This window comes from Thiomonas bhubaneswarensis (assembly GCF_001418255.1).
Classification (GTDB): Bacteria; Pseudomonadota; Gammaproteobacteria; order Burkholderiales; family Burkholderiaceae_C; genus Thiomonas; species Thiomonas bhubaneswarensis.
In genome coordinates this window covers 1-111,590 of the sequence record NZ_LIPV01000006.1, presented here as the reverse complement: position 1 = coordinate 111,590, position 111,590 = coordinate 1, and the positions used below count along the sequence as shown (strand labels likewise).

The following is a 111,590-nucleotide window of genomic DNA, read 5'->3' as shown; positions in this document are numbered from 1 at the left end:
CTGACCTTGGGCGCTGCGAGCTTCATCACTGGAGCGGGTGCGGATGCCGTTGTGGCAGCCGATGCGGCGTGGGGCTCGGAAGCGGTGTGGGGCGTCGAACCTGCCGGTTTGGCGGCCGAAGCGGTCGCCGCAGCCGCGCTCGGGGCCACCGCTGGTTTCGGCGTTGAAGCGGGCAGAGGACTCTTGACCGGCACGGTCACGGCCTCGGCGGCCTTGCTGGCGACGGTAGCTGCGGGGGTCGCAGGTGCTGCAGCCTGGGGCTTGGCTGCGGCGACCGTTTGCGCCTGCTGGGACAAGGCCTTGAGCTCGTCGACATTCTTTTGCAGCTGCTTGATCTTCTGTTCGTCCAGCGCGGCCTGCTTGGCGTCGGCGATCTGCTGCGCCTTGTCGGTTGTTTTCTGTCCGGCAACTTCGGCCTTGCTCAGCTTGAGCTTGCTCTCGGGTTGCGCGCCGGCCGATGCAGGCTCTTGAACCTGTGCCTGCACCTTGCCCGTGGCCTCTCGCTGCGATTGGGCGGTCTGGGGCTTGGCCTGGCCGCTCATCTCGGCCAGGCGGCGACGGTAGGCGTTGAAACTCTGGCTCTGCGCCAGAACGAAGCGACGCGCTTCGGGCTGGGCGATGCTCTGGGCCTGCTCGGCCGTGGGCATTTGCAGCACCGCGCCCGACTTCAGCAGATTGATGTTGCCATCGATGAAGGCCGATTGATTGGCCCGATAGATCGCCGTGAGCATCTGATCGAGCGAGACGGTCTGCACGCCAGAAGCGTTGGCAATCTTGCTCAGCGTGTCGCCGCGCTTGACCACATACTCACCCGAGGTCGCCGCAGGCCTGGCTTCGGGCTTCTTCGTCGCAGCCTGCGCGGGCGTCTTTTGCGACGGCGTGGGCGCGGCTTGCAAGGCGGGCGCCGTCATGGCGGGCGGGGTGGCCGCCGCCGACGGCGCAGGCATGGCCGACGCCGGGGTTGCGGTCTGGACCGGCACCTGGGCCGGGCTGGGCGCTGCCCGGAAATTGGGTGGATCGAGCAGCAGGGTGTAATCGCGGCTCAACTGGCCGTTGGCCCACTGGGCGCGAATCAGCAGGTCGAGAAAAGGCTCGTTGATCGGACTGCTGGAGGTCAGTCGCAGATAGGCGCGCCCATCGGGACTGCGCTCGAGCTTGACCTGCACGCCGGCCACTGCGGCGCTGTAGTGGAGCTTCGCGGCCTGAAAGGCATCGGGCGACGCGACGCCGACTTTCAGCGAGGACGCTTCATCCGCGCTGATCTGGGTGATGTCGATTTCCGCGCGCAGGGGTTGGCCCAAGGCCGATTGCACCTTGATCCCCCCAAGGCCGAAAGCGTAAGCCTGGCCGGCAGTGGCGCCCAAGGCGATGGCCAGGGCCAGACGTCGAGTGTTCTGTCGCAGCATGTGGGCTGCCCCCCAATTTTTGATGATGTCGGATGCGCCATTCTCCTGCGCTTGCAGAGATGAATCGCGTCAAATTTCACCATATCATCAACAAATTAGGCTGACAAGTTGAGGCGCGCAGACATGCCGTCGCAAGCCTCGTAACTGTGGCATTCCGGCGATTTCCGCGGCGCCGGAAGGCCCGGGCTCAACGACGCTCGAGCAAGATGCGCAACATGCGGCGCAGCGGCTCGGCCGCACCCCAGAGCAGTTGATCGCCCACGGTGAACGCGCCCAGATACTCCGGCCCCATGCCCATTTTGCGCAGCCGCCCCACCGGAATCTGCAGGGTGCCGGTTACGGCCACGGGGGTGAGTTGCTGCATCGTCGCCTCGCGCTCGTTCGGCACCACCCGCACCCAGGCGTTGTCGGCGGCGATCATGTCTTCGACCTCGTCGAGCGGCACGTCTTTCTTCAGCTTGAAGGTCAGCGCCTGACTGTGGCAGCGCATGGCGCCGATGCGCACGCAGAAGCCGTCCACCGGCACAGCGGGCGAGCCGAAGCCCGCGCCCTGGCCGAGAATCTTGTTGGTTTCCGCCCCGCCCTTCCACTCCTCGCGCGAGACGCCGTTGCCCAGGTCCTTGTCGATCCAGGGAATCAGGCTGCCGGCCAGCGGCACGCCGAAGTGCTGGGTCTGCGCGGCATCGAGCTCCTTTTGCGTGGTCAGCACGTCGCGGTCGATCGCCAGGATGGCGGATGCCGGATCGTCGAGCAGCGGCTTGACGGCGGCGTTGAGGGTGCCGAACTGGGTGAGCAATTCGCGCATGTGCTGAGCGCCGCCACCCGATGCGGCCTGGTAGGTCATGCTGGTCATCCACTCCACCAGGCCTGCCTTGAAGAGCGCGCCCACGCCCATGAGCATGCAGCTCACCGTGCAGTTGCCGCCGATCCAGTTGGTGCCGCCTTTGTCCAGAGCGGCGTCGATCACGGGACGGTTGACCGGATCGAGGATGATGACGCAGTCGTCGCGCATGCGCAGGGTGGAGGCGGCATCGATCCAGTGACCCTTCCAGCCGGAGGCGCGCAGCTTGTCGAAGACCGCCGTGGTGTAGTCGCCCCCCTGCGCGGTGATGATGATGTCGCAGCGGCGAAGCTGTTCCAGATCGTGCGCGTCGCGCAGCACGGTTTCGCTTTTGGCCTCAGCCGGGGCCTTGCCGCCGGCGTTGCTGGTGCTGAAAAAAACCGGCTCGATCAGGTCGAAATCGCCCTCTTCGCGCATGCGTTGCATGAGCACCGAGCCCACCATGCCGCGCCAGCCCACCAAACCCACCAAAGTCGTTGCCATCATCCGTTCCGTTGATCGTTGTCTTTTAAATATGCCTTCAGCCTAGCGCGGCCACCACCGCATCGCCCATCTGCGCCGTGCTGACCTTCTGCGTGCCGGGGGCATGGATGTCGGGCGTGCGCAAGCCCTGCGCCAGCGCCTTCTGCACGGCGGCCTCGATGCGGTCGGCCTGTTCGGGCAGGCCGAGCGAATGCCGCAACATCATGGCCGCGCTGAGAATCGTCGCTAGCGGATTGGCGATGCCCTGCCCGGCGATGTCGGGCGCGCTGCCGTGGCTGGGCTCGTACAGCCCCTGCCCTTTTTCGTTCAGAGAGGCCGAAGGCAGCATGCCGATGGAGCCGGTGAGCATCGACGCCTCGTCGCTGAGGATGTCGCCGAACATATTGCCGGTGACGATGACGTCGAATTTCTTCGGCGCCTTGACGAGCTGCATCGCGGCGTTGTCCACATACATGTGGTCGAGCTGCACATCAGGGTATTGCTGGCCCACTTCGGTGACGACGTCTTTCCAGAACTGGAAGGTCTCCAGCACATTGGCCTTGTCCACGCTGGTCAGGCGCTTGTTGCGGCCCTGCGCCGCCTTGAAGGCGACATGGGCGATGCGCTCGATCTCCGGGCGGCTGTAGCGCATGGTGTCGAAGGCCTCGGGCTGGCCGGCGAAGGCGCCGTCAGGCGCGGTGCGTCGGCCGCGGGGCTGGCCGAAGTAGATGTCGCCGGTCAGTTCGCGCACGATGAGAATGTCCAGGCCGGACACCACTTCGGGCTTCAGGCTGGAAGCATCGGCCAGTTCGGCGTAGAGGATGGCCGGGCGCAGATTGGCGAACAGCCCCAGGTTCTTGCGCAGGCCCAGAATGGCCTGCTCGGGGCGAAGGTGCCGTTCGAGCGTGTCGTACTTCCAGTCGCCCACGGCGCCGAACAGCACGGCGTCGGCCGCCTTGGCCAGGTTGAGCGTGGCCTCGGGCAGCGGGTGGCCGCTGGCGGCATAGGCCGCGCCGCCTACCGGAGCGGTTTCGAAGGTGAAGTCGAACCCGTCCTGCGCAATGCGCTGGAGCACCTTGACGGCTTCGGCAATGATTTCGGGCCCGATTCCGTCTCCGGGCAATACGGCAATGTTCATGAGCTAAGGATGAGGTTCAAAGGATGCGATTGTCGAGCCAGGGCATGCGCGCCAGACGCTCGGCTTCATAGGCGCGTATCTCCTGCGCGTGGCCGAGGGTCAGGCCGATGTCGTCGAGGCCGTTGATCAGACAATGCTTGCGGAACTCGCCGACCTCGAAGGCCAGCTCGCTGCCATCGGGCTTGACCACCACCTGCCGCGGCAGGTCGATGGTGAGCGAGTAGCCGACGAAGCCGTAAAGCTCGTCGAACAGCCGGGCCACCTGCGACTTGGGCAGAACAATAGGCAACAGGCCGTTCTTGAAGCAGTTGTTGTAGAAGATGTCGGCGTAGCTGCTGGCGATCAGGGCGCGAAAGCCGTATTGCTGCAAGGCCCAGGGCGCGTGCTCGCGGGACGAACCGCAGCCGAAGTTGTCGCGCGCAAGCAGGATGCTGGCGCCCGCGTAGCGCGGCTGGTTGAGCGCGAAGTCGGGGTTGGGCCGGCGCGTGGCCGGATCCTGCCCCGGCTCGCCGTGGTCGAGGTAGCGCCACTCGTCGAACAGATTGGGGCCAAAGCCGCTGCGGCGGATCGACTTGAGGAACTGCTTCGGGATGATGGCGTCTGTGTCGACGTTGTCGCGATCCATCGGCGCGACCAGTCCCTTGTGGACGACGAATTTTTCCATGGTGTGTTGCCGCGCAACCGCGGGGTTGTTATTTCGACTTGTCGGCCGCGTTGGTGATGGCCTGGCCGCCCGCCTTGAGGTCCTGGCCCATTCCCGCCACGGTATTGCAGGCGGTCAGGGAGAGCAGTGTGGCGGCAAGCAGAAGAAGGGACAGCAGAGGTTTCATGGTGATCTCCTGAAAAAGGGACGGGATGATTCGTCAGAGTTTGCGCACGTCGACAAAATGCCCGGCGATGGCCGCGGCCGCTGCCATGGCCGGGCTGACCAGATGGGTACGCCCGCCCGCCCCCTGCCGCCCTTCGAAGTTGCGGTTGGAGGTGGAGGCGCAGCGTTCGCCGGGCTCCAGCCGGTCGGCGTTCATCGCCAGACACATGGAGCAGCCGGGCTCGCGCCACTCAAAGCCCGCGGCCTTGAAAATCTTGTCCAGCCCCTCGGCTTCGGCCTGCGCCTTGACCAATCCTGAGCCGGGCACCACCAGCGCCTGCCGCACATTCGCCGCGATTTGTCGCCCCGCGACCACCTGGGCGGCATCGCGCAGGTCTTCGATGCGCGAATTGGTGCAGGAGCCGATGAACACCTTGTCGATGCGGATGTCGGTCACCGCCTTGTTCGGCTCCAGGCCCATGTAGGTGAGCGCACGCTCCATCGCCGAGCGTTTGTTGGCGTCTTTTTCCTTGTCGGGATCGGGCACGCGGCCGTCGATGGGCAGCACCATTTCCGGCGACGTGCCCCAGGTGACCTGCGGCACCAGTTCGCGGGCGTCGAGGGTGACCACGCGGTCGAAGGTCGCATCGGCGTCGGAGTGCAGGCCGCGCCAGTATTGCACCGCCATGTCCCAGGCCACGCCGGTGGGCGCGAAGGGGCGACCTCGCACATAGTTGATCGTGGTGTCATCCACCGCCACAAGCCCCGCACGCGCCCCGGCTTCGATGGCCATATTGCACAGGGTCATGCGGCCTTCCATGCTGAGGGCGGCGATGGTGCTGCCCGCGAACTCGATGGTGTAGCCCGTGCCGCCTGCGGTGCCGATCTTGCCGATGACGGCCAGCGCGATGTCCTTCGCGCGGCAGCCCACGGGCAGGGCACCGTCCACACGCACCAGCATGTTCTTCATCTTGGGCGCCAGCAGGGTTTGGGTGGCCAGCACATGCTCGACTTCACTGGTGCCGATGCCGAAGGCCAGCGCCCCGAAGGCGCCGTGCGTGCTGGTGTGCGAATCGCCGCAAACCACCGTCATGCCCGGCAGGGTGGCGCCCTGTTCGGGGCCGATGACATGGACGATGCCCTGGCGGCGGTCGTTCATGCGGAATTCGGTGATGCCGTTGGCGGCGCAGTTGGCGTCGAGCGTATCGACCTGCAGCTTTGATATCGGATCGGCAATGCCCTCGGCCCGGTCGGTCGTGGGCACGTTGTGATCGGCCACGGCCAGATTGGCGCTCACCCGCCAGACCTTGCGGCCCGCGAGTTGCAGACCCTCGAAGGCCTGCGGGCTGGTGACTTCGTGCACCAGATGGCGGTCGATGTAGAGCAGCGCGGTACCGTCATCCTCGGTTCGCACCACATGCTCGTCCCATAATTTGTCGTACAGCGAACGGCCCATTGATATCTCCTGCGTCTGGCGCATCGGGCGCGCAGAACTTGTCGTGAAAGGTTGATTTTAGTTGGCGCGCTTCGAGCCTGCGTGAGTCTGCATCCACGCCACAGGCAGATCGAACGACCCATCTGCCTGAATATTCATGGCGTACCGCGCCTCCTGCGGCGCCTTGGCCAGCACGTCGCGGATGGCCTGCACGCGCAGCTCCGGTGTCCGCATGCGCGCCACCCATGAGGCGAAGTCCATGGTCAGCGTCCAGACGTCGGTATCGGGCGCAGCAAACCCGGCCTGCTCCAGCAGCGCCACCCATTCCGACACACGGTAGTCGCGCACATGGGAGGCGTCGCGCAACAGTTCCACCGTCTGCAGCAGGGTGTCGCACAGGGGCGATTCGGGGGCCACGGCGTCGATGACGATCAGCGCGCCATCGGGGCGGACGACCCGGCGCATTTCGCGCAGGGCTGCGGACACGTCGGGCCAGTGGTGGGCAGAGAACCGGGTGACCACCAGATCGAATCTGGCATCGGCAAACGGCAGCTCGTCGGCCTGCCCCTGGCACGTCTGCAGACCTTGCAGGCCGCGGGCCTGAGCCTCCTGCGCCACGATGGCGAGCATGTCGGGCGACAGGTCGAGTGCGGTGACCTGCGCACCAGCCGCAGCGAGGGCGAAGCTGGCATGCCCTGCCCCGCAGCCAACATCGAGCGCACGGCAGGTGGGTGTCTTGCGCACCATCGCGCCCAAACGTTGCAGGTCCTGCCCCTGGGCATGCACTGCGCTGGTGAGGTAGGCGGCGGCGGTGGTACCGAACTGCTGGGCCGCTAAAGCGTGCTGTTTCATGGAGTGATCCGAACGGATGCTGAGACGATGGAGCGCAAGATAGCCCGGCTATTTTCCTGGTACAAGATGAATAAATATCCTGGTATAAAAACCCACCAGCCTTGAAGTCTGTCACCGTGAAACCCGCCCCGGCACCACCTTCTCCCGCCCCGTCCACCGACCCGCACGAGGGCAGGCGCCTTCTCGGCGAGTTCATCCGCCTGCATCGCAATCGTCTGTCGCCTGCCGCCGCCAGGCTGCCATCGACAGGCAGGCGACGCGCACCGGGCTTGCGGCGCGAAGAACTCGCCTCGCTTTGCGGCGTGAGCGCCACATGGATCACCTGGCTGGAGCAGGGCCGCTCCGTCGCCGCGTCGGCCAAGACGCTGGAACGACTGGCCCAGGCGCTGCAACTCAGCGCGGCCGAACGCGCCTACCTCTTCGAGCTGGCCCGGCGGCGCGACCCCAGTGAGCCCATGGCGCCTCCCAAGGCGGTCGATGTCGTGCTGCGCAGCGTGCATGCCGTGGGGCATCCCGCCTATGTGCTGAATCAGCGGTGGGACGTGGTGGCCGGCAATGCCCCCGCCGCCGATCTGTTTCTCGACTGGCAGGCCGACGGCACCGAGGCCGATTCAGCGGAGCCCCCGAATCTGTTTCGCTTTCTGTTCTTCAATCGCCAGGCCCGGGCGCTGATCGAGAACTGGCCCGTTCGGTCCAAGCGCCTGGTTGCGGAATTCCGGGCGGATTGCGGCGGTCGTCTGCACTCGCCACCCCTGCGCGCTTTGATCGACGAGATGTGCGCACGCAGCCCCGAGTTCGACGCGCTCTGGAAACTCAACGACGTGCAGGAGCGCGAAGGCGGCGAAAGAGGCTTTCTCCATCCCCGCCACGGCCGCCTGGTCTATGAGCAGCTGACGCTGCGCGCGGCGCTGCACCCGGACTACAAGCTGGTGATGCTGCTGCCGATCACGACGGCGTGATGGCCGAGACCGTCGAAAAAAGACCGCGCCGTGCGCGGTCTAGACAGATCGATGGCGGTGTCGTGATCAATCAACTCCGGTTCAGCCCCGTTCTGCGATGGGTTTGACGTCGCGGCGCACCGAGCCGGTGAAGAGCTGGCGCGGTCGGCCGATCTTGTACTCGGGGTCGGTGAGCATTTCGTTGAGCTGGGCGATCCAGCCCACGGTGCGCGCCAGCGCGAAGTTGGCGGTGAACAGCGACACCGGCACGCCGATGGCCTTCTGCACGATGCCCGAATAGAAGTCGACGTTGGGGTAGAGCTTGCGCTGGATGAAGTAGTCGTCTTCCAGGGCGATCTTTTCCAGGGTCATCGCCAGCTTGAACAGCGGGTCGTCGTGCAGGCCGAGGGCATCGAGCACTTCGTGGCAGGTTTCCCGCATGAGCTTGGCGCGGGGGTCGTAGTTCTTGTAGACGCGGTGGCCGAAGCCCATCAGCCGCACCGAGGAGTTCTTGTCCTTCACCTCGCTGATGAACTCGCCGATCTTGGCCACGCCGCCTCGGGCCTGGATGTCGTCGAGCATGTTCAGGCAGGCCTCGTTGGCGCCGCCATGCGCCGGCCCCCACAGGCAGGCCACGCCGGCGGCAATCGCCGCGAAGGGGTTGGTGCCGCTGGAGGCGCACAGCCGCACCGTGGAGGTGGAGGCGTTCTGCTCGTGGTCGGCGTGCAAGATGAAAATGCGGTCGAGCGCGCGCTCGATGACCGGGTTGGGCACATAGTCGTCGCAGGGGGTGGCCCACATCATGCGCATGAAGTTGCCCGCATAGCTCAACTCGTTGCGCGGGTACATGTAGGGCTGGCCTTCGTTGTACTTGTAGGCCATCGCCACGAGGGTGGGCATCTTGGCGATGAGGCGGATGGCCGAGATGTCGCGCTGCGCTGGATCGTTGACGTTGATGGAATCGGGGTAGAACGCCGACATCGCGCCGACCAGCCCGGTGAGCACGGCCATGGGGTGGGCATCGCGGCGGAAGCCACGCAGGAAGAACTGCATCTGCTCGTGCACCATGGTGTGCTGGGTGATGCGCTTCTTGAACGCGGCCTTCTGCTCCTGGTTGGGCAGCTCACCGTACAGAATGAGGTAGCAGGTCTCCATGTAGTCGCACTGCACCGCAATCTGCTCGATGGGGTAGCCGCGATAGAGCAGCTCGCCCTTGTCGCCGTCGATGTAGGTGATGGCCGAGCTGCACGAGGCGGTGGAAAGAAAGCCCGGGTCATAGGTGAACTTGCCCGTCTGGCCATACAGCTTGCGGATGTCGATGACGTCCGGGCCGATGCTGCCCTTGTGGATCGGCAGATCGATGCTGGGCGTGCCGTCGCTGAACGACAGGGTGGCTTTGTCAGTGGATTGGGTCATTTTCATTTCTCCGGGGACTGTGTAGTAGGGCTCCCGAAGCCGTACTCCGGGGACGGAATGACGCGAACCACGAGCGCGCCGGGCTCACAGGCGCCTCAAGGTTGCAAGCAATTCCCGCGCCTGCGGCAGATCAAGCTCCGGGGGAAGGGGATCATGGCGCATGAGCAGGTCAAAGAGCGCGTTGTCGTCCAGGGCCAGCAGGGCATTGAGCGCGCCCACCTCGGTCTTGTCGAGCGGCTTTTCGCGCTGTGCGAAGTAGCGCTGCAGGATCAGGTCGTTCTCCAGCATGCCGCGACGCGCGCGCCAGCGCAGCCGGGAGAGCTCGGCGGCGGAGGCGGCGTCGGTCGCGGGCTGCATGGCGGCATCAGACGGCGCGGCGCACCATCATCTCCTTGATCTTGCTGATCGCCATCGTCGGGTTCAGCTCTTTGGGGCAGACGTCCACGCAGTTCATGATGGTGTGGCAGCGGAACAGGCGGTAAGGGTCTTCCAGATTGTCCAGCCGCTCGCCGGTGGCTTCGTCGCGGCTGTCGGCGATGAATCGGTAGGCCTGCAACAGACCCGCAGGGCCGACAAACTTGTCGGGATTCCACCAGAAGCTCGGGCACGAGGTGGAACAGCTCGCGCACAGAATGCACTCGTACAGGCCGTTGAGCTCGTCGCGCTCGGCCGGGCTTTGCAGACGTTCCTTTTCGGGCGGCGGGGTGTTGTTGACGAGGTAAGGCTTGATCGAGTGGTATTGATTGAAGAACTGGGTCATGTCCACGATCAGGTCGCGGATCACCGGCAGGCCCGGCAAGGGTTTGAGCACCACCGGCTCCTTGAGAGTGAGCAGGTTGGTGATGCAGGCCAGGCCGTTCTTGCCGTTGATGTTCATCGCATCCGAACCGCACACCCCTTCGCGGCAGGAACGGCGGATGGAGAGCGAGTCATCGAGCTCCCACTTGATGCGCTGAATGGCGTCGAGCAGCATCTTGTCGGTGTGCTGCAGCGTCACCTCGTAGTCCTGCATGTAGGGCTTGGCGTCCTTGTCAGGGTCGTAGCGGTAAATCGAAAACTTCATCTTGCGCGTATCGCTCATGTGCGCTCCTCTTGCCCGGCAGTCGCCAGGCGCTGGGTGTTTGAAACGAGTTCAGAAAGTCCGTGCCTTGGGTTTGAACGCCTCGACGGTCAGGGGCTTGAGCTGCACCGGCTTGTAGCTCAGGCGGCTGCCATCGCGCCACCAGAGGGTGTGCTGGAGCCAGTTCTGGTCGTCGCGCTCGGTGTGGTCATTGTGATAGTGGGCGCCACGGCTTTCCTTTCGGGCTTCGGCCGACACCATGGTGGCCTTGGCGACCTCGATGAGGTTGTCGACCTCCAGCGCCTCGATGCGGGCGGTGTTGAACACCTTGGACTTGTCCTTGAGATGGATGCGATCGACCTGCCCGGCAAGATCGGCAATGGCCCGCACGCCTTCGGCCATGAGCTTGTCGGTGCGGAACACGCCGCAATGCGTCTGCATGGTCGCGCGGATGGCGTCGGCCACCACATGGCTGCCTTCCCCGCTCGTGGAAGCATCGAGCTGGGCCAGACGCGCCAGCGAGCGGTCGGCGGCGTCCTTGGGCAGGGGTTTGTGGCTGCGCTGATGGACGCCGCTGTTCACGATATGGTTACCCGCCGAGCGTCCGAACACCAGCAGGTCGAGCAGGGAGTTGGTGCCCAGGCGGTTGGCACCATGCACGCTCACGCAGGAGCACTCGCCAATGGCGTAGAGCCCGCCCACCACCGCTGCGGGGTTGTCTCCCTGCGGCATGACGACCTGGCTGTGGATGTTCGCCGGGATGCCGCCCATCTGGTAGTGAATGGTGGGCACCACGGGAATGGGCTCCTTGATCGGATCGACGTTGGCGAAGCGAATGGCGATCTCGCGGATCGACGGCAGGCGCTTCATGATGGTCTCGGCGCCCAGGTGATCGAGCTTGAGCAGGACATGGTCCTTACGTGGCCCGGCGCCTCGTCCTTCCTTGATTTCCTGATCCATCGAACGCGAGACGAAATCGCGCGGCGCCAGGTCTTTATAAGTCGGGGCATAACGCTCCATGAAGCGCTCGCCATTGGCGTTGAGCAGAATGCCGCCCTCGCCGCGCACGCCCTCGGTGATGAGCACGCCGGCACCGGCCACGCCGGTGGGGTGAAATTGCCAGAACTCCATGTCCTGCAGCGGCAGGCCTGCGCGCGCCGCCATACCCAGGCCGTCGCCGGTATTGATGAAGGCATTGGTCGATGCGGCGAAGATGCGCCCTGCCCCGCCGGTGGCCAGCACCGTGGCCTTGCCCTCGAAGATGGTCACGTCGCCCGTTTCCATTTCGAGCGCGACCACGCCGAGCACGTCGCCCTCGGCATCGCGAATCAGATCGAGCGCCATCCATTCGACGAAGAAATGGGTGCGGGCCTGCACGTTCTGTTGATAGAGGGTGTGCAGCATGGCGTGGCCGGTGCGGTCCGCCGAGGCGCAGGCGCGCTGCACCGCCTTTTCGCCGAAATTGGCGGTATGGCCGCCGAAGGGCCGCTGGTAGATGGTGCCGTCAGGGTTGCGGTCGAAGGGCATGCCGAAATGTTCGAGCTCGTACACCGCACTCTTGGCTTCGCGGCACATGAACTCGATGGCGTCCTGGTCGCCGAGATAGTCCGACCCTTTAACCGTGTCGAACATATGCCAGTACCAGTCGTCCTCGCTCATATTGCCCAGCGAGGCGGCCACCCCACCCTGCGCCGCCACGGTGTGCGAGCGCGTCGGGAACACCTTGGAGAGCACCGCCACGTCCAGCCCGGCTCGCGCCAGTTGCAGCGCGCAGCGCATACCCGAGCCACCTGCCCCGACGATCACCACATCGAATTTTCTTTTTGCGACCTGCATTTCAGGCCCTCCACAAAACTTGCAAAGCCCAGCCTGCGCAAGCCAATAGCCACACAATGGTGCCGATCTGCAGCAGCAGGCGCACGCTCACCGGTTTGACGTAATCCATCCAGATGTCGCGCATGCCCACCCAGACGTGATAGATCAGCGCCAGCACGGTCACGAAGGTCAGCAGCTTCATCCACTGCTGTGCGAACAGGCCGTGCCAGCGGGCATAGTCGAGCGGACCCGGAGCGAGGAAATAGACCAGCAGCACCAGGGTGAACACCGCGATGATCGCGGCGGTCACGCGCTGCGCCATCCAGTCGCGCAGACCGTAGTGCGCGCCGACCACCAGCCGCTTGTTGCCGATGTTGTTGGAGTTCATTTCAGTACACCCCCAGCAGCTTGAGCCCGAACAGCCCCGTCAGACCGAGCGACACCACGAAGGTGATGATGGCCAGTTGCAGCCCCTGCGCCTTGCTCACGGCATGAAACGCATCCATCCACAGGTGCCTCAGCCCGGCGACAAGGTGATGCATCAGCGCCCAGAACAGGCCGAGCAGAATGAGCTTGACGAACCAGTGCGACAGGAACTGCGCGATGGCGGCGTGGCTGTCTGCACTGCGCAGACTGTCGTCGAACGCCCAGAGCACGAGCGGCAGCGCCAGGAACATCACCGCACCGCTGACGCGGTGCAGGATGGACACGAAACCCGCCAACGGCAGGCGGTAGCCCACGATCTGGGTGATGTGGATATTGCGAAACACCGGCCGTGCCGGTGGCGAAGCAGGTTTTGTCATGACGCTGTCCTCGTTGTGAACGTCGTTCTGCCACCCCCGGGCGCTCTTGCGGCGGCGACCTCGGAAGCTGAACGATTCTTAAATCATTTTGAGTTTATTGCATTGCAGCAAAACGACACTCCGGTCGTCGCTGCGGAAATTCCTACCTGATCACAGCCCTTCCGTTCGTCGCTAATTCAACTCGTTGCGATAGTGATGATGTCGGGTGTTGTAAAGCCCGCGGCGGTACTCCGCCGGGAGTTCACCATAACTGAATGAGAGCCGCTCCACGAGCAGCAGGGCTTCGCCCTCGCGCACGCGCAGCAGCTGCGCCTCCTGGGCGTCGGCATTCACCGCGCGAAGCTTCTCCTCGGCCCGCACCATGCGGGTGGCAAATTCGGATTCGAACAGCGCGTAAAGCGGGCCGCGGTAGCTCTCGAGGCGCTCGGCCGTCAGGGCGCGGAAGGCAGGCCCGGGAAGATAGATGTCCTCGTACACCACCGGCTCGCCTGCCAGCAGCAGCAGACGGCGAATCTGCGTCACGCTCTCTCCGGTCTTGATCCCCAGCATGCGCGCCACCTCCTGCGAGGCGCGCACACGCCGACACTCCAGAAACTGCCGGTCCATGGGCTGCGGCAAGGGGCGCCCGCCCTCAGCGGTGGCATCGGGCACCAGACGCAGGAAGCGGAATTTCACCCGCTCTTCATGGTGCGTGGAGACGAAGGTGCCACGCCCCTGCCGCCGCAGCAGCAGACCCTCTGCCGCCAGCTCGTCCACCGCCTTGCGCACCGTGCCCTGGCTGACCCCGAAGCGCCGCGCCAGATCGGCTTCGCTGGGGATGAGCTCGCCGGGCTTCCAGTCGCCCTGCTGAAGACTGCGGGTGATCAGCCCCTTGATCTGCCGATACAGCGGGCTGAAGGAGGGGTTTGCGGAAGGACTCGCGGAAGGGTTGGCCGACGCATGGGCCGCGCCTGCGGCCTGCAATTCTGACGCTGTATCGGGGGATGCTCGCGTAGCCATCATGTCGTGCATTGCAGCATAGGCCACACCGCCTTGTCCAGCGTTTGATAAAAAACATCTTATATAAGATAGATGAGTGATTGACGCGAGAGAGACCCCGTCCTAAACTCTTCTCGCATATTGCGGCGCACAAAGGCCGCCGACCCCGCCGACGGCAAAGATCCTGGCCCCGGCGAGAGCGGCCCGACCGATCACCCTCCGTTCATCCTACAAGCAGCGGCGCCTCGCAAAAAGCGCATCCACCCACCGAACATCGACCCAGGAGTTTCCCCATGTCCAAAGCCCCCGTTCGCGTCACCGTCAGCGGCGCCGCAGGCCAGATCGGCTACGCGCTGCTGTTTCGCATCGCCTCCGGCCAGATGCTGGGTGCCGACCAGCCCGTGATTCTTCAACTCCTGGAAATTCCCGACGAAAAGGCGCAGAAGGCGCTCAAGGGCGTGATGATGGAGCTGGAAGACTGCGCCTTTCCGCTGCTGGCCGACATGAGCGCGCATGGCGACCCGATGACCGCCTTCAAAGACGTGGACTACGCCCTGCTGGTCGGCGCCCGCCCGCGCGGCCCGGGCATGGAGCGCCGCGACCTGCTGTCGGCCAACGCGCAGATTTTCACCGCGCAGGGCAAGGCGCTGAACGCCGTGGCCAGCCGCGCGGTCAAGACCCTGGTCGTCGGCAATCCGGCCAACACCAATGCCTATATCGCGATGAAATCGGCCCCCGATCTTCCCGCGAAAAACTTCACCGCCATGCTGCGCTTGGATCACAACCGCGCGCTGAGCCAGCTGGCCGCCAAGACCGGCAAGCCCGTGGGCGAGATCGAAAAGGTCTGCGTTTGGGGCAATCACTCCCCGACCATGTATGCCGACTATCGCTTCGCCACGGTCGGCGGCCAATCTGTCAAAGATCTCATCAACGACGACGTCTGGAACCGCGACGTATTTCTGCCCACCGTCGGCAAGCGCGGTGCGGCCATCATCGAGGCGCGCGGCCTGAGTTCCGCAGCTTCGGCAGCCAATGCCGCCATCGACCACATGCGCGATTGGGCCCTGGGCACCAACGGCCGCTGGGTCAGCATGGGCATTCCGTCCGACGGCTCTTACGGCATTCCGGCCGAGACCATGTTCGGCTTCCCGGTCACCTGTGCGGGCGGCGAATACCAGCTCGTGCGCGATCTGCCGATCGACGCCTTCTCGCAAGAGCGCATCAACAAGACCCTGGCCGAACTCGAAGAAGAGAAGGCCGGCGTCCAGCATCTGCTCTGACCGGCCATGACCCACCCGACCGCTGGCGCGCGGCTGCGCCTTGCCCTGACGCAGGAGAGCCCGCTGCAGATCGTGGGCGCGATCAACGCCAACCATGCGCTGCTGGCGCAGCGGGCGGGCTTCAGGGCCATCTACCTTTCCGGCGGCGGCGTGGCCGCTGGCTCGCTGGGCATGCCCGATCTGGGCATCAACACCCTCGATGACGTGCTCACCGACGTGCGCCGCATCACCGATGTCTGCGACCTGCCCCTGCTGGTGGACGTGGATACCGGCTTCGGCCCGAGCGCCTTCAACATCGCGCGCACGGTCAAGAGCCTGATCAAATTCGGCGCCGCGGGCCTGCACATCGAAGACCAGGTCGGCGCCAAGCGTTGCGGCCACCGCCCCGGCAAGGAAATCGTCAGCAGTGACGAAATGGTCGATCGCATCAAGGCTGCGGTCGATGCCCGCACCGACCCTGACTTCTACCTCATCGCCCGCACCGACGCCATCGCCGTCGAGGGGCTGGACGCGGCCATCGCCCGCGCCCGCGCCTGTGCTGAAGCCGGTGCCGACGCCATCTTCGCCGAGGCCGCGCTCGATCTCGACACCTACCGCCAATTCGGCGCCGCGGTGGGCGTGCCGCTGCTGGCCAACATCACCGAGTTCGGCGCCACGCCGCTGTTCACCGTGGATGAACTTCGCAGCGCAGGCGTGGCCATGGCGCTCTACCCGCTTTCAGCGTTTCGCGCCATGAACAAGGCAGCGCAGACAGTGTATGAAACCCTGCGGCGCGAGGGCACACAAAAGGCGGTGGTGCCGCTGATGCAGACCCGCGCCGAACTTTACGAGAGCATCGGCTACCACGCCTACGAACAGCGGCTGGACGCCATCTTTTCCGGCAAGAAGCCATCCTGAACCGAACGTCCTACCGAGGAGACCGACCATGAGTGATGACGCAGCGCCCGCCGGCATGACCTTCAAGCCGAAAAAATCGGTGGCCCTCTCCGGCGTCACCGCCGGCAATACGGCCCTGTGCACGGTGGGACGCACCGGCAACGACCTGCACTACCGCGGCTATGACATCCTCGACCTGGCCGAGGCCTGCGAGTTCGAGGAGGTCGCCCACCTGCTGGTCCACGGCAAGCTGCCCAACACCGCCGAGCTCGCGGCCTACAAGACCAAGCTGCGCCGCCTGCGCGGCCTGCCTGCGGCCGTCAAGACCGCGCTGGAGCAACTGCCGCCCTCGGCGCACCCGATGGACGTGCTGCGCACCGGCGTGTCCGTGCTGGGCTGCGTCATGCCCGAGAAGGACGACCACAACGTGGCCGGTGCGCGCGACATCGCCGACAAGCTCATGGCCTGCCAGGGCTCGATGCTGCTGTACTGGTGGCACTACGCCGCCAACGGGCGCCGCATCGAGGTCGAGACCGATGACGACTCCATCGGCGCTCACTTCCTGCATCTGCTGCACGGCCACAAGCCCAGCGCCTTGTGGGAGCGGGCGATGCACACCTCGCTCATCCTCTATGCCGAGCATGAGTTCAACGCCTCCACCTTCACCGCCCGCGTCATCGCTGGTACCGGCAGCGATATGTTCAGCGCCATCACCGGGGCCATCGGCGCCCTTCGCGGCCCCAAGCATGGCGGCGCCAACGAAGTGGCGCTCGATATTCAGCGGCGCTACGCCAGCCCCGACGAAGCCGAGGCCGACATCCGCTGCAGGGTTGCCAACAAGGAAGTGGTGATCGGTTTCGGCCATCCGGTCTACACCATCGCCGATCCGCGCAACAAGGTCATCAAGGAAGTCGCCCGGCGGCTGTCCGCCGATCAGAAGGACATGCGCCTGTTCGACATCGCCGAGCGGCTGGAGACGGTGATGTGGGACGTGAAAAAGATGTTCCCCAATCTCGACTGGTTCAGCGCCGTGAGCTATTCGAACATGGGCGTGCCCACCGCCATGTTCACCCCGCTGTTCGTGATTTCCCGTACCAGCGGCTGGAGCGCGCATGTGGTGGAACAGCGACAGGACAACAAGATCATTCGGCCCAGCGCGAATTACACTGGCCCGGAAAATTTGCAGTTCGTGCCGCTCTCCCAGCGTTCCTGAGCCCCGTCACGCGCAAGCCACATCATGCCCACGCGCCAGACACCTCGCTCTCGCCGGCCCGGAGCGGATTTTCCGTGTTCCGTCGTTTGTGGAGTGTCTGATATGAAGCGCAATGTCTCTCTCGGCTTGTCCGTCCTTTCCGGGCTCGTGGGCCTGTCCTGCATGTTGAGCCTTCCGGCTCATGCCCAAAGCTCTGCCGACAAGTCGCAGCAGCCCGGCTCGGCGGCATCGGCAAAAAACACTGAGCCTACCGCCGCGCCCACCGTGGTCGCCACTGCGGCCACCGCCACGCCCGCCCTGCTGAAACCGTCTGCCGCCCCTGAGGGCACCGAAAACGGCTATCCCGACGTGAATCCGGTCTTCGCGTTGAAAGAGGGGCGCATGGTGTGCGGCAATCGCCGTATCCCGATGGACGTGAAGGTCGAAGGCGCCAATGACAAAGCCGTGCTGCTGACCTGGAACAAAAAACATTACGTCCTCAAGCGCAAACCCACCTCCACCGGCGCCTACCACTTCGACGACGCCAAGGCTGGCTTCGTCCTCATTCAGATTCCGACCAAGAGCATGCTGTTCGACAAAAAGAACATGACGCGATTGGCCGACGACTGCGTTCCCATCCAATAGTCCATCCATGTCCTCAGCGATTTCCAACGTCCGCCCCGCCCCTGACCAGGTTCTGGTCGACATCGTCGACTACGTCCTCAAGACCGATATCGACAGCTCGCTGGCCTACCAAACGGCCCGCAACTGCCTGATCGACACCCTAGGGTGCGGACTGGAAGCGCTGGAGTACCCCGCCTGCACCAAGCTGCTCGGCCCCATCGTGCCGGGCACCGTGGTACCCCACGGCGCCAAGGTGCCGGGCACGCAGTTCCAGCTCGACCCGGTGCAGGCCGCGTTCAACATCGGCGCGATGATCCGCTGGCTGGACTTCAACGACACCTGGCTGGCCGCCGAATGGGGTCACCCCTCGGACAACCTGGGCGGCATCCTCGCCGTGGCCGACTGGCTCAGCCGCAACGCCGTGGCCGCGGGCAAGCCGCCACTGACCATGCGCGACGTGCTCACCGCCATGATTCAGGCGCATGAGATCCAGGGCGTGATCGCACTGGAGAACAGCTTCAACAAAGTCGGACTCGATCATGTGGTGCTGGTCAAGGTCGCCACCACGGCGGTGGTCGCGCGCATGCTGGGCCTGTCGCGCGACGAGATCATCAACGCCGTCTCGCTGGCGTGGGTGGACGGCCAGAGCCTTCGCACCTACCGTCACGCCCCCAACACGGGCAGCCGCAAGAGCTGGGCCGCCGGCGACGCCACCAGCCGCGGCGTGCGTCTGGCGCTCATCGCCAAGACCGGCGAAATGGGCTACCCCAGCGTGCTAAGCGCCAAGACCTGGGGCTTCTACGACGTGAGTTTCCGCGGTCAGCCGTTCAAGTTCCAGCGCCCCTACGGCAGCTACGTGATGGAAAACGTGCTGTTCAAGATCAGCTTCCCGGCCGAGTTCCACAGCCAGACCGCGGTGGAAGCGGCCATGACCCTGCACCAGCAACTGGGGGCGGCGGGCAAGACCGCCGAAGACATCGCCTCCATCACCATCCGCACCCATGAGGCGTGCATCCGCATCATCGACAAGAAGGGCCCGCTGAACAACCCGGCCGACCGCGACCACTGTATTCAGTACATGGTGGCGGTGCCGCTGATCTTCGGCCGCCTGACGGCCGCCGATTACGAAGATGCCGTCGCCGCCGACCCGCGCATCGACGCCCTGCGCGACAAGATCACCTGCGTCGAAGACCCGCAGTACACCCGCGATTACCACGACCCTGAAAAGCGCTCGATCGCCAACGCCCTGACCGTCACCCTGAAAGACGGTTCGGTGCTGCCCGAGGTCGCCGTGGAGTATCCCATCGGCCACAAGCGCCGCCGCGCCGACGGCATTCCGCTGCTCGAAGCCAAGTTCCGCACCAACCTGGCGCGGCGCTTTCCGGCCAAGCAACAAAAAGCCATTCTCGACGTCTCACTGGATCAGAACTTGCTTGAATCCATGCCGGTCAACGAATACGTCGATCTCTACGTCATCTGAGCCACGGAGCACACCATGCCAGCCCAAGCCGCCAGCGCCAAGCCCGCGCACGCCTTTGCCAAGACGCGCAAAACCTTCAAGACCGCCTCGGGCAAATCCGCCCAGTTCTACTCCCTGCCCCAACTCGCGAAAGAGCTGGGCACCGATCTGTCGCGCCTGCCGGTGTCCATCCGCATCGTGCTCGAGTCGGTGCTGCGCAACTGTGACGGCAAGAAGGTCACGGCTGAGCACGTCAGGCAGCTCGCCGCCTGGAAGCCCGGCGCCGCCCGCACCGAGGAGATTCCCTTCGTCGTCGCCCGCGTGGTGTTGCAAGACTTCACCGGCGTGCCCCTGCTGGCCGACCTCGCCGCCATGCGCAGCACGGCCGGGCAGATGCACAAGAATCCCAAGGCCATCGAGCCGCTGGTGCCGGTCGATCTGGTGGTCGACCATTCGGTCATGATCGACGACTACGGCAGCAAAAAATCGCTCGATCTCAACATGCAGATCGAGTTCAAGCGCAACCAGGAGCGCTACCAGTTCATGAAATGGGGCATGCAGGCCTTCGACACCTTCGGCGTCGTGCCTCCAGGCTTCGGCATCGTGCACCAGGTCAACCTCGAATACCTCGCCCGTGGCGTACACAAGACCAAGGACGGCGTGGCCTATCCCGACACCCTGGTAGGCACCGACAGCCACACCACCATGATCAATGGCATCGGCGTGGTGGCCTGGGGCGTGGGCGGCATCGAGGCGGAAGCCGCCATGCTCGGCCAGCCGGTGTACTTCCTCACCCCCGACGTCGTCGGCGTGGAGCTCAAGGGCAAGCTGCGCGGCGGCGTGACCGCCACCGACCTGGTGCTCACCATCACCGAAATGCTGCGCAAGGCCAAGGTCGTGGGCAAGTTCGTCGAGTTCTTCGGCGAAGGCACCGCCAGCCTGTCGGTCACCGACCGCGCGACCATCGGCAATATGGCGCCCGAATATGGCGCCACCATGGGCTTCTTCCCGGTGGACGACAAAACCATCGACTACTTCAAGGGCACCGGCCGCACCAAGGCCGAGATCGAGCTGTTCGAGGGTTACTTCAAAGCGCAGAAGCTGTTCGGCGTGCCCAAGGCCGGGCAGATCGACTATTCGCAAACCCTCACGCTCGATCTGGGCACCGTCGCCCCGTCGCTGGCCGGGCCGAAGCGCCCGCAAGACCGCATCGAACTCGGCAGCGTCAAGTCGCAGTTCGAATCGCTGTTTTCCAAGCCCGTCGCCGAAAACGGCTTCAACCAGCCTGCTGACCGTCTGCAAAAGACTTTCAAGACCAGCGACGGCATCGAACTGGCCGATGGCGACGTGCTGATTGCCGCCATCACCTCTTGCACCAACACCTCCAACCCCAGTGTGCTGCTGGCTGCCGGTCTTCTGGCAAAGAAAGCCGTCGAAGCCGGGCTCAAGGTGAAGAAACACATCAAGACCTCGCTGGCTCCGGGCTCGCGCGTGGTCACCGAGTACCTGGAGAAGGCCGGTCTGCTGCCCTACCTGGAGAAGCTGGGTTTCAACGTCGCCGCCTACGGCTGCACCACCTGCATCGGCAATGCCGGTCCGCTGGCGCCCGAGATCGAGAAGACCGTGGTGGACAACAATCTGGTGTGCACCGCCGTGCTGTCGGGCAACCGCAACTTCGAGGCGCGCATTCACCCGAACATCAAGGGCAACTTCCTCGCCAGCCCGCCGCTGGTCGTGGCCTGTGCCATCGCAGGCACGGTGCGCCGCGATCTGATGACCGAGCCTGTGGGCTACGGCAAGGGCGGCAAACCCGTTTATCTGGGCGACATCTGGCCCTCGGGTGAAGAAGTGGCCAAGCTGATGAAGTTTGCGATGAACCCCAAGGTGTTCAAGGAGAACTACGCGCAGGTAGCCACCCATCCGGGCAAGCTCTGGAAGAAGATCGAAGGCGTCAAGGGCCAGATTTACGACTGGCCCAAGAGCACGTACATCGCCGAGCCGCCGTTCTTCGCCGGTTTCGGCATGCAGCCGGCGGCAACCTCGCTGCATGTGCGCGGGGCGCGTGCGCTGGCGCTGTTCGGTGACTCCATCACCACCGACCACATTTCGCCCGCGGGCTCGATCAAGGACTCCTCACCCGCGGGTCAATGGCTGCAGGCCAACGGCGTGCTCAAGGCCGACTTCAACTCCTACGGTTCGCGCCGCGGCAATCATGAGGTCATGATGCGTGGCACCTTCGCCAACGTGCGCATCAAGAACCTGATGATCCCGGCTTCCGCCGACGGCTCGCGCGAGGAAGGCGGCGTCACCCTTTTCCAGCCCTCGGGCAAGAAGATGTTCATCTACGACGCGGCGATGCAATACATCGCCGACGGCACGCCCACCGTGATCTTCGCCGGTGAGGAATACGGCACCGGCTCCAGCCGCGACTGGGCGGCCAAGGGCACGCAGCTTCTGGGGGTAAAGGCCGTGGTGGCGCGCAGCTTCGAGCGCATCCACCGCTCCAACCTGGTGGGCATGGGCGTGCTGCCGCTGCAGTTCCTCGGCAACGATTCCTGGGAGTCGCTGGGCATCAAGGGCGACGAGACCTTCGCCATCGAACTGGGCGACAGCCTGCGCCCGCAACAGGACGCCATGCTCGTCATCACCCGCGCCGACGGCAGCAAGCAGGAGGTCAAACTCAAGCTGCGCATCGACACGCCGATCGAGGTCGACTATTACCAGCACGGCGGCATTCTGCCCTTCGTGCTGCGCCAACTGCTGGCGGCCTGAGTTCGCGCGGGCAGCCCTGTTCTCCGCCCGACCCGCGCAGCACGTTGACGCATGGCCGATACCGAGCCTATACCCGACGTTCTCGTGGTCGGCTCCGGTCCGGCCGGGGCCATGGTGGCGCGCGATCTGGCACGCTCGGGTGCGCGGGTGCGCATTCTGGAACAGGGTTCCGGCCCGCCGCCGGGCACGCGCTTGCTCGGATTGCTGCGCCGAAAAGAGGCCATGCACATCGCGCCCGGCGTGGTGCTGCTGCGCAGCCTGCGCGTGGGGGGCGGCTCGGTCACCTTCTACCACACGGCCGCGCGCCCGCCGCTGGCGATGTTCGCCCGGCACGGCATCGACCTCGAAGCCGCGTTGCAGCGCGTGTTGGCCGAATCTCCGCATGAGCCTTTGCGCGACGATCTGCTCGCGCCCATTCCTTCGCTGTTGATGCAGGCCGGGCGCACGCTCGGGCTGCCCTGGCAGCCGCTGCCGAAAATGATCGACCAGTCCCGCTGTGAAAGCGGACAATGTCCGCCCGAGGCGTTCTGGTCGACTCACCCGCTGTTGCAGCAGGCGGTCGCACACGGCGCCGATCTGCGCACCGGCGTGCAGGCCACCCGAGTCCTGTTCGAGCATGGGCGAGCCATCGGCGTCGAGGCGCGCGACCAGGGCTCGACCCGGGTGTTCCGCGCCGGGCGTGTGATCTTGAGCGCGGGCGGCATCGCCAGCCCGGCCATCCTGCAGCGCAGCGGGGTGGAGGCGGCGGGCCAGGGCTTTTTCTGCGACCCGCTGCGCATCGTCATGGCGCAAGCTCCCGCCGCAAGACAGACCCACGACATCTCGATGTCAGCGGGCTACTTCGACACCGAGGCCGGCTACATGCTGTCGGACATCACCATTCCGGCGAATTTTTTCCGCGCCTTCGCCTGGGCTGCGGGCCGCCCCGATCAGTTGCTCGGCTACGGCCATACCGCGATGATCATGGTGAAAATCCGTGACGACATCGAAGGCCGCATCGATGCGCACGGCCGTCCCTGGCGACGCTTCGGGCCGGGTGACAAACAGAAGATGCGCGCAGGCGTGGAACAGGCGCGCGCGGTGTTGAAAGCCGCAGGAGCGAGACGGCCTTATGTCTCGCCTTGGGTAGCAGCGCACCCGGGCGGCTCGGTGCGGCTGGGCGAACTGCTCGACGATAGTCTGTGCTGCCACAGCCCTAACCTGCATGTGTGCGACGCCTCGGTCATTCCCGAACCATGGGGGCTGCCGCCTACCCTCACCCTGCTGGCGCTGGGCAACTATCTGGCAGACCGCCTATCGCAGCACTGAAAACGCTTCGCGCCAAGCCGACTCGCCGAACCCGACCAGCAACACATCGCCCATTTCGACCACGGGGCGCTTGATGGCGCTGGGATGTTGAACCAGCACGTCCACCGCGCTGGCGGCATCGCGCACGGCAGACTGCGTGGCCGCATCGAGCTTGCGCCAGGTGGTGCCGCGCCGGTTGAGCAAGACCTCCCAGCCCGCGGCATTGGCCCAGACCCCGATCTGACGGGCATCGGGCGGGGTTTTCTTGAAATCAACGAACTCGTAACCCAAGCCCTGCTCCTGCAGCCACTGCCGCGCCCGCTTGACGGTGTCGCAGTTGGCAATGCCGTAAACCTTGAGTGCGGACGCAGTGCTCATGTTCACACCTTGTCCCGCCGGAAAATCCATTGATCTTCCTTGGAGACCTCGGGCACGAAGCGGTAGCCTTCGCTGTCGAAGGCCTTGATCTTTTCCACCGTGGAGATCCGGTGCAGGACGATGTAACGGGCCATCAGACCGCGGGCGCGCTTGGCGTAGAAGCTGACCACCTTGTAGCCCTTTTGCGGCGTGCCGTCCTGAAACACAGGCTGCACCACACGCGCCTTGAGCACACCGCGATCGACGCTGCGGAAGTATTCGTCGGAAGCCAGGTTCACCAGCACCGGCTCGCCCTTGCCCTCGGCCAGATCGGCGTTGAGGCTCTCGGCGATCTGCGAGCCCCAGTAGGCATACAGATCCTTGCCCAGGGCATTGGGCCAGGCCGTGCCCATCTCCAGGCGATAGGGCCGCATCAGATCAAGCGGGCGCAACACCCCGTAGAGGCCACTGAGGATGCGCAGGTGCTGCTGCGCCCATTGCAGATCCTTTTCGCTCAGACTTCCGGCATCGAGTCCCTCATAGACATCGCCGTTGAAGGCCAGCACGGCCTGCTTGCTGTCCTCGGGCGTGAACCGTGGCTTCCACTCGGCGAAGCGGGCGGCATTGAGCGCGGCCAGCTTGTCGGAGATGCCCATGAGCGCGCCGAGCTGCTGCGGGCTCTGCTTGCGCAGGCCCTCCACCAGCGCTGTGGCCTGCTTGACGAACTGCGGCTGGGTGGCGATGGATGTCGTCGGCGGGGTGGTGTAGTCGAGCGATTTGGCAGGGGATAAAACCATCAGCAACATAGCATCTCCGCGAGAACAGGGGTTGCCGTTCAGTGTATCGGTCGCCTGCCCGTCAGACCGTTTCCACGCTGGCAAGACGCGGCAGCGGCGTGCGGATCAAGTAGTCGAAGGCAGCGAGCGCCGCCTTGGCACCGTCACCCGCGGCGATGACGATCTGCTTGTACGGCACGGTCGTCGCATCGCCCGCGGCCATGACGCCGGGCACCGAAGTCTGCCCCTTGGCATCGACCACGATCTCGCCGAAGCGGCTCAGTTCGACCACGCCCTTGAGCCACTCGGTATTGGGCACCAGCCCGATCTGCACGAACACGCCTTCGAGCGCCAGGTGATGGCTTTCGCCGGTGGCGCGATCGGTGTAGGTCAGGCCATTCACCTTGCTGCCGTCGCCGGTGATTTCGGTGGTTTGCGCGTTCGTCAGGATGGTGACGTTGGGCAGGCTGCGCAGCCTGCTCACCAGCACGGCATCGGCGCGCAGTTCGGGGGCGAATTCCAGCAGGGTCACATGCGCGACCAGACCGGCCAGATCAATGGCGGCTTCCACACCCGAATTGCCCCCGCCGATCACGCTCACGCGCTTGCCCTTGAACAGCGGGCCGTCGCAGTGCGGGCAGTAGGCCACGCCCTTGTTGCGGTACTCGGCCTCGCCCGGCACATTCACCGTGCGCCAGCGCGCCCCCGTGGAGAGAATGACGCTGCGAGCCTGCAACCGTCCTCCATGGGCGAATTCGACGGCGATCAGGCCGCCCTCCTGCTCGGCCGGAACGAGCTTTTCGGCGCGCTGTTGATTGAGCAGATCGACGCCGTATTCCCGGACATGCGACTCCAGCGCCGCAGCAAACTTAGGGCCGTCGGTGGCGAGCACCGAGATGTAGTTCTCGATGGCCAGGGTGTCGTTGACCTGACCGCCGAAGCGCTCGGCCGCCAGACCCACGCGTATGCCCTTGCGCGCCGCATACACCGCGGCGGCGGCACCAGCAGGGCCGCCGCCGACGATGAGCACGTCGTAGGGCTCCTGAGCATTGAGCCGTGCGGCATCGCGCTCGGCAGAGCCGCTGTCGAGCCTGGCCACGATTTCTGCCACATCCATGCGGCCGCTGCCGAACAACTCGCCGTTCAGATACACCGTGGGCACGGCCATGATCTGCCGCGACTCGACTTCGTCCTGGTACAGGGCACCGTCGATGACCACTGTCTGCACCCGGGGGTTGAGCACGGCCATGAGCGACAGCGCCTGCACCACGTCGGGGCAGTTATGGCAGCTCAGCGACATGTACACCTCGAAGCGATAGTCGCTGTCGAGCTGGCGAATCGCCTCGATGGTTTCAGGCTCGACCTTGGGCGGGTGTCCGCCCGTCCACAGCAGCGCCAGCACCAGCGAGGTGAATTCATGCCCCAGCGGAATGGCGGCGAACCGCAGATGCTGCGCCGGGCCGCCGACGCGCTCCAGCGCGAACGAAGGACGCCGCGCATCGGTGCCGTCGAACCGTACCGAAATCTTGTCCGACAGGCCCGCGATCTGTTCAAGCAGAGTGCGCATCTGCGCCGCCTGCTCGCTGTCGTCGAGCGACGCCGTGACCACGAACGGCTGGTTCACGCGCTCCAAATAGGCCTTGAGTTGGGAAAGCAGAGCGTCGTCGAGCATGGCGCAATCCTCTGAGATGCGATGAGAAAAGGAAACGGACAGGCGCATTCCCGCCCGGCGATCAGCCGGGCGCGCGCCTCACTGCGCCCTTATGGTGCGAAACCGAGGGTGCGAAACCGAACTGCGGGCGAAACGATCAGATCTTGCCGACCAGATCGAGCGAAGGCTTGAGGGTGGCGTCGCCCTGCTTCCACTTCGCCGGGCAGACTTCGCCGGGGTGGGCAGCCACGTACTGCGCGGCCTGCACCTTGCGCAGCAGCTCCTTGGCGTCGCGGCCGATGCCGTTGTCGTGGATTTCGCACAGCTTGATCACGCCTTCAGGGTTGATCAGGAAGGTGCCGCGCAGCGCCAGGCCTTCCTCTTCGATCATGACATCGAAATTGCGGGTCAGGGCGCCGGTCGGGTCGCCGATCAGCGGGAACTTGACCTTCTTGATCGCTTCGGAGGTGTCGTGCCAAGCCTTGTGGGCGAAATGGGTGTCGGTGGACGCGCCATACACTTCCACCCCGAGGGATTTGAAAGTGTCGTAGTTGTCGGCCAGGTCTTCGAGCTCGGTCGGGCAGACGAAGGTGAAGTCGGCGGGGTAGAACACCAGGGCCGACCATTTGCCCTTGAGGCTGGCCTCGGTCACTTCGAAGAACTTGCCGTTCTGGAACGCGGTGGCTTTGAAAGGTTTGACTGCGGTGTTGATCAAAGACATGTGAAACTCCTTGAGGTTGCTGTTGACGGCCCATTGAGAGAGGGCGACTGAGAAGGTTTTACCTTCGTTTATGTTGCAGTGCACACTCTAGGGTTTGCCCCCACATCCGTCCAATGGACTCTTTCAATTTCGCCCATAGTCCTCCCCTATGTTGCAGAGTCAGGCCACGCGTTGCGCGATGCAACATGGCCGCTGCAACCCCTTTCTCCTGCCGCTTCGGTGTGCTGCCATGAACCCTGCAACGACCTCGATCACCTACATCGGCCTGGGCGCCATGGGAACGCCCATGCTGGGCCATCTGCTGCGACTGGGCTGCTCCGCCAGGGTCTATGCCCGCAGCGAGAGCAGCCGTGCCGCCGCTGCAGAACTCGGCGTGGAGGTGTGCGCGACGCCCGCAGAAGCGGCGCGTGACGCGGATTTCATCTTCACCAACGTCACCTCGACCGATGACGTGCGAGCCGTGCTTTGCGGCCCCGATGGCGCCATGCACGGCGCCCACCCCGGTGCGGTGTGCATCGACCACAGCACCATCGCAGCCGAGGGCGCGCGCGACATCGGGCAAACATTGCGCACGGCAGGCCTGCACTTTCTCGACGCCCCCGTCTCGGGCGGCGTGCGCGGCGCGCGCGACGCCAGCCTGAGCATTATGGTGGGCGGTGACGCCGAGACCTTCGCGCGCGCGCTGCCGTTGCTGCAAGCCCTGGGTCCGAATGTGAAACACGTCGGCCCCAGCGGCAGCGGGCAGGTGGCCAAGGCCTGCAATCAACTCATCCAGGTCGTCACCATCGAGGCCATCGCCGAAGCCCTGCTCTATGCGGCGAGGCAGGGTGTGGACACTCAGGCCGTGCTGGATGCCATCGGCACCGGCTTCGCCAGCAGCCGCATGCTCGACCTGATGGGGCCGAAGATGGCCCGGCGCGATTTCGCCGCCGGCATCGAAGCCCGCCTGCATGCCAAGGACTTCGGCCTGATCGCGGCCTCCGCCCAGGCCGCCGGCTTGCGTCTGCCCGCGCTGGAGCAGGTGCAGCGCCAGCTCGAAGTGCTGATGCAGTCAGGCTGGGGCCGCGACGACACCTCCAGCCTGCTGCGCGTGCTCGAGGAGCAGCAGGGTGAACTCAACCCTCCAGTGTGAGACCCTGCGCCTCGTCGTGCCTTGCGCTTGACTGATTGCGCTCTCCGATCAGATCCCACAGTCGGTTGTGCAGGGCAGAGCCCGGCTGCGCCAGCGCATCGAGCACCGAGAAATGATGGGCGCCGGGCACGACCAGGGTCTTGCCCGAACCCGGCCAGTGGCGATGCATCAGCCTGGCCTGGACGTGAAACGCCTCCGACTCCTCCGCGCCCACCGCCAGGGCCAGCGGTGCCGGGCCCGAAGGTGGCAGCCAGGCTGGCGACATGGCCCGCGCGCTGTGTTGCGTCAACCGCAGATCGCGCTGCAGGAAAGCCGTCTTTCGCACCGCTTCGAGGTCATAAACGCCCGACAGGGCCAATGCGCCCGCGGGAATCTGTGCAGGTAGATCATCGCCCAACCAGTCGAAGCGGCAAGTCAGCATCATGGCCGCCAGATGCGCTCCAGCCGAATGACCGGCCAGGACGATGCGCGAACGCTCCACGCCGAAGTCCTCCGCGCGACGCCACACCCAGACCAAGGCCTGCACCACGTCGCGCACGATCTCCTGCAAGGACGCCCCAGGCGCGAGCGCGTAGTTCACGACGACCACATGCACCCCGCGCGCCACGAAGGGCGGCGCCAGAAAACTGTGATCGGCCTTGTCGAGCGAACGCCACCATCCGCCGTGAATGAACACCAGACAAGGGGCCGTCCCGGTCGCCGCCGGCGCAAACCAGTCGAGGGTCTGCGTGATCGCATCGCCATACGGCAGGTCGAGAAGACAAGGCCAGTTCAGCCTCGCTTCCTGCGAATCGCGCTTCCAGCGGGCGAGATAATCGGCCCAATCGGGCACCAGCTCACGATTATTGAATTCGCGGTCGAGCACCGCAGCGTCGTAACGCATCATCCCACCCCATCGGGTCCGCCTACGGATTTGTCACCGCGCGATGGTAGGACGAGATGTCGCACCTCACCATCGAAGATACCGTTCGTTACCAGTGCGCTTGCACCACACCATTCGGCCGCATTCGCGGCGTCGGTTATGATTTCGCTTTGGGGCCGATAGCTCAGCTGGGAGAGCGCTGCGTTCGCAATGCAGAGGTCGGGAGTTCGATCCTCCTTCGGTCCACCAAACATCCAAGCCCAGGCCCTGGCCTGGGCTTTTGTTTTGTGGGTTGCTCATGCTGCGAACATGAAAGAATGGCGAGCTTTCGCCATACACCCTGGGCTCGGCCCGGGTTCGCTCTCATGCAAACCGATCAGGTCCGCATCTACCTTCTCGATCTCCAGAGCCGCATTCTCGACGCCCTACAGGCGGCGGACGGTCAGTCCTTCCGCCGCGATGCGTGGACACGTCCCGCCGACTCGCCTCTGCAGGGCGAGGGCGTCAGTAGTCTGATCGAGTTTGGCGGCCTGCTCGAACGCGGCGGCTGCAATTTTTCGCATGTGCGCGGCCCCAGGCTGCCGCCTTCGGCCACCCAGCACCGGCCCGAGCTGGCTGGGGCGCCTTTCGAGGCTCTGGGCATTTCGCTGGTGTTCCACCCGACCAACCCCTATGTGCCGACGGTGCATATGAACGTGCGCATGCTCATGGCCAACCCCGACGGACAGTCGCCGGTGGCGTGGTTCGGTGGCGGCATGGACCTCACGCCCTATTACGGCTTCGAGGAAGACGCCCGCCACTTTCACCGCACCTGCCAGACCGCGCTCGCGCCCTTTGGCGATGACCACTACCCGCGCTTCAAGGCCTGGTGCGACGAGTATTTCTTTCTCAAGCACCGCAACGAGCCGCGCGGCATTGGCGGGGTGTTTTTCGACGATTACAACGAGGGCGGATTCGAGCAGGGGTTCGCGCTGATGCGAGCCGTGGGCGACGCCTTTCTGCCCGCTTATCTGCCCATCGTGGAACGCCGCCGTGACCTGCCTTATGGCGAGCGCGAACGCGACTTCCAGGCCTACCGCCGCGGCCGTTACGTCGAGTTCAATTTGGTGTGGGATCGGGGCACCCACTTCGGCCTGCAGTCGGGCGGACGCACCGAATCCATCCTCATGTCCATGCCGCCCATCGTGAAATGGCGCTACGACTGGCACCCCGAAGCCGGGTCGCCCGAGGCGCAGCTCTACGACGTCTTTCTCAAGCCGAGGGACTGGGCGGCTGAATGAGCGATACCGCAACGACGCCCCGGCGCATCGGCTTGCTGGGCGGCAGTTTCGATCCCATCCACAACGCGCACCTGCAACTCGCCGAAAGCGCCTGCAGCGAGCTGTCTCTCGACGCGGTCTGGTTCATCCCCGCGGGGCAGCCGTGGCAGCGCGATCCGCTGGCGGCAAGTCCGCAGCAGCGCTGGGACATGGTGAACCTGGCCATCGCCGGACACCCCGGCCTGCTCGCCTGCGACATCGAGCTCAAGCGCCAGGGGCCGAGCTACACCATCGATACGGTGCGGGCGCTGCGCGCCGCGCATCCCTACACGGCGTTCACCTTCATCCTCGGTGCCGACCAGCTGCGCAACCTCCCGACCTGGAACGGCTGGGAAGACATCGTGGCGCAGGTCGATCTGGCCGCGGCGCGGCGTCCGGGCTATGCCGATGAGGCGCCGCCCGAATTGCTCCACGCCCTGGCCGCGCACGGGCACCGGCTGCACCGGCTGGCCATGCCCGAGATCGACCTTTCGGCCACCCGCATCCGCCACAGCATCGCCCAGGGCGAGTCGCTGGCCGGGCTGGCGCCGACCGCTGTGGCACACTACATTGAGCAACATCGCCTTTACACCCACGCCTAACCCACTCATCAGCATGGACATCCGCAAACTGCAACGCACCATCGTCGACGCCCTCGAAGACGTCAAGGCCCAGGACATTGAGGTGTTCAACACCGAAGAACTCACCAGCCTGTTCGACCGGGTCATCGTCGCCAGTGGTACGTCCAACCGCCAGACGCGCGCCCTGGCCAGCAGCGTGCGCGACAGCGTGAAAGCCGCTGGATTCGAGGTGCGCAACCCCGAGGGTGAGGAAACCGGCGAATGGGTGCTGGTGGACTGCGGCGCGGCCGTGGTGCACATCATGCAGCCCGCGATCCGCGCCTACTACAAGCTCGAAGAACTGTGGGGCGCCAAGCCGGTGCACCTCAAACTCGGCGGTGCCAAGCGTGTGGGCGCGAAAGTGGCCGCCAAGGGCCCGGACAGCCGCCCCGACAAACCCGACGCCGAAACCAAGGCTCCTGCGCGCAAGACGGCTGCCAGCAAGTCGGTTGCCAGCAAGGCTCCGGCGCGCAAGCGCCCAGCCGCCAAGAAGGCTGCGGCGAGCCCTGCCCCCACCCGCACCTCGCCGTATGGCGAAACCAGCGCCGAGAAAAAGCGCGTGACCCGTGTGGTCGGCACCGCAGCCGGTGCGCGTTCCGCGCCTGCGGCTCCGGCCCGCAAACGCGCACAAGCGGTGGAAGCTCCCACGGCCGCCAAGCGCCCGGCTGCGAGCAAGACGGCATCCACCCAAGTCGCCGCAGCCAAGCGGCCTGCAGCCAAGGCTCCCGCCAAACGCGCTGCGGCCAAGCGCGTTGCCGCCAAAACACGGGCCTCCTGACCGGCCCGCATGAAACTCTGGCTGCTCGCCGTGGGCCAGCGCATGCCGCGCTGGGTGGACGAGGCCTATGCCGATTACGCCAAGCGCCTCCCGCCCGAGACGCCGCTGCTGCTCAAGGAAATCCGCGCCGAGGCGCGCAGCTCCAGCATCAGCGCCGAAGCGGTGATGGAGCGCGAGGCCCAGCGCATCGAGGCGGCCGTACCCGTGGGCGCGCGCCTCGTCACCCTCGATGAGCGCGGCCAACGCCTCACCACCGAGGCGCTTGCCCAAGTCCTGCAGCAATGGCGGCAGGAGGGCCGCGATGTCGCTCTGGTGATCGGCGGGGCCGACGGGCTGGCCCCGCGCCTCAAGCAGAAGGCCGACACCTTGCTGCGGCTCTCTGATCTCACCCTGCCCCACGGCTTGGTGAGGGTGCTGCTGGCCGAGCAGCTCTACCGCGCCCACAGCCTGCTGACCGGGCATCCCTATCACCGCGCCTGAGCGCTTTTCGCCGTCCATGCCGCGGCGATAATGATGATCCCAGATTGTCCATTAGGCGGCGCTTCGCGCCTGCATGGGTGCTGGCGGTCGGCTTGGGGCATCTTTGCCCCCGCGCTTCGCCATTATCCCATGCCCTAATGAACAATCTGGGATGATTCTTCCTGCCGGACTCGTCATGCAACCCACCCCCGACTCCCTTTGGGCCGATGTGCTCGCCGTGCGCCAGCAGCAACCGCTGGTGCACAACATCACCAATTTCGTGGTGATGAACTACAACGCCAATGCGCTGCTGGCGCTGGGTGCCGCGCCGGTGATGGCGCATGCCCGCGAAGAGGTCGTCGACATGGCCGGCATCGCCCAGGCGCTGGTGCTCAACATCGGCACGCTCGAACCCCGCTGGATCGAGTCCATGCGCCTGGCGCTGCAAAAGGCGCGCGAGCGCGGCATTCCCGTGGTGCTCGACCCGGTCGGTGCCGGGGCCACGCCTTACCGCAATCAGGCCGTGGCCGAACTGCTGGAAGCGGGCAACCCCACGGTGCTGCGCGGCAATGCCTCGGAGATTCTGAGCGTGGCTGGCGTCGCGGCCGCCACCCGCGGGGTGGACAGCTCGGCAGCGTCGGACGACGCGGTGCGGGCCGCGCGCGAGCTGGCGTCCAGACTGGATGCCGTGGTCTGCGTCAGCGGCGCAACCGACCATGTGCTCGCACCCGATGGCCGACATGCACGCCTGTCCAACGGCCACGTCTGGATGACGCGCGTCACCGGCGTGGGCTGCTCGGCCAGCGCCCTGATCGGCGCTTTCAGCGCGGTGCAGCCCGATGCGTTTCACGCCACGACCGCCGCCATGGCCTATTTGGGCGTGGTCGGTGAAGTCGCCGCCGAGCAGGTCCAGGCCGCAGGCCGTGGCGTCGGCCAGTTGCAGATCGCCCTGCTCGACGGCCTGCAGCTCCTCGACGCTGCCACCTTCCTCGCCCGGCTGCGTTTGCAGACCGGTAACTGAGACGGTGACTGAGCCATGAACGCGCCGCGCCGCTGGCCCTTGGCCATGCTGAGGCTGCACCTCGTCACCGATGCCGCGCTGTGTGGCCCGCGCGGGGTCGAGGCCGTCGTGGCCGACGCCGTGCGGGGCGGGGCGAGCTGCGTGCAACTGCGCGAGAAGCATCTCGACACGCGATCTTTCGTCGAACGTGCCCGCGCGCTCAAGGCCCTGCTCGAGCCGCTGGGCGTGCCCTTGATCGTCAACGACCGCGTCGATGTGGCGCTGGCTGCGGGCGCCGATGGCGTGCATGTCGGCCAGAGCGACATGCCCCTCGAAGACGCGCGTCGGCTGATGCCCCACGCGCTGATCGGTCTGTCCGTGGAAAACGCCGAGCAGGTGCGCGCGGCGCATGGCCTGCCGGTGGACTACCTGGGCGTCAGCCCCGTGTTCGCCACGCCGAGCAAGCAAGACACCGCCCCGGCGCTTGGGCTCGACGGCCTGCGCGCGCTGCGCGCCCTCACCGATCTGCCGCTGATCGCCATCGGCGGCATCGATCTCGACAACGCGGCGCAAGTCATGGCCGCCGGGGCCGACGGCCTCGCCGTGGTGCGGGCCCTGTGTGCCGCGCCCAACCCGGCCGAGGCCGCGCGCACGCTGCGCCAGTTCACCGATTCACCTGCCCCGCGATGACCTCCCCTACCCCCCAGACCGACATTCCCCCCGTGGCGCGCTACGCTCGCGTGCTCAGCATCGCCGGTTCCGACAGCGGCGGCGGCGCGGGCATCCAGGCCGATCTCAAGACCATGGCGGCGCTGGGCTGCTATGGCATGACGGCCATCACCGCTATCACGGCGCAGAACACGCAAGGCGTGCGGACCATTCAGGCTCTGCCGCCCGAATTGCTGGCGCAACAGATCGACGCGGTGGTCGAAGACATCGGCGTCGATGCGGTGAAGATCGGCATGCTGCACGACGTCGGCGTGGTGCGGGTGGTGGCCGACGCCATCCGCCGCCACCGCTTCGCCCATGTGGTGCTCGACCCGGTGATGGTCGCCACCAGCGGCGACAAGCTGATTACCGAATCCACGGTGGACTGCCTGGTGAGCGAGCTCTTTCCCCTCGCCACCCTCATCACCCCCAACCTCGACGAAGCCGCCTGGCTGCTGCGGCTGGATGCCATCGGCATCGACGAGCTGGATCAGGCCGCTGAACGCTTGCAGGCGCTCGGCGCGCCCGCCGTGCTGCTCAAGGGTGGGCATCTGCCCGGCCCCCAGCTCACCGACCTGTTGCTGCTTCCCGACAGCCGAATCGAGCGTTGGGAAGCGCCGCGCATTCCCACCCGCAACACCCACGGCACCGGCTGCAGCCTGTCTTCGGCCATTGCCTGTCATCTGGCGCTGGGCGCGCACTTGGTCGAGGCCGTCGCACAGGGCCGCGATTTCGTGCGCGGCGCGCTGCTGGCCGGGGCCGACATGCAGCTCGGTCATGGGCACGGCCCGCTCAATCACGGCCACGCGCCGCAAGCGACCAGGCGGTTGCCGCTGTAGGAAGCTGTCAGCGGCTTTGCGGCACCCGCGCTTCGCGCCAACGCAACAGCCCAGCCGCGAAGAGCGTAAAAGCCAGACTGGGCAGGGCCGATCCCCAACTGGGCCACCAGACGGTGCCCAACTGAAACACCCCGATGCCCAGCAGCCAGACCGCCATCGGCCCCCAGCGCCAGTTGCCCTTGGGCGGCAAGCCCGGCGCAAGCTGCGCGATCACCACGCCGAACAAGGGCACGAACACCGAGCTGAGGGTGAGCAGGAAGGGCTCCAGCGCGTGCATCGGCAGCGCCAGCGCGGCCACGGTAGCCAGGACCACCAGCGTCATGCCCGTGCGACGGATGGTCCAGTTGGCGCGCAGAAAATTGGTCGAGACCGCGCCCGAGTGCACGTCGCCGAAGGCGTTGTCCACCTCGTCCACCAGAATGAAGCCCAGCGCGATCAGCCCGCCCTGGGCCAGCAGCAGGGTGCTGAGCATGTCGGTATCACCCGGCGAGACGCTGATGACCAGCACCCCCAGCGCATAACACCAGATGTTCGCCGCGGCATAGCCGATCCAGGTGCCGCGCGCCGTCGCCCCGGCGTGGCGGCCGTAGCGGGCATAGTCGGCCACCAGCGGCAGCCACGACACCGGCATGGCCACGACCAGATCCACCGCCGCGAGCAGACTCATGGAGCCGTCGCCCGGCCGCGCCCAGAGCGCGTCGAAACCCAGGTGCCAGGCCTTCAGGCCGAACTGGTAGGTCAGCCACATCAGCGATGCGACGATCAGCGGCATGGCCGCGCGGCTGACGAAACGCCGCACCAGACCGATCATCCGCCCGCTGGCCAGCACCAGCAGCAGCGCGCCCCAGGCCAGGGTGGCGACCACGGGCACCCATGCGCCACGCACACCGAACACATGATCGACGATGGTGCGTGTGCCGTCGCGCATGACCACCAGCTCGAACGCGGTCCAACCCAGCAGTTGCACCACGTTGAGCGCCACCGGCAGCATGGCAAAGCGTTGCCCCAGAGTGTGGCCGATCAGCGCCGAACTCGACAGCCCGTGCCGACTGCCAATGCCGGCCACCCACGCCAGCAATCCCGCGCCCAGGACCGAGCCCAAGGCAATCGCCCCCGCCGCCTGCGGCAGACTCAGGCCCGGCCGCAGATAGGCGCCCACCTGCATGACCAGCAGCCCCACGCCCAGACTGAACCAGAGCGCCAGCGAATCGCCGAAGCCGAACGCCCGCTCGTGCGCGGGCACGCTGGCCTGGGACGCATGAGCCGCGTCGGCGGAATGAGTAGATGCTGCCATGACGGGATTCCAGCGTGCTCGCGCAGAAACCCGGCGGGGCGTGCGCCCCATGGGCACCCGCCAACCTTGCTTCCCTGCGCGAGGATGACCTCAATCAGGTTCGGAGGGACTGTCTCAGCGATGCTGCAAACGCGCAGCCCGCACCCCTAGCGTTGCGCCGCGGAATTGCGGCGTTGTGTGGATTGTAGGCAGGGCAACGTCCCCGCTGCGCCCCGCGACGGCTTCGCAGCGCGGCTATGCTGTGCCGACTGACCTGTCTCTGTCCATGCGCACGATCCGCCTCCGCCGCCCCCGCCTGAACCTGGCCGCAGGCCTGCTCTGGGCTGCGCCCTATTCCCTGCTGGGCCTGCTCGTCGCCGTACCGGCCTGGGCGCTCGGCGCTCGGCTGCGACGGGTCGATCACACCCTGGAATGCTCAGGCGGTGCGCTGGGGGGTTGGATGCTGCGCCTGCCCAATCGCCATCGCCTCGTTGCGCTCACCCTGGGCCATGTCATCCTCGGGGTGGACGCTGCGGCGCTGCAAAGGCTGGGCACGCACGAAAGGGTGCATGTACAGCAATACGAGATCTGGGGTCCATTCTTCGGCCCGGCCTATCTGCTGGAGAGTCTGTGGCAGGGACTGCGCGGTCGCGACCCTTACCTGGCCAATCGCTTCGAGCGGCAGGCCTACGCCAAGGGTGGGCCGTTCACGATTTGACGCATGAGCGCGCTGCTCCGAAAGCACCCTATGCCAGCCATGAAGGTTGTTTGATATGAATCAAATGAGATGTATCCCAAAGGCCTAACCTGAAACGGTCGGGATCACCCCGATCCTGCACGCATGAACAGCCAAGGAGATTGCCATGATGTCGACCAAACCGCTTTTGAGCGCCCTTGCCTTCAGCCTCATCCTTGCTGGAGGGGGGCTGACCGCGACCGCAGCGTATGCCCAGACGCAAAAACAGGAGACTATTTACGGTAGCCAGTTGATGACGCAAAAAGAGCGTCGTGAATACCGGCTCAAGATGCGCGAGGCAAAGACGGCGGAACAACGCGAACAGATTCGCGCCGAACATCACAAACAGATGCAGGAACGCGCCAAGGAACGCGGCGTGAAACTGCCCGACTCGCCCCCTGCGCAAGGCATGCATCAGGGCAGGCCCGGCGGCGGCATGGGCCCGGGCGGTGGTGGCATGGGCCCCGGTGGAGGTGGCATGGGGCCGGGCGGTGGTGGTATGGGCCCGGGCGGCGCGGCAAAGCCATAAGCCATTGTCGTTTGCAGAGCAACTTTCGGGCTGGGCTGCGGCTGCCTCTCTGACATCGAAGGCAACCGCAGGCACTGCGACGCGCTGAGCCAGCGGCTCAGTCTCGCGTCGCCCCGTCTAGGAGCCTGTCGGGCTTGGGGCGAGGATGGCGAAAAATGGGCATGCGGATGCCATGCGGCGACGGATTTGCAGCCCCATAGCCCAAGTTATGGGGCAAAAAGCCGCTGCCGCAGGGCGCTGCGGGCCCGTTTTGCCGCCCTTGATCCTCAAGTCCGACAGGCTCCTAGCTTGCGATAGACCTGAGCGAACCGCCCCTGTTCGACCACGCCGTAGTCGCCCGGCGCGTATTGCAGCAGCCAGTCGCCGGGCTTGCCTTGCAACAGGTCGCCGCCCGCGCTGCGCGCCATGCGGAAGGCATGGGCCATGCGCCGGGCCAGCACGGGAATCGGGCGGTTGACGTAGGGCCCGTCCCGCCCCATCGCGGCGGCACCCAGCGGCTGGTAGCGCGCCTCGAAACGCTCGCGCGACACGCTCCAGCGGTCGCCGGTGGCGCCGGTGATGATGGCGTCGCCTGCGGCGTAACGGTTCGGCCCTTCGCGGCTGCTCAACTCACCCGCCGTCGTGGCGAAAACCACCTGCACGGTCTCGTGCTTGACGAAGCTGGCCGCCTGAGGATCGTTGCGCAGATCCACATCGCGCAGCAGAGGTGGCGCATCCTCGTGCGCCATGTGAACCTTCTCACTTGCCATCGAGTACTTCCCAGCGCTCCAGGGCGTGGAGCAGTTCTTCGTCGATCTGGGCGTAGCGTTCCTGCATTTCGCGGATACGCGCGCTACCCGAGGTATAGCTGGCCGGATCGGCCAGTTGGTCGGAGAGCGACTTCTGCTCCGCTTCCAGGGCGGCGATGCGGCCTGGCAGTTCCTGCAGTTCGCGCTGCTCCTTGTAGCTTAGCTTGCGTCTGGCCGGTGCCGTGGGGATGGCGGACTCGGTCGGCGTGGGCTTGCTCTGCGCCGCGCCGCGCTTGTCAGAAGCGCCGATCACCGACTTGGTCAACTGCGCCTGCAAGGCGCGGGCGCGCTGGGACTGGGTGAGCCAGTCGGTCACGCCGCCCTCGTACTCGCGCCAGCGGCCCGGGGCGTCGGGCGTGGCCTCGCTCACGATGGTGCTGGTCACAACGTTGTCGAGGAAACGCCGGTCGTGACTGACCAGGAAGACGGTGCCGGGAAAATCCTGCAACAACTGCTCCAGCAGTTCGAGCGTGTCGATGTCGAGATCGTTGGTGGGCTCGTCGAGCACCAGCACATTGGCCGGGCGGGCGAACAGGCGGGCGAGCAACAGCCGGTTGCGCTCGCCGCCGGAGAGCGACTTGACCGGCGAGTTGGCCCGCGCCGGCGAAAACAGAAAATCGCCCAGATAACTCATCACATGCTTGCGCTGCCCGGTCACTTCCACCCATTCGCTGCCCGGGCTGATGGTGTCGGCCAGAGTGGCGTCGGGGTTGAGCACGGTGCGCATCTGGTCGAAATACGCCACCTGTAGCCGCGTGCCCTGGCGCACGGTGCCGCGGTCGGACGCGACCTCGCCCAGAATGAGCTTGAGCAGGGTGGTCTTGCCGGCGCCGTTGGGGCCGATCAGGCCCACCTTGTCACCGCGCAGAAGGGTGGCGGAGAAATCGCGCACGATCACGCGATCGCCGTAGGCCTTGTCGACATGCTGCAACTCAGCCACGATCTTGCCGCTGGACTGCCCGCCGTCCACTTCGAGCTTGACCCGCCCGAGCGACTCACGCCGGGCCGCGCGCTGACTGCGCAGCGCCTCCAGCCGCTTGATGCGGCTGACGCTTCGGGTACGCCGCGCCTCCACACCCTTGCGAATCCACACCTCCTCCTGCGCCAGCAGCTTGTCTGCGCGCGCATTCATCACCGCTTCGTCGGCCAGCTCCTGTTCCTTGCGCGCTTCATAGGCGGCGAAATTGCCCGGATAACTCCGCAGCGTGCCGCGATCGAGCTCGACAATGCGGGTGGCGACGTCGTCGAGAAAGGCGCGGTCGTGCGTGATCAGAATCAGGCTGCCGCGAAACCCGGTGAGCAATTCCTCCAGCCAGGCGATGGCGTCGAGGTCGAGGTGATTGGTCGGCTCATCGAGCAGCAGCACGTCGGGCGCGGCCACCAGCGCCTGCGCCAGCGCCACGCGCTTTTGCATGCCGCCGGAAAGGCTGTCCACGCGGACGGCTCCGTCGAGCTGCAGCCGCTGCAGGGTTTGATCGACCCGCGTTTCCCAGTTCCAACCGTCCAGCAGTTCGATGCGGGTCTGCAGGGCGTCGAGATCATCGTCCGGTGCGTGTTGCTCGAAGCGGTCGCGCAGGGCGCGTGCCTCGGCCACGCCCTCGCTGACCACGTTGAAAACCGTGGCCCCGGCGGCGAAGGTCGCTTCCTGCGGCACATACACCCGTCGCAGGCCCTGCTGCACCTGCACCAGACCGTCGTCGGGCGGCTCCAGACCGGCCAGAATGCGCAGCAGAGACGACTTGCCCGTGCCGTTGCGACCGATCAGGCCCACGCGCTCCCCGGTTTCCAGGGCCATGGCGGCATGATCGAGCAGGGCCACATGGCCGAAGGCGAGCGACAAATCCGAGACGGAGAGAACGGCCATGCGTAGCGCTTCTTGCGAAAGGAGGGGCGCTCATTGTGCCAGTGGCGCGGCGCTACCATGTATCGATGGACACCCTGCGCGCTGAACTTGCCGTGCTCGCCGCCCGCCTCATCGTCGAAGACGGTCTGGATTACGGCACGGCCAAACGCAAGGCCGCCAAACGGCTGTTGGGTCAGCGGGTTGCCCACGACCTGCTGCCGAGCAACGACGAAATCGAGCAGCAGGTGCGCGAAGAGCTAGCACTCTTTCATGCCGAGACGCAGCCGCTGCAACTGCAACAACTGCGACGCGCGGCGCTGACACTGATGGAGGAGTTTGCCGCGTTCAATCCTCATCTGGCGGGTGCCGTGTGGCATGGCACGGCTAACGAACACTCCGATCTGCACGTCCTGCTGTTCACCGACGACACCAAGGGGGTGGAGATCCACTGCATCGACCGTGGCTTTGACGTTCAGGTCGGCGAAGCGCCGCACTATGCCGGTCGTGGGCGCGTCGAGCAGTTGACCCTGGACTGGCCCCCACACCGCCGCGAAGCCTTTGTTGCCCACCTCAGCCTGTACCCGGAGAAAGACATCCGGGGCGCGCTGCTGCCGGACGCGCAGGGCCGCACGCCGCGTGGCAGCCTTGCGGCGGTGCGACATATCCTGCAACAACCCGAGGCGCCCGCTGATAACCCGTCTCCATGAGCCGGTTTGGCCTGCATGCACAATGCCGATTGATCACCCCATATGAGACCATGAACAAAGTCAACATCTGGATTTCCGCCGCCATCATCCTGCTGATCGCCGTCGTGCTGGGCAATGCCTGGTTTCAGCGCGAGCGCAGTGTGCCCGTCGCCGTCGAGAACAATGCCGTTCAGTCGTTTTTTGCCGACAAACTTGTCGATCTCCAGGGAAAAGAGGTCGATCTTTCGCAATATCGGGGCAAGCCCCTGGTGGTCAACTTCTGGGCGAGCTGGTGCCCGCCCTGCATCGCCGAGATGCCCGATTTTTCGGAGTTTTACAAGCAGAACAAAGACAAAGGCATCGAAATGGTGGGTATTGCACTCGACAACCCGACCGCCGTGCGCGAATTTCTGAAAGAGCATCCGGTGAGTTACCCCATTCTGCTCGGCGGCATGAATGGCATCGCGCTGAGCACCAGCCTGGGCAACAAGCAGGGGGGATTGCCCTTCACCGTCGTCCTCGACGGCAAGGGCGATGTCGTCTTCCAGAAGCTGGGAAAAACCTCTCTGGACGAACTGAAAGAAGCCGTGCCCACAGCGCACTGAACGGCCCCCTGCCGCTCCTTCACCGACCCAGCCCAAGCACCTTATGTCCATGAGCCAGCCACGCATCCTCGTCCTCCACGGCCCCAACCTCAACCTGTTGGGGCAGCGCGAGCCGCACATCTACGGCGCAACCACGCTGGACGACATCAATCAGTCCCTGCAAGGTCTTGCCGCGGAACTGGACGTGGAGGTGCTGACCTTCCAGAGCAATCACGAGGGCGCGCTGATCGACCGCCTGCATGCGGCCCGCCTCGACGGCACGCGCTACATCGTGATCAACCCTGCGGCCTACACCCACACCAGCGTCGCGCTGCGAGACGCCATCGGCGCGACCGATCTGCCGTTCATCGAGGTGCATCTGAGCAATGTGTACCGACGCGAACCCTTCCGCCACCACTCCTACTTTTCCGATCTGGCCACCGCCGTCATCAGCGGCTGTGGCGCGCATGGCTATCTCCTGGCGCTGCGCCACGCCGTGGTCGATCTTGGGAATCGTAAAAATTGATGGTCTAATGCGACACTTATCAGCGACTTAACGACAGATCATGGATTTACGCAAACTCAAGACTTTGATCGATCTGGTCTCCGATTCCAATGTCTCGGAGCTGGAGATCACGGAGGCGGAAGGCACGGTCCGCATCGTCAAGGCGCAGCCCCAACCCATCGTGCAATACGCGCCGATGCCTGCCCAGGCGCCGATGCCGCCGACGTATTACGCGCAGGCCCAGGCCGCGCCTGCGGTCATCCCGACTGGCGAGCCTGCGGCGCAGCCCGCGCCCGCCGCCGCACAGGGCCATGTGCTTAAGTCGCCGATGGTGGGTACGTTCTATCGCTCGTCGTCCCCCGGTGCCGCACCCTTTGTCGATGTCGGCGATGCGGTCAAGAGCGGACAGACGCTGTGCATCATCGAGGCCATGAAAATCCTCAACGAGATCGAGTGCGACAAGGACGGCGTGGTGAAGGCCGTGCTGGTCGAAAACGGCCAGGCGGTGGAATTCGGTCAACCCCTGTTCGTAATCGAGTAATGTCCCCGCAGGAAAGCACCGGGCCCTCTCGGGTTTCCTCGATCCCCCTGCAAAACGGGCTGGGCGCGTGCAACGGCACGCCGCGCGGCCGGATGAGCGCCGGTCGCTGACCCACCCCCCTGCGCCACGCGGGTGATTTCGCCTTTATCAGCACCTGAACGGACAACGCGCATGTTCAAGAAAATCCTCATAGCCAACCGCGGCGAAATTGCCCTGCGGGTGCAGCGTGCCTGCCGCGAGCTGGGCATTCAGACCGTGGTGGTTTATTCGGAAGCCGACCGCGAGGCCAAGTATGTGAAGCTCGCCGACGAGGCGGTCTGCATCGGCCCTGCCCCCTCGGCGCAGAGCTATCTGCACATGCCGGCGATCATTTCGGCTGCGGAAGTGACCGATGCCGAGGCCATTCACCCCGGCTACGGTTTTCTCTCGGAAAACGCCGACTTCGCCGAGCGGGTGGAAAAATCCGGCTTTGCCTTCATCGGGCCACGGCCCGATTCGATCCGCATGATGGGCGACAAGGTCAGCGCCAAGCAGGCCATGATCCGCTCGGGCGTGCCCTGCGTGCCCGGCTCGGAAGGCGCGCTGCCGGAAGACCCGCGCGAGATCACGCGCATCGCCCGGTCGATCGGCTATCCCGTCATCATCAAGGCCGCTGGCGGCGGCGGCGGTCGTGGCATGCGGGTAGTGCATACCGAGGCGGCGCTGATCAACGCGGTCACCATGACGCGCAGTGAAGCGGCCGCAGCCTTCGGCAACCCGGCGGTCTATATGGAGAAATTCCTGCTCCAGCCACGGCACATCGAAATTCAGGTTCTGGCCGACACGCACGGCGGCGCGGTATGGCTGGGCGAGCGCGATTGCTCGATGCAACGACGTCATCAGAAGGTGCTGGAGGAGGCGCCGGCCCCCGGCATTCCGCGTCGGCTCATCGAACGCATCGGCGCGCGTTGTGCCGACGCCTGCAAGAAGATCGGCTATCGCGGCGCCGGCACGTTCGAGTTCCTCTACGAGAACGGTGAGTTTTACTTCATCGAAATGAACACCCGGGTGCAGGTGGAGCACCCCGTCACCGAGTTCATCACCGGCGTCGATATCGTGGTCGAGCAGATCCGCATCGCCGCAGGCGAAAAGCTCAGCGTGCGGCAACGCGGCGTGCAGTTCAACGGCCATGCGATCGAATGCCGCATCAACGCCGAAGACCCCTACAAGTTCACGCCTTCGCCGGGCCGCATCACCGTGTGGCACGTCCCGGGCGGCCCGGGGGTGCGCGTCGATTCGCATGCCTATGCCAACTATTTCGTCCCGCCCAATTACGACTCGATGATCGGCAAGATCATCGTGCACGGCGCCACGCGCGAGCAGGCCATTGCCCGCATGCGCATCGCCCTGTCGGAAATGGTGGTGGACGGCATTCTGACCAATATTCCGCTGCACCGTGAGCTCATGGTGGACGCCCGCTTCATTGAAGGCGGCACCAGCATCCACTACCTCGAGGAATACCTCGCGGCGCGGCATCCTGCCTAAGATGCCCATGAGCTATCGCGAAGTCACCCTTCCCGTCAGCGAAGAACAGGCCGAACTGCTCTCCGACGCCTTGATGGAGCTGGGGGCCTTGAGTGTGAGCGTCGAAGACCGATACGGCGACACGGCGCAGGAGCAGGCGCTTTACGGCGAGCCGGGCATGCCGCCACCGAAGGGCGCATGGGCGCAATCGCTGGTACGCGCGCTTTTCGCCGACGAGGCCCAGGCCGATGCCGCGCTGGCCGCCCTGCTGGCCGAAGACATCCTGCCCGACCTTCACGATGTGCAGCAAAGCACGGTCGAAGACCAGGACTGGGTGCGGCTGACGCAATCGCAATTCCAGCCGGTATCGATCGCGGACGCGCTGTGGATCGTGCCGAGCTGGCACGAACCGCCGGCCACCGACGTGCCGATCATCCGCCTCGACCCTGGGCTGGCTTTCGGCACCGGCACGCATCCGACCACGCGGCTGTGCCTGGAATGGCTGGCACGGCAGTCGCTCCGGGGCCAGAGCGTGCTCGACTATGGCTGCGGCTCGGGCATCCTGGCCATTGCTGCGGCCCAATTCGGTGCCGAGACCGTGGTTGGCGTGGACATCGACCCCGACGCCGTCGCCGCCACGCAGGCGAACGCTGCGGCCAACGGTGTCGTAGTGCAGGCTGACCTGCCCGATGCCGTGCGCAACGCCCGATTCGACATCGTCGTCGCCAACATTCTGTCCGCGCCGCTCAAGCTGCTCGCGCCAGCGATCGCGGCCCATGTCCACCCCGGCGGCTGGCTCGTCCTCAGCGGCATTCTCGACCGCCAGGCCGATGAACTGATCGCGGCCTACGCCCCCCACGCCTCGCTGCAGATCGACAACTCGCTGGACGGCTGGGTCTGCCTGGCCGGTCGAACGCATTCCTCCTGACCCAGGCATGGCCCAGGCCACCCGTTGCCCGCACTGCCAGACCGCCTTCAAGGTGGTGCGCGACCAGCTCTTGCTGCGCGAGGGCTGGGTGCGATGCGGCCATTGCGGCGAAGCCTTCAACGCCCTCGATCATCTGATCGACCTCGCCCCACCCGCACAGCCGCAGCCGCGCTCCGAGCCCACGTCTGTGCCGGACACCGAGGTCGTTTCCCCGCCAGCGGCGCCGCAGACGGAAGCGCCCGAGCCCCCCACGTCATCCGGCACCGTGCCCCAAGCCGCCGGTATGCGCTGGAGCTCGATGACGCTGGAGTCTCCGGCCTATCCGGAACTCATGCCATTGACCACCCAGCCCTACGACATCGCGCCAATATCGCACAAGGGGCCGTTCGATGAAGCGGTCGACCAGGCCGAGACGACCGAGGCATCTGCGTTTGTCGGCCCCACTGCCGAGACCGAGCCCAGCTTCGATGAGACCATCGACGCCACCCAGGCCAAACCATCTGCCGACCCCGACGAAGCCGAATCCGAGCCGCTTTCGGCGTTCAGCCTGAACGAGGCGCTGAACTACCGCTTCGACAACGAAGAAGAACGCGAACCTGCTCCCATCACCGAGCCCGGGCCCGAGCCCGAAACGGAGGCCCAAGCACCGGAGCCGGAATTTTTGCGCAGCGCCCGGCGTCAAGCCTTCTGGAACAGCACCCCGGCGCGGGTCTCGCTCTCAGTCTTCAGCGTGGTGTTGCTGGGCCTGCTCGCGGTGCAGGCCGCGCTGCATTGGCGCGACACGCTCGCGCAACAATGGCCGGGCAGTCGCCCCTGGCTGCAACAGCTCTGCGCCATGACCACTGGCTGCGAGCTGGCCGCCCCGCGCGATCTCGATGCCCTGGTGATCGACAACTCCAGCCTGAGCCCGGCCGCCCAGGGCCTGGAGCTCACGGTTCTGCTGCGCAATCGCATCGACCGCGCCGTGGCCTGGCCCGCGCTGGAGCTGACGCTCAACGATGCGCAGGGCGGCATCGAGCAACGCAAGGTGGTGCAGCCGACGCAATATCTCGCAGCCACGCAGGCGACCGACCAGGCCTTGCGCGCGGGTCTGGCACCTGGACAACAGGTGCGACTCTCGCTGCACCTCACGGTGAGCGGCACCCTTCCCTCGGGGTACAAACTGCTCCTGTTCTACCCCTGAGCCTCTGTACCGTGCATAGCGTCGAGCGCCGCCAGATAGGTGTCGCTCACCATCAGTTCGTCCCAGGGCAGCGCGGGCTGTGTGGGCAGCAGATCGAGGCGGCGCTGCGCGCTGCGCGCATCGGGCGTCCATCGTCCCTGGCGCATCGCCTGACCGAGTTCGCGCAGGAGATCGTCGAGCGGTCTTCCGCCCTCGATCACGCTCTGATTGCACACCAGCATCGCGTCGCATCCCGCCTCCAGCCCTGCAAGCGCGGCCTGGCTGAGACTCTGCCCGTTGGCCCGCGCGGCGGCCATGCCCAGATCGTCGCTCAGAATGGCGCCGGTGAAACCGATGCGTTCGCGCAGCACCTCTTGCAGCCAGACCTTGCTGAAACCTGCGGGCTGGGCATCGACCTCGGGGTAGATCACATGCGCGGGCATGACCGCGCGCAGGCCGGGCGCCAGCCACTGGTAGGGCGCGGCATCGGCGGCCCAGATGGCATCGAGGCTGCGTGGATCACGGGCCACGTCGAGATGGGTGTCGGCGCGCACGAAACCGTGGCCGGGGAAATGCTTGGCGCAATGCGCCATGCCCGCGCGCGCCATGCCCAGCATCAGGCTTTGCGCCAGCACCGTCACCACCCGGGCGTCGGCGTGAAAGGCGCGGTCGCCGATGACGGTCGAGCCCCCCCAGTCGAGGTCGAGCACCGGGGTAAAGCTGAAATCGACGCCGCAGGCGCGCAGCTCGGTGGCCAGGACGAAGCCGCAGGCGGCGGCACGCCGCATCGAGCCCGGCGCATCGACCATCCAGTTCGTGCCAAGCTCGCGCATGGCCGGAAGCGGCGTGAACCCGTCGGTGCGAAATCGCTGCACCCGGCCGCCTTCGTGATCGACCGCAATCAATAGATCGGGGCGCAACGCCTTGATCTGCGCACACAGGGCGGCAAGCTGCTCGCGGCGCTGCCAGTTGCGCGCAAACAGGACCACGCCGCCCACCAGCGGGTTGCGCAGGCGCTTGCGGTCGGCGGCGGTCAGTTCGAGTCCGGCCACGTCGAGGATCAGCGGGGCGTGCATCATCGGCGTCATGGCATCAGCTTTAGCGAGAAGGGTTTACTTCGGCAACGACCATGGCCAGGGCGGTGTCGGCCTCGTCGGAGACGGAAACGTGAAAGCGCAGCGAACGTGCGTCGCACCAGTCCTTGAGCGCTTCGTGGAGCGTGATGATCGGCTGGCCGCTGCGCAGCTTGAGAATCTCGCAGTCTCGCCAGCGCATGGGGCTGTGGATGCCCAGGCCGATGGCCTTGGAGAACGCTTCCTTCGCCGCAAACCGCGTCGCGAGGTAGTGGATGCCGTGTTGCCTCACCTTGGCCAGGCGCCGGTGGTATTCGACGATTTCCCCGGCTCCGAGCACGCGCTCGGCGAAACGGTCACCGTGGCGGCGCTCGGCAGCGTCCATGCGGGAGATGGAGCAGACATCGGTGCCGATGCCGTAGATCATGCGGGCCTCGCCCTGCCTCACGCGCGGGCGTCTGCCGCCGCGCGGGCGATCGCCGCCTGAAAGTCGCGCACCGATTGCTTCAGCCCGACAAACACCGCATGACCGATGAGCGCATGGCCGATGTGCAACTCGCTGACTTCGGGCAGCGCCGCAATCGCCGGGGTGCTCTGCAGACTCAGGCCGTGACCGGCATGCGTTTGCAGACCCAGGCTGCGGCCCAGCTTCAGGCCTGCGGCGATGCGGTCGAACTCGCGCTGCCGCGCGGCTTCGTCGCCCGCGTCGAAGGCGTTGGCGTAGGCGCCGGTGTGCAACTCGATACAGGGAGCCCCGGCCCGCGCGCTCGCCTCGATCTGCTGGGCGCTGGGCTCGATGAACAGGGAAACGATGCAGCCACAATCGGCCAGACGGGCGCAGGCCTCGCGCACCCGTTCGAACTGACCGACCACGTCGAGCCCGCCTTCGGTGGTCACTTCCTGCCGACGCTCGGGCACGAGGCAGACCATCTGCGGACGCACCCGGCAAATGATGTCGAGCATCTCCGGGGCAAGCGCGGACTCGAAATTCAGCGGTGCCTTGATGGCCGCCTTGAGCCGATCGACATCGGCGTCGCGGATGTGGCGGCGGTCTTCGCGCAGATGGAAGGTGATGATGTCCGCGCCCGCCTCCACCGCCTGCTGGGCCGCCAGCACAGGGTCGGGGAAACGGCCGCCGCGGGCGTTGCGCAGCGTGGCGACATGGTCGATGTTCACCCCGAGCAGCGGCGCGCTGTCGGAGGCGGTAGCCATAGGGTTCATAACTTGTGGAGATCGATGAGAAGCTGGCGGGTGCGCAGCGTCTGGCCTGAAAGATGATAGTGAAGCAGGTTGCGCATCAGGGTCTTGGCGGCGCGCGCCAGGGCGATGTCGCCCTCGGCGGGCGGACCTTCGCGCAGCGCCAGCAACACCTCGCCGCGCACCGCCTGCGCGTCGGACGCGGCGCAGACCGATACGCCATGGTCGGGATCGACGCGGTAATGGGCATCGGGCAGTACCGGCTCGCTGGTCGAGCCCTCGAGATGCAGGTCGGGCATGAAGCCGAGTTCGCGCAGCAGCGCGAACTCGAAGCTGCGCAGCACCGGCTCGAGTTCGGCCGACGAAGCCTGGGGACGCTGAGCCAGCGCCGCAATGCCCGCGTGATACGCATCGAACAGGCCCTCGTGAGCATCTTCGCGGGCCAGCAGGCGCACGAGCAGTTCGTTGAAATAGAAGCCGCACAGCAGGGGCAGACCCGACAGCGGCGCCAGCCCGCCCGTCCAATCGGCGCGGGTGAGGGTGCGAACCTCGCCGCGACCGCTCCAACTGGCATGGCAGGGCTGGAAGCCCAGCAACACGGCGCGCAGCGCGGAAGTCGGCCGCTTGGCGCCCTTGGCCACCAGGGCCACGCGGCCATGCCTGCGGCTGAAGACATCGAGCAGAAGACTGGTCTCCTTCCAGGGGTAGCTGTGCAGAACGTAGATCGGTTCGTCCTGCACGCGCTCCACCGAAACGCCGCGCCGGGCTGCACGGGGCGGGGTTCGCACGGCCTCCGGCTCGACGCCGATATCAGTCCTCATAGCCGAAGGCGCGCACCGCGGCCTGGTCGTCGGCCCAGCCCGAGCGGGTCTTGACCCAGACCTCCAGAAACACCGGGCCGTCGAACAAGGCCTGCATGTCCTGCCGTGCTTCGGTCGAGATGCGCTTGAGGCGCTCGCCGCCTGCGCCGATCACCATGGCCTTGTGGCCGTCCCGATCGACGATGATGGCCGCGGAGATGCGGCGCAGTTGGCCCTCCTGAGCAAACTGTTCGATGACCACGGTGCTGGTGTAGGGCAGTTCGTCGCCGGTCAGGCGAAACAGCTTCTCGCGCAGGATCTCGGCCGCGAGAAAACGCTCGCTGCGGTCGGTGAGGGCATCTTCTTCATAGCCCCACTCGCCTTCGCGCAGATAGGGCTCCATGATGGCGAGCAATCGGGACGCGTCAGCCTTCTTTTGCGCCGACATCGGCACGATCTCGGCGAACGTCCGCAGCTGGCCCAGCTCGGCCAGCCAGGGCAGCAGCTTTTCGCGCGGGGTAATGCGATCGAGCTTGTTGACCACCACGATCACCGGCCGGTCGTCGGGCAGGACTTCGAGCACGGTGCGGTCCTGCGGCAGGATCTTTCCCGCCTCCAGCACCCAGAGCACCAGATCCACCTCGCCCAGGGCGCCGGTGACGGTGCGGTTCATCGCCCGGTTGAGCGCGTGCATGTGCTGGGTCTGGAAGCCCGGCGTATCGACGAAGGCGAACTGCGAAGCCCCGCGCGTGGTGACGCCGAGGATGCGATGACGCGTGGTCTGCGCCTTGTGCGAGGTGATGCTCACCTTGGCCCCGACCAGCGCATTGAGCAGCGTGGACTTGCCGACATTGGGGCGGCCGACGATGGCCACGGTGCCGAAGCGACGCGGGGTATCCGAAGACGGGGAAGTCATGGCAATCGGGACGGTTTCGAGGGCCGCCGCGCGGCCGGGTGACGGCGATTGTGCGCCTGGTCGGGGGCATTTGCCGCACCGGGTGTTTCCAGACCCTCTGTCGGCTGCGCCCGCTCGTCGACCAGCACGGGCCGGTTGCTCCCCCGTTGTGGCCTGGTGCCACCGCGGCCGATGCGCTCGATCATGCGCATGGCCGCGTCCTGTTCGGCGCGGCGGCGGCTGTCGCCCTCGCCCTCCACCTTCAGGCCCAGAGCGGCCACCACGCATTCCACCTTGAACTGCTGCTGATGCGCCGCTCCGCGCACGTCCAGCACCGCATAGCTCGGCAAGGGCAGGCGCTGCCCCTGAAGAAATTCCTGCAGCTGCGTCTTCGCATCCTTACGCACGACATCGGCGTCCAGCGATTCGAGCAAGGGCGCGAACAGGCGTTGCATCACCGCCTGCGCCGCGTCGAACCCGGCTTCGAGATAGATCGCGCCGAGCAAGGCTTCCAGAGCGTCGGCGAGGATGGATTCGCGTTGGGCGCCGCCGCTTTGCAATTCGCCTTCACCCAGGCGCAGGAACTTGCCCAGTTCCACCCTGCGGGCGACTTCGGCCAGGGTCTCTGCACGCACCAGCGCAGCCCGAAGGCGCGAGAGCTGGCCTTCGTCCTGCCTTGCCGCCTGGTTGTACAGCCACGCGGCGGCGGAAAGGTTGAGCACCGAATCGCCGAGAAACTCCAGGCGCTCGTTGTGATCGGCACCGAAGCTGCGGTGCGTGAGCGCACGCTCGAAGAGTTTGCGGTCCTGAAAGGCGTAACCCAGCCGCTTTTCTAAAGTCGTGCCCACCCGTGAATCAGTGTGAATGCCCGGCGTACTTGATCAGCAGATACACCGGCCCGGCGATGTGAATCTCCTTGTTGTAGGCGAAGGAGATCACCACCTTGTCGTTGACTTTGGTGATGTCGAGATCCTGCGCCGTGACGGAGGAGATGTAGTCCACGTCGGCCATCTTGGAATAGGCCGAGCGAATGTCGGCCACGGTCGGCCCCGCCTTGGCGGCCTGATCGACCGCCTTCTGGATGGCGAAGTATTCGGTCGCCGTCGGCACGGCCTGCGCGCCGATGACCACGATGAACGCGAGAATCGCGCCCCAGAAAATCAACCCGATGAGGGTGATGCCGCGCTGTCTGTACTGCTGCGTCATTTTGGCCCCGATCCTCCGATTGTTGATCAATGAATCAGCCCGATGTTTTTCGGTGCGCTGAAATTCATCCACACCACAAAGGCCTTGCCGATGATATTGCGCTCGGGCACGAAGCCCCAATATCGTGAGTCGAGCGAGTTGTCACGGTTGTCGCCCATCACGAAATAGTTGCCCTTGGGCACCTTGCAGACGAAGCCTTCGGCGTTGTAGTGACACATGTCGCGGTGAGGAAAATTGTCCGGCCCGCCGATGACGTAAGGCGGCGCCATCGGGTTGATCATGATGCGGTGCTCGTGCGTGCCGAGCTTTTCCATGTACTGCTTGTAGTAGGTCATGGTGCCCGGGTCGAAATAGTCGGGCAGAGGCGTCTCCTGCACGGGCTTGCCATTGATCACCAGTTGCTTGTTCTCATACGACACCGTGTCGCCGGGCAGGCCGACGATGCGCTTGATGTAATCGATCCGCGGGTCTTTCGGCAGACGGAACACGATCACGTCGCCGCGTTGGGGCAGTTCACCCGGGGTGAGACGGGTATCGAGCAGCGGCAGGCGCAGGCCGTACTCGAACTTGTTCACCAGAATCAGATCGCCGGGCACCAGCGTCGGCTCCATGGAGCCGGACGGAATCTTGAACGGCTCGGCCACGAAGGAGCGCAGCAGGAACACCACCAGAATGACCGGAAACAGCCCGGCGGTCCACTCCAGCCACCACGGCTGGCTCTGCACCCGCTCGCGCGCGGCTTCGATGTCGGCGTCGGTGGCCACGGCGCCATCGGTGGCCAGTCCCTGCTTTTCGAGCGCGCTGCGGCGCTCCTGCAACTGTTGGACCGCCGCTTTGGCGGCTTGGCGCCGCCGTGGGGCGAAATACCAGCGCTCAGCGAACCAGAACGCGCCGGTGACAACCAGAAGGATGAACAGCAGGAGAGTGAAATTGACGCTGGGCGCGGTTTCCATACGGTGCGTTGGGGAGTGTGTGAATCAGTCTTCGACTTGCAGAATCGCGAGGAAGGCCTCCTGGGGCACTTCGACCGAGCCGATCTGCTTCATGCGCTTTTTGCCCGCTTTCTGCTTTTCCAGCAGCTTGCGTTTGCGGGAAATGTCCCCCCCGTAGCACTTCGCAAGAACGTTCTTGCGCAGCGCCTTGATTGTCTCACGCGCAATGATGTTGGCCCCGATGGCCGCCTGGATGGCGACGTCGTACATCTGGCGCGGAATGATCTCGCGCATCTTGGCCGCCACCTGCCGCCCTCGGTACTGGCTCTGGCTGCGGTGCACGATGAGCGACAGCGCGTCCACCCGGTCGCCGTTGATGAGCATGTCGACCTTCACCACATCGGCCGCGCGATATTCCTTGAACTCGTAATCCATCGAGGCATAGCCGCGCGACACGCTTTTGAGCTTGTCGAAAAAATCGAGCACGATTTCGGCCAGCGGCATGTCGTAGGTGAGCATCACCTGCCGTCCGTGGTAGGCCATGTTGAGCTGCACGCCGCGCTTCTGGTTGGCCAGGGTCATCACCGGGCCCACATAGTCTTGCGGCATGTAGAGATGCACCGTGACGATGGGCTCGCGGATTTCGGCGATGCGCCCCTGATCGGGCATTTTCGAGGGGTTTTCGACTTCGATCACCTCGCCGTTGGCCAGCACGACCTGATAGACCACCGAGGGTGCCGTGGTGATGAGGTCCTGGTCGAACTCGCGCTCCAGGCGCTCCTGCACGATCTCCATGTGCAGCAGGCCCAGAAAGCCGCAGCGGAAACCGAAGCCCAGCGCCTGACTCACTTCAGGCTCGTAGCGCAAGGCAGCGTCGTTGAGCTTGAGTTTTTCCAGCGCGTCGCGCAGCTGGTCGTACTCGCTGGCCTCGGTGGGGTAAAGACCGGCGAAAACCTGGGGCTGAATCTCCTTGAAGCCCGGCAGCGGCTCGCTCGCCGGGCCGAGATTGTTGGGCAGCTTTTTTTCGAGGGTGATGGTGTCGCCCACCTTGGCCGCCTGCAACTCTTTGATGCCCGCGATGATGAAGCCCACTTCACCCGCCTGCAGCACCTCGCGCTGCACCGACTTGGGCGTGAACACGCCCAGTTGTTCGACGTTGTAGGCCGCATGGGTGGCCATCATCTTGAAACGCTCGCCTTTTTTCAGGCTGCCATCGACCACCCGCACCAGCATGACCACGCCGACATAGGTATCGAACCAGGAGTCGATGATCATCGCGCGCAGCGGCGCTTCGGCCTTGCCCTTGGGCGGTGGCATGCGAGTGATGACGGCTTCGAGGATATCGTCGATGCCCATGCCGGTCTTGGCGCTGCAGGGGATGGCGTCGCTTGCGTCGATGCCGATGACTTCCTCGATTTCTTCCTTGGCGCGCTCCGGGTCGGCCTGCGGCAGATCCATTTTGTTGAGCACAGGCACGACTTCCACGCCCAGATCGAGCGCGGTGTAGCAGTTCGCCACCGTCTGCGCTTCCACACCCTGACTGGCGTCCACCACCAGCAGCGCCCCCTCGCAAGCCGAAAGCGAGCGACTCACTTCATAGCTGAAATCGACATGCCCCGGCGTGTCGATCAGATTGAGGTTGTAGGTCTTGCCGTCCCGGGCGGTGTATTGCAGCGCCGCCGTCTGTGCCTTGATGGTGATGCCGCGCTCGCGTTCGATGTCCATCGAATCAAGCACCTGCGCCTCCATCTCGCGATCGGACAAACCGCCACATCGCTGAATAATGCGATCTGCAAGCGTCGATTTGCCGTGATCAATATGGGCAATAATCGAAAAATTACGAATATGATTCATGCAATGGCGAACCAGGACAACCGGCTCGAGCCCCGCTGCCACTCCCTGCGGGTAGAACGGGGAACTTGGGGACGAACAAGAAAAAAGGCGCGACAAGCGTGACGCGCCTTCCAACAAATCGATTTGGCAACTGCTGATGATGCTTGTTGGACCGACATTCTAACCCGGGGGCACTCCCCTGCCCGGCAAGGGCTCGTGCCCGCGGTCAAGCTCAATTCTGCGGCCGCAGCAGGATGTAGAGCCCGGCATCGCCTCGGCGCACCAGCACAGCCACCTGTTTACCGGCTGGCAACTGCGCGCTGATGGCGTTGAAATGGGCTGCGCTGTTGACTGCGGTATTGCCCACCGCCAACACGACATCGCCCACACGCAAGCCATCGCGCTGCGCGCTTTCGCGCACGGCCTCCACCAGCACCCCGCCGCTCACCCCGAGCTGTCGCTTTTGGGCATCGTTGAGATCGATGACCTTGACCCCCAGCGCATTGGCCTTGCTGACGGTTTCGGGCTTGGGCTCCTCTTCCTGTTTGGCGCCGGGCTTCTTGTCCATCACCCACTCGCCCACCTTTACATTGAGGGTCTGTGTCTTACCCATGCGCAGCACCTGCATGGGCACGGTGGTGCCGGGTTTGGTTTCGCCCACCAGCCGCGGTAGATCGTTGGCGCGTTCCACGGGCTTGCCATTGAAGCTGGTGACGATGTCACCCACCTGCACACCGGCCTTGTCCGCCGCCCCGCCCTTTTCAACGACGCGCACCAGCGCGCCACGAACCTGCCCCAAGCCGAGCGACTCCGCCAGCTCACGGCTCACGCTGTCGATCTGCACGCCGATCTTGCCGCGTACCACATAGCCCTGCTTCTTGAGCTGCTCGACCACGCGCATGGCTTCGTCGATGGGGATGGCAAACGAGATGCCCATGAACCCGCCGGTACGGCTGTAGATCTGGGAATTGATGCCGATGACGTTGCCGCGCATGTCGATGAGCGGCCCGCCCGAGTTGCCCGGATTCACCGCCACATCGGTCTGGATGAACGGGGTGTAGTCGCCTGTATCCCGGCCCTTGGCGCTGACGATGCCCGCTGTGACGGTGTTTTCCAGGCCGAACGGCGAACCGATCGCCACCACCCATTCACCCACTTTCACCTTGGAGGAATCGCCGATGCGAACCGCAGGCAGCGGCGCCTTGGCGTCGATCTTCACCAACGCCACATCCGTGCGCTTGTCGGCGCCGACGAGCTTGGCGGTGAACTCGCGCTTGTCGGTCAGCGTGACCATGATTTCATCGGCGCCATCCACGACATGGGCGTTGGTCATGATGTAGCCGTCCGGGCTGATGATGAAGCCGGAACCCACGCCCGTCGGACGTTCTTCCTCGTCATCCTTCGGGCCGTTCTTGCCGCCCTTCGGGTTGTCGGGCGATGGAATGGGAACACCGAAAAACCGCCGCAGCAATTCGCGGGTCTGTTCGTCCATCTGGTCGCCGCTGCCCACGGGCACCTTCTTGAAAGTGCGGATATTGACCACGGACGGGCCGGCCTTCTCCACCAGCCCGGTGAAATCCGGCAGTCCACAAGCCACACAAGCCTGCTGACCCGCTTGTGGCACCGTGCCCGCCGCCTGCACCGGCGCCGTCACGCCCGCCATGACCAACAGACCCGCACCCAGACAGGCCTTGATGATTTTTTTCACCGATTTCTCCCTGATACATAGCGCCTGATTTCAGGCAAGGCATAGCGATGACCGATGCTTCATCGCTTATTCATTCAGCATACGAAAAACGCGGCGCCCTTGCTGCGCTGCACAAGACTCACTACCGCATCTCAAGGCTATTGCACGCGCACCACCGCCTCGCTGATGCGTCTGAGCGTGCGTTCGGGCACCGCGCCCATCACGGTCAACCAGGACTCGCCGATGCGACGCGACAAAGCCAATGTGCCGCCGATGCGCTGCTCGGAGGGCACCGGCTCGGTCAGATCGGCGGCGGGCTGCACGAAAATCGAAACCGACGCCAGACCATCACTGAGCAGCCACTGCAGCACTTCCGATGATTTACCCCCCACCGACATGCTGCGGCGGAACACGCCAACCGTCTTGAATCCCGGCACCTGAGACGACAAGGCCCAGCCCTGTGAACTCAGGCTCACGGGCACGACCTTCATCTTTTCCACCGTGTAGCCAGGCGGCTGGTGCAGACTCTCGCGCACCAGATCCTGCCGCGGATGCACGTTGATCTTGAGCTCGGTGAACGCCACCTGGTCGATGACATGGCCCTCGGCATCGAGAGTCTGGGCCTTCACCAGCAGGCGTGAATCGGGGAGAGACCAGAGCCGGTAGCCCCAGCGCAGATCATCTCTGGGCAACAAGGTCGACATACGGCATTCGTAGCCCGCGCACCGCTCCAGACCGCCCCGCTCGAGCCTGTAGTTGCGATCGACTTCGCCGTTTGTCGTCTTCAGCAGACGTGGAAAGCTGGCTTGCCCGACCTGATTGTCGATCAGCGTCAGACGATAGTCGGGCCAGCTCGTGCGCACTTGGTCATTGAACGACACCATGATGCGGCGCTGACCGTCCAGCGTTTCGATGCGCTCGAAATGCCCTTGTGGCAACACATAGTGAATCAGGCTGGAGGTACTGATCTCTTCTCCACGCTGGGTGATGAAGACACCGCTGTAATTCAGTGAACGAGCCGCAGCACTGACGGTCTGCAGCCACTGCTCGAGCCCCTCCTTGGATGACGCATCGGCCTGCGGCGAAACCTGCGCATGCCCTTGCGGCTGCGGCGGATTGCCCATCGCCCCTGCGACGGCCGAAGTCATGGGAAGTACCGCCACCATCGCGCCGATGATCACGGCCCTGTGCATGCGCAGCATCACGCCGCCCCGCGCCGCGATGGCCTTCGATCGCGCAGAACCCAACGACAGCGCGCCTGCCATCAATGCGACGCGGCAGGCAGCGCCTGACGACTCTCAGCCATCTTCAGCGTGGCCGGAGCCACCGGCATCATGCCACCGGCCATTTGCTGATGCGCCAGGAGGTATTCGACCATAGGCATTTGATCCGACACTGGCACGATCTGCCCCGCGCCTGGCGCATTACGAGTCTGGAGACCGGCCTGAATCAACTCGGTGCGGGCCGTCGGCCCCAAGGCCGCCCCGCCCTGGCGGTCGATCACGGGCAATTGCCCACCCATGGAACCCGCGTCGACCGAAGAGACAACGGGGCGCCCGGTCTCTGCGAGCTGTCCCGAGCCCAGCTGTCCCGAACTTTGAAGTCCGGGCAAAGCCACCCAAGCCATGACCGCGACCCCAGCAACCGCGGCCATGCCCGCAGCCATCCTCGTGCTCCAGTGGGGGCGTCTGTGCCGCGCAACTTGCCCGGGCTGACCCGGAACCGAGGCGACGAGAGGCTGCGGTTGAAGCACGATGGGCTCGCGCGCAATGGCCGCGCTGACCCTTTGAAGAAAGTCGGCGTCGTTCGGCAAGGGCATGAGATCGGAGGAGCGCAAGACGTCGCCGATCTGGGCGTAGATCATCCAGTCGCGACGCGATGCTTCGTCTGAAGCCACGGATTGGACAAAATCATGGACAAAACCGCGGACCAAATCGTCGCCAACACCGCGGCCACCGCCGCTGGTCTGCGGCGATCGCCCGCTGAATTCCCCTTCGCCGTCCATCAGGGCTGAGAGTTGCTCGCGCGTCTTGTCTTGATTCATGTCTGTCTCCAGGAATACGGTACCGAAACTCAAACCTCGATAGGAACCATTCGACTAGCGCTTACCAGCGCTTGCCGCCCTTGTGCTCGATCACAGGGCGCAACCGCTCCGCGATGGCCTCCCGGGCCCGAAAGATGCGTGAACGCACCGTGCCGATCGGGCATTGCATGGCTTCGGCAATATCCTCATAACTCAAACCCTCTATTTCACGCAGGGTAATGGCCATACGCAGATCTTCCGGCAACGATTCCATGGCAGCGTTCACCGTTTGCACGATTTCTTTCGAGACCAGAATGGATTCCGGCGTTTCGTGGTTGCTTAGTAGTTCCGTCGGGCTAAAAGTTTCTTCATCATGTCCCGACGCATCGCCTTCCGACACCGTGGGGTCGCGAATGTCGTCGGAAATGGCTTTTTTCGCCGTATTGACTGCGATGCGATACAGCCAGGTATAGAACTGGCTTTCACCACGAAACTGGCCGATGGCGCGGTAGGCCCGCAGAAAGGTTTCCTGCGCCACATCCTCCGCCAGCGCCGGGTCGCGGATGAAGCGCAGCACCAGCCGGTAGATCCTGCGCTGGTACTTGGCCACGAGGAGGTCGAAGGCTTTCTGCTGCCCCGCCTGGACCTGCTGGACCAGTACGGCATCGCTCGGAATGTCTTGCTGCACCGGTATCAGTGAGACAGCGCGCCCAGGCGCAGTCGCAATTCGCGAAAAATGCCCGGCTGGATATCGCTGGGAACGGGCAGAACCACGCGCCCCTTGGCCGTCAGCCCCAACACCAGCAGCAGTCCGGGCAGCACCATGCCGCGAACCTGGAGAACATCTTCGAGTCCGTCGCCTCGCTGCAGCTTCCAGCCGCGTTCATCATGGAAAAGCGTGAAGGCTCGAATAGTCCAGTAGGGATATTGCGCCGACAGAATGGCCAAGAATATGGCTACCGCAAATGCGGCCATCAGACTGAGCGAATCGGTATCGCGCCAGATCCAGACGGTCCAGCCAGCGGCCAGCAGGGCTGCGCCACTGAAGAGTCCGAGCAAGAGGTGCCAGCGGCCGAAGCGCTCGACCCGGATCTGCAAGGGCGCGAGGGTCTTCATGCTGCTGCGCGACGACGGCGATGACGAAGCCGAAATAAGGTGTGCTCAAACGCGCTTGAACAGCAACGATCCGTTGGTGCCACCGAATCCGAAGTTGTTCTTTAGCGCATAGTCGATGCGCATGTCGCGCGCTGTGTTAGCGCAGTAGTCGAGGTCGCACTCGGGGTCGGGGGTCTGCAGATTGATGGTCGGCGGGCACACCTGGTGGTGCACCGACAACACCGTGAAGACCGACTCCACGCCACCGGCGCCGCCGAGCAGATGCCCGGTCATGGACTTGGTGGAGTTGACCACGAGCTTGTAGGCGTGATCACCGAAGGCTAGCTTGACGGCATCGGACTCGTTTTTGTCGCCTAGCGGCGTGGACGTGCCGTGCGCATTGACCATCTGCACCTGATCGGCTGCCACGCCAGCGTTCTTCAGCGCCAGCAGCATGCTGCGGCGGGGGCCGTCAGTGTTCGGCGCGGTGATGTGGCCGGCGTCGCCGCTCATGCCGAAGCCGACGAGTTCGGCATAGATTTTCGCGCCGCGCTTGACGGCGAGGTCATAGTCTTCGAGCACCATCACGCCAGCGCCCTCGCCGAGGACGAAGCCGTCACGGTCCTTGTCCCAGGGACGGCTGGCGGTAGTCGGATCGTCGTTGCGGGTGGACAGGGCGCGGGCCGCTGCGAAGCCGCCTATGCCCAGGGGAGACACCGTGGCCTCGGCGCCACCGGCCACCATGACGTCGGCATCGCCAGACTCGATCAGACGCGCTGCCAGACCGATGGCATGCAGGCCCGTGGTACAGGCGGTGACGACCGAGATGTTCGGCCCCTGGAAGCCGTATTCGATGGACACGTGGCCCGAGATCATGTTGATGATCGATGCCGGCACGAAGAACGGCGTGACCCGGCGCGGGCCACGATCGAGCAGTTCCTTGTAGGTGTTCTCGATCAGCGGCAGGCCGCCGATACCGGAGCCGACCAGGACGCCCACGCGTTCGGGATCGAGCCCGGCCTGATCGATGCCGCTATCACGCACGGCCTGCATCGATGCGGCGATGCCGTAGTGGATGAAGGTGTCCATGTGCCGCGCTTCCTTGGCGGCAATGTACTGTGTCACGTCGAAATCACGCACTTCGCCTGCGATCTGTACGGAATAGGCCGAAGCATCGAACTTGGTGATCCGTCCGATGCCCGATTGGCCCGCGACCAGATGGCGCCAGTTGTCATCCAGCGTGTTGCCCAGCGGGGAAACCGCGCCAAGGCCAGTAATCGCAATTCGTCGACGAAGGGTCATGTGAAATCAGGCAGTTCGTGTCGGTACAGACGTATCGCCACGAACGGAAAGGAAGCAAAAAAGAGTTTGAAACAGGGGAGCGACGGGCACGGGAGAGGAGGCAGATGTGGTCACCGGCATCCACGCCCTGCGGTCAGGCTGGCTCTCCAGGCCTGTCCACCAAGCCCACCTAAGCGCGACCCATCAGGCCTTGTAGTGCTCTTTGGCATAGTCGACGGCCAGTTGCACGGTGGTGATCTTTTCGGCGTCTTCGTCAGGAATTTCGATGTGGAACTCGTCTTCCAGCGCCATGACCAGTTCGACGGTGTCCAGCGAATCGGCGCCCAGATCATCCACGAAGGATTTTTCGTTGGTCACCTGATCTTCGGCAACGCCCAGTTGCTCGGCGATGATCTTCTTGACGCGCTGTTCGATGTCACTCATTGAAACCTCCAGTGGAAATGTGAAAAATTTTAGCAAGCGCCGAGGCTGACTTGGCGACAGGCCGAGAGCATAACCCCGCCCGGCGACAACGTCGTGCGTTTCGGCAAACGTTCATTGCATGTACATGCCGCCGTTCACATGCAGAACGGCGCCCGTGATGTAGGCGGCCAAGGGCGAAGCCAGGAAAGACACCGCATGCGCGATCTCTTCGGGCTTGCCCAGGCGTCCCAGCGGAATGCGCGCCAGCATGGGCTGGGTTTGCGCCTCGGTCAGTGCCCGGGTCATGTCGGTATCGATAAAGCCCGGAGCGACGCAATTGACGGTGATGTTGCGGCTGCCCAGCTCCTGCGCCAATGCCCGGGTCATGCCGGCGACGCCGGCCTTGGCCGCAGCGTAGTTGGCCTGCCCCGGATTACCGGACGCGCCAACGACCGAGGTGATGTTGACGATGCGGCCATAGCGCTGCTTCATCATGGTTCGCATGACGGCGCGCGACATGCGGAACACGCTGCTCAGATTGGTCGAGATCACCGCGTCCCAGTCGGCGTCGCTCATACGCATGGCCAGCATGTCGCGGGTGATGCCGGCATTGTTCACCAGGATCTGCAACCCGCCTTCGGCCTTGACGATCTCGTCGACCAGGCGGGCACCGGCTTCCGCGTCGTTCACATCGAGCACCGCACCTCTCCCGCCGAAGGCCTGCAGGGTCTCGGTGATGGCTTTCGCCCCGGACTCCGAGGTCGCCGTGCCGACGACGCGAGCGCCCGCAGCCGCCAGATCGGCGGCAATGGCCGCGCCGATGCCGCGCGATGCCCCGGTGACCAGGGCGATTTGGCCGGCAAGCGGCCGGGAAGGTGCGTCAGAATTGGTGTTGCTCATGCCAGTGCAGTCTGAATGGAGGGAATCGCTGACAGATCGTCCAGGGCAAAGGATTGCAGGGTGGGGTCGATCCGGCGCGTCAGGCCATGCAGCACTTTACCCGGTCCGCACTCGACCAGGGTGGTGCATCCGGCCCTTGCCATGGCCTGCACGCACTCGACCCAACGCACCGCATGGCAGGCCTGGCGGGCCAGCGCATCACGGATGGCGTCGGGGTCGGTGGGCTGGGCCACGTCGACATTGTTGATCAGGGTGATTTGCGGCGGTTTCAGCGCGACATTCTGCAGGTAGCCGCGCAGCTGCTCGGCCGCACCCTGCAGCAAGCTGCTGTGAAACGGGGCCGATACCGCCAGGGGCAGCGCACGCTTGGCGCCAGCGGCCTTCAAGACTTCGCAGGCGCGAGTCACGGCGGCCTGCGTGCCGGCGATCACGACCTGTCCCGGGGAGTTGAAATTGACGGCCTCGACGGCTTCTCCGGTTTCGCGCGCGGCCTGTTCGCATCCGGCCCGCACTGCAGCATCATCCAGGCCGAGCACGGCCGCCATGCCTCCGGCGCCGACGGGCACGGCGTCCTGCATGGCCTGGGCACGGAAGCGCACCAGCGGCAAGGCGTCGGACAAGGTCAGGCTCTCGGCTGCCACCAAGGCGGTGTATTCGCCCAGGCTGTGCCCGGCAACGAAATCGGGTTTGCGCCCACCTTCGGCAAGCCAGAGGCGATAAAGCGCAACACCGGCGGTGAGCATGACCGGCTGGGTGTTGGTGGTGAGATTGAGCTGCTCGGCAGGCCCCTGCGCCATCAGGGTGGCGAGATCCTGCGACAGGGCGGCACTGGCCTCCTGCAGGGTTTCACGCACAACGGGATGGTCGGCCACCTTGTCGAGCATGCCGACAGACTGGGAGCCCTGGCCGGGGAAGACGAAAGCGAATGTCATGGTCGTAGGGAATCAGATCAGGATGCAGCAGGCCGCGCCATGGTCAATAGTCGACGACGGAAGCGCCCCAGGTCAGTCCACCGCCGACCGCCTCGAACAGCAGGGTGTCGCCGCGCCGGATCTGGCCGGCCCTGACGGCGACGTCGAGTGCCAGCGGTATCGAGGCTGCCGAGGTGTTGCCGTGCTGGTCGACGGTGACCACGATCTTGTCGGTCGGAATGCCCAGCTTCCTGGCCGTGTGCGTCATGATGCGGATGTTGGCCTGATGCGGCACCATCCAATCGACGTCTGCAGGCTCGCGGCCCGCCTTGGCCAAAGCCTCGCGGGCGACATCTTCGAGCACGTGCACGGCCTGCTTGAACACCGCCTGCCCGTCCATCTTGAGGAAGGGGCTGCCGGTGATGGCGCCGCCCGACACGCGGCCCGGCGTGCAGAGGATGGACGACTGCCGCCCGTCCGCGTGCAGGGCACTGGCCAGCAGACCGGGTGTCTCGCTGGCGCTGAGCACCACGGCGCCCGCACCGTCGCCGAACAGCACGCAGGTGGTGCGATCGTTGAAATCGAGGATGTGGGAAAACACTTCCGCGCCGATGACCAGGGCATGCCGTGCCATGCCGCTGCGCACGAACTGATCGGCCACCGTGAGGGCATAGACGAATCCGGCGCATACGGCCTGGACATCGAAAGCCGCGCCTCCAGCCGCGCCCAGCCGACCCTGGATCAGCGCCGCATTCGACGGGAAGATCATGTCGGGCGTCGATGTCGCCACGATGATCAAGCCGATGTCGCTGGCGCTCAGCCCGGCCGCATCGAGCGCGCGGCGCGCGGCCTGTTCGCCCAGATCGACGCTGGTGGTTCCGGGGTCGGCGAAGTGGCGGAAGCGAATGCCGGTGCGCGCGACGATCCACTCATCGCTGGTCTCGACGCCGCGCTTGGCCAGATCGGCAGCCAGCTCGTCGTTGCTGATTCTGCGCGTTGGCAGGGCGCTGCCGGTGCCGGAAATGCGGGAAAAGGAAGGCATGGAAAGAATCGTTCAGAAAGGTACGAGGCGAGATGCTCAGCTTGCCGGAGCCGACTCGGTGCCTTGGGGCGACGACTCGTGCATCGCTTCGAGAATGCGTTCGGTATGCCGCACGACATCACCCTGCACCGCCTCGTGCGCGCGCAGCAGCGCCTGCTCGAAGCCGAAGGCATCGGCCGAGCCGTGACTCTTGACCACCAGTCCGCGCAAGCCCAGCAGGGCTGCACCGTTGTAGCGGCGATGATCGACGCGCCTGCGAAAGCGCTTGAGCACCGGCAGGGCCACCAGTGCCATCAGCTTGCTCAAGGGCGTACGGGTGAATTCCTCGCGGATCATCCCCGACAGCATCTGCGCCAGGCCTTCGGAGGTCTTGAGCGCGACATTGCCCACAAAGCCGTCGCACACCACGATGTCGGTCGTGCCCTTGAAGATGTCGTCACCCTCGACATTGCCGTGAAACCGCAGGCGTCCGAGGGCGTCGGCCTCGCGCAGCAGCTCGGCCGCGCGCTTGATGGTGTCGTTGCCCTTGATGACCTCTTCGCCGATGTTGAGCAGGCCTACCGTGGGCTGGGCCTGCCCGGCCGTGGCCGCATAGGCCGTGCCCATGACGGCGAACTGCAGCAGATGCAGGGGCTCGCAATCGACGTTGGCCCCCAGATCGAGCATCAACGTGCCCTTGCCCTTCTGGTTGGGCAGGTAGGTGGCGATGGCCGGGCGCTCGATGTCCAGCAGGGTCTTGAGCAGATAGCGCGCAAGCGCCATCAAGGCACCGGTGTTGCCCGCCGACACACAAGCCTGGGCGCGACCATCCCGCACGAGCTCGATGGCTCGCCGCATCGAGGAGTCGCGCTTGCGACGCAGCGCAATTTCAACCGGGTCGTCCGAGGTCACCACCTCGCTGGCGGGCACGAATTCCACACGCGGGTGGTCTTTCAGACGATGCGATTCGAGCAGCGGCGACACGACCTCCGGCTGCCCCACCAGAATGACCCGACCCTCGGGGTGCTCCTGCAAAAATTGCACGCAAGCCGGCAAGGTCACTTTCGGACCATGATCCCCGCCCATCAGATCGACCGCCAGGGTGGAGCTCATGACGCGGCCCGTACCAACGCCTGACATGCCACCTGACGCGGGATAGGCATTTCACCGCCTGACCGTCGCTGGCGATGCTCGAAAGCCCAGGGCAAGCGCTTACTCGTCAGACTTGGATTTGACGACTTTGCGCCCACGGTAAAAACCGTTCGGGCTGATGTGGTGACGCAGATGCGTTTCGCCCGTCGTGGGCTCAACAGCCAGCGGCGGCGCACTCAGGTGCTGGTGGGCACGGTGCATGCCACGCTTCGAAGGTGATTTCTTGTTTTGCTGGACGGCCATGGCAATCCCCTGTGAAAAAGCAGAGCATTATATGCGAGCGCCAGCGTCGGCAGCGAAACCTCTCAGGACTTTTTTGCCTTGTCCATCAGTTCGCGCAACCCGGCGAAGGGGTGCTGGCGATCATCGGCTCCCGCGTCTGCCGCATCGATGGCTGCGGGCTCAGCTCCCTGCGGGCAATGGTCGTGCATCGGCACGATCGGCAAGGCCAGCAGCAACTGGTCTTCGATCAGTTCGAGCACATCGACCGGTTCAGTGGCGGCCAGCGCCTCGTCTTCCGCCTCGAGTTCGGCCTGGGTCAGTTCGGGCTCGTCGGCAACCAGACGAAAGTCGACCTTCTCCTCGATGGGATGAAGCATGTCTTGCAGACAACGCTGACAGACCAGCGGCAGTTGCGCCTTGACCTGCAGACAGACCATGGGCTGGGGGCGCAGGCCCATGCGCTCACGCAAATAGCCCCGCAAGGACCAGGCAGGAGGTGGAAGGTCCTCTTGCGGCCCCGACAACATGGCTTTCAGCCGCGGCATCGTGCGCCAGTCGGCATGACCCTGCAGAACTCCTCCATTGCGCGCGAAGTCGAACAGGGACAGGGCGCGAGGCGGTGACGAGGCCTCCGATGAGATTGAAGGTGGCGTTTGAGGCATGGCCGCAGTTTACCGACTGCAACAACTCCCGCAGACACCTGGCGAGCCAGCTCTTACACTGAGGAGTATGTCGTCGGGCCGCAGCGCTTCGACAAATTCACAAATAGGTAGGACGAGATAAATGGACAGTATTGCGCAGTGGTTCCCGATGGGCTGGGAGCCGTTTTTGTTTGGAGGCATCTTCATCGGCTTGGGTGTGAGCGTGTTGTTCTGGCTGACGGGTCTGATCGGCGGTATCAGCACGGCCTACACCGCCGTGTGGTCGCTGGTGTCGCGCCATCCCTTCTTTCAGCACGAAAAATTCGTCTCGACCCGTAACTGGCGGCTGATGTATGGCCTCGGTCTGATTGTCGGTGCGGTGATCTTCACCTACACCCTCGGTGGCGGCCACGGTTTTGTCACCAAGGTGCCGCTGTGGCAGTTGTTCGTGGGCGGCATCGTCGGCGGCTTCGGCGCCCGCATGGGTGGAGGCTGCACGTCCGGGCATGGCATCTGTGGCATCGGCTCAGGGCAACTGCCTTCCATCCTTGCCGTCATCATCTTTTTGAGTACCGCCATCGTCACGGCCCATGTGGTTCGTGCTCTGGGAGGGTTCTGACATGCAGCGTGTTCCTCCTGCCGCGGTGATGCTTTCGGCACTGTTTGCCGGTGGCCTGTTTGGCTTCGGCCTGGCTTTGTCCACCATGGTCAAGCCCGAAAGCATCCTGCAATTCCTGATGCTCAAGGATCTCGGGCTGCTGCTGGTCATGGGCGGTGCCGCCGGTGTGACTTTCATCGCCTATCACTTGCTGCCGAGGCTGATGAAGCGGCCCGTGTTTGGCGTGGTCTTCGGCAAACATCCCTCGCATCTCGATGCGCGCACCCTCATCGGCGCGGCGATCTTCGGCGTGGGCTGGGGGCTGAGCGGCGTCTGCCCCGGTCCAGCCATCGCCGGTCTGGGCGTGGGCAACTGGCCGCTGCTGCTGAGCATCGTCGGCATTCTCATCGGCGCCTGGCTGCATGGCCGGTTCTTCGGCAAGCACTGATGCCACCACGCGCTGAACCCGAGCTGATCCTGGCTTCGACCTCACGCTATCGCGCCGAGTTGCTGCGGCGCCTGCGCGTGCCGTTCGCCGCGCGCGCGCCTGAGGTCGACGAGACAAGAAAGCCCGGCGAATCGCCGCTCGATCTGGCGTTGCGACTGGCCGCCGAGAAGGCGGCTGCCGTGGCACGGAACGCCCCTGGCGCCTGGGTGATCGGCTCCGATCAGGTCTGCATGCTCGGCGACGAAGCACTGGGCAAGCCAGGCTCGTTTGGAACCGCATTTGAGCAGTTGCAGCGCCTCAGCGGTCAGCAAGCTGTGTTTCACACGGCCTTGTGCGTGATTTCGCCAGACAGCAGAACCCAGGTGCGCAACTGTCCGACCGAGGTGACGTTCAGGCCCTTGAGCGATGGCGACATCGAGCGCTATCTGAGGCTGGATACGCCCTACGACTGCGCGGGCAGCGCCAAATCGGAATCGCTCGGGCCCGCGCTGCTCACGCAGATGCGCAGCGACGACCCCACCGCCTTGATCGGTCTGCCGCTGATCGATCTGTGCGACATGCTGCGCCAGAGCGGCTTCGACGTGCTGGCGCGGGCCAGCGCCGACTGAACGGCCTCAGCGCAACGACCAGCCCAGGTTAGAGAGTTCGCGCACCGCGCCCATGCCCAGCGATGCGCCGAAGCGCTTGGCCAGACGCTCGGCGACGTTTTCCTGCAGCGTGTAATCGACGATCTCGGGCGCCTTGATCTTGTCGCGGGCGATCTGATCCACAGTGCCGTAGCCGTCGGCCAGCCCCTGCTTCACGGCGGATTCGCCCGTCCACACCAGGCCGGAAAAGGTTTCGTCATTCACCTTCAGGCGGCTTCCGCGCCCCTTTTCGACGGCGGCGATGAACTGTTTGTGGATCTGCTCCAGCATGCCCAGCGCGTAGGTCTTCTGGTCTTCGGGCATGGGGGTGAAAGGGTCCATGAAGCCCTTGTTCGCGCCCGCCGTCAGCAGGCGGCGGGTCACGCCGAGCTTGTCGAGCAGGCCCGAGAAGCCGAAGCCGTCCATCAGCACGCCGATGGAACCCACCAGACTGGCAGGATTGACGTAGATGTCATTGGCCGCCGCGGCCACGTAGTACGCGCCGGAAGCGCAGACCTCCTCGCACACGGCATAGACCGGCTTGTCGTACTTGGCCCGCAGCCGCTCGATCTCGGCAAAGATCTGGCTGGCCTGCACCGGACTGCCCCCCGGGCTGTTGATGCGCAGAATGATGCCGCGGGTCTGCGGATTGGAGAACGCGTCCTGCAAGGCCGCATTGATGTTGTCGGCGCTGGCTTGCGAGTCAATGGAAATCTCGCCGTTGAGTTCGATCAGCGCAGTATGCGGGCCGGTGGCGGCTGTGTTGCCGTACTCGGCGACCACGCCGCCCAGAAAGATCAGCGCCACGATGCCTAGCATGACAAAGCGGAAAAAAATCGACCAGCGCCGCGCTCGGCGCTTTTCGTTCACCACTTCCAGAACGAGTTTTTCCAGCACCTGCTTTTCCCAGGAACCCGGCTGAACGGACGCGTCGGTACGCGGCGGAGTGGAGTCAGGTGGCAATGCGCTCATGGCGGGGTTCGGAGCAAGTCGTGGTCAGGAAGGATAGGCAGTCCGATAGGGGCAGGCCCCTCGGGCAAAGGCCACCAGAATACCAGCCGCCTCGGTCACAACCGTTTCGCATCGCACGAAGCGACGAATTGCGTTTCGACAACATCGGCCTCAAAGGCGTGTGATATTTTCCCACATGTATTCGCTGAACTCGGTAGCCGCTGGTTTTGCAGTCACCGGCCAGCTTGACTTTCCCCCTGCCCTTTTTCCTCAAGCGAGAGACCATCATGCCCCATCGCCCCGTCCTTCGTTCCACCCTGTTTGCCGCCCTGCTCGCCGCCGGTGGTGTCTGCTCCGCCCAGGCTGATCCGGCGCTGACCGTCGGCAACTCCTTGTCCTACTTTCAGGGCAAGTTTGGTACGAACGACACCATTCACTACTACTACGACGCCACGGACATCCAGTACGGTGACAACGATTGGCGGGTGAAGCTGACAGTGCCCTACATCTCGGCAACGGGTCTGCCTGCCGGGGCCACCCTCACGGGCGGCAGCGTGGTGGGCGGCACCGGCTCCACGCAGACGCGCTTGGCCAGCGGCCTGGGCGACGTTTGGCTGGCGGGCCATTACAAGGTGTTCCAGGGCAGCGGGCTGACGCCTTCGGTGACGCCCTACATCAAGGTGAAATTCGGCACCGCCTCGGTATCGAGCGGACTGGGCACCGGCAAAAACGACTATGAAGTCGGCGTCGGGCTGCAGCAGATCATCGGCTCGAGCTGGTTCCCGTTCGCCAACCTGGGGTACCGCGTAGTGGGCAACCCGGCGGGCTACAACTTGCGCAACATCGGCATTTACCAACTCGGCGCAAGCTACGCGCTGAGCCAGAAGAACATCGTCACGTTGATGTATTCGGGCTCGCAGGCCATGGTGGCTGGAGGCTCGGCGCCCTCGGATGTGATTCTGGCTTGGAACTACAACCTCACTCCCCAGGGAAGCGGCTTCCAGGTCTATCTCGACAAGGGTCTGAGCAACGGCAGCGCCAATTTCGGCGTGGGCATCGGTGGGCAGATCGTGTTCTGACGACCCGATCTTTCCCGCGCAGCAATGGCCGACATCTGTCGGCCATTTTCATGGCCTGGGCAGGCTGGGCACCTGTGGCATGCCGGGCATCGTGGGCATGCCGACATTCGGCGGGGAAACCGACGGAGTCGTGACCGATGGCGGCTGCGGCAAGGTCGGTGGGCTGATCGGGTTCGGCATTTGCGGCACCTGGGGGACGACGGGCATGACCGGCGGCGTGATGTTCGGCATCATCACGTTGGGTGACATAGGCGCTGTGACCGTGGGCACCTGAGGAACGCGCCCGGCCAGATCGGCACCCGAGATGCCCACGGAACCCTGACTCGTCTCGGCCGCTTTGGGCTTGGCGGCCTCGGACTGCGCGCCCGCCAATGGCGGCAAGGCCCACCGCATGGCGTCGACTCCGGCAATGACCCTCTCCACCACGACCGTGCGCGCGTCGAGCAGCACGCCTTCGATCAGCGCGGGGCCGCCAGTCGGCACAGAGGCAGCGCTTTCGAGTTGAGCATTGAGCAGGGCGGACGCGCCTTGGACTCGCAGGCCATGCGACTCCAGGCCAAGCGCCTGAGATTGCACATAGCCGACCATCACCAACTTGGTTCCGACCGGCGCCTCGACGGCGTGCTCCCGCTCCACTGCAGTGATCACGTCACCCCCGCCGCCCTGCAGGCCGCGCGCCAACACCCGTGACCCCACCGCAGGCAGTGCAGGCCACGCGCCTGGGGCCACGGTAAGCCAGGCTCCACCGATGTGCACCTGGCGGGTTGCGGGGCGGGTCGCCTCCAGCGTGCCGCGCAGGAGGAAGCGGTTGTCGGCCTTTCCTCGCGCCTTGCTGCCAGTAAGTTGCACCAGACGCATCGCCTGCCAGCGCCCCGCTCCCTGGTCGAGCCCACTGATGCGCACCACATCGCCAACGGCCAGCGCAGCAGGGTGCAGGGGCTTATCGTCGACGGTACGCAACAAGGTGGAGGGCTGCAGTTGCACGGTCTGTCCCAGCACAATCAACCGGTTTTCCGTGCTGTCGATCTGCGTGATGCGACCGATCAGGGCATGGTCGATGCGAACCTCGATCGCATCGAGCCGCCCGCCGCGATCGACCGCGTTGACGCGCACCATGTCGCCAAGGTGCACGCTGCGGGCGTCGGCCGGACTGCCATCCACCCGGTACCGCGTTTCGGACGGGAGCTCGTACTCACCGCCATTGACAAAAATGCTGCCGAAGCGCTGCACCGGGCCGATCGCCACGATGCCGGTACCGCCGATTCCTCCCGGGTTGATGCCGGTGCCACCTATGCCTCCCGGCTCGATCCCCGTGCCGCCTATGCCTCCGGGCGTGGCCGCCACCGAGACTGCCACGCTCAGCAACAGGCCGATGAGCAACATCCAAGTCCTGCGAAAGGCAAGCGGTGCACGCCTGGGTCGTCGGCTCATGATGCTTCTCCCGCCGGGTTAGGGGACTGTGCCGACTGCGGCATATCCTCTTCGTAGTAATAAACGCCCAGCCGCAACCGGCGGCGTGGCGTGGAGGCGCTGTCTGCTTCCTCACCTTCGGCAGCAGGCGCCCGATCGTTCTCGGCGCGCGCCACATGCTGATAGGCCTCCTGCAAGACACGTTCGCCGAGGCGCCTCAAGTCGTCGCGTACACCGGCGGCCACGTCCGTCGGCAGATCGTCGAAATACACCGACTGTTCGAGAAACGGCGTCTTTCCCTCCAGGTTGTGCACCGTGGCGCTGAGGTGATCGCCGATGTGCGCGCCCATGAAGGCCAGCCGATCCTGCGGCAGATCGGACACATAGCCCGTACGCGCAAGTTTCACTACATCGCCCTGCAGTTCAACCACGCCAGCCCGCAGCAATTCATCGAGCACCGTGCGCGCACGCATATCGGCCTTCACGAGCCGCACCAGACTCTCGAAACTGGGTACGGGCTCCGGCGCCCGAAGGGGCAGCAAGCGTGGCTCGCCTTGCACGTCGCGATACGCCTCGCAGGCCACCCAGGCGGCCACCACTTGGGCCGACACGTTGGCGCCGTGCCGCAGCGCGATCTGGCCGGAACCAGCCTGCAGTTCCTCGCGCACACGACGCACTTCCTTGCGATGAATGCCGCTGAGCAGACTCACCCGGCTGTCCGTCGGCACGGGCTTGCCGCTGCGCTCATCGAGGGCGATCACCTCGCCGACATAGACGAACTTCAGCAATTCGGCCAGAGCGCCATACGTCCAACCTTGGGTGATCAGGTAGCGGACGAAGGGACGCAGGATGGAAAGCGCCGCCGATTTCAGAGCGTCATACATGGCGAGGACATAGAGGAGCGAGGTTTTGCTTGACGTGGGGAATTTTACCACTATTATGGATTCAAGCGTGTGTGGGATTTTTTACCACGCTTAGTGAAAGTACTCATCCTTTGCTTCAGGAGAATCATCATGTCCAAGACCCGTACCCTCACCGTCCTGTCCGCCGCCGTGGCCGCAGTTTCGCTTTCGTTCGGCATCGCCAGCGCACAAACCGCGATCCGCGCCACGGAACAGGCGCATGCATCCATGGCCGAAGGCGTCGGTGCCTACCATCAGCAGACAGCTGCAACAGCGCAGACCACCGAGTCCGCCACGGTGAACACGCGCGCCACCACCCGCGACCAGACCCGCACCCCGACTGCTGAATCCACGGTAGACGCCTCAGGCGGTGCGGCGGCGCAAACCCGCACGCATACTCGCACGCAAGCGCAGACGCGCGCGACCACGCAGTCCACCGTGCGCGACCAGACCCGCACACCGACTGCTGAAACCACGGTGAGCACCTCCGGCGCCGCAACGCAGACCCGCACCCAGGCGCAGACTCGCGAGACCACGCAATCACGCACCTCCGCCCAGATCGGCACCAGCACACAGGACACCGCGGCACAGACTCCGCAAGGTTCAGGTCATCGCCTCGGTCACGGTTTCGGCACGCCAGGGGTGGGTCACCCCGCCTCGGTGCAAACTCCCAGCGTTCCCGCAGTGACCGCGCCTGCAGTGGCAGTGCCGGTGGTCAATACGCCCTCGGTCAACGTGCCATCGGTGGCAACACCGGCGGTGAACGTGCCCGTGATCAACACGCCCACCGTCAACATACCTTCGGTGGCCACGCCTGCAGTCAACGTGCCGGTCGTCACGCCGCCCATGGTGAACATGCCCAACATGATGCGTCCCTGACGTCCACCTAGCCCTCGGTGGGCCGTGAATTCAGCCTCTGTTTGCCGCTCGGCAACAGAGGCTGTCAGCCGTTTGCAGCGAGGAAGTCGCGCAACTCGGCCACGGAATGCACCAGCCCCAGCGGCTCCAGCGACTGAAGCTGTTCGGCGTCATGAGCGCCGTAGCTCACGCCGATCGCGTTGCACTGGGCGTTGATCGCCATTTGCAGATCGTGCGTGGTGTCACCCACCATGACGGTGCGCTGTGGCGGGCTGGCCAACTCGGCCATGAGCTCGTGCAACATCGCCGGGTGGGGCTTGGAAAAGGTTTCATCGGCGGTACGGGTCGCATCGAACAGACCGCGCAGTTCAGGCCGATCCATGGCTCTTGCCAGTCCGATGCGCGACTTTCCGGTGGCCACGGCCAGGTTGTACCCCGCTGACTTGAGTCCATGCAGCAGGTCTAGAACACCATCGAAAAGCGTGAGCTGGCCATCGAGCGCGAAGTAGTGTTTGCGATAGGCCGCTGCCAATCGGGGGTAATCGCCATGCGGCAAGGTCGGCGCGGTGTGGCGCAGCGCATCTTCCAGGCCCAAGCCGATGACGAAGGACGCGTCTTCACGGCTGGGCACGGGCAGGCCGAGGTCTTGGCACGCCTGCTGGATCGCCCCGGTAATGGCCGCGGTGGAATCCATCAACGTGCCGTCCCAGTCGAACACAATCAGGTCGTAGTTCTGTCGGTGCATGGCGCAGGCGGGGAGGAAGTCAGGACTGCGCGCATTGTGCCCGCAAATGTTGAAGCCATTGCACCCAGCTCTCGGGCGGTGGCGCCTGGAGTTCAAGCCGCTCTCCCGTGGCGGGGTGGGCCAGGGCAAGGCTCTGAGCGTGTAAAAACATGCGCCGCAAAGGCGGCAGACCCGTCTGCCCTCGAGCCAGGGCGGCATTCAGGCTGTCGTCCCCATACTTGTCGTCGCCCAAAATGGGGTGTCCGCTGTGGGCCAGATGCACCCGGATCTGGTGGGTACGCCCGGTCAGCAGCCTGGCCTGCATCAACGTCAGCCCATTCCACCCCTCCAGCCCCTTCAGTGCGAACTGCTCCTGCGGGCGAAACTGCGTGCGCGATGCCTGTCCCTGCTCGGAATCGACCCGCACACGACGTTCGCCGTTGGCGAGCAGATATTTGTGCAGCGGAGCATCGACGGTCACGGCCCCGCGCGTCCACAGCCCGGCCACCAGCGCGAGGTAGCGCTTGTCGGCGTGGCGCTCGCGCAGCGCGGCATGCAGCGCCGTCAAGGCGCTGCGCTTCTTGGCAATGAGCAACAGGCCGGAGGTATCGCGGTCGAGCCTGTGCACCAGTTCGAGGAATTTGGCCTGGGGTCGCGCTGCCCGCAGCGCTTCGATGACGCCGAAACTCACCCCCGATCCGCCGTGCACGGCTACGCCCTCAGGCTTGTTGATCGCCAGAAGGTGATCGTCTTCGAACACCACGGGAAATTCCAGGGCGGGTGCCGCGCGTGGCGCATCGGGCTGCGCCACGCGCACCGGCGGAATCCGCACCTGATCGCTGGACTGCAGCTTCTGCTCGGCTCGCGCCCGGCCTCCGTTGACCCTGACCTCGCCCGAGCGGACGATGCGGTGAATATGACTGCGCGGCACACCCTTGAGGTGACGCGCGAGAAAGTTGTCCAGGCGCTGCCCCTCGCCCGCGTCACCGACCTGGAGGAGCCGAACCTGGGGGGAAGACGCGGTGTGCATATAATCGGGCGTGAAGTCGTGAAGCTGAAAGAGCGAATTTTGGCAAGCTTTCCGCGGGGTTGCGTGTTGTTTTGCATGAAGCAGCCGCGCGACGTGCCAAGAATGGACAGACTGCCACCTGACAGATTCTCCTGCCGGTGTTGCGCGCTCGACCCGATAAGGGCCGATGCGGAACCGGCGAATCTGCCATGACAGGGCCGTCATTTTAGATTCAGCTTCACACCGCCTGTTTTGCCTGCGCGGCCGGTTTCGGTCGCAGCAACTCGGACGGACTTCATCGAAATGAGCGTTGGCCCAAAGCCTGCTGTGTGCCGTCGCGCGAATGCGTCTGACGCCCGCGACGACCGCCCGGCTTTGCCATCCTGGATCTGGAACCCTTGAATCGACTCTTCGCCTTCGACCGCATCGCCGCGCTGATTCTGCGCAGCGAGCTTCTGTCGCCTGCGAAATCCGCTTGTGCTCGCCTGCCGCGAAATCTCACCTCTCCCGCTGTTGCGCTCGATCGTTGCAACAGCCTGCGCATCGTTGCGCCCGGGCCATACGTCCGCAGGCGCGAACCCGACGCACATCGAGACCGACCGAGAGGCGGAGCTTGTGGCATGAGCACCGTCTGATTCTGCCCGCCGGGATTGCCGCACCTTCGCGGCGTGCCCGGTCTGGTTTTAGCTCCGGCGATCAACGCATGGGGGTGCCCAGGCACCCGCTTTGTATCGGCCGCTTGAAGCGGCCAGGAGCTTTGACATGAAACGCATGTTGTTCAACGCCACGCAGTCGGAAGAATTGCGCGTGGCCATCGTCGATGGACAGAAACTTCTCGACATCGACATCGAACAGGCCGGGCGCGAACAGCGCAAGGGCAATATCTACAAGGCCGTCGTCACGCGCGTCGAGCCTTCGCTCGAAGCCTGCTTCGTCGACTATGGCGAAGAGCGCCACGGCTTCCTGCCGTTCAAGGAAATCTCGCGTCAGTATTTCAAGGAAGGCGTCTCCCCCTCGCAGGCCCGCATTCAGGACGTGATCCGCGAGGGTCAGGAAATGCTGGTGCAGGTGGAAAAGGAAGAGCGCGGCAACAAGGGCGCTGCGCTGACCACCATCATCTCGCTCGCCGGGCGCTATCTGGTGCTCATGCCCAACAATCCTCGCGGCGGTGGGGTGAGCCGCCGCATCGAAGGCGAAGACCGCCAGGAACTGCGGGAAGCGATGGACCAGCTCCAGTATCCCGAAGGCATGAGCCTGATCGCCCGCACCGCGGGCATCGGCCGCACCGCGGAAGAACTGCAGTGGGATTTGAACTACCTGCTCAAGTTGTGGAGCGCCGTGCGCGACGCCTCGGAGACGCAAAAGGGCGCGTTCCTCATCTACCAGGAATCGTCGCTGGTCATCCGCGCCATCCGCGACTATTTCACCAGCGACATCGGCGAAATCCTGATCGATACCGAGGACGTGTTCGAGCAGGCGCGGCAGTTCATGCTGCACGTCATGCCCGACACGGTCGAGCGGGTCAAACGCTACCGTGACGATCTGCCGCTGTTCTCGCGCTTTCAGATCGAGCAGCAGATCGAGACCGCCTATTCGCGCACGGTCAATCTGCCCGCCGGTGGCGCCATCGTCATCGACCACACCGAAGCGCTGGTCGCAGTGGACGTCAACTCCGCGCGATCCACCCGCGGCAGTGCCATCGAAGATACCGCCCTGCGCACCAATCTCGAAGCCGCCGACGAGGTCGCGCGACAGATGCGGCTGCGCGACCTGGGCGGTCTGATCGTGGTCGACTTCATCGACATGGAAGAGCCGCGCAACCAGCGCGCCGTCGAAGACCGTCTGCGCGACGCCCTGCGCCAGGACCGCGCCCGCGTGCAGGTGAGCAAGATCTCCAAGTTCGGCCTGCTCGAACTCTCGCGCCAGCGCCTGCGCCCCGCTCTTTCCGAGGGCGCCTATGTCACCTGCCCGCGCTGCAATGGCACCGGTCACATCCGCGACACCGAATCGAGCGCCCTGCAGATCCTGCGCATCATCCAGGAGGAGGCCATGAAGGAAGGCACGGCCGCGGTGCATGTGCAGGTGCCGGTGGAGGTCGCGTCTTTCCTGCTCAATGAAAAGCGCGCCGAGATCACCAAGATCGAACTGCGCCAACGTCTGTCGGTGCTGCTCATTCCCAACAAGCATCTCGACACGCCCAACTACAAGCTCGAGCGCCTCAAGCACGACGATCCGCGGCTGGACAATCTGCCCACCAGCTACAAGATGGCCGACGACATCGAGGAAGAGACCGCCATCACCCGCCGCGAAAAAGAGCAGCGCCCGCGCCAGGAAGCCCTGGTGCGGGGCATCACCCCGGAAGGACCGGCGCCCGTCATGCCCGCAGCGGCCGCCGACAAGCCGACACCTTCCGAGGCCGCAGCACCCATCCCTGCCGCCATCCCCGCAGCCGCCCAGCCCGCAGCGAATGGCGGCGGCTTCTTCGGCTGGGTCAAGCGCCTGTTCTCGGGCGAGCCGCAGCCCTCGGTGGCGGCATCTGAAGCGCCTACGGCCCCGATGGCTCAAACCCCTGCACTCACCCCCGCGCTGACCAAGGCCGATGCACGGAGCGAGCGCGGGCCACGCGGCGCCTCCGGCCAGAACGGCAACCGCCGCCGCGGTGGCCGAGACCGCCAACGTGAAGGCCAAGGTGAGTCCCGCCAACGCCAGACCCCCAATGTGAACAGCGACTCCGCCGAGACCGCCTCGGCCGAATCCGCAGCCTCCCGCGCCCGTCCGCCCCGCGGCCAGCAGGGCCAGACCGAGCGCAGCAAACGCGAACGCGCACCGGAAGAAGCCTCCGCGCGCAAGGACCGTGCAGCCGCTTCCACGCCCGCCGTCGACACAGCCCCTGAGGCCGCGGCCGCGGAAGGTACTGGCCGCACGAACGGCAGTGGGGGCAATCGACGCCCGCGCCGCGAAACCGCCGAGGGCACGCCTGAAGTCGAACGGATCGAGACCGCCTCCGCCGAAGCCCAGGCAGCAGCCGAGAGTGCCGACGATGCCACGCCCGCCGCAGAAGCCAGCGGCGAGGCCCAGACCGAGCGCAAGTCGCGCAGCCGTCGTGGTCGCGGACGTCGGGGTGGTCGTCGTGAGGGGGGGGCGGCGGAAGAGAACGTCGCAATCGGCGCCGAGGCACTTGAATCGGCGCCCGAAGCTGATTTGACTGATGCCGGAGAAAACACCGGACGCAGCTTCGGCTCGCTGGCCGCGCCGCTGGTCTTGGGTACGGTCGCCGCGACCGCCGCCGCTGCCCCGGCTGACGAATCGACCCCGCTTGCACCTGAAGCGCCCGATGTTCCTCGCGCTGCCGAACCGGTGGCCGCCCCGGCCTCCCCTGCGGTCGAGGTCGAGCCCGCAGCCGTCGATCTCGCGGCTGCCGAGCCTGCCATCGAGGCAACCCCGGACACTGCGCTGCAGGCCTCTGCGCATGTTGCGAACGACGGCGAGAGCGCTTCGGCAGCGGCCGCCAGCTACGTGCTTCCGGTCGATGCCCTTCAGGCCACCGCGCAGGCCGCGGGGCTGCAATGGGTGCAGTCCAACGCCGAGGCCATCCGTCGCGTCCAGGAAGAACTGGCAGCGCAACCGGCCCCCATCCACGTGCCGCGTGAGCGCAAGCCCGCGCCCAAGCTCGACGACGGCCCGCTGATTCTGGTGGAAACCGTCCGCCCGTTGCCCAGGCTGCAACTGCCGGATAACGATCAGCCTATGCCTTGAGCCCCAGGCTCACATCGGCATAGCGCAGCCACGCCCCGAGTTCGGCCTTCATGCGCGTGTTGTCCAGCCTTCGGGACTCGCGCATGAAGCTGAGCATCATCGAGCTCAGGCCCGCCTGCTCAGCCTGCACGCGGGCCACGCGCCGTGGCCGCGGAAGGCCGTACAGATCGGCGGCCAGATCGAAGTAATCGCCCATGCGCAGCGCGCTGTCATCGCTCACGTTGTAGACCCGGCCCGGCCTCGCACGATCGAGCGCCAGAAGGCAGAGGCGGGCGAGGTCATCGGCGTGGATGTGGTTGGTATAGACGTCCTCGTCGGGCTCGAGCACCGGAAGACCCCGCTCGAGCCGTGCCCTGGGAGAGCGTGATTGCGCGTCGTAGATGCCCGGTATCCGCAGCAGCCCGACGCGCCAGCCTCGCGCGGCGCCTGCGCTGCGCCAGAGGCGCTCGGCATCGCATCGGCGCTGGGCGCGTTCGGTCTGCGGTCTGCACGGACGGGTTTCAGGCACCCACTCGCCCGCGCAATCGCCGTACACCCCGGTGGTGCTGGCATAGACCACGCGCAAGGCTTTTTTCCCGGGGCCGGATAAGATGCCCGACTGTTTCAGTCTGGAAATCAGGTGGCGGCTTCGCAGATCGCGTGCTCCAGCCGTTTCGCCCGGCGGCGCCAGCATCAAGACCCGCTGGGGCGCGAGCCGGGCCAGACGCCACAGCGTCTCGGGCTGATCGAGATTGCCGACGATGGGCACGATGCCTGCGGCCCGCAGTTGCTCCAGCCGCTGGGGTGAGGAGGTCAGCGCCAGCAGCCGGTAGCGTGTGCGCGCCAGGGCAGCCACCCGCAGGCCGATGTCACCGCAACCCACGATGAGCAGCCGGGCACGGCCGCGTCCAGAGTTATCGTTCACAGTTCCTATCCAGTCATTCTTCTCATGAGCCATCTCGTCACCGTTCAACCCAGCGGCCATCAGTACACCGCCGAGGCGGAAGAAACCCTGCTCGCCGCCGCCATCCGTCAATCCGTCGGTCTGCCTTACGGTTGCCAGGACGGCGCCTGCGGATCGTGCAAGTGCAGGCTGCTCGAAGGCGAGATTGCCCTGGGAACCCATCAGCTCAAGGCCCTGAGCGAGGCCGAACATGCGCAGGGCTTCATTCTCGCCTGCCGCGCCAAGGCGCTCACCGATGTGGTGATTGAAAGCCACGAGGTCGTCGGTGCGGGCGAATTTCCGGTGAAAAAAATGCCGGCCCGCGTAAGCAGCATCGAGCATCTGGCGCCCGATGTGGTGCGGGTCATGCTGCAATTGCCCGCCGCCGACCCGCTGCGCTTTCGCGCCGGGCAATACGTCCAGTTTCTGTTGCGCGATGGCGCGCGGCGCAGCTACTCGATGGCGAACGCGCCCACCGAGTCGCCCCAGATCGAACTGCATCTGCGCCACATGCCCGGCGGCAAGTTCACCGATCATGTGTTCAACGCGATGAAGGAAAAGGAGATCCAGCGCATCGAGGGCCCGTTCGGCAGCTTTTTTCTGCGCGAAGATCCCGAGCACAAGCCGATGATCTTTCTGGCTTCTGGCACGGGCTTCGCGCCGATCAAGGCCATGCTGGAGCAGATGCGCGCCAACGCCGACGAGCGCGCCGTGACGCTTTACTGGGGCGGTCGCAAGTTACCCGATCTCTACATGCGCGACTGGGTCGAGCAGCAATGCGCGGCCATGCCCAATCTTCGCTTCGTGCCCGTGCTCTCGGAGCCCGAGACCGACTGGGCCGGGCGCACCGGGTTCGTGCATCTGGCGGTGATGGCCGACCTGCTCGATCTCGCCGGGCACGCGGTCTACGCCTGCGGCGCTCCTGTCATGGTCGAAGCCGCGCGGCGCGATTTCACCCAGCAATGCGGTCTGCCCGAAGAGTCCTTCTTCGCCGACGCCTTCACCACCGAAGCCGACAAGGCGGGCGCAAAGGCCTGAACGCGACTGCGCAAACCAAAAAAGGCCTGCTGATGCAGGCCTTTTTTGAGCGTGTGACGCTTACTCGCCGAGATAGGCCGCGCGCACCCGCGGGTCGTGCAGAAGCTCGTCCGCAGGCCCGCTCATGGTCACCTGCCCCGAGTCCATGACGTAGCCGCGGTCGGCCAGCCCCAGTGCGCGCTTGGCGTTCTGTTCGACCAGCAGAATGGTCACGCCCTGCTTGGAAATGTCTTCGACCACTTCGAAGATCTTGTCGACCATGATGGGCGACAGCCCCATCGACGGTTCATCGAGCAGCAGCACCTGCGGGCGGCTCATCAGCGCGCGGCCCATGGCCAGCATCTGCTGTTCACCGCCCGACATGGTGCCGGCGAGCTGATCGCGGCGTTCCTTCAGACGCGGGAAGATGCCGTAGACCTTGTCGATGTCGCTGTCGATCTCTTTGTCCTTGCGGGTATAGGCGCCCATCTGCAGGTTTTCCTGAATGGTCATGCGGGTGAACACCCCGCGCCCCTCCGGCACCATGCACAAACCCTGACGCACCAGATCGAAGGCTCCCTGGCCATTGATGGTTCGGCCGGCGTAGTGAACCTCGCCGTCGGTGATGGGCTGCAGGCCGGTGATGGCCTTGAGGGTGGTGGTCTTGCCTGCGCCATTGGCACCGATGAGGCTCACCAGTTCGCCCTTGCGCACTTCGAGGTCGACGCCTTTGACCGCCTGGATACCGCCGTAGGAGACGCGCAGGCCCGTGATTTTGAGTACGGTTTCGGACATGCTCAGTGCTCCCCTGCGCCCAGATAGGCTTCGATGACTTTTGGATTCTTTTGCACTTCGGCGGGCACCCCCTCGGCAATGATCTTGCCGTAATCGAGCACGGTCACACGGTCGCATAGGCCCATGACCAGCTTCACATCGTGTTCGATGATCAGGATGGTGCGGCCGTCCTTCTGGATCGCGGTGAGCAGTTCGCGCAACTGGAGCTTTTCCGTCGCGTTCATGCCGGCGGCGGGCTCATCGAGTGCGAGCAACTGCGGATCCGTCGCCAGGGCGCGGGCGATTTCCAGGCGACGCTGGTCGCCATACGACAGCGTGCGGGCGCGGAAATCGGCATAGCGCTCGATGCCCACATAGGCCAGCAAGTCGCGCGCACGTTCGCGGATGGAGCGCTCTTCATCGCGGAAGTGGCGGGTGCGGAACACCGCGCCGATGAGCGCGCTGTTGGTACGCACATGCCGGCCCACCATCACGTTCTCCAGCGCCGTCATGTCGGGGAACAGGCGGATGTTCTGAAACGTCCGCGCGATGCCCTCGCGCGCCACCTGATGCACCGCCGCCGGTTTGTAGGGCTTGCCGGCCAGGATGAAGTCGCCCGAATCCGGCGGATACAGCCCGGTGATGACGTTGAAGAACGTCGTCTTGCCCGCACCGTTGGGGCCGATCAGACCATAGATCTGGCCACGGTCGATCTGGATGCCCACGTCGCTCAGAGCCTGCAGGCCGCCAAAGCGCTTGGACGCGCCGCTCACGCGCAACACGGAGGTATCGCTCATGCCTTGCCTCCTTCCTGCAACGGGGTGGGCAGTTTGGCGAAGCTCTTGCCGTGTTCGGGCGCAGGCCACAGGCCTTTGGGCCGCATGATCATGATGATGATCATGGCCAGGGCGTAGATAAGCTGACGCAGAATGCCGCTGTCGATATACACATGGCCGAAGGCGTGCTGCTGCCAGTCGGAGATGAAGCCCATGTAGCGCAGCGCTTCGGGCAGCACCGACAGCATCACGGCGCCCAGAATGACCCCGGGGATGTGCCCCATGCCGCCGATCACCACCATGGCCAGCACGATGATCGACTCAAGCAGCGAGAACGACTCGGGCGAGACAAAGCCCTGGAAGGCCGAGAACATGACCCCGGCCACGCCGCCGAAAGTCGCCCCCATCGAAAACGCCAGCAGCTTCATGTTGCGGGTGTTGATGCCCATGGCCTTGGCGGCGATTTCATCTTCGCGCATCGCCATCCACGCGCGGCCGATGCGCGAGTCCTGCAGGCGGTAGCTCAGAATCACCACGCATACCACCAGCACCAGGAACAGGTAGTAATACTGCGCCACCGAGGGTATGGTGAAACTGCCGATGTCGATGTTCTGATTCAGATCCCAGCCGAACAGGCGAATGCCATGAATGCCGGAAATGCCCTGCGGGCCGTTGGTGATGTTCACCGGCGCGTTCAGGTTGTTCATGAAAATACGGATGATCTCACCGAACCCCAGGGTCACGATGGCCAGGTAGTCGCCGCGCAGCTTGAGCACCGGCGTGCCCAGCAGAATGCCCGCACCGGCCGCCAGGGCCGCCGCCATCGGAATGACCAGCCAGATCGACACGTCGAAACCGTTGGGAAACATCGCCCCCAGCGCATCGAAATTGCTCGTGAGCTGGTTGGACGACAGCAGTGCGTACAGATACGCCCCCACCGCATAGAACGCGATATAGCCCAGATCGAGCAGACCGGCCAGGCCGACCACGATGTTCAGGCCGAGCGCCAGCATGATGTAGAGCATGGCGAATGCCGCGATCCGCACCCAGGCGTCACCGGCGATCTGCAGCACCATGGGCAGCGCGATGAGCGCTGCGGCACCCGCAACGACCCAGACCCAATTCCTTTGCTTTTGCATGTTCGGTCTCCTCAGGCGCGATCGGCCACGCGCTCACCCAGCAGGCCTTGCGGGCGCAGGGTCAGCACCAGAATCAACACGATGAAGGCGAAGATGTCCTGGTAGTTGCTGCCGAAAATCCCGCCGGTGAAAGTGCCGATATAGCCCGCACCGAGCACCTCGATCAGGCCAAGCAGAATGCCTCCGAGCATCGCGCCCGAGAGGTTGCCGATACCGCCCAGCACCGCCGCGGTAAAGGCCTTCAGACCCGGCGTGAAACCCATGTAAAAGTTGGCGGTGGCGAAGTTGGCGAACCACATCACCCCGGCAATGGCCGCGAGCATGGCACCGATCACGAAGGCCGACGAAATCACGAAGTTCGGATTCACCCCCATGAGCGAGGCCACGCGCGGATTCTCCGCCGTGGCGCGCATCGCGCGGCCCAGCTTGGTGTGGTTGACCAGCCAGGTCAGCCCCGCCAGCAGCACGGCGGTGACCACCAGAATCATGATCTGCACCGGGGTGATGACAATGCCAGCGACGTTGATGACGTTGCTCGGCAGCAAGCCCGCCGGGAACACCTTGTAGTCGCGCCCCCAGATGATCATGGCCAGCGTCTCCAGCAGGATGGACATGCCGATAGCCGTGATCAGCGGCGCCAGCTTGGGCGCGTTGCGCAGCGGCCGGTAGGCGATGCGCTCGATGAAGTAGTTGAGCACGCCAGTCGCCAGCATGGCGATGATCAGGGCAATGATCACCGTCAGCCAGCCGGGCAGATGCGGCGCCACGTGATCGAGCACCTTGAACACGGTGTAGGCCGTGAGCGCCCCCACCATCATCACGTCCCCATGCGCAAAATTGATGAGGTTGACGATGCCGTACACCATGGTGTAGCCGAGAGCGATCAGGGCATACATGCTGCCCAGAACCAGACCGTTGACGATCTGCTGAAGAAAGATATCCATACCTGCAATCTCCTGACGAGCGGATGGCTAGTGAGTAACGGCTGAACTCTTTTGGAGCTGCCGGAGTGAAACCAGGGAATCGGGGTTGAAAGCAAGCGGCATGCCGACGCTGCCGCACCGTTGCGGTGCAGGCTGTGAAAGCAAGACGCGTGAAATCGACACCGTGCCGGACGCGAAGCGGGCGAACCCGTGGTTGGGCACGGCCAGACCCGGCACAGGCAGCGCCGGGCGGGGGTGAACAGGCTTCATGATCTTCTCTGGGGGCCGGGCTATCCTGGCCACCTGCTTTTTTGGGTGGCGCGATGATAACTGCCTCGAAAGGCTCACCCTGCATCGGGTCAACCCGCAGCTTGATCCTTCTCAGTCACCAGATGGCGCCGTTGCGGCACTGTCGTCTTCTGCGGCAGAAGATGACACCGTGCCGCGTTGGGCATTGCGCTCGGCCAGATCGTGCAGCCGCCGGGCGATGCGCTCTTCCACCCCACGCGTTGTCGGTTGGTAGAAGCGCGGTGGGGCCATGCCGTCCGGGAAGTAGGTTTCACCGGCGGCAAAGGCATCGGGTTCGTCATGGGCATAGCGATAGTCACGGCCGTAGCCCAGGTTCTTCATCAGCTTGGTCGGCGCGTTGCGCAGATGCAATGGCACGGGCTGGGTGCCCTGCTCGCGGGCGAAGGCGCGTGCGGCGTTGTAGGCCTTGTAGACCGCGTTCGACTTGGGGGTGACGGCGAGATAGACGACGGCCTCGGCGAGCGCCAGTTCACCCTCCGGGCTGCCCAGGCGCTCGTAGGTCTGCGCCGCTTCGAGCGCGAGGGTCAGCGCCTTGGGGTCGGCCAAGCCGATGTCCTCCACCGCCATGCGGATCAGCCGACGAGCCAGATAACGGGGATCGGCGCCACCCTCGAGCATGCGCGCGAACCAGTAGAGCGAGGCGTTCACATCTGAGCCTCGCACCGATTTGTGCAGCGCCGAGATCAGGTCGTAGGTCTGCTCGCCTCCCTTGTCGAAGCGCAACAGGGTGGCGCCCAGAGTCTGCTCCAGCAAGTCGGCGCTCAGGGTGGTCTGCGCCGCGCGCTGCGCCGCCTGAAGCGCCAGTTCCAGTGCGCCCAGCAGGCGACGGGCGTCGCCGTCGGCGTGGCGCATCAGGCGCTGCGCCGCGGCGGGCTCGATGGACTCGACCCCGCTGCCCGCCAGCGCGCGCTGCATCAGCAACTGCAGGTCGGCGTCGTCCAGCGGTTCGAGCACATAGACCACGGCGCGCGACAGCAGGGCGCTGTTGACCTCGAACGACGGGTTCTCGGTGGTCGCGCCTATGAAGGTGAACAGCCCGGACTCGACATGCGGCAGAAACGCATCCTGCTGGCTCTTGTTGAACCGGTGCACCTCGTCGACGAACACGATGGTGGCGCGTCCCCTTTGCTGCGCGGCCTGGGCCTGTGCCACCGCGTCGCGGATGTCCTTCACCCCGGCGAGCACCGCCGAGAGAGGCAGAAAGTCGGCATCGAAGGCATCGGCCATCAAGCGCGCCAGCGTGGTCTTGCCCACGCCGGGAGGCCCCCAGAACAGCATGGAGTGCAGCCGGCGCGTCTCGAACGCCACGCGCAGCGGCTTGCCGGGCCCAAGCAGGTGGCGCTGGCCCACCACGTCGTCGAGCCGGTGCGGCCGCAGCCGCTCGGCAAGCGGCGCGTGTGCCGACGCGGCCGCCCCGGCTGGCGCGGCGGCGGGCGGCTCGGCGTCGTCGAACAGGCCGGGGCTGCGTGGCATGGCGATCAGGGCTGGCGGATGACCGAGGCCCCTTTCGGCGGGGTGAAGTGGAAGCTGTCGGCAGCGAACACCGGGTTGCTCTTGATGGCGCTGAACCGCATGGTGGAAACCTGACCGAAGGCATCGCGCAGTTGAAGCTCGACGACCTCCGGGCCCTGCATTGTGGAGCGCAGGCCGATGCGAATCCAGTCGAAGTTGCTGTCCTTGGCCTGGGGCGTGGCCTGCACCCATTGCAGATCGTTGGCATCGGGCAGGGCCTGCAAGGTGAATAGCCGGGTCAGATCGGTACCGGCGAAGATGGCGGCCGGCGTGCCCTTGAAGGCCTGCGTGACCGGGGTGATCGTCACCTGATCGAGGTCGTGGTCATAGGTCCAGAGCTGCTTGCCGTCGCTGACGATGACCTGGGCATAGGGCTTGGTGTAGTCCCAGCGGAAGCGGTCGGGGCGCTCGAAGGCAAACTGCCCCGCCGCGGGCGCCTGCGCCGGGCCCTTGGGGTTGCTCACGGTCTGCGTGAACTGGGCGCTGCCGCCCCGGGTCTGCTTGAGCCATTGTTCGAGCAACTGCACCGAGGTGGCGGCCATTGCGGCGGGCGCGGCCGCAGCGAGCAGCGCGCCGACCAGCAAAGCGGCACGCAGCAATGCCCTGCGGCGGGCGATCAGGGAAATCATGGTCATGGTTTTTCAAGTCCGTTAGACAGGCGCGGCGCAGCCGCAGGCTCATTCCGGCCGCACCGGCACCAGGATGTCGCGATTGCCATTGGCGGTCAGCGCCGATACCAGTCCGGATTGCTCCATCTGTTCCAACAGTCTGGCAGAACGGTTGTAGCCGATGCGCAGATGACGCTGCACCAGAGAAATCGACGCCTTGCGGTGCTGCAGCACGATCTGAACCGCCTGATCGTAGAGCGGATCGCTCTCGCCGTCGGCCTGGCCCGCACCGCCCAGCGCGCCTCCGGCACCTTCCAGGTCTTCCTCGCCCGTGAGGATGCCGTCGAGATAGTTCGGCCCGCCGCGGCTCTTGATGTCTTCGACCACGCGGTGCACTTCGGCGTCGCTGACGAAGGCGCCGTGCACCCGCTGCGGCATGCCCGAGCCGGGCGGCAGGTAAAGCATGTCGCCCATGCCCAGCAGACTCTCCGCGCCCATCTGGTCGAGGATGGTGCGCGAATCGATCTTGCTCGACACCTGGAAGGCCATGCGGGTGGGAATATTGGCCTTGATCAGCCCGGTGATCACGTCCACGCTGGGACGCTGGGTGGCCAGGATGAGATGGATGCCCGAAGCCCGCGCCTTCTGCGCCAGACGCGCGATGAGTTCCTCGATCTTCTTGCCCACCACCATCATCAGATCGGCCAGTTCGTCGATGACGACCACGATGTTGGGCAGCTTCTCCAGCGGCTCGGGCGACTCGGGGGTGAGGCTGAACGGGTTGGTCAGAGGTTCGCCGCGCGCCCGGGCCTCCTGCACCTTGGTGTTGTAGCCCGCCAGATTGCGCACGCCGAGCTTGCTCATGAGCTTGTAGCGCCGCTCCATTTCGCCCACGCACCAGTTCAGCGCCTGAGCTGCCTGTTTCATGTCGATCACCACGGGCGCGAGCAGATGCGAAATGCCGTCGTACACGCTGAGTTCGAGCATCTTCGGATCGATCAGGATCAGGCGCACATCGCTGGGCTCGGCCTTGTACAGCAGGCTCAGAATCATGGCGTTGACACCGACGGACTTGCCCGAGCCGGTGGTGCCCGCCACCAGCAGGTGCGGCATCTTGGCCAGATCGGCCACGACCGGGTTGCCCACGATGTCCTTGCCCAGCCCCAGGGTCAGCATCGAGGCGGCTTCGTGGTAGTTGTTGGAACCCAGAATTTCCGACAGCTTGATGGTCTGCCGCTTGGCATTGGGCAACTCCAGCGCCATGGTGTTCTTGCCCGGAATGGTCTCGACCACGCGGATGCTCACAAGCGACAGGGCCCGCGCCAGGTCGCGCGAGAGGTTGACGATCTGCGAGCCCTTCACGCCGGTGGCAGGTTCCACCTCGTAGCGCGTGATCACCGGGCCGGGATAGGCCGCCACCACCCGCACCTCCACGCCAAAGTCCTTGAGCTTTTTCTCGATCAGCCGCGAGGTGAATTCCAGCGTCTCGTGGCTGACGGTCTCCGCCTGCACCGCCGGGGCGGCATCGAGCAGACTCAGCGCCGGCAGGGCCGAATCGGGCAATTCATTGAACAGCGGCTTCTGCTTTTCCTTCATGACGCGGGGCGATGGCGGCACGAACGCCACCGAAGGCTCGATGAGCACCGGGGCCAGCACGTCGCGCTCCTCCGCCAGAGGCCGCTGCAGTTCGACTTCCTTCTCGCGCTCCTGCATGGCCTGCTGCCCCGCCAGCACATCGTCCTCACGCCCACGCCGGTCGCGCTGCCAGGTCCACAGCCGCTCGATCCAGCCGCCCAGACGTTCGGCCGCATCGGCCCACGAAAAATGACCGACCCAACTCAGCGAAAACAGAAAGACGACGAGGAGCACCAGCGTGCCTCCGGTGTCGCCCAGCAGGGTATCCACCGCCATGCCGCAAGCATGGCCCAGCAGGCCACCAGCTTCGCCGGGCAGGCCACGGGCCAGGCTCCACAGCCTTGTGGCCTCCAGCGCCGCGCTCGATAGCGGCAGCAGCAGCAATCCTGCGACGGCGGCCACGGGCTGCAGCTTGCGCCACCGGCTCGCGGACACCGGCTCTTCCACTGGCGACGGCTCGGCCTGTGTCCGGCGCCACATGCGCAGCAAGCCGTACAGCCCCAGGGGGATCAGCCAGAGCGCCGAATAGCCGAGCAGAAAGTAGGCAATGTCGGACAACCAGGCCCCGAGCACCCCGACCCAGTTGGCCACATGGCCATCGGTACCCGAGCTGGACCAGGACGGATCGGTCTTGTGAAAGCTCAACAGGCTGAGGCTGAGCAGGATCCAGCCAATGAACGCAGCGGTCAGGCGAACTTCACCGGCAAACCGCTGCAGGCGACTGCGTGGCTCGGAGCGGGAAGCCGTCGCGGCGGAACGGCGTCGTGTATCGATTTTCGGCATGGGGGTGTTCAAAATCCGGGGTGATGCATCGCATCACATTGTGCCGCCCTCGACTACCGCATGGGCAGCAAGGCCAACATGGGGTCAACAGGCCCTGCCCGTCTGTCTCAGCCGACCAGACGATAGGGCGTGCGCGCCTTCCCGGGGCTCCCGGGAACCACAATCACAGCAAGCTGGACAGATGTTCGCGGATCAGCATGCTGCCATCCTCGCGCTCGACCACAAAGCCCTGCTGTTCAAAGTCTTTCATCACCCGGCTGACCATCTCGCGCGAGGCCCCGACCATCTTGGCCAGATCCTGGCGCGAGAGCTTGTTGCGGATCAAATGCTCGTTCTGCATCACATCGGTGAGTTCCATCAGCGCGCGCGCCACGCGGCCGTAGACATCCATCAAGGCCAGCGATTCGATCTTGCGGTCGGCCCGTCGCAGCCGCAGCGCCAGTCCCCGCATGATGGCGAAGGACATGCTTGTATTCTCGGGCAGGCACTGCAGAAAGGCCACGCGGCCGAGCATCATCACATCGGTCTGAACTTCGGCCTGAACAGTTGCACTGTGCGGCTCGCCGTCGATCAGGCTCATCTCACCGATGTAGTCGCCGGCGTGGAGCACGGCGATGATGACCTCGCGGCCCTTGGCGTCCATGCTCACCACCCGCGCCCGGCCCGACAGCAGGATGAACAGGGCGTTGGACTTGCTGCCCTGCTCGACGATGTTTTCCCCGCGCTTGTAGCGCCTCTTGACGATGGATTGCGAAATCGACCAGGCCTGCGATTCGGTGAGCACGGCAAACAGCGGCACGCGCCGAACCAGGTCAATATCGGTGATTTGCGACATCTGTTTCTCCAGTTTGCACAGCGGCAGAGTGATGGGGAACAACGGGATCGAGCAGCCAGGAATTAGCCTTGCGTCAAACCCCCGCGCCCAGCGCTCCTAAAATCTTGCGCATTGCGCGATTGCTGCTTGCCGCATGTTCAGCAAATAGCGACAAAGCGGGCGCTTCTCTCTTTTGATGGGCTCAAGCCTCAATTTTCTCACACATCATGACATCGAAACACGCCAAAGTGCTCATTCTGGGCTCCGGCCCTGCCGGTTACAGCGCCGCGGTTTACGCCGCCCGCGCCAACCTCAACCCGCTGCTCATCACCGGTCTCGCGCAAGGTGGGCAGCTCATGACCACCACCGAAGTCGACAACTGGCCTGCCGACGTGGACGGCGTGCAGGGCCCTGATCTCATGGCCCGTTTCCAGGCGCATGCCGAGCGATTCAACACGGAGATCGTGTTCGATCACATTCACACCGCCCACCTGAACGAAAAGCCCATCCGCCTGGAAGGCGACAGCGGGGTCTACACCTGCGACACCCTGATCATTGCCACTGGGGCCTCCGCCAAATACCTGGGCCTGCCCACCGAACAGGCCTTCATGGGCAAGGGCGTCTCGGGCTGCGCCACCTGCGACGGCTTTTTCTATCGCAACCAACCGGTGTGCGTTGTGGGGGGCGGCAACACGGCCGTGGAAGAAGCACTCTATCTGGCCAATATCGCCAGCAAGGTGACCGTCATCCATCGCCGCGACAAGTTTCGCGCCGAACCCATTCTGGTCGACAAGCTGATGGCGCGCGCTGCTGAAGGCAAGGTCGAACTCAAGCTCTGGAGCGAGCTGCAGGAAGTGCTCGGCGACGACAGCGGCGTGACCGGCGTGCGCATCCGCAACAGCCAGACCGGCGCCGACGAAGACATCACGCTTGCCGGCTGCTTCATCGCCATCGGCCATCAGCCCAACACCGACATCTTCAAGGGCCAGCTCGAGATGAAAGACGGCTACATCATCACCCGAGGCGGCAACGAAGGCATGGCCACCGCAACCAGTGTGCCCGGCGTCTTCGCGGCGGGCGACGTGCAGGATCACGTCTACCGGCAGGCCATCACCAGCGCCGGCACGGGCTGCATGGCCGCCCTGGACGCGCAGCGCTATCTGGAGAATGCGGAGTCCTGAGGTTTGCCCAAAACGCCGACCTTTGAGCGATCACGGGTCGGCCTAGGAGCCTGTCGGGCTTAGGAACCCATGGACAAGCGGATCTTTCCGGTTATAATCTTTAGCTTTTGTTCTACAAAATTTTGAGGTGTGCCATGGCACGAGTGTGTCAAGTGACAGGTAAAGGGCCGATGGTCGGGAACAATGTGTCCCACGCCAACAACAAGACCAAGCGCCGCTTCCTGCCCAATCTGCAATATCGCCGTTTCTGGGTGGAGAGCGAGAACCGCTTCGTGCGCCTGCGCGTGACGAGCTCGGGCCTGCGCACCATCGACAAAAAAGGCATCGACGTCGTGCTGGCCGAGCTGCGCTCGCGCGGCGAGATTTGATCGTCGCTTTTCTCTAGAACCACACGGAGCCCAACATGGCAACCAAAGGCGGACGCGAAAAAATCAAGCTGGAATCCTCTGCGGGCACCGGCCATTTCTACACCACCACCAAGAACAAGCGCACCACCCCCGAAAAGATCGAAATCATGAAGTTCGATCCGGTCGCGCGCAAGCATGTGAGCTACAAGGAAGGCAAGATCAAATAAGTTGATCGGCTGACCCGCAAGCCAGAACGATCCGCTGTATCTGCCGCCACCTTGAGAGGTTGGCGGTCAGAACAGCGGATTTTTCATGGGCGTCTGCCTTGCATGGCATGAGTCGGTAGATGAAGACTCGCCCACAGCAGGGGCAACGAGGCTCAGCCTCCCGCCCTTCCCAAGGGCGACCTTCAGACGGCCGGGGTATATCGCCTCATGCGCAACGACAGTTCCCTGAGCGCCGTCACGCCGCTGTCTTCGGCACGGTGGCACCAATCCTGCAATTTGAGGCGCAGTTGTTCGGCGTTCAGATTGGTCTGTTCCCACACCGCCTTAAGCTCTTCGCGCATGTGCAGCAACTTGCTCAGGTTGGGGCTGGCGTTGGCTGCAGCATCCACCAGAGCGCGCGAGCGTTCGCAGAGAATCTCACGCTCCATCCCGATCCAGCGCCGGGCAGCGCGCAAGACCGGCAGATTGGCCGCAGCGCCCTGCTCGGCTGCACGCGCCAGTTCTGCCTTGAGGGTCGTGCGCAGCTCTGCCGCGTAACGCGCCATCACTTCATAACGATTGGCAATGACGGCCTGCAACGTGAGCTGATCCACCTCGGCGCGCACTTCGCCCAGGCGAAACTGCGGCGGCAATTTGCGGGGCTTGGCCAGACCCACCCACGACAGCGCGCGGATATAGGCCCAACCGATATCGAATTCCCACCATTTCACCGACAGCTTGGCCGAGGTCGGGTAGGTGTGGTGATTGTTGTGCAGCTCTTCACCGCCGATCAGCAGGCCCCAGGGCGAGATGTTGTGACTGCTGTCGCGCGCGGCGAAGTTGCGGTAGCCCCACCAGTGCCCCAGGCCATTGATGACCCCGGCCGCCCAGATCGGAATCCACAGCATCTGCACGGCCCAGACGGTGGCGCCGATGGCGCCGAACAACAGGACGTCGAGAATGAGCAGCAACCCGACCCCCTGCCAGGCATAACGGGAATAGACGTTGCGCTCCAGCCAGTCGTCGGGCGTGCCATGCCCGAACTTGCTCAATGTCTCGGCATTTTTCGATTCGGCGCGATACAACTCGGCGCCGCGCAGCAAAACCGTATCGATGCCTCGCGTCACCGGGCTGTGCGGGTCGTCGGCGGTCTCGCATTTGGCGTGATGCTTGCGGTGGATGGCCACCCATTCCTTCGTGACCATGCCGGTGGTGAACCAGAGCCAGAAGCGGAAGAAATGCGAGGCCACCGGATGCAATTCAAGAGCCCGATGCGCCTGCGCCCGGTGCAGAAAAATGGTGACGGACGCAATGGTGATATGCGTGGTGATCAGTGCAAATAGCGCGATTTGCCACCAGGAAGCCTGCAACAGGCCGTGTCCGGCCCAAGTCAAAAACACATCAAACATCAGAAACTTTCAGATCGATACAACGCGATTGGAACTCTGCCCGCGGCAGAAGTTGCATGCATTATCGGACGGGTCGTGCCCCACGCGCACAGGGCAAACGCGAAGCGCTTGTCAGTTCGCAATCGCGACGTCGGAAGCCACGTCCGCCGGGCGGGCCGACGGGGCGCGTCTTTGCAGCACCGCGGCATAAAAGCCATCGGTCGCGTGGCGGTTCGGCAACAGTTGCAGATCGCCCTGCGTCACCAGATCATCGCCTTCCACGCCCTGCTGGCGCAGCACCGAGTCGGCCGGAACCCGCTCGAACTCGGGGTGCGACGCCAGAAAGGCATCGACGATCGCGCCGTTCTCTTCCGGCAGGATGCTGCAGGTGGCGTACACAAGACGGCCGCCCGGCTTCAGCAGCGTGGCGGCCGCCTGCAGGATATTGGTTTGTTTTGTCGTCAATTCAGCCACATCCTCGGGCTTCTGACGCCATTTCATGTCAGGGTTGCGCCGCAGGGTTCCCAGACCGGAACACGGCGCGTCCACCAGGACACGATCGACCTTGCCAGCCAGCCTCTTGACCCGCTCGTCGCGTTCGTGGGCAATGGCCACTGGGTACACATTGGACAGCCCACTTCGCTGCAGACGAGGCTTGAGCTTGGCCAGCCGGTAGTCGGCCACATCGAAGGCGTAGAGGCGACCGGTGCCGCGCATCATGGCACCGAGGGCCAGGGTCTTGCCACCGGCCCCGGCGCAGAAATCGACCACCATCTCGCCGCGGCGCGGCGCCAGCAGCAAGGGCAGCAACTGGCTGCCTTCGTCCTGCACCTCCACCCAGCCTTCGCGGAATACGGTGAGATCCTGCAGGGCGGGCTTGCCCTCCAGTCGGATGCCCCAGGGCGAATAGGGCGTGGCGCGCGCGGGCAGATCGAGGCGGGCAAACACATCGAGCACGGCTTCGCGCCGCGTCTTCTGCACATTCACCCGCAAGTCCAGCGGGGCCGGACGCAACAACGACTGCGCCAGCGCCGAGTATTCCGCGCCATAGTGGGCCTGCAAGGCCGTGGCGAGCCATTCCGGCAGACTCCAGCGCACAGCCTCGGGCAGCGCCATTGCGTCCTGGGCAAGCACCCGCTTGCGCCACTCCAGTTGCTCCGGCGTGAGCGCGGCGTGCAGCGATGGCGCGTTGCCCGACCATCCCAGAATGGCCAGCCGCACCTCCATGGGCCCGCCGATGCCGTCGTCCGCGGCGGCAAGGGTCTGAAACAGACGCAGATGCCGCAACACCTGATACACCGTGTCGGCCAGGATCTGGCGATCGGTCTTGCCCAGTTGCGGCTTGGCGCGGAACCAGCGCGACAACACGGCATCGGCGGCAGCGTCGAAACGCAGCATGTCGCGCAGCACGTCGCGCGCGATGTAAAGCAGGTCACGCGGTTTCATGGCGCACTTTCAGGAAGGAGATTCAGTGGCAGGCAGGATGCGGGTACGCAGGCCGTCGATCTGCACCCGGCCTTCGAGCAGGGCGCGCACCACAGGGGGATAGATGCGGTGCTCCTCGAGCAGCACGCGCGCGGCCAGCGTCTCGAGGGTGTCGCCATCCAGAACGGGCACGGCGGCCTGCGCCAGGATCGGCCCGTGGTCGAGCGCACTGCTCACCAGATGCACGGTGGCGCCGTGCCATTTCACGCCCTCTTGCAGCGCACGGGCATGGGTGTGCAGGCCGGAAAAGGCGGGCAGCAGAGACGGGTGGATATTGACCAGACACCCCGCAAAGCGCTCGACGAAGGAAGCCCCGAGCACGCGCATGAAACCGCACAGCGCGATGACATCGGGCTGCAGCGCCTCGATCGCCTCGGCCAGGGCCTGATCGAAAGCCTCACGGCTGGCAAAATCGTTGTGCGCAATCACTTGGGTGGGCACGCCGAAAGCACGCGCAACCTCAAGCCCCGCAGCGTCGGCCCGGTTGCTGATCACACCGCGCACATCGACTTCCCAGCCCTGCTCGCGCTGAGCCTGAAGAATGGACTGCAGATTGCTGCCGCGCCCGGAAATGAGGAGAACCAGATTTTTCATCGGCGCGCAGTGTAGCCGCGGGGACGGCCCGTTCCGCCGAGATGAATAATCACGGGTTTATTTCGAGCACGCCATGAGATGCCCTTTTTGCCAGAGCGACGACACGCAGGTGATTGAAACCCGCGAAGTGGAGGACGGCACCGCCCTGCGCCGACGGCGACGCTGCGGCCATTGCGACAAGCGCTTCACCACTTATGAGCGTGCCGAAGTCAGCTTTCCGGTCGTGGTGAAAAAGGACGGGCGGCGAACCGATTACGACCGCGACAAACTGCGCGCCTCGTTCCTGCTGGCGCTGCGCAAGCGGCCGGTCAGCGCCGACGCGGTGGACACGGCCATCGGCCATGTCGAGCAGCAACTTTTGCAAAGCGGCGCCCGGGAACTGCCCGCAGCCCAGATCGGCAACTGGGTCATGGAAGAACTGCGCGCGCTCGACAGCATCGCCTATGTGCGCTTTGCCTCGGTCTATCACAGCTTCAAGGACCTGGGCCAGTTTCTCGACGTGCTGCAGGAGGTGCAGCCCGCATCACCCGCCGCCAAACCCCGGCGCGGCAAACCTTCGGCATGAACGCCAGCAACCCTTCGCCGTCCCAAGGCAGCTTCGACGCGCAGGATCAGCGCCACATGCGGCGGGCGCTCGATCTGGCGCGCGGGGCGATGTACCGCACCAGCCCCAATCCACGTGTGGGCTGCGTGCTGGTGCGCGACGGCCAGGTGCTGGGCGAAGGCGCCACGCAGGCGGCGGGACAGGATCATGCCGAAGTCCAGGCCGTCAAACAGGCCTGGGAGCGCGGCCACGATGTGCAGCGCGCCACGGCCTACGTCACCCTGGAGCCCTGCTCGCATCATGGCCGCACGCCCCCCTGCGCCGATCTGCTGGTGACGCAGGGGGTGGCCCGCGTGGTCGCTGCAATGGTCGACCCCAACCCCCAGGTGGCCGGGCAGGGATTGCAGCGCCTTCGCGACGCCGGCATAGCGGTCGATGTCGGCCTGTTCGCCGATGAGGCGCGCGAGATCAACCTGGGGTTTGTCTCCCGCATGGTGCGCGGCACGCCGTGGGTGAGGTTGAAGGTGGCCGCGTCGCTGGACGGTGTCACCGCCCTGCCGAACGGCGTCAGCCAGTGGATCACCGGCGAAGCCGCGCGCGCCGACGGCCATCATTGGCGCGCCCGGGCCTGCGCCGTGCTCACCGGCCTGGGCACGGTGCGCGCCGACGACCCTCAGCTGAATGTGCGGGCGGTGCAAACGCCGCGACAGCCCATCCGCATCGTCATCGACAGCCGTCTTGAATGTCCGCCCACCGCCCGCCTGCTGCAAAGCGCCGAATCGCCGCTGTGGATCGTCCACGCCGTGCCGCCAGAACTGGCCGCGCCGAGGCTTGACGCGCTACGCCATGCGGCCACGCCGAAGCTCGACCTGCAGGCCATCGCCCTGCCCGCAGACCCCGACAAGCCGGGCAAGAACGATCTGCGGGCGCTGATGCAGGTGCTCGGCCAACGCGGCATCAACGAGCTGCACTGCGAGGCCGGCGAAAAGCTCAACGGCTCGATGCTGCGCGCGGGGGTGGTGGACGAGCTGCTGCTGTATCTTGCGCCTCAGTTGCTGGGCGAGGGTGCGGGATTGGCGGCGCTGGGGCCCTACCTGTCGCTATCCGAGGGTTTGAGGCTGCGATGGCATGCGGTCGATCCCGTCGGCGACGATCTGCGCATCCTCGCCCGTTTTCCCTCGGCTTCTTTCTAAACCGCCATGTTCACCGGACTCGTCACCACCGTTGGCCGCATCGCCAGCGTCGTTCCCCTCGGTTCCCAGGCCAGCCACGGCAAGCGCGTGCGCCTGCAGGTCGATCCTGCCTGGCTGCTGGGCGTGCAGCTCGGCGAGAGCATCGCCGTCAGCGGCGCCTGCATGACCGTGGTCGAGCTCGCGCCCGACGCCTTCGCTTTCGACATCTCGGCCGAGAGCCTGGCGCGCACCACGGGGCTCGACCAGCCGGACGAGCTGGTCAACCTGGAACAGTCGGTCTCGCTCGCCACCAAGCTCGGCGGCCATCTGGTGACCGGCCATGTGGACGGCGTCGGCCGGGTGGCGCGGTTCGAGCCGATCGGCGAATCCTGGCTGCTGGAGGTGGATGCGCCGGCCGCCTTGGGCAAATTCTTCGCTTACAAGGGCTCCATCGTGGTCAACGGCGTCAGCCTCACGGTCAACCGCGTCGAAGACCTGCCAGGGCTTTGCCGCGTCAGCATCAACCTCATTCCCCATACCCTGCAACACACCAATCTGCATCGGCTGCATCAGGGCAGCGAGGTCAACCTCGAAATCGACCTCATCGCCCGCTATGTCGAGCGCATGCTCGGCGCCAAGGAGGAAACGCAACATGTGTGAGCTGTTTGCCTACTCCAGCCGCGTGCCCGCGCGCATTCGCATCGCCTTTCGCGAATTTGCGCGCCACGGCGGCCCGCACGCGGCCAACCCCGACGGCTGGGGCGCGGCGTACTACGAAGGTGTCGACGCGCATGTGCTGCGCGAGGCTCAGCCCTCGCTGACCAGCGCCTTCGTGCCGGTGCTCGAAAAGCACGACTTTCACAGCCCGCTGGTGATCGCGCACATTCGTCGCGCCTCGCGCGGGCCGGTGGCGCTTGCCAACACGCAGCCTTTCGCGCGCGAGCTGTTCGGACGGCGCCACATCTTCGCCCACAACGGCGATCTGCCCGATGTCGAACGCGCCCTGCCCCTGGCGCGTGCGGCGCACCGGCCCATGGGCCAGACCGATTCCGAGCATGCGTTCTACGTTCTCATGCAGTCGCTGCTGGCGCTCGATGCCGCCGGTGAAAGCGGCGACCTGAAACGCCGCATCGACGTGGTCGCCGATTTCGCCGCGCGCCTGCGCGCCATCGGCCCGGCCAATTTTCTGTTCACCGACGGCGATCTGCTGTTCGCGCACGCCCATCGGCGGCGCAGCCATCCGGGCAACGACTGGGTTCCGGGCCTGCACATGCTCGTGCGCGAGGCCGCCAGCGACCATCAGATGCGCGCCTTGGGGCTGCATGTCCAGGGCCGCGACGACAAGCCCGCGCCCGCGGTGCTGCTCGCCAGCGTGCCCCTCACGCCGGAGGACTGGGAGCCGCTGCCCGAAAACACCCTGCTCGTGATTCAGCAGGGGCGACTGCTCGCCCGTCTGGACACCCCGACTCAAGTCTGAGCTTCCCGCCCTGCGTTGCAAACGGACACAGGCTCGGCACGGCAGACTGATAAAGTCTGCCCGACCCACGCCGCCCATTGCACGCATGAAACCCCTCATCCGATCCAGCCTGTTGCCCTCAATCGCCCTCGTCGGGTTGACGTTGATGCCGCGCCTGAGCTGGGCCATGGGGCTGGGTGACATCGGCGACTGGGCCCAGTCCACCTGGAATGCCGCCGTCACCACCACCAAGACCGGCAAGGATGATCTGTACTTCAGCGGCTACACCTGGCACGACCCCGGCACCTACACCGCGGCCAAGCGCGCCACCCTCAACAAGCACGCCTGGGGCATAGGCTGGGGCCGCCATCTCACCGATGCCGACGGCAATGAAGACATGGTCTACGCCATGATCTTTTCCGACTCGCACTGGAATGCCGAGCCGGTGGTCGGCTACGCCCACCAGTGGATGTATTTCAACGACTCCCCGGTGGGATTCGGTCTAGGCTACACCCTGGCCGTCACTTCTCGGGCCGATATTTTCAACAACATCCCCTTCCCCATCGCCCTGCCCATCGCCTCAGTGCGATTCGGCAAGCTTTCGATCTACGGCACCTTCATCCCCAAGGTGAACAACAAGCTCAACAACGGCAACGTCGCGTTTTTCTTCGGGCGCTACGAGTTCTGATGGCACCGGCTGGCGCCGAGCGCGACCCGTGCGGCGCTTTTAGAATCACTGGCTTTCCGCAGCGTTCGCCCATCATGCCTTTGTCTCCCGTTCCCGACATCATTGCCGAGCTCAAGGCCGGGCGCATGGTCATCCTGGTCGATGAGGAAGACCGCGAAAACGAAGGCGATCTGGTCATCGCCGCCGAGCACATCACGCCGCAGGCGATCAATTTCATGGCCACGCATGCGCGCGGCCTGATCTGCCTCACGCTGACCGCCCAGCGCTGCGCGCAGCTCGGCCTCAAGCACATGGTCGAGCACAACGGCTCGTCCCACGGCACCGCCTTCACCGCGTCCATCGAAGCGGCCGAAGGCGTGACCACGGGCATTTCGGCAGCCGACCGCGCGCGCACCGTGCAGGCCGCGGTGGCACGCAACGCCCGGGCCAGCGACATCGTGCAGCCAGGCCACATCTTCCCGCTGATGGCCGCCGAAGGCGGCGTGCTCATGCGCGCCGGCCACACCGAGGCCGGCTGCGACCTCGCCGCCCTGGCCGGCCTGGAACCCGCCGCGGTCATCTGCGAGGTGATGAACGCCGACGGCAGCATGGCGCGGCTGCCCGACCTCGAACGATTTGCCGCGCAGCACCATCTGAAAATCGGCGCCATCGCCGATCTCATCGAATACCGCAGCCGCACCGAATCGCTGGTGCAGCGCCTGGGCGAGCAACCGATGCAGACGCCGTTCGGCGCCATGCGCTGCGTGGCCTACACCGATCGCGCCGGCCACGGCCTGCATCTGGCGCTGGTTCATGGCGATCTGGCGAGCCAGGCTGCGCCGCTGGTGCGGGTACATGAGCCGCTGTCGGTGCTCGACCTGCTCGACACCGAATGCCAGCGCCATTCCTGGAATCTGCCGCAGGCCCTCGCCCGCATCGTGCGCGAAGGCAGCGGAGCGGCGGTGTTGCTCAATTGCGGCGAATCGGCCGCGCAGTTGCAGGCTCAGTTCCAGCGTCTGATGCAGCCTGTGGCCATGCCGCCCAAGTCGGGCGTCACCGCGCTGCGCGACTACGGCATCGGCGCCCAGATCCTGCGTGATCTCGGGGTGCGGCAGATGCGGCTGCTCGGGCAGGCGCGCAAAATGCCCAGCATGGTGGGCTACGGCCTCGAAATCATGGGTTTCGAGCCCGCGCCGCCAACCCGCTGCAGCGACACGCCCAGCGCGTAAGCTGTCGCCTTCAAACGAACGGCTCGCGCGGCTTGTCGGCGCGCCGTCCTTCACTGCCCTTTTCACCGTTCCGCCCACGCCATGCAAAACGTCCAGAACCGCATTCTTTCCGAACAACTCGACGGCCGTGATCTGCGCATCGCCGTGGTGCAGGCGCGCTTCAACACCGCGCTGACCGATCGGCTCACCCAGTCCTGCCTCGACGAACTCGAGCGCCTGGGCGTGAGCGAAGACGACATCGGCCTCTACACCGTCCCCGGCGCGCTGGAGCTGCCGCTGATGCTGCAGGCCCTGGCCGAGAGCGAGGCTTTCGACGCGCTTATCGCCATCGGCTGCGTGATTCGGGGCGACACCTACCACTTCGAAGTCGTGTGCAACACCAGCGCTGCCGGCATCGGTCAGGTGGCGCTCGACTACAACATCCCGGTGGCCAACGGTGTGCTCACCGTGGAAAACGAAGCGCAGGCCGAAGCCCGCATCGACAAAGGCGCCGAATGCGCCCGCGTCGCGGTGGAAATGGCCAATCTGTTCATCGAGATCAGCGACAACGAAGAAGACGCATGAGCGCATCCACCGCCCCCAAGAGCGCGCGGCGCAAATCGCGCGAACTCGCATTCCAAGGCATTTACGAATGGCTGATCGCTGGTAGCGACGCGGGCGCCATCGAAGCCTTCCTGCATGAGCGCTACCCCACCATCAAGCTCGACGACGAGCACTTTCAGTCGCTGCTGCACGGCGCGCTGGCCGACGCCGGTGCGCTCGATGCACTGATCCAGCCGCACATCGACCGCCAGACCAGCGAGCTGTCCCCGGTGGAGCACGCCCTGCTGCTGATGGGCACCTTCGAACTGCAGCGCCACCCCAACGTGCCCTATCGCGTGGTCATCAACGAAGCCGTCGAGCTCGGCAAGGTGTACGGCGGCACCGACGGCTACAAATACGTCAACGGCGTGCTCGACCGTATTGCGGCCGTTGTGCGCAAGACCGAAGTCGAGGCCGCCAACCAGTCGCACCCGCAGGAGCCGCGTGCCGCCGATGACAGCCCCCCGCCCAACCCCTACGCGAACGTGCCCGTGAGCCGCAAGGCCAAGGCTCCCATAACCTCGAAAGGGCGCGCGGCAGCTTCCTCCCCTCGGCGCGCCAGTGCCAGCCCACGCACGCCGCGCAAAGACTGATCTTCCGCGAACGAACACCATGCGCTTAGCCCAACGCAACCAGTCCATCGAGCCGTTCTACGTCATGGACGTGGTGCGCGCCGCTGCCGAGCAACAGGCCGCCTGGGAAACACAGGGCAAGCGCATGATTCACCTCAGCGTGGGCGAACCCGATTTCACCGCGCCCGAGCCCGTCATCGAAGCCGCCACCCGCGCGCTGCGCGACGGCCGCACCGGCTACACCCTGGCCCCCGGCCTGCCCGCGCTGCGCGAACGCATCGCGCAGCACTACGTCCGGGCGCATGGCGTAAGCATCGATCCCTCGCGCATCTTCGTCACTGCCGGAGCTTCCGGCGCCCTCACCCTCGCCAGCCTGCTGCTGTTCGATCCGGGCGACGAGGTGCTCATGCCCGATCCGAGCTACCCGTGCAACAAGACCTTCGTCGCCACCGCCGGGGCACGGGCGCGCATGCTGCCAGCGCCCGCAGCGCAGCGCTTTCAGCTCACCGCCGACGAAGTCGAGGCCGCGTGGACTGCGCAGACCGCAGGCGTGCTGCTGGCCTCGCCCTCCAACCCCACCGGCACCTCCATCGCGCCAGACGAGTTGCGCCGCATCGTCGACACGGTGCGTGCCAGAGGTGGTGTCAGCCTGATCGATGAGATTTACCTCGGCCTGAGCTTTGATAGCGGCTTCGGCCAGACCGCGCTGGCCTTGGGCGACGACGTCATCACCATCAACAGCTTCTCCAAATACTTCCAGATGACCGGCTGGCGGCTGGGCTGGCTGGTCGTGCCACCCGCACTCGTCGCCCCGCTGGAGCGCATGGCCGGCAACCTGTTCATCTGCGCCAGCAGCGTCGCCCAGCACGCGGCGCTGGCCTGCTTCGAGCCCGACGCCCTAGCCGAGTACGAACGCCGCCGCGCTGAATTCAAGCGCAGGCGCGACCTCATCGTGCCCGGCCTCGAAGCGCTGGGCCTGCGCGTGCCGGTGCGGCCCGATGGCGCCTTCTATGTCTATGCCGACTGCTCAGCCTACAGCGCCGACAGCTGGGACTTCTGCTTCGACGTCATGCGCGACACCGGCGTGGTGCTCGTGCCCGGCAAAGACTTCGGCACCGCCGAGCCGCAGCGCTACTTCCGCCTGAGCTACGCCAACAGCCTGGCCAACCTGCAGGAAGCTCTGGACCGGCTGCGGGGTTATCTGGAGCGCAAGGCGGCATGAGCGCGCCGGGCCGTTCCCAAGCGCTCATCCCGCGGCGCGCAGCGCGGAGGGTTGTCCATTGAGCGCGGACACGACCGTTTTCCATTGGCCCGTGCGGGTGTACTGGGAAGACACCGATGCCGGCGGCATCGTCTATTACGCCAACTATCTCAAGTTCTTCGAGCGCGCGCGCACGGAATGGCTACGCAGCCTCGGGCTTGCGCAGTCCGAACTGGCGGCGCAGGCCGGACTGGTCTGCGTCGTGGCCGAGGTGAACCTGCGCTACGCCGCCCCCGCGAAGCTCGACGATGTCCTGCAGATCCAGCTGCGGGTGAGCGAGATCGGCACAGCCAGCCTCACCGTCGAGCAGCAGGCCTGGCGGTGCGACGCGCAGGGCACTCCTGCCCAATTGCTTTGCGTAGCCACCGTGCGCGTAGGCTGCGTGAGCGCAGCCGCCTTGCGGCCCTCCCGCATTCCCAAGGATGTCCACGAACGCGTCGTGCAGTGGGCGGCGGCGGGCGCTTCGGCATCCTGAGCCGTCGCACGGCTTCGTCGTGAACCTTTCTCCCGTGGCGCTGTCTTCTTGGGGTCACCCTCGCCCGTTGCGGGATTTGTTGTAATGCAGGCTGTTGCATCCGGCCCTGGTCGCTCCTCGCCGCTTCCTTTTACAACCCTCAGCCAGACCTCCCTATGGATCAAAACTTCTCCATCGTGTCCATGGTGCTCGGCGCCAGCATCGTGGTGCAGCTGGTGCTCGCTCTCCTGCTCTCCGTCTCGCTGGCGAGCTGGACGGTCATCTTCCGCAAATATTTCGCCATCAAGTCGGCGCGCATCAAATCGGAGGACTTCGAGCAGGAATTCTGGTCGGGCACCGGGCTGAACGATCTGTACCAATCGGCGCTGAGCAGCGGCCGTCACGGCAGCCCGCTGCAGCGCATTTTCGCCTCGGGCATGCGCGAATACCTCAAGCTGCGCGAGCGCCATGTGCTCGACGGCTCCACGCTGGTGGATGGCGCCCGCCGCGCCATGCGCGCCGCCTTCCAGCGCGAGATGGACGCGCTCGAAGCCAATCTGTCCTTCCTGGCCTCGGTCGGCTCGGTCTCGCCCTACGTCGGCCTGTTCGGCACGGTGTGGGGCATCATGCACGCCTTCGTCGGCCTGTCCAATCTGCAGCAGGTCACCCTCGCCACCGTGGCGCCCGGCATCGCCGAAGCGCTGGTGGCCACGGCCATCGGCCTGTTCGCCGCCATTCCTGCGGTGATCGCCTACAACTTCTTCGCGCGCGACATCGACCGCCTGGCCAATCGCTTTGAGTCGTTCACCGAGGAGTTCTCCAACATCCTGCAGCGCCAAAGCGCCCCCCACCCGGCCGCCGCGCAGACTGCTGCCGCCGCGGCTGCAGGACGTGCCGGACCGGCGACGGGCTTCGGCGGAGGCCGCTGATCATGCCCGCCCTCCAATCCAGCAGTCGCGGGCATCGCTCGCGCCGCGCGCTGGCCGACATCAATGTCGTGCCGTATATCGACGTCATGCTGGTGCTGCTGATCATCTTCATGGTCACGGCGCCGCTCATCACGCCCACCATGGTCAAGCTGCCGACCGTGGGCAACGCGCCTCAGGCGCCCAGCACCCTGGTGCAGGTCACCATCCAGAAGGACGACACCCTTCAGGTTTCGCTGCGCGATCCCAAGAACAAGGCGTCGCAGGCCAGCCCGCAACCGGTCAGTCTCAAGGACCTGCCGCAGACCGTGCAGCAACTGGCGTCGCAGGCCGGTCTCAGCCTCGACGCCATGCCGGTGCTGATCGCAGCCGACAAGGACGTGAAGTACGACGCCGTGATGCGCGCGCTCAACCTGCTCAAGCAACATGGCGTGGAACGCGTCGGCCTGGCTGTGCAGTCCAATCCTTCCTGAAGCATCGGGCATGAGCACGGCACGGTTTCCTTCGACTGAACCCACGGCGTTGCGGCCACCGCACGAGCGGGGCACGTTGCGCGCCTTCGGCCTGGCCGCGCTGTTCCACTTGCTGCTCATCGCCCTCATCGCCTTCGGCGTGCACTGGAAGAGCCATCCGCCCGAAGCGGTGGAGGCCGAACTGTGGTCCCCCACGGTGCAGCGCGCCGCTCCGCGCCCCACCGCGCCGATGGAGCGCAAGGCGCCCCAACCGCAGCCGCAGCCCACCCCGGCACCACCACCGCCCCAGCCGGTCGCCACACCCAAGCCACAGCCCCAGGATCAGCAGGCCGACATCGTCCTGAAGCAGCAACGCGAGGCCGCGCTGAAGAAACAGCAGGCGCAGCAGCAGGCCCTGCTTGAGAAGAAGCTGGAAAAGGAACAGAAGAAACTCGCCGAGGAAAAGCAGCGCCAGGCCGAGCAGAAGAAGCAACAGGAAGAGAAACAACGCCTGGCGCAAGAGAAGCAGGAACAACAGGACAAGCTGCGCCAGGAAAAACTCGAACAACAGCAAAAGCTCGCTGAGCAGAAGCGGCTAGAAGCGTTGAAGCATAAGAAGCTCGAGCAGCAGCAGGCTCAGCTGGCCGCCTCGTCGCGCGACGATTACATGAAGCAGTTGATGAAGCAGGCGGGCACCGGCGCGGCCACCAGCACGGGCACGGCGGCGCAGACTTCGGGGCCGTCGGGCACCTATGCGGCGCGCATCGCCGGCCTGGTGCGGGAGAACGTGACCTACCCTGAAATCAACCAGATCACCGGCGATCCCCGCGTAACCGTGCTGGTCAACCTCGCGCCGGACGGCACCGTGCTCACGGCCAAGATCGAGCGCTCCAGCGGCGTGGCGAGCTGGGATCAGGCGGTGCTGCGCGCCATCGAACGCGTCCACCACTTCCCGCCCGACAGCAACGGCAGGATCTGGACCCCCATGCTGATCAAGGCCGGGCCGCGTGATCCGGGCTGATTAGTAATCGATCTCCGCCCGGCCGTCCTTTGAAAGCTGGGCCAGCGCGCTGAGCACCGGGTCGGTGGTCGGCAGGCGGTAACCCGCCACGCTCAGGCGCACTTGCGCCCCCGCACGCTCGATGTCGAGCAGCAGCGGCAACCCTTCCTCGCAGACGTGCTGGCGGACGAGTCCCACCAGTGGTTCCGCCGAGCTGCTGCCGTTGAGCTTGAGACGGATGCTCTTGCCCAGGCGCGCGCGGGCTTCTTCCAGCGTCCACACCGCATCGGCGTTGAAACGCAGCCCGCCGTTGAAGCGATCGGTCTGCGCCTTGCCGCGCAGCACCAGCAGGGCGTCGTCGCGCAGGCGGTCGCGCACGGTGTCGAGCAGGCCCTCGCCGATGACGATCTCCATCGCGCCGGAGCGATCTTCCAGCGTGAGGATGGCGATGCGCCCGCGCTGCGACTGCACCAGACGCACCCCGGCGGCGATGCCGGCGATGAGCACCGGGTCACGCGAATCCACCAGATCCATCAGCGCGGTCGGGGCGAAGCGCCGCACTTCCTCGGCGCTGGCGTCGAACAGGTGGCCGCTGAGGTAGTAGCCGATGGCGGTTTTCTCATTCGAGAGCTTGGTGCGCAGATCCCAGGGCTCGACCTCGGGCAGCAGCGGCTCGTGCGCCGGGTTGTGGCCGTCACCTTCGGCGTCGGCGGCGAACAGGTCGAAGAGCCCCGCCTGCTGCCGGGCGGCCTCGCGTTGCGCGGCGTAATCCATGGCCGTTTCCACCGCGGCCAGCACGGCAGCGCGCTCCGGGTGCAGGGTATCAAAGGCGCCGGCCTTGGCCAGGGCTTCGAGAACGCGTTTGTTGAGGCGGGTGCGATCCACCCGTTCGGCAAAGTCGAACAGCGAGCTGAAGGGCCGCTCCTGACGGGCCGCGATCATGGCTTCCACGGCGGCCTGGCCGTTGCCTTTGATGGCCCCCAGCGCGTAACGGATGGTCTTGCTGTCCACCGGGTCGAAGCGCCACTGCGAGGCGTTCACATCGGGCGGCAGCACGGCGATGCCGCGCGCCTGCGCATCTTCCACCAGCACCTTGAGCTTGTCGGTGTCGTCGAGGGCGATGCTCATGTTGGCGGCGAGGAATTCGGCGGGGTAGTGCGCCTTCATCCACGCCGTCTGCACCGCGAGCAGCGCGTAGGCGGCGGCGTGCGATTTGTTGAAGCCGTAGCCCGCGAACTTCTCCATCAGGTCGAAGATTTCGTTGGCCTTCTCCGGCTTGATGCCGTTCTTGGCCGCGCCTTCGGCGAAGATGCCGCGGTGCTTGGCCATTTCTTCGGGCTTTTTCTTGCCCATGGCGCGGCGCAGCAGGTCGGCACCGCCGAGCGAGTAGCCGCCGATGACCTGGGCCACCTGCATCACTTGCTCCTGGTAGACCATGATGCCGTAGGTTTCTTCCAGCACCGGCGCCATGCGCGGGTCGGGATAGACCACGTCCTCCTTGCCGGCCTTGCGGGCGCAGTAGGTGGGAATGAGGTCCATTGGGCCGGGGCGGTACAGCGCCACCAGGGCGATGATGTCCTCGAAGCGGTCGGGCCGCGCGTCGCGCAACATGCCCTGCATGCCGCGCGATTCGAGCTGGAACACGGCCACGGTGTCGCCCTTGGCCATGAGCTTGTAGCTCTTGGCGTCGTCCAGCGGGATGTCTTCGAGCTTGAAGTCCGCCCGGTCGGGGTGGTTGCGGCGGATCAGCTCGGCGCCGAGTTCGAGAATGGTCAGCGTGGCCAGGCCCAGAAAGTCGAACTTCACCAGCCCTGCGGCTTCGACATCGTCCTTGTCATACTGCGACACGGCGTCGGTGCTGCCCGGCTGGGCGTACAGCGGGCAGAAGTCGGTGAGCTTGCCCGGCGCGATGAGCACGCCGCCTGCGTGCATGCCGATGTTGCGCGGCAGCCCTTCGAGCTGCTGGGCGAGGTCGAGCAATTGCCTGACCTCCTCTTCCTCCTCGTAGCGCTGCGCCAGCATGGGCTCCTGCTTGAGCGCGTCAGCAATCGTGATGTGCTGGCCCGGCTTGGCCGGAATGAGCTTGGCGATGCCATCGCAGAAGGTGTAGCTCAGATCGAGCACGCGGCCCACATCGCGCACCGCCGCGCGCGCGGCCATGGTGCCGAAGGTGGCGATCTGCGACACAGCCTCGACGCCGTACTTCTCCTTCACATAGTCGATGACGCGGTCGCGGTTCTCCTGGCAAAAGTCGATGTCGAAGTCGGGCATCGACACCCGCTCGGGGTTGAGAAAGCGCTCGAACAGCAGGGCGTATTCCAGCGGATCGAGGTCGGTGATGCGCAGGCTGTATGCCACCAGCGAGCCCGCGCCCGAGCCCCGCCCCGGCCCGACCGGGCAACCGTGGTTCTTCGCCCAGTTGATGAAGTCCGCCACGATGAGGAAGTAACCCTCGAAGCCCATCTTGGCGATGATGCCCAGCTCGTACTCCAGCCGCTCTTGGTAGCGCGGACGGGCGGCGTCGCGGCGGGCGGCATCGGGGTAGAGCACGGCCAGCCGCTGCTCCAGCCCCTCCTGCGCCTGCTGGCGGAAGAATTCGGCCGGTGTCATGCCCTCGGGCGTGGGAAAAAGCGGCAACTGCGGCTTGCCCAGATCGAGCACCAGATTGCAGCGCTGGGCAATGGCCACGGTGTTGGCCAGCGCCGAGGGCACGTCATTGAACAGCGCCTCCATCTCGGCCTGCGACTTGAAATACTGCTGATCGGTGAACTTGCGCTGGCGGCGCGGGTTGCCCAGGGTCTCGCCCTCGGCAATGCACACTCGCGCCTCGTGGGCATCGAAGTCGTCGGCCTTGAGAAACTCCACCGGGTGCGTGGCCACGACGGGCAGGCCCAGTTCGGCCGCCAGGGGCACAGCCGCCTGCACATGCGGCTCGCAGGCGGCATGGCCGCTGCGCTGCAACTCGATGTAGAAACGGCCGTCGAACACGGCTGCGTGCTGCCGGGCCAGGTCGTGCGCGGTGGCGGTGTCGCCCTGCAGCAGCGCCTGGCCAATGGCACCTTCATGCGCGCCCGAGAGGGCGAGCAGGCCCTCGGCCAGGCCGCCTTCCAGCCACTCCCACTGCACCACGGCGCGGCCGCGCTGCTGGTTGTGCAGCCACGCCTGGCTGAGCAGGTCGCAGAGGTTGAGATAACCCTTTCGGTTCTGCACCAGCAGCAACAGCCGGGTGAACTGCCCCGCGTGGCGGGCGCTGCCCAGCAGCACGTCGCAACCGATGATCGGCTTGACCCCGGCGTCCAGCGCGGCCTTGTAGAACCGCACCGCGGCGAACAGGTTGTTGAAATCGGTGATCGCCAGGGCCCCCTGCCCGTCACGGGCAGCCGCAGGCACCATATCGTCCACGCGCAAGGCGCCGTCGACGATAGAGTACTCGGTATGGGTGCGGAGGTGGACGTAGGGCATCGGGGCATTTTAGGCAACGCTGTTCACCGTAGAGGCCAGCCCAGGGCTCGCTGATCACCCGGCGCCCGTCTCCGCAATCAACACTTCGGCCGGGATGCCCAGGCTCTTGTGCAATCGCCGGATCATGGCCAATGTCAGCGGGCGCTTGCGGCTCAGGACTTCGTAGACGCGGTTGCTTTTGCCGATGATCGGCTCAAGGTCTTTGACGGACAGCCCGCTCTGATCCATGCGGAATTTGATGGCTTCCACCGGATCGGGCGCGGTGATGGGCACGTGCTTGGCTTCGTAGGCTTGCACCAGTGTGGTCAGGATATCCAGGCGATCCCCCTCTGGCGTGCCCAGATCAGGATCAGATTCCATCAAGGCCGAAATCTCTTTGAGCGTGGCCTTGTAGTCTGCTTCGGTGTGGATGGGGCGGATGTCCATGATTTCTTCCGTGGCCGGTCAGGCCGCATCGATGGTTTCTGCGTCGACGGCGTCGTACTCCTTGTGGGTGCCGACGAACTCCACGCAGACGATCTGCAACTTGTACGCAATGGCCACGATCAGCCGATAGTCATTGCCTTTGATGTTGAAGACCACGCGACGGCTCTTCTGCACGCTGGCGCTGCAGTACTTCGCCTTGATGTCAGCGGGCTGGGTCCAGATCGCACTTGTGGCCTCCTCATACCAAGCCTTCAGCGGCTGCTCGGCGTCGGGATGGCGCTCCCAGAAGGCTCGAAGGGTGGACACCTCAATCACTCGCATGGATCGAAGCCTAGTCCCAAAATGGGACTAAGGCAAGTGACATCCGCCCCGCTCAGGTGCGATTGGGAAAAGGCATGACGCTTCGACCCGCGTGATTTCAACTTTTATTGTCTTCATTTTCGTTCTTTTCCGCCCATCATTCCTGCAACTTTTCTCTCTGCTATGGTGTCAGCCAAGGCGGCGACGACCGTCTATGCCACATACCGGAGACCCCGCACGATGATCGAAAGCTACCTGCCCGCATGGCCCCTGCACCCCGACGGGGTGTTCTGGGTCGGTGCCGCGCTGGTGCTGGCCACGCTGACCGGGGAATCGGTGTTTCGCTTTCTCAGGTGGCCGAGGCTGGTGGGCTATGCGGCGGCAGGGATGATCCTGGCCGCTGGCGGCGCGGGGCTGAATGTGTACGACCTGCAAAACAGTGCCCGCGCCATCGTCGACACGGCCTTGGCCGTGCTGCTGTTCGAAATCGGCCACAGGGTGAATCTGCGCTGGCTGCGCGCCAACCCTGCCCTGCTGGGCATGAGCCTGCTCGAATCGGCGCTGGGCTTCGCGGCCGTCTGGATCACCCTCGCGCTGCTGGGCTTTGCCGCGATGCAGGCGGCCATCGTCGCCGCGCTGCTCGTCGCAACATCGCCCGCCGTGGTGCTACGCATCAGCAGCGAGTTCAACGCCCGCGGCCAGGTGACCGAGCGCCTGCTGCTGCTCTCGGCCCTCAATACCTTTTACGCGCTGCTGGTCTGCAGCCTGCTGCTGGGCATGATGGACGCCGACGGCCCGCAGGGCGCGGCCGCCTCGGCGCTGCATCTGCTGTACCTGCTCGGCGGCTCGGTGCTGGCGGCGGCGCTGCTGGCCTGGGCGGTGAACTGGGTGGAGCGGCATTTCGACTTTCGCGACGAAGGTGGCGCGCTGATGCTCGTCGGCCTCATCGTGCTCACCCTGTCGCTCACCCGCATGCTCAACTGGTCGGCCCTGCTCACGCCGCTGCTGGGCGGCGCCCTGCTGCGCTGGCGCAGCCCGCGCCCGCGGCTGTGGCCTAGGCACTTCGGTACGGCGGGTGGGGTGCTCATGGTGCTGATGTTCCTCATTCTGGGCCTTAGCCTCAACGCCCGCATTCTGCTGGCCGGCGGCTTGGCGGCAGCGTTGGTCATCGTGGTGCGACTGGTGGCCAAGCTGGCTGGGGCGCTGGCGTTCAGCCGCGTCAGCGGAGCGAGCTGGCGGCAGTCTGTTGCGCTGGGCCTGTCGCTCAACCCGGCCTCGGGCGTGAGCTTCGTGCTGGCGCTGAGCTTTCTCGGCAGCTCGGCCGGAGCGGTGCTGCACCCCATGCTGGCCGTGGCGTTCAGCGCCATTGCCTTTCTGGAACTGCTCGCCCCGCTGCTCACCCGCTGGGCGCTGGGCTACAGCGGCGACATCGCGCCAAGCCCGGCCAGCCGTGCGAGTGGAGGTGCAGCATGAGTCTGGGGCCGTTCACCAAGTCGGGGGCGCTGAGCATCGGCGTCGAGCTGGAGCTGCAGATCGTCAACCGCCACAACTACGACCTCATGCCCTGCGCGCCCGACCTGCTGCGCCTGCTGCAAGGCCGCAAGCTGCCCGGCGTGGTCACCCCGGAAATGACCGAAAGCATGATCGAGCTCGCCACCGGCATCTGCACCGGCTATGACGACGCCCTGGCCCAGCTCACCGAAATTCAGGGCGCCCTGGTGGAAGCCGCCAACAAGCTCGACGTCGGCCTGGCCGGCGGCGGCACCCACCCGTTCCAGCACTGGGCGCAGCAGCGCATTTTCGACAAACCGCGCTTTCTCCAGCTCTCCGAGCTGTACGGCTACCTGAGCAAGCAGTTCACCGTGTTCGGCCAGCATGTGCACCTGGGCTGCCCCGACGCCGACACCGCGCTCTACACCCTGCACTGCATCTCCCGCTTCATTCCGCACTTCATCGCCCTTTCGGCCTCGTCGCCCTATGTGCAGGGCGAGGACACCGGGTTTCACTCCGCGCGGCTGAACTCGGTGTTCGCCTTCCCGCTCTCGGGCCGGGCGCCCTTCGCCCTGAGCTGGGAGGACTTCGAGCGCTACTTCGACAAAATGACCGCCACCGGCGTGGTCAAGAGCATGAAAGACTTCTATTGGGACATCCGCCCCAAGCCCGAATACGGCACCATTGAAGTGCGCGTGATGGACACCCCGCTCACCATCACCAAGGCCGCGCGCATTGCCGCCTACATCCAGACCCTGGGCGCCTACATTCAGCGCGAGCGACCCTTCGAACCGCAGGAAGACGACTACCTCGTCTACACCTTCAACCGCTTTCAGGCCTGCCGCTTCGGCTTCGACGGCACCTTCGTCGACCCCGCGACCCGCGAACACCGCACCCTGCGCGAAGACCTCATCCGCACTCTCGTCCGGCTGGAAGGCCACGCGGCGGACTGCAAATCAGATGTCGCCCTGCGCGAGTTACTGGCGGATGTGAGCGTCCGCGGCAACGATGCCGAATGGATCCGCAAGGTGTTTGTCCGCGAGCACCACCTTCCCGAGGTGGTGCGGCAGCAGGCGGGGCGGTGGATGGACTGAAGCGACCAGAACCTCTGTCACTCACCCGCCGAGTCGTCCCTCTTGCACAACCGTCACGGTGAGAACTTCCACGGATTGACGAGCGGCACACCCGAGAACTTGAAATCCGCAACGTTGCGAGTGACCATCGTCATGCCATGCACCAAGGCGGTTGCCGCGATCAGCGCATTGCGCTCACCGCGCCTGTCGGGCACATGAAGCCGGGCGCAACGCTGAGCCACGGCGGTATCGACAGGCAAGGTACGCGCGGAGAACTCGGGCAAGACCTGCTGCTCAAGCCACATGCGCAGCATGGCCCCTTGGGCTACGTCCCTACGCTCAATCGACAGAACGCCAAGCTCCAGCTCCATGATGGTGATGGCGGACAAAAAAGGGCGGCTGCATCCACACTTTGCGACCAAGCGGTCACATTCGCATCGGCTTTTCCATGCCGCACCTTACGCAGTTCAGACACCACATTGGTGTCGAGAACGAACATCATGACAAATCGGCGGGCCGTGGTTTGATGATGACGCGCGGCGCCTCAAACTCAATATCGGCGTCATGTGGCATTGACCTGCTCCCCGCCAGCCGTACCAGCCTGAAGTTAGTGAAGTCCGTCAACCAGTTGGAGAATGACGGACATGAAGAAGAGCAGATTCACCGAAGAACAAATCATCGGCTTCCTCAAGCAGGCCGAGGTCGGCATGCCGATCAAGGAGCTGTGCCGCAACGG

General features: G+C 65.2%; 115 protein-coding genes, 1 tRNA gene and 1 pseudogene (1 of these 117 running past the window's edge). 52 read left to right on the top strand and 65 right to left on the bottom strand.

The genetic code is table 11. The features are described 5' to 3' along the window. From ASC45_RS09430 to ASC45_RS09400, 7 genes are all read right to left on the bottom strand, one after another. Positions 1–1,406 carry the 5' portion of a motility hub landmark protein FimV gene (locus tag ASC45_RS09430; protein WP_072243029.1) on the bottom strand. The gene continues 1,261 nt to the left of window position 1, outside the view, so only the first 1,406 of its 2,667 coding nucleotides appear in the window; it begins with the start codon at positions 1,404–1,406; its stop codon lies beyond the left edge, outside the window. A gap of 187 nt (positions 1,407–1,593) precedes the next feature. After that, the gene (asd, locus tag ASC45_RS09425; protein ID WP_055450908.1) at positions 1,594–2,730 is read right to left on the bottom strand and encodes an aspartate-semialdehyde dehydrogenase; all 1,137 of its coding nucleotides are present in this window, start codon (positions 2,728–2,730) and stop codon (positions 1,594–1,596) included. Between the two features lie 37 nt (positions 2,731–2,767). Then, entirely contained in the window at positions 2,768–3,847 is a 1,080-nt protein-coding gene (gene leuB / locus ASC45_RS09420) for a 3-isopropylmalate dehydrogenase (RefSeq protein WP_055450784.1), read from the bottom strand. A 16-nt stretch (positions 3,848–3,863) separates the two neighbouring features. Next, entirely contained in the window at positions 3,864–4,511 is a 648-nt protein-coding gene (gene leuD / locus ASC45_RS09415) for a 3-isopropylmalate dehydratase small subunit (protein WP_055450783.1), read from the bottom strand. A 28-nt stretch (positions 4,512–4,539) separates the two neighbouring features. Then, entirely contained in the window at positions 4,540–4,677 is a 138-nt protein-coding gene (locus tag ASC45_RS09410; protein WP_055450782.1) for an entericidin A/B family lipoprotein, read from the bottom strand. A gap of 33 nt (positions 4,678–4,710) precedes the next feature. Then, entirely contained in the window at positions 4,711–6,111 is a 1,401-nt protein-coding gene (leuC, locus tag ASC45_RS09405; protein ID WP_055450781.1) for a 3-isopropylmalate dehydratase large subunit, read from the bottom strand. 57 nt (positions 6,112–6,168) lie between these two features. Next, the gene (locus tag ASC45_RS09400; protein WP_055450780.1) at positions 6,169–6,942 is read right to left on the bottom strand and encodes a class I SAM-dependent methyltransferase; all 774 of its coding nucleotides are present in this window, start codon (positions 6,940–6,942) and stop codon (positions 6,169–6,171) included. A 116-nt stretch (positions 6,943–7,058) separates the two neighbouring features. On the opposite strand from ASC45_RS09400, the gene ASC45_RS09395 reads away from it, so the two are divergent. After that, a complete protein-coding gene (locus ASC45_RS09395; protein ID WP_072243032.1) occupies positions 7,059–7,901 on the top strand; it encodes a helix-turn-helix transcriptional regulator in 843 nt (280 codons plus the stop codon). Positions 7,902–7,982: 81 nt separating this feature from the next. On the opposite strand, the gene gltA is transcribed toward ASC45_RS09395, so the two are convergent. The 7 genes from gltA to ASC45_RS09360 all read right to left on the bottom strand — a co-directional run bounded on the left by gltA (position 7,983) and on the right by ASC45_RS09360 (position 13,985). Beyond that, positions 7,983–9,296, bottom strand: a complete 1,314-nt coding sequence (gene gltA, locus ASC45_RS09390) for a citrate synthase (protein WP_055450779.1) — start codon at positions 9,294–9,296, stop codon at positions 7,983–7,985. An 84-nt stretch (positions 9,297–9,380) separates the two neighbouring features. After that, positions 9,381–9,653 carry an FAD assembly factor SdhE gene (locus ASC45_RS09385; RefSeq protein WP_055450778.1) on the bottom strand — a complete coding sequence of 91 codons (273 nt, stop codon included), beginning with the start codon at positions 9,651–9,653 and terminating at the stop codon, positions 9,381–9,383. Positions 9,654–9,660: 7 nt separating this feature from the next. After that, positions 9,661–10,377 (bottom strand): succinate dehydrogenase iron-sulfur subunit, encoded by a 717-nt coding sequence (locus ASC45_RS09380; RefSeq protein ID WP_055450777.1) that lies wholly within the window; start codon positions 10,375–10,377, stop codon positions 9,661–9,663. A 51-nt stretch (positions 10,378–10,428) separates the two neighbouring features. Next, complete coding sequence (sdhA, locus tag ASC45_RS09375) at positions 10,429–12,192, bottom strand: succinate dehydrogenase flavoprotein subunit (protein ID WP_055450776.1); 1,764 nt, start codon at positions 12,190–12,192, stop codon at positions 10,429–10,431. 1 nt (position 12,193) lies between these two features. Continuing rightward, positions 12,194–12,559: a succinate dehydrogenase, hydrophobic membrane anchor protein gene (gene sdhD, locus ASC45_RS09370; protein WP_055450775.1), complete on the bottom strand. Its 366-nt coding sequence runs from the start codon at positions 12,557–12,559 to the stop codon at positions 12,194–12,196. 1 nt (position 12,560) lies between these two features. Beyond that, positions 12,561–12,974, bottom strand: a complete 414-nt coding sequence (sdhC, locus tag ASC45_RS09365) for a succinate dehydrogenase, cytochrome b556 subunit (RefSeq protein ID WP_055450774.1) — start codon at positions 12,972–12,974, stop codon at positions 12,561–12,563. Positions 12,975–13,145: 171 nt separating this feature from the next. Then, positions 13,146–13,985 carry a GntR family transcriptional regulator gene (locus tag ASC45_RS09360; protein WP_055450773.1) on the bottom strand — a complete coding sequence of 280 codons (840 nt, stop codon included), beginning with the start codon at positions 13,983–13,985 and terminating at the stop codon, positions 13,146–13,148. A gap of 260 nt (positions 13,986–14,245) precedes the next feature. On the opposite strand from ASC45_RS09360, the gene ASC45_RS09355 reads away from it, so the two are divergent. The 7 genes from ASC45_RS09355 to ASC45_RS09325 are packed head-to-tail and all read left to right on the top strand — an operon-like array spanning position 14,246 to position 23,463. Continuing rightward, positions 14,246–15,232 carry a malate dehydrogenase gene (locus ASC45_RS09355; protein ID WP_055450772.1) on the top strand — a complete coding sequence of 329 codons (987 nt, stop codon included), beginning with the start codon at positions 14,246–14,248 and terminating at the stop codon, positions 15,230–15,232. Positions 15,233–15,238: 6 nt separating this feature from the next. Continuing rightward, positions 15,239–16,129: a methylisocitrate lyase gene (gene prpB, locus ASC45_RS09350; protein WP_055450771.1), complete on the top strand. Its 891-nt coding sequence runs from the start codon at positions 15,239–15,241 to the stop codon at positions 16,127–16,129. Between the two features lie 28 nt (positions 16,130–16,157). Next, positions 16,158–17,321 carry a bifunctional 2-methylcitrate synthase/citrate synthase gene (gene prpC, locus ASC45_RS09345; protein ID WP_055450770.1) on the top strand — a complete coding sequence of 388 codons (1,164 nt, stop codon included), beginning with the start codon at positions 16,158–16,160 and terminating at the stop codon, positions 17,319–17,321. Between the two features lie 24 nt (positions 17,322–17,345). Further along, the gene (locus ASC45_RS09340; RefSeq protein WP_245610015.1) at positions 17,346–17,945 is read left to right on the top strand and encodes a hypothetical protein; all 600 of its coding nucleotides are present in this window, start codon (positions 17,346–17,348) and stop codon (positions 17,943–17,945) included. 7 nt (positions 17,946–17,952) lie between these two features. Next, positions 17,953–19,404, top strand: a complete 1,452-nt coding sequence (locus ASC45_RS09335; protein ID WP_055450768.1) for a bifunctional 2-methylcitrate dehydratase/aconitate hydratase — start codon at positions 17,953–17,955, stop codon at positions 19,402–19,404. A 15-nt stretch (positions 19,405–19,419) separates the two neighbouring features. Then, complete coding sequence (gene acnA, locus ASC45_RS09330; protein ID WP_055450767.1) at positions 19,420–22,155, top strand: aconitate hydratase AcnA; 2,736 nt, start codon at positions 19,420–19,422, stop codon at positions 22,153–22,155. 51 nt (positions 22,156–22,206) lie between these two features. Further along, positions 22,207–23,463 carry a GMC family oxidoreductase N-terminal domain-containing protein gene (locus ASC45_RS09325; RefSeq protein WP_055450766.1) on the top strand — a complete coding sequence of 419 codons (1,257 nt, stop codon included), beginning with the start codon at positions 22,207–22,209 and terminating at the stop codon, positions 23,461–23,463. On the opposite strand, the gene ASC45_RS09320 is transcribed toward ASC45_RS09325, so the two are convergent. From ASC45_RS09320 to ahpC, 4 genes are all read right to left on the bottom strand, one after another. Further along, on the bottom strand, positions 23,449–23,820 hold the full coding sequence (locus tag ASC45_RS09320; RefSeq protein ID WP_055450765.1) for an arsenate reductase: 372 nt from the start codon (positions 23,818–23,820) through the stop codon (positions 23,449–23,451). The genes ASC45_RS09325 and ASC45_RS09320 overlap by 15 nt on opposite strands. Before the next feature lie 2 nt (positions 23,821–23,822). Then, positions 23,823–24,605, bottom strand: coding sequence for a peroxide stress protein YaaA (gene yaaA / locus ASC45_RS09315; protein ID WP_055450764.1), 783 nt, complete (start codon positions 24,603–24,605; stop codon positions 23,823–23,825). 52 nt (positions 24,606–24,657) lie between these two features. Then, the gene (gene ahpF / locus ASC45_RS09310; protein WP_055450763.1) at positions 24,658–26,247 is read right to left on the bottom strand and encodes an alkyl hydroperoxide reductase subunit F; all 1,590 of its coding nucleotides are present in this window, start codon (positions 26,245–26,247) and stop codon (positions 24,658–24,660) included. A gap of 136 nt (positions 26,248–26,383) precedes the next feature. Further along, positions 26,384–26,947: an alkyl hydroperoxide reductase subunit C gene (gene ahpC, locus ASC45_RS09305; RefSeq protein ID WP_055450762.1), complete on the bottom strand. Its 564-nt coding sequence runs from the start codon at positions 26,945–26,947 to the stop codon at positions 26,384–26,386. A gap of 229 nt (positions 26,948–27,176) precedes the next feature. On the opposite strand from ahpC, the gene ASC45_RS09300 reads away from it, so the two are divergent. Beyond that, positions 27,177–28,079: an NAD(P)-dependent oxidoreductase gene (locus ASC45_RS09300; protein ID WP_055450761.1), complete on the top strand. Its 903-nt coding sequence runs from the start codon at positions 27,177–27,179 to the stop codon at positions 28,077–28,079. Here ASC45_RS09300 and ASC45_RS09295 read toward each other — a convergent pair. Then, a complete protein-coding gene (locus ASC45_RS09295) occupies positions 28,063–28,965 on the bottom strand; it encodes an alpha/beta hydrolase (protein ID WP_055450760.1) in 903 nt (300 codons plus the stop codon). The genes ASC45_RS09300 and ASC45_RS09295 overlap by 17 nt on opposite strands. Positions 28,966–29,114: 149 nt before the next feature. On the opposite strand from ASC45_RS09295, the gene ASC45_RS09290 reads away from it, so the two are divergent. The 8 genes from ASC45_RS09290 (at position 29,115) to thiD (ending at position 34,643) form a co-directional block, all read left to right on the top strand. Continuing rightward, positions 29,115–29,190, top strand: a tRNA-Ala gene (locus ASC45_RS09290). Between the two features lie 116 nt (positions 29,191–29,306). Then, entirely contained in the window at positions 29,307–30,221 is a 915-nt protein-coding gene (gene hemF / locus ASC45_RS09285; RefSeq protein WP_055450906.1) for an oxygen-dependent coproporphyrinogen oxidase, read from the top strand. Continuing rightward, complete coding sequence (gene nadD / locus ASC45_RS09280) at positions 30,218–30,841, top strand: nicotinate-nucleotide adenylyltransferase (protein ID WP_055450759.1); 624 nt, start codon at positions 30,218–30,220, stop codon at positions 30,839–30,841. Before hemF ends, nadD begins: the two co-directional genes overlap by 4 nt. 13 nt (positions 30,842–30,854) lie before the next feature. Beyond that, entirely contained in the window at positions 30,855–31,637 is a 783-nt protein-coding gene (rsfS, locus tag ASC45_RS09275; protein ID WP_055450758.1) for a ribosome silencing factor, read from the top strand. 9 nt (positions 31,638–31,646) lie between these two features. Then, entirely contained in the window at positions 31,647–32,117 is a 471-nt protein-coding gene (rlmH, locus tag ASC45_RS09270; RefSeq protein WP_055450757.1) for a 23S rRNA (pseudouridine(1915)-N(3))-methyltransferase RlmH, read from the top strand. Positions 32,118–32,292: 175 nt separating this feature from the next. Continuing rightward, a complete protein-coding gene (gene thiM / locus ASC45_RS09265; protein ID WP_055450905.1) occupies positions 32,293–33,117 on the top strand; it encodes a hydroxyethylthiazole kinase in 825 nt (274 codons plus the stop codon). Positions 33,118–33,132: 15 nt separating this feature from the next. Further along, positions 33,133–33,786, top strand: coding sequence for a thiamine phosphate synthase (thiE, locus tag ASC45_RS09260; protein WP_141655769.1), 654 nt, complete (start codon positions 33,133–33,135; stop codon positions 33,784–33,786). Beyond that, complete coding sequence (gene thiD / locus ASC45_RS09255) at positions 33,783–34,643, top strand: bifunctional hydroxymethylpyrimidine kinase/phosphomethylpyrimidine kinase (protein WP_055450756.1); 861 nt, start codon at positions 33,783–33,785, stop codon at positions 34,641–34,643. Before thiE ends, thiD begins: the two co-directional genes overlap by 4 nt. Before the next feature lie 7 nt (positions 34,644–34,650). Here the strand turns inward: thiD and ASC45_RS09250 are convergent, their stop codons facing one another. Further along, positions 34,651–35,937, bottom strand: a complete 1,287-nt coding sequence (locus ASC45_RS09250) for a purine-cytosine permease family protein (RefSeq protein ID WP_055450755.1) — start codon at positions 35,935–35,937, stop codon at positions 34,651–34,653. A gap of 265 nt (positions 35,938–36,202) precedes the next feature. On the opposite strand from ASC45_RS09250, the gene ASC45_RS09245 reads away from it, so the two are divergent. Together ASC45_RS09245 and ASC45_RS15910 are read left to right on the top strand one after the other, a co-directional pair. Beyond that, positions 36,203–36,634: a hypothetical protein gene (locus tag ASC45_RS09245; protein WP_055450754.1), complete on the top strand. Its 432-nt coding sequence runs from the start codon at positions 36,203–36,205 to the stop codon at positions 36,632–36,634. Between the two features lie 145 nt (positions 36,635–36,779). Further along, positions 36,780–37,181, top strand: coding sequence for a hypothetical protein (locus ASC45_RS15910; RefSeq protein ID WP_055450753.1), 402 nt, complete (start codon positions 36,780–36,782; stop codon positions 37,179–37,181). Between the two features lie 266 nt (positions 37,182–37,447). Here the strand turns inward: ASC45_RS15910 and ASC45_RS09235 are convergent, their stop codons facing one another. Then, the gene (locus ASC45_RS09235) at positions 37,448–37,930 is read right to left on the bottom strand and encodes a PGDYG domain-containing protein (protein WP_425427617.1); all 483 of its coding nucleotides are present in this window, start codon (positions 37,928–37,930) and stop codon (positions 37,448–37,450) included. Continuing rightward, on the bottom strand, positions 37,920–39,764 hold the full coding sequence (locus ASC45_RS09230; protein WP_425427620.1) for an ATP-binding cassette domain-containing protein: 1,845 nt from the start codon (positions 39,762–39,764) through the stop codon (positions 37,920–37,922). The genes ASC45_RS09235 and ASC45_RS09230 overlap by 11 nt, the downstream gene beginning before the upstream one ends. A 134-nt stretch (positions 39,765–39,898) precedes the next feature. Here ASC45_RS09230 and ASC45_RS09225 point away from each other — a divergent pair, with 134 nt between their 5' ends. The 7 genes from ASC45_RS09225 to ASC45_RS09195 all read left to right on the top strand — a co-directional run bounded on the left by ASC45_RS09225 (position 39,899) and on the right by ASC45_RS09195 (position 45,742). Continuing rightward, positions 39,899–40,519 carry a hypothetical protein gene (locus ASC45_RS09225; protein WP_055450750.1) on the top strand — a complete coding sequence of 207 codons (621 nt, stop codon included), beginning with the start codon at positions 39,899–39,901 and terminating at the stop codon, positions 40,517–40,519. Between the two features lie 50 nt (positions 40,520–40,569). Further along, positions 40,570–41,103, top strand: a complete 534-nt coding sequence (locus tag ASC45_RS09220) for a TlpA disulfide reductase family protein (RefSeq protein WP_055450749.1) — start codon at positions 40,570–40,572, stop codon at positions 41,101–41,103. A gap of 49 nt (positions 41,104–41,152) precedes the next feature. Further along, positions 41,153–41,608 carry a type II 3-dehydroquinate dehydratase gene (gene aroQ, locus ASC45_RS09215; RefSeq protein WP_055450903.1) on the top strand — a complete coding sequence of 152 codons (456 nt, stop codon included), beginning with the start codon at positions 41,153–41,155 and terminating at the stop codon, positions 41,606–41,608. Positions 41,609–41,648: 40 nt separating this feature from the next. Continuing rightward, a complete protein-coding gene (gene accB, locus ASC45_RS09210) occupies positions 41,649–42,128 on the top strand; it encodes an acetyl-CoA carboxylase biotin carboxyl carrier protein (RefSeq protein WP_055450748.1) in 480 nt (159 codons plus the stop codon). Between the two features lie 171 nt (positions 42,129–42,299). Further along, complete coding sequence (gene accC / locus ASC45_RS09205) at positions 42,300–43,652, top strand: acetyl-CoA carboxylase biotin carboxylase subunit (protein WP_055450747.1); 1,353 nt, start codon at positions 42,300–42,302, stop codon at positions 43,650–43,652. Positions 43,653–43,659: 7 nt separating this feature from the next. After that, entirely contained in the window at positions 43,660–44,559 is a 900-nt protein-coding gene (gene prmA, locus ASC45_RS09200) for a 50S ribosomal protein L11 methyltransferase (protein ID WP_055450902.1), read from the top strand. A gap of 7 nt (positions 44,560–44,566) precedes the next feature. Beyond that, positions 44,567–45,742: a zinc-ribbon and DUF3426 domain-containing protein gene (locus tag ASC45_RS09195; protein WP_055450746.1), complete on the top strand. Its 1,176-nt coding sequence runs from the start codon at positions 44,567–44,569 to the stop codon at positions 45,740–45,742. Here ASC45_RS09195 and nagZ read toward each other — a convergent pair. The 22 genes from nagZ to ASC45_RS16060 all read right to left on the bottom strand — a co-directional run bounded on the left by nagZ (position 45,733) and on the right by ASC45_RS16060 (position 64,830). After that, a complete protein-coding gene (gene nagZ, locus ASC45_RS09190) occupies positions 45,733–46,809 on the bottom strand; it encodes a beta-N-acetylhexosaminidase (RefSeq protein WP_055450745.1) in 1,077 nt (358 codons plus the stop codon). The two genes, ASC45_RS09195 and nagZ, sit on opposite strands and share 10 nt — an antisense overlap. Before the next feature lie 10 nt (positions 46,810–46,819). Further along, a complete protein-coding gene (gene acpS, locus ASC45_RS09185; RefSeq protein WP_055450901.1) occupies positions 46,820–47,221 on the bottom strand; it encodes a holo-ACP synthase in 402 nt (133 codons plus the stop codon). A gap of 17 nt (positions 47,222–47,238) precedes the next feature. After that, a complete protein-coding gene (locus ASC45_RS09180; RefSeq protein WP_425427616.1) occupies positions 47,239–48,006 on the bottom strand; it encodes a pyridoxine 5'-phosphate synthase in 768 nt (255 codons plus the stop codon). Between the two features lie 5 nt (positions 48,007–48,011). Continuing rightward, positions 48,012–48,812 carry a DNA repair protein RecO gene (gene recO, locus ASC45_RS09175; RefSeq protein ID WP_055450743.1) on the bottom strand — a complete coding sequence of 267 codons (801 nt, stop codon included), beginning with the start codon at positions 48,810–48,812 and terminating at the stop codon, positions 48,012–48,014. Beyond that, the gene (gene era / locus ASC45_RS09170; protein ID WP_055450742.1) at positions 48,802–49,707 is read right to left on the bottom strand and encodes a GTPase Era; all 906 of its coding nucleotides are present in this window, start codon (positions 49,705–49,707) and stop codon (positions 48,802–48,804) included. The genes recO and era overlap by 11 nt, the downstream gene beginning before the upstream one ends. After that, positions 49,704–50,534, bottom strand: a complete 831-nt coding sequence (gene rnc, locus ASC45_RS09165) for a ribonuclease III (RefSeq protein ID WP_055450741.1) — start codon at positions 50,532–50,534, stop codon at positions 49,704–49,706. Before rnc ends, era begins: the two co-directional genes overlap by 4 nt. 7 nt (positions 50,535–50,541) lie before the next feature. Then, positions 50,542–50,892: a DUF4845 domain-containing protein gene (locus tag ASC45_RS09160; RefSeq protein ID WP_055450900.1), complete on the bottom strand. Its 351-nt coding sequence runs from the start codon at positions 50,890–50,892 to the stop codon at positions 50,542–50,544. Positions 50,893–50,918: 26 nt separating this feature from the next. Next, on the bottom strand, positions 50,919–51,845 hold the full coding sequence (gene lepB, locus ASC45_RS09155; protein WP_055450740.1) for a signal peptidase I: 927 nt from the start codon (positions 51,843–51,845) through the stop codon (positions 50,919–50,921). A 24-nt stretch (positions 51,846–51,869) separates the two neighbouring features. Beyond that, positions 51,870–53,678, bottom strand: a complete 1,809-nt coding sequence (lepA, locus tag ASC45_RS09150) for a translation elongation factor 4 (RefSeq protein WP_055450739.1) — start codon at positions 53,676–53,678, stop codon at positions 51,870–51,872. Positions 53,679–53,889: 211 nt separating this feature from the next. Further along, positions 53,890–55,320, bottom strand: a complete 1,431-nt coding sequence (locus ASC45_RS09145) for a DegQ family serine endoprotease (protein WP_425427619.1) — start codon at positions 55,318–55,320, stop codon at positions 53,890–53,892. A gap of 182 nt (positions 55,321–55,502) precedes the next feature. Then, positions 55,503–56,537 (bottom strand): MucB/RseB C-terminal domain-containing protein, encoded by a 1,035-nt coding sequence (locus ASC45_RS09140; RefSeq protein WP_245610013.1) that lies wholly within the window; start codon positions 56,535–56,537, stop codon positions 55,503–55,505. 71 nt (positions 56,538–56,608) lie between these two features. Then, positions 56,609–57,388 carry a sigma-E factor negative regulatory protein gene (locus tag ASC45_RS09135; RefSeq protein ID WP_055450736.1) on the bottom strand — a complete coding sequence of 260 codons (780 nt, stop codon included), beginning with the start codon at positions 57,386–57,388 and terminating at the stop codon, positions 56,609–56,611. A gap of 61 nt (positions 57,389–57,449) precedes the next feature. Next, complete coding sequence (gene rpoE / locus ASC45_RS09130) at positions 57,450–58,055, bottom strand: RNA polymerase sigma factor RpoE (protein ID WP_055450735.1); 606 nt, start codon at positions 58,053–58,055, stop codon at positions 57,450–57,452. 5 nt (positions 58,056–58,060) lie between these two features. Then, complete coding sequence (locus tag ASC45_RS09125) at positions 58,061–58,483, bottom strand: hypothetical protein (protein ID WP_055450734.1); 423 nt, start codon at positions 58,481–58,483, stop codon at positions 58,061–58,063. A gap of 45 nt (positions 58,484–58,528) precedes the next feature. Continuing rightward, positions 58,529–59,764, bottom strand: coding sequence for a beta-ketoacyl-ACP synthase II (fabF, locus tag ASC45_RS09120; protein ID WP_055450733.1), 1,236 nt, complete (start codon positions 59,762–59,764; stop codon positions 58,529–58,531). 183 nt (positions 59,765–59,947) lie between these two features. Next, positions 59,948–60,187 (bottom strand): acyl carrier protein, encoded by a 240-nt coding sequence (acpP, locus tag ASC45_RS09115; protein WP_055450732.1) that lies wholly within the window; start codon positions 60,185–60,187, stop codon positions 59,948–59,950. 111 nt (positions 60,188–60,298) lie between these two features. Beyond that, positions 60,299–61,066, bottom strand: a complete 768-nt coding sequence (fabG, locus tag ASC45_RS09110) for a 3-oxoacyl-ACP reductase FabG (RefSeq protein ID WP_055450731.1) — start codon at positions 61,064–61,066, stop codon at positions 60,299–60,301. Then, complete coding sequence (gene fabD, locus ASC45_RS09105) at positions 61,063–61,998, bottom strand: ACP S-malonyltransferase (RefSeq protein ID WP_055450730.1); 936 nt, start codon at positions 61,996–61,998, stop codon at positions 61,063–61,065. Before fabD ends, fabG begins: the two co-directional genes overlap by 4 nt. Positions 61,999–62,041: 43 nt before the next feature. Continuing rightward, positions 62,042–63,019 carry a beta-ketoacyl-ACP synthase III gene (locus ASC45_RS09100; protein ID WP_055450729.1) on the bottom strand — a complete coding sequence of 326 codons (978 nt, stop codon included), beginning with the start codon at positions 63,017–63,019 and terminating at the stop codon, positions 62,042–62,044. Between the two features lie 36 nt (positions 63,020–63,055). Then, positions 63,056–64,111: a phosphate acyltransferase PlsX gene (plsX, locus tag ASC45_RS09095; RefSeq protein ID WP_055450728.1), complete on the bottom strand. Its 1,056-nt coding sequence runs from the start codon at positions 64,109–64,111 to the stop codon at positions 63,056–63,058. A gap of 99 nt (positions 64,112–64,210) precedes the next feature. Continuing rightward, on the bottom strand, positions 64,211–64,393 hold the full coding sequence (rpmF, locus tag ASC45_RS09090; protein WP_055450727.1) for a 50S ribosomal protein L32: 183 nt from the start codon (positions 64,391–64,393) through the stop codon (positions 64,211–64,213). Between the two features lie 62 nt (positions 64,394–64,455). Then, entirely contained in the window at positions 64,456–64,830 is a 375-nt protein-coding gene (locus tag ASC45_RS16060; RefSeq protein WP_245610012.1) for a YceD family protein, read from the bottom strand. A gap of 325 nt (positions 64,831–65,155) precedes the next feature. Between ASC45_RS16060 and ASC45_RS09080 the strand changes: the two genes are divergently transcribed. The 3 genes from ASC45_RS09080 to ASC45_RS09070 are packed head-to-tail and all read left to right on the top strand — an operon-like array spanning position 65,156 to position 66,667. Further along, positions 65,156–65,632, top strand: coding sequence for a YeeE/YedE family protein (locus tag ASC45_RS09080; protein ID WP_055450725.1), 477 nt, complete (start codon positions 65,156–65,158; stop codon positions 65,630–65,632). A gap of 1 nt (position 65,633) precedes the next feature. Continuing rightward, complete coding sequence (locus tag ASC45_RS09075; protein ID WP_245610011.1) at positions 65,634–66,059, top strand: DUF6691 family protein; 426 nt, start codon at positions 65,634–65,636, stop codon at positions 66,057–66,059. Next, a complete protein-coding gene (locus tag ASC45_RS09070; protein WP_055450724.1) occupies positions 66,059–66,667 on the top strand; it encodes a Maf family protein in 609 nt (202 codons plus the stop codon). The genes ASC45_RS09075 and ASC45_RS09070 overlap by 1 nt, the downstream gene beginning before the upstream one ends. Before the next feature lie 6 nt (positions 66,668–66,673). Here ASC45_RS09070 and ASC45_RS09065 read toward each other — a convergent pair whose 3' ends face one another. Next, positions 66,674–67,657, bottom strand: coding sequence for a S49 family peptidase (locus ASC45_RS09065; protein ID WP_055450723.1), 984 nt, complete (start codon positions 67,655–67,657; stop codon positions 66,674–66,676). Between the two features lie 266 nt (positions 67,658–67,923). Between ASC45_RS09065 and ASC45_RS09060 the strand changes: the two genes are divergently transcribed. Then, on the top strand, positions 67,924–68,715 hold the full coding sequence (locus ASC45_RS09060) for a hypothetical protein (protein WP_055450898.1): 792 nt from the start codon (positions 67,924–67,926) through the stop codon (positions 68,713–68,715). 48 nt (positions 68,716–68,763) lie between these two features. Here the strand turns inward: ASC45_RS09060 and ASC45_RS09055 are convergent, their stop codons facing one another. After that, positions 68,764–70,146 carry a DUF5666 domain-containing protein gene (locus ASC45_RS09055; RefSeq protein WP_141655767.1) on the bottom strand — a complete coding sequence of 461 codons (1,383 nt, stop codon included), beginning with the start codon at positions 70,144–70,146 and terminating at the stop codon, positions 68,764–68,766. Next, entirely contained in the window at positions 70,143–71,009 is an 867-nt protein-coding gene (locus ASC45_RS09050) for a DUF6502 family protein (RefSeq protein ID WP_055450721.1), read from the bottom strand. Before ASC45_RS09050 ends, ASC45_RS09055 begins: the two co-directional genes overlap by 4 nt. Before the next feature lie 129 nt (positions 71,010–71,138). On the opposite strand from ASC45_RS09050, the gene ASC45_RS09045 reads away from it, so the two are divergent. Then, positions 71,139–71,906 (top strand): hypothetical protein, encoded by a 768-nt coding sequence (locus tag ASC45_RS09045; RefSeq protein ID WP_055450720.1) that lies wholly within the window; start codon positions 71,139–71,141, stop codon positions 71,904–71,906. Between the two features lie 64 nt (positions 71,907–71,970). Here the strand turns inward: ASC45_RS09045 and ASC45_RS09040 are convergent, their stop codons facing one another. Together ASC45_RS09040 and ASC45_RS09035 are read right to left on the bottom strand one after the other, a co-directional pair. Then, a complete protein-coding gene (locus ASC45_RS09040) occupies positions 71,971–72,630 on the bottom strand; it encodes an HAD-IA family hydrolase (protein WP_055450719.1) in 660 nt (219 codons plus the stop codon). Between the two features lie 19 nt (positions 72,631–72,649). Further along, positions 72,650–73,639, bottom strand: a complete 990-nt coding sequence (locus tag ASC45_RS09035; RefSeq protein ID WP_055450718.1) for an RluA family pseudouridine synthase — start codon at positions 73,637–73,639, stop codon at positions 72,650–72,652. Positions 73,640–74,380: 741 nt separating this feature from the next. On the opposite strand from ASC45_RS09035, the gene ASC45_RS09030 reads away from it, so the two are divergent. Beyond that, complete coding sequence (locus ASC45_RS09030) at positions 74,381–77,374, top strand: Rne/Rng family ribonuclease (protein WP_055450717.1); 2,994 nt, start codon at positions 74,381–74,383, stop codon at positions 77,372–77,374. Here the strand turns inward: ASC45_RS09030 and ASC45_RS09025 are convergent. Beyond that, positions 77,364–78,278: an SDR family oxidoreductase gene (locus ASC45_RS09025; RefSeq protein ID WP_082454345.1), complete on the bottom strand. Its 915-nt coding sequence runs from the start codon at positions 78,276–78,278 to the stop codon at positions 77,364–77,366. The two genes, ASC45_RS09030 and ASC45_RS09025, sit on opposite strands and share 11 nt — an antisense overlap. 24 nt (positions 78,279–78,302) lie before the next feature. Here ASC45_RS09025 and ASC45_RS09020 point away from each other — a divergent pair, with 24 nt between their 5' ends. Further along, positions 78,303–79,334: a CDP-6-deoxy-delta-3,4-glucoseen reductase gene (locus ASC45_RS09020; protein WP_055450715.1), complete on the top strand. Its 1,032-nt coding sequence runs from the start codon at positions 78,303–78,305 to the stop codon at positions 79,332–79,334. Between the two features lie 60 nt (positions 79,335–79,394). On the opposite strand, the gene ASC45_RS09015 is transcribed toward ASC45_RS09020, so the two are convergent. The 8 genes from ASC45_RS09015 to ASC45_RS08980 all read right to left on the bottom strand — a co-directional run bounded on the left by ASC45_RS09015 (position 79,395) and on the right by ASC45_RS08980 (position 88,607). Further along, positions 79,395–80,108 (bottom strand): ABC transporter ATP-binding protein, encoded by a 714-nt coding sequence (locus ASC45_RS09015; protein ID WP_055450714.1) that lies wholly within the window; start codon positions 80,106–80,108, stop codon positions 79,395–79,397. Between the two features lie 2 nt (positions 80,109–80,110). After that, positions 80,111–80,884: an ABC transporter ATP-binding protein gene (locus ASC45_RS09010; RefSeq protein WP_055450713.1), complete on the bottom strand. Its 774-nt coding sequence runs from the start codon at positions 80,882–80,884 to the stop codon at positions 80,111–80,113. After that, complete coding sequence (locus ASC45_RS09005; protein WP_055450712.1) at positions 80,881–82,002, bottom strand: ABC transporter permease subunit; 1,122 nt, start codon at positions 82,000–82,002, stop codon at positions 80,881–80,883. Before ASC45_RS09005 ends, ASC45_RS09010 begins: the two co-directional genes overlap by 4 nt. Positions 82,003–82,013: 11 nt before the next feature. After that, positions 82,014–82,946 (bottom strand): branched-chain amino acid ABC transporter permease, encoded by a 933-nt coding sequence (locus tag ASC45_RS09000; RefSeq protein WP_055450711.1) that lies wholly within the window; start codon positions 82,944–82,946, stop codon positions 82,014–82,016. 360 nt (positions 82,947–83,306) lie between these two features. Then, on the bottom strand, positions 83,307–84,707 hold the full coding sequence (locus tag ASC45_RS08995) for a replication-associated recombination protein A (RefSeq protein ID WP_055450710.1): 1,401 nt from the start codon (positions 84,705–84,707) through the stop codon (positions 83,307–83,309). Positions 84,708–84,712: 5 nt separating this feature from the next. Next, complete coding sequence (gene lolA, locus ASC45_RS08990; protein ID WP_167344848.1) at positions 84,713–85,381, bottom strand: outer membrane lipoprotein periplasmic chaperone LolA; 669 nt, start codon at positions 85,379–85,381, stop codon at positions 84,713–84,715. Positions 85,382–85,423: 42 nt separating this feature from the next. After that, positions 85,424–87,772: a DNA translocase FtsK gene (locus tag ASC45_RS08985; protein ID WP_055450709.1), complete on the bottom strand. Its 2,349-nt coding sequence runs from the start codon at positions 87,770–87,772 to the stop codon at positions 85,424–85,426. A gap of 163 nt (positions 87,773–87,935) precedes the next feature. Beyond that, entirely contained in the window at positions 87,936–88,607 is a 672-nt protein-coding gene (locus tag ASC45_RS08980) for a Crp/Fnr family transcriptional regulator (protein ID WP_055450708.1), read from the bottom strand. 203 nt (positions 88,608–88,810) lie between these two features. On the opposite strand from ASC45_RS08980, the gene trxB reads away from it, so the two are divergent. The 3 genes from trxB (at position 88,811) to rpmG (ending at position 90,341) form a co-directional block, all read left to right on the top strand. Then, positions 88,811–89,767, top strand: coding sequence for a thioredoxin-disulfide reductase (trxB, locus tag ASC45_RS08975; protein ID WP_141655766.1), 957 nt, complete (start codon positions 88,811–88,813; stop codon positions 89,765–89,767). Positions 89,768–89,901: 134 nt separating this feature from the next. Continuing rightward, positions 89,902–90,135, top strand: coding sequence for a 50S ribosomal protein L28 (gene rpmB / locus ASC45_RS08970; protein ID WP_013106704.1), 234 nt, complete (start codon positions 89,902–89,904; stop codon positions 90,133–90,135). Between the two features lie 35 nt (positions 90,136–90,170). Beyond that, on the top strand, positions 90,171–90,341 hold the full coding sequence (rpmG, locus tag ASC45_RS08965) for a 50S ribosomal protein L33 (protein ID WP_055450706.1): 171 nt from the start codon (positions 90,171–90,173) through the stop codon (positions 90,339–90,341). 182 nt (positions 90,342–90,523) lie between these two features. Here rpmG and ASC45_RS08960 read toward each other — a convergent pair whose 3' ends face one another. The 3 genes from ASC45_RS08960 to purN all read right to left on the bottom strand — a co-directional run bounded on the left by ASC45_RS08960 (position 90,524) and on the right by purN (position 93,787). Further along, positions 90,524–91,729: a DesA family fatty acid desaturase gene (locus ASC45_RS08960; protein WP_055450705.1), complete on the bottom strand. Its 1,206-nt coding sequence runs from the start codon at positions 91,727–91,729 to the stop codon at positions 90,524–90,526. Between the two features lie 111 nt (positions 91,730–91,840). Next, positions 91,841–93,154 carry an RsmB/NOP family class I SAM-dependent RNA methyltransferase gene (locus ASC45_RS08955; RefSeq protein WP_055450704.1) on the bottom strand — a complete coding sequence of 438 codons (1,314 nt, stop codon included), beginning with the start codon at positions 93,152–93,154 and terminating at the stop codon, positions 91,841–91,843. A 9-nt stretch (positions 93,155–93,163) separates the two neighbouring features. Beyond that, a complete protein-coding gene (gene purN, locus ASC45_RS08950) occupies positions 93,164–93,787 on the bottom strand; it encodes a phosphoribosylglycinamide formyltransferase (RefSeq protein ID WP_055450703.1) in 624 nt (207 codons plus the stop codon). 73 nt (positions 93,788–93,860) lie between these two features. On the opposite strand from purN, the gene nrdR reads away from it, so the two are divergent. From nrdR to tolA, 13 genes are all read left to right on the top strand, one after another. Continuing rightward, complete coding sequence (gene nrdR, locus ASC45_RS08945; protein ID WP_055450702.1) at positions 93,861–94,352, top strand: transcriptional regulator NrdR; 492 nt, start codon at positions 93,861–93,863, stop codon at positions 94,350–94,352. After that, positions 94,349–95,524 (top strand): bifunctional diaminohydroxyphosphoribosylaminopyrimidine deaminase/5-amino-6-(5-phosphoribosylamino)uracil reductase RibD, encoded by a 1,176-nt coding sequence (gene ribD, locus ASC45_RS08940; RefSeq protein ID WP_072243025.1) that lies wholly within the window; start codon positions 94,349–94,351, stop codon positions 95,522–95,524. The genes nrdR and ribD overlap by 4 nt, the downstream gene beginning before the upstream one ends. 6 nt (positions 95,525–95,530) lie before the next feature. Beyond that, positions 95,531–96,163: a riboflavin synthase gene (locus ASC45_RS08935; protein WP_055450701.1), complete on the top strand. Its 633-nt coding sequence runs from the start codon at positions 95,531–95,533 to the stop codon at positions 96,161–96,163. Continuing rightward, a complete protein-coding gene (locus ASC45_RS08930) occupies positions 96,156–96,980 on the top strand; it encodes a class II glutamine amidotransferase (protein WP_055450700.1) in 825 nt (274 codons plus the stop codon). Before ASC45_RS08935 ends, ASC45_RS08930 begins: the two co-directional genes overlap by 8 nt. A gap of 85 nt (positions 96,981–97,065) precedes the next feature. Beyond that, positions 97,066–97,647, top strand: a complete 582-nt coding sequence (locus ASC45_RS08925; RefSeq protein ID WP_055450699.1) for a peptide ABC transporter permease — start codon at positions 97,066–97,068, stop codon at positions 97,645–97,647. Between the two features lie 74 nt (positions 97,648–97,721). After that, a complete protein-coding gene (gene ribBA, locus ASC45_RS08920) occupies positions 97,722–98,855 on the top strand; it encodes a bifunctional 3,4-dihydroxy-2-butanone-4-phosphate synthase/GTP cyclohydrolase II (protein ID WP_141655765.1) in 1,134 nt (377 codons plus the stop codon). Positions 98,856–98,936: 81 nt separating this feature from the next. Continuing rightward, complete coding sequence (gene ribH, locus ASC45_RS08915; protein ID WP_055450697.1) at positions 98,937–99,419, top strand: 6,7-dimethyl-8-ribityllumazine synthase; 483 nt, start codon at positions 98,937–98,939, stop codon at positions 99,417–99,419. Beyond that, positions 99,416–100,030 carry a transcription antitermination factor NusB gene (nusB, locus tag ASC45_RS08910; protein WP_055450696.1) on the top strand — a complete coding sequence of 205 codons (615 nt, stop codon included), beginning with the start codon at positions 99,416–99,418 and terminating at the stop codon, positions 100,028–100,030. The genes ribH and nusB overlap by 4 nt, the downstream gene beginning before the upstream one ends. A 19-nt stretch (positions 100,031–100,049) precedes the next feature. Further along, positions 100,050–101,231, top strand: coding sequence for a pyridoxal phosphate-dependent aminotransferase (locus ASC45_RS08905; protein WP_055450695.1), 1,182 nt, complete (start codon positions 100,050–100,052; stop codon positions 101,229–101,231). A 58-nt stretch (positions 101,232–101,289) separates the two neighbouring features. Then, on the top strand, positions 101,290–101,745 hold the full coding sequence (gene ybgC, locus ASC45_RS08900; protein WP_055450694.1) for a tol-pal system-associated acyl-CoA thioesterase: 456 nt from the start codon (positions 101,290–101,292) through the stop codon (positions 101,743–101,745). Positions 101,746–101,900: 155 nt separating this feature from the next. Further along, positions 101,901–102,653, top strand: a complete 753-nt coding sequence (gene tolQ, locus ASC45_RS08895; RefSeq protein WP_055450693.1) for a protein TolQ — start codon at positions 101,901–101,903, stop codon at positions 102,651–102,653. Between the two features lie 2 nt (positions 102,654–102,655). Continuing rightward, entirely contained in the window at positions 102,656–103,123 is a 468-nt protein-coding gene (locus ASC45_RS08890) for a biopolymer transporter ExbD (protein WP_055450692.1), read from the top strand. Between the two features lie 10 nt (positions 103,124–103,133). Beyond that, positions 103,134–104,123 carry a cell envelope integrity protein TolA gene (gene tolA, locus ASC45_RS08885; protein ID WP_055450691.1) on the top strand — a complete coding sequence of 330 codons (990 nt, stop codon included), beginning with the start codon at positions 103,134–103,136 and terminating at the stop codon, positions 104,121–104,123. Here the strand turns inward: tolA and dnaE are convergent, their stop codons facing one another. From dnaE to ASC45_RS08870, 3 genes are read right to left on the bottom strand one after another with little or no spacing between them, the layout of a single operon-like run. Next, a complete protein-coding gene (dnaE, locus tag ASC45_RS08880; protein ID WP_055450690.1) occupies positions 104,124–107,564 on the bottom strand; it encodes a DNA polymerase III subunit alpha in 3,441 nt (1,146 codons plus the stop codon). It abuts the gene before it with no gap. A 54-nt stretch (positions 107,565–107,618) separates the two neighbouring features. Next, the gene (locus tag ASC45_RS08875; protein ID WP_055450689.1) at positions 107,619–107,990 is read right to left on the bottom strand and encodes a helix-turn-helix domain-containing protein; all 372 of its coding nucleotides are present in this window, start codon (positions 107,988–107,990) and stop codon (positions 107,619–107,621) included. A gap of 18 nt (positions 107,991–108,008) precedes the next feature. Next, a complete protein-coding gene (locus ASC45_RS08870) occupies positions 108,009–108,311 on the bottom strand; it encodes a type II toxin-antitoxin system HigB family toxin (RefSeq protein WP_055450688.1) in 303 nt (100 codons plus the stop codon). A 219-nt stretch (positions 108,312–108,530) separates the two neighbouring features. Between ASC45_RS08870 and ASC45_RS08865 the strand changes: the two genes are divergently transcribed. Continuing rightward, positions 108,531–109,763 carry a cation:proton antiporter gene (locus tag ASC45_RS08865; RefSeq protein ID WP_055450687.1) on the top strand — a complete coding sequence of 411 codons (1,233 nt, stop codon included), beginning with the start codon at positions 108,531–108,533 and terminating at the stop codon, positions 109,761–109,763. Next, complete coding sequence (locus ASC45_RS08860) at positions 109,760–110,875, top strand: YbdK family carboxylate-amine ligase (protein ID WP_055450686.1); 1,116 nt, start codon at positions 109,760–109,762, stop codon at positions 110,873–110,875. Before ASC45_RS08865 ends, ASC45_RS08860 begins: the two co-directional genes overlap by 4 nt. 53 nt (positions 110,876–110,928) lie before the next feature. Here the strand turns inward: ASC45_RS08860 and ASC45_RS08855 are convergent. Continuing rightward, positions 110,929–111,356 (bottom strand): annotated as a pseudogene (locus tag ASC45_RS08855) (PIN domain-containing protein). A gap of 142 nt (positions 111,357–111,498) precedes the next feature. Between ASC45_RS08855 and ASC45_RS15935 the strand changes: the two are divergent. Beyond that, the coding region (locus ASC45_RS15935; RefSeq protein ID WP_217265598.1) for a transposase at positions 111,499–111,590 on the top strand (92 nt) is incomplete at its 3' end.

Coding starts and splice junctions, on each gene's coding strand:
- asd (WP_055450908.1), bottom strand. CDS start 2,730: ATGGCAACGACTTTGGTGGGTTTGGTGGGCTGGCGCGGCATGGTGGGC.
- leuB (WP_055450784.1), bottom strand. CDS start 3,847: ATGAACATTGCCGTATTGCCCGGAGACGGAATCGGGCCCGAAATCATT.
- leuD (WP_055450783.1), bottom strand. CDS start 4,511: ATGGAAAAATTCGTCGTCCACAAGGGACTGGTCGCGCCGATGGATCGC.
- ASC45_RS09410 (WP_055450782.1), bottom strand. CDS start 4,677: ATGAAACCTCTGCTGTCCCTTCTTCTGCTTGCCGCCACACTGCTCTCC.
- leuC (WP_055450781.1), bottom strand. CDS start 6,111: ATGGGCCGTTCGCTGTACGACAAATTATGGGACGAGCATGTGGTGCGA.
- ASC45_RS09400 (WP_055450780.1), bottom strand. CDS start 6,942: ATGAAACAGCACGCTTTAGCGGCCCAGCAGTTCGGTACCACCGCCGCC.
- gltA (WP_055450779.1), bottom strand. CDS start 9,296: ATGACCCAATCCACTGACAAAGCCACCCTGTCGTTCAGCGACGGCACG.
- ASC45_RS09385 (WP_055450778.1), bottom strand. CDS start 9,653: ATGCAGCCCGCGACCGACGCCGCCTCCGCCGCCGAGCTCTCCCGGCTG.
- ASC45_RS09380 (WP_055450777.1), bottom strand. CDS start 10,377: ATGAGCGATACGCGCAAGATGAAGTTTTCGATTTACCGCTACGACCCT.
- sdhA (WP_055450776.1), bottom strand. CDS start 12,192: ATGCAGGTCGCAAAAAGAAAATTCGATGTGGTGATCGTCGGGGCAGGT.
- sdhD (WP_055450775.1), bottom strand. CDS start 12,559: ATGAACTCCAACAACATCGGCAACAAGCGGCTGGTGGTCGGCGCGCAC.
- sdhC (WP_055450774.1), bottom strand. CDS start 12,974: ATGACAAAACCTGCTTCGCCACCGGCACGGCCGGTGTTTCGCAATATC.
- ASC45_RS09360 (WP_055450773.1), bottom strand. CDS start 13,985: ATGCACGACATGATGGCTACGCGAGCATCCCCCGATACAGCGTCAGAA.
- ASC45_RS09355 (WP_055450772.1), top strand. CDS start 14,246: ATGTCCAAAGCCCCCGTTCGCGTCACCGTCAGCGGCGCCGCAGGCCAG.
- prpB (WP_055450771.1), top strand. CDS start 15,239: ATGACCCACCCGACCGCTGGCGCGCGGCTGCGCCTTGCCCTGACGCAG.
- prpC (WP_055450770.1), top strand. CDS start 16,158: ATGAGTGATGACGCAGCGCCCGCCGGCATGACCTTCAAGCCGAAAAAA.
- ASC45_RS09340 (WP_245610015.1), top strand. CDS start 17,346: ATGCCCACGCGCCAGACACCTCGCTCTCGCCGGCCCGGAGCGGATTTT.
- ASC45_RS09335 (WP_055450768.1), top strand. CDS start 17,953: ATGTCCTCAGCGATTTCCAACGTCCGCCCCGCCCCTGACCAGGTTCTG.
- acnA (WP_055450767.1), top strand. CDS start 19,420: ATGCCAGCCCAAGCCGCCAGCGCCAAGCCCGCGCACGCCTTTGCCAAG.
- ASC45_RS09325 (WP_055450766.1), top strand. CDS start 22,207: ATGGCCGATACCGAGCCTATACCCGACGTTCTCGTGGTCGGCTCCGGT.
- ASC45_RS09320 (WP_055450765.1), bottom strand. CDS start 23,820: ATGAGCACTGCGTCCGCACTCAAGGTTTACGGCATTGCCAACTGCGAC.
- yaaA (WP_055450764.1), bottom strand. CDS start 24,605: ATGTTGCTGATGGTTTTATCCCCTGCCAAATCGCTCGACTACACCACC.
- ahpF (WP_055450763.1), bottom strand. CDS start 26,247: ATGCTCGACGACGCTCTGCTTTCCCAACTCAAGGCCTATTTGGAGCGC.
- ahpC (WP_055450762.1), bottom strand. CDS start 26,947: ATGTCTTTGATCAACACCGCAGTCAAACCTTTCAAAGCCACCGCGTTC.
- ASC45_RS09300 (WP_055450761.1), top strand. CDS start 27,177: ATGAACCCTGCAACGACCTCGATCACCTACATCGGCCTGGGCGCCATG.
- ASC45_RS09295 (WP_055450760.1), bottom strand. CDS start 28,965: ATGATGCGTTACGACGCTGCGGTGCTCGACCGCGAATTCAATAATCGT.
- hemF (WP_055450906.1), top strand. CDS start 29,307: ATGCAAACCGATCAGGTCCGCATCTACCTTCTCGATCTCCAGAGCCGC.
- nadD (WP_055450759.1), top strand. CDS start 30,218: ATGAGCGATACCGCAACGACGCCCCGGCGCATCGGCTTGCTGGGCGGC.
- rsfS (WP_055450758.1), top strand. CDS start 30,855: ATGGACATCCGCAAACTGCAACGCACCATCGTCGACGCCCTCGAAGAC.
- rlmH (WP_055450757.1), top strand. CDS start 31,647: ATGAAACTCTGGCTGCTCGCCGTGGGCCAGCGCATGCCGCGCTGGGTG.
- thiM (WP_055450905.1), top strand. CDS start 32,293: ATGCAACCCACCCCCGACTCCCTTTGGGCCGATGTGCTCGCCGTGCGC.
- thiE (WP_141655769.1), top strand. CDS start 33,133: ATGAACGCGCCGCGCCGCTGGCCCTTGGCCATGCTGAGGCTGCACCTC.
- thiD (WP_055450756.1), top strand. CDS start 33,783: ATGACCTCCCCTACCCCCCAGACCGACATTCCCCCCGTGGCGCGCTAC.
- ASC45_RS09250 (WP_055450755.1), bottom strand. CDS start 35,937: ATGGCAGCATCTACTCATTCCGCCGACGCGGCTCATGCGTCCCAGGCC.
- ASC45_RS09245 (WP_055450754.1), top strand. CDS start 36,203: ATGCGCACGATCCGCCTCCGCCGCCCCCGCCTGAACCTGGCCGCAGGC.
- ASC45_RS15910 (WP_055450753.1), top strand. CDS start 36,780: ATGATGTCGACCAAACCGCTTTTGAGCGCCCTTGCCTTCAGCCTCATC.
- ASC45_RS09235 (WP_425427617.1), bottom strand. CDS start 37,930: ATGGCAAGTGAGAAGGTTCACATGGCGCACGAGGATGCGCCACCTCTG.
- ASC45_RS09230 (WP_425427620.1), bottom strand. CDS start 39,764: ATGGCCCTGGAAACCGGGGAGCGCGTGGGCCTGATCGGTCGCAACGGC.
- ASC45_RS09225 (WP_055450750.1), top strand. CDS start 39,899: ATGGACACCCTGCGCGCTGAACTTGCCGTGCTCGCCGCCCGCCTCATC.
- ASC45_RS09220 (WP_055450749.1), top strand. CDS start 40,570: ATGAACAAAGTCAACATCTGGATTTCCGCCGCCATCATCCTGCTGATC.
- aroQ (WP_055450903.1), top strand. CDS start 41,153: ATGAGCCAGCCACGCATCCTCGTCCTCCACGGCCCCAACCTCAACCTG.
- accB (WP_055450748.1), top strand. CDS start 41,649: ATGGATTTACGCAAACTCAAGACTTTGATCGATCTGGTCTCCGATTCC.
- accC (WP_055450747.1), top strand. CDS start 42,300: ATGTTCAAGAAAATCCTCATAGCCAACCGCGGCGAAATTGCCCTGCGG.
- prmA (WP_055450902.1), top strand. CDS start 43,660: ATGAGCTATCGCGAAGTCACCCTTCCCGTCAGCGAAGAACAGGCCGAA.
- ASC45_RS09195 (WP_055450746.1), top strand. CDS start 44,567: ATGGCCCAGGCCACCCGTTGCCCGCACTGCCAGACCGCCTTCAAGGTG.
- nagZ (WP_055450745.1), bottom strand. CDS start 46,809: ATGACGCCGATGATGCACGCCCCGCTGATCCTCGACGTGGCCGGACTC.
- acpS (WP_055450901.1), bottom strand. CDS start 47,221: ATGATCTACGGCATCGGCACCGATGTCTGCTCCATCTCCCGCATGGAC.
- ASC45_RS09180 (WP_425427616.1), bottom strand. CDS start 48,006: ATGGCTACCGCCTCCGACAGCGCGCCGCTGCTCGGGGTGAACATCGAC.
- recO (WP_055450743.1), bottom strand. CDS start 48,812: ATGAGGACTGATATCGGCGTCGAGCCGGAGGCCGTGCGAACCCCGCCC.
- era (WP_055450742.1), bottom strand. CDS start 49,707: ATGACTTCCCCGTCTTCGGATACCCCGCGTCGCTTCGGCACCGTGGCC.
- ASC45_RS09160 (WP_055450900.1), bottom strand. CDS start 50,892: ATGACGCAGCAGTACAGACAGCGCGGCATCACCCTCATCGGGTTGATT.
- lepB (WP_055450740.1), bottom strand. CDS start 51,845: ATGGAAACCGCGCCCAGCGTCAATTTCACTCTCCTGCTGTTCATCCTT.
- lepA (WP_055450739.1), bottom strand. CDS start 53,678: ATGAATCATATTCGTAATTTTTCGATTATTGCCCATATTGATCACGGC.
- ASC45_RS09145 (WP_425427619.1), bottom strand. CDS start 55,320: ATGGCGGGCGTGACGGCGCCGGTGCAGGCGGCGGGCACGGTGCCACAA.
- ASC45_RS09140 (WP_245610013.1), bottom strand. CDS start 56,537: ATGCACAGGGCCGTGATCATCGGCGCGATGGTGGCGGTACTTCCCATG.
- ASC45_RS09135 (WP_055450736.1), bottom strand. CDS start 57,388: ATGAATCAAGACAAGACGCGCGAGCAACTCTCAGCCCTGATGGACGGC.
- ASC45_RS09125 (WP_055450734.1), bottom strand. CDS start 58,483: ATGAAGACCCTCGCGCCCTTGCAGATCCGGGTCGAGCGCTTCGGCCGC.
- fabF (WP_055450733.1), bottom strand. CDS start 59,764: ATGACCCTTCGTCGACGAATTGCGATTACTGGCCTTGGCGCGGTTTCC.
- acpP (WP_055450732.1), bottom strand. CDS start 60,187: ATGAGTGACATCGAACAGCGCGTCAAGAAGATCATCGCCGAGCAACTG.
- fabG (WP_055450731.1), bottom strand. CDS start 61,066: ATGAGCAACACCAATTCTGACGCACCTTCCCGGCCGCTTGCCGGCCAA.
- fabD (WP_055450730.1), bottom strand. CDS start 61,998: ATGACATTCGCTTTCGTCTTCCCCGGCCAGGGCTCCCAGTCTGTCGGC.
- ASC45_RS09100 (WP_055450729.1), bottom strand. CDS start 63,019: ATGCCTTCCTTTTCCCGCATTTCCGGCACCGGCAGCGCCCTGCCAACG.
- plsX (WP_055450728.1), bottom strand. CDS start 64,111: ATGAGCTCCACCCTGGCGGTCGATCTGATGGGCGGGGATCATGGTCCG.
- rpmF (WP_055450727.1), bottom strand. CDS start 64,393: ATGGCCGTCCAGCAAAACAAGAAATCACCTTCGAAGCGTGGCATGCAC.
- ASC45_RS16060 (WP_245610012.1), bottom strand. CDS start 64,830: ATGGGCCTGCGCCCCCAGCCCATGGTCTGTCTGCAGGTCAAGGCGCAA.
- ASC45_RS09080 (WP_055450725.1), top strand. CDS start 65,156: ATGGACAGTATTGCGCAGTGGTTCCCGATGGGCTGGGAGCCGTTTTTG.
- ASC45_RS09075 (WP_245610011.1), top strand. CDS start 65,634: ATGCAGCGTGTTCCTCCTGCCGCGGTGATGCTTTCGGCACTGTTTGCC.
- ASC45_RS09070 (WP_055450724.1), top strand. CDS start 66,059: ATGCCACCACGCGCTGAACCCGAGCTGATCCTGGCTTCGACCTCACGC.
- ASC45_RS09065 (WP_055450723.1), bottom strand. CDS start 67,657: ATGAGCGCATTGCCACCTGACTCCACTCCGCCGCGTACCGACGCGTCC.
- ASC45_RS09060 (WP_055450898.1), top strand. CDS start 67,924: ATGCCCCATCGCCCCGTCCTTCGTTCCACCCTGTTTGCCGCCCTGCTC.
- ASC45_RS09055 (WP_141655767.1), bottom strand. CDS start 70,146: ATGAGCCGACGACCCAGGCGTGCACCGCTTGCCTTTCGCAGGACTTGG.
- ASC45_RS09050 (WP_055450721.1), bottom strand. CDS start 71,009: ATGTATGACGCTCTGAAATCGGCGGCGCTTTCCATCCTGCGTCCCTTC.
- ASC45_RS09045 (WP_055450720.1), top strand. CDS start 71,139: ATGTCCAAGACCCGTACCCTCACCGTCCTGTCCGCCGCCGTGGCCGCA.
- ASC45_RS09040 (WP_055450719.1), bottom strand. CDS start 72,630: ATGCACCGACAGAACTACGACCTGATTGTGTTCGACTGGGACGGCACG.
- ASC45_RS09035 (WP_055450718.1), bottom strand. CDS start 73,639: ATGCACACCGCGTCTTCCCCCCAGGTTCGGCTCCTCCAGGTCGGTGAC.
- ASC45_RS09030 (WP_055450717.1), top strand. CDS start 74,381: ATGAAACGCATGTTGTTCAACGCCACGCAGTCGGAAGAATTGCGCGTG.
- ASC45_RS09020 (WP_055450715.1), top strand. CDS start 78,303: ATGAGCCATCTCGTCACCGTTCAACCCAGCGGCCATCAGTACACCGCC.
- ASC45_RS09015 (WP_055450714.1), bottom strand. CDS start 80,108: ATGTCCGAAACCGTACTCAAAATCACGGGCCTGCGCGTCTCCTACGGC.
- ASC45_RS09010 (WP_055450713.1), bottom strand. CDS start 80,884: ATGAGCGATACCTCCGTGTTGCGCGTGAGCGGCGCGTCCAAGCGCTTT.
- ASC45_RS09005 (WP_055450712.1), bottom strand. CDS start 82,002: ATGCAAAAGCAAAGGAATTGGGTCTGGGTCGTTGCGGGTGCCGCAGCG.
- ASC45_RS09000 (WP_055450711.1), bottom strand. CDS start 82,946: ATGGATATCTTTCTTCAGCAGATCGTCAACGGTCTGGTTCTGGGCAGC.
- ASC45_RS08995 (WP_055450710.1), bottom strand. CDS start 84,707: ATGCCACGCAGCCCCGGCCTGTTCGACGACGCCGAGCCGCCCGCCGCC.
- lolA (WP_167344848.1), bottom strand. CDS start 85,381: ATGACCATGATTTCCCTGATCGCCCGCCGCAGGGCATTGCTGCGTGCC.
- ASC45_RS08985 (WP_055450709.1), bottom strand. CDS start 87,772: ATGCCGAAAATCGATACACGACGCCGTTCCGCCGCGACGGCTTCCCGC.
- ASC45_RS08980 (WP_055450708.1), bottom strand. CDS start 88,607: ATGTCGCAAATCACCGATATTGACCTGGTTCGGCGCGTGCCGCTGTTT.
- rpmB (WP_013106704.1), top strand. CDS start 89,902: ATGGCACGAGTGTGTCAAGTGACAGGTAAAGGGCCGATGGTCGGGAAC.
- rpmG (WP_055450706.1), top strand. CDS start 90,171: ATGGCAACCAAAGGCGGACGCGAAAAAATCAAGCTGGAATCCTCTGCG.
- ASC45_RS08960 (WP_055450705.1), bottom strand. CDS start 91,729: ATGTTTGATGTGTTTTTGACTTGGGCCGGACACGGCCTGTTGCAGGCT.
- ASC45_RS08955 (WP_055450704.1), bottom strand. CDS start 93,154: ATGAAACCGCGTGACCTGCTTTACATCGCGCGCGACGTGCTGCGCGAC.
- purN (WP_055450703.1), bottom strand. CDS start 93,787: ATGAAAAATCTGGTTCTCCTCATTTCCGGGCGCGGCAGCAATCTGCAG.
- nrdR (WP_055450702.1), top strand. CDS start 93,861: ATGAGATGCCCTTTTTGCCAGAGCGACGACACGCAGGTGATTGAAACC.
- ribD (WP_072243025.1), top strand. CDS start 94,349: ATGAACGCCAGCAACCCTTCGCCGTCCCAAGGCAGCTTCGACGCGCAG.
- ASC45_RS08935 (WP_055450701.1), top strand. CDS start 95,531: ATGTTCACCGGACTCGTCACCACCGTTGGCCGCATCGCCAGCGTCGTT.
- ASC45_RS08930 (WP_055450700.1), top strand. CDS start 96,156: ATGTGTGAGCTGTTTGCCTACTCCAGCCGCGTGCCCGCGCGCATTCGC.
- ASC45_RS08925 (WP_055450699.1), top strand. CDS start 97,066: ATGAAACCCCTCATCCGATCCAGCCTGTTGCCCTCAATCGCCCTCGTC.
- ribBA (WP_141655765.1), top strand. CDS start 97,722: ATGCCTTTGTCTCCCGTTCCCGACATCATTGCCGAGCTCAAGGCCGGG.
- ribH (WP_055450697.1), top strand. CDS start 98,937: ATGCAAAACGTCCAGAACCGCATTCTTTCCGAACAACTCGACGGCCGT.
- nusB (WP_055450696.1), top strand. CDS start 99,416: ATGAGCGCATCCACCGCCCCCAAGAGCGCGCGGCGCAAATCGCGCGAA.
- ASC45_RS08905 (WP_055450695.1), top strand. CDS start 100,050: ATGCGCTTAGCCCAACGCAACCAGTCCATCGAGCCGTTCTACGTCATG.
- tolQ (WP_055450693.1), top strand. CDS start 101,901: ATGGATCAAAACTTCTCCATCGTGTCCATGGTGCTCGGCGCCAGCATC.
- ASC45_RS08890 (WP_055450692.1), top strand. CDS start 102,656: ATGCCCGCCCTCCAATCCAGCAGTCGCGGGCATCGCTCGCGCCGCGCG.
- tolA (WP_055450691.1), top strand. CDS start 103,134: ATGAGCACGGCACGGTTTCCTTCGACTGAACCCACGGCGTTGCGGCCA.
- dnaE (WP_055450690.1), bottom strand. CDS start 107,564: ATGCCCTACGTCCACCTCCGCACCCATACCGAGTACTCTATCGTCGAC.
- ASC45_RS08875 (WP_055450689.1), bottom strand. CDS start 107,990: ATGGACATCCGCCCCATCCACACCGAAGCAGACTACAAGGCCACGCTC.
- ASC45_RS08870 (WP_055450688.1), bottom strand. CDS start 108,311: ATGCGAGTGATTGAGGTGTCCACCCTTCGAGCCTTCTGGGAGCGCCAT.
- ASC45_RS08865 (WP_055450687.1), top strand. CDS start 108,531: ATGATCGAAAGCTACCTGCCCGCATGGCCCCTGCACCCCGACGGGGTG.
- ASC45_RS08860 (WP_055450686.1), top strand. CDS start 109,760: ATGAGTCTGGGGCCGTTCACCAAGTCGGGGGCGCTGAGCATCGGCGTC.